Source organism: Paraburkholderia strydomiana (genome assembly GCF_046030495.1).
Classification (GTDB): domain Bacteria; phylum Pseudomonadota; class Gammaproteobacteria; order Burkholderiales; family Burkholderiaceae; genus Paraburkholderia; species Paraburkholderia strydomiana_A.
Genome location: NZ_JAQQCJ010000032.1, coordinates 1 through 94,931 on the forward strand (window position 1 = coordinate 1; position 94,931 = coordinate 94,931).

The 94,931-nt window shown below is 63.5% G+C and carries 95 protein-coding genes and 1 tRNA gene; 55 read left to right on the plus strand and 41 right to left on the minus strand.

Annotated features, from left to right (window positions below):
• Positions 1 to 171 precede the first annotated feature (171 nt).
• The 18 genes from PQQ53_RS30395 to upp form a co-directional block, all read right to left on the minus strand.
• Positions 172 to 1,080: a phytanoyl-CoA dioxygenase family protein gene (locus PQQ53_RS30395; RefSeq protein WP_408153956.1), complete on the minus strand. Its 909-nt coding sequence runs from the start codon at positions 1,078 to 1,080 to the stop codon at positions 172 to 174.
• Positions 1,081 to 1,340: 260 nt separating this feature from the next.
• Positions 1,341 to 1,508 carry an FAD-dependent monooxygenase gene (locus PQQ53_RS30400; protein ID WP_408328329.1) on the minus strand — a complete coding sequence of 56 codons (168 nt, stop codon included), beginning with the start codon at positions 1,506 to 1,508 and terminating at the stop codon, positions 1,341 to 1,343.
• Positions 1,463 to 1,879 carry an FAD-dependent monooxygenase gene (locus PQQ53_RS30405; RefSeq protein WP_408328332.1) on the minus strand — a complete coding sequence of 139 codons (417 nt, stop codon included), beginning with the start codon at positions 1,877 to 1,879 and terminating at the stop codon, positions 1,463 to 1,465. The genes PQQ53_RS30400 and PQQ53_RS30405 overlap by 46 nt, the downstream gene beginning before the upstream one ends.
• Positions 1,833 to 2,441 (minus strand): FAD-dependent monooxygenase, encoded by a 609-nt coding sequence (locus tag PQQ53_RS30410; RefSeq protein ID WP_408328334.1) that lies wholly within the window; start codon positions 2,439 to 2,441, stop codon positions 1,833 to 1,835. The genes PQQ53_RS30405 and PQQ53_RS30410 overlap by 47 nt, the downstream gene beginning before the upstream one ends.
• 222 nt (positions 2,442 to 2,663) lie before the next feature.
• Positions 2,664 to 3,650, minus strand: coding sequence for an ABC transporter permease (locus PQQ53_RS30415; RefSeq protein WP_132380169.1), 987 nt, complete (start codon positions 3,648 to 3,650; stop codon positions 2,664 to 2,666).
• Positions 3,647 to 4,627, minus strand: a complete 981-nt coding sequence (locus PQQ53_RS30420) for an ABC transporter permease (protein WP_408148488.1) — start codon at positions 4,625 to 4,627, stop codon at positions 3,647 to 3,649. The genes PQQ53_RS30415 and PQQ53_RS30420 overlap by 4 nt, the downstream gene beginning before the upstream one ends.
• A complete protein-coding gene (locus PQQ53_RS30425) occupies positions 4,624 to 6,198 on the minus strand; it encodes a sugar ABC transporter ATP-binding protein (RefSeq protein ID WP_408328336.1) in 1,575 nt (524 codons plus the stop codon). Before PQQ53_RS30425 ends, PQQ53_RS30420 begins: the two co-directional genes overlap by 4 nt.
• Positions 6,199 to 6,234: 36 nt before the next feature.
• The gene (locus PQQ53_RS30430; RefSeq protein ID WP_408328339.1) at positions 6,235 to 7,362 is read right to left on the minus strand and encodes a sugar ABC transporter substrate-binding protein; all 1,128 of its coding nucleotides are present in this window, start codon (positions 7,360 to 7,362) and stop codon (positions 6,235 to 6,237) included.
• A 722-nt stretch (positions 7,363 to 8,084) separates the two neighbouring features.
• The gene (locus tag PQQ53_RS30435; RefSeq protein WP_408148494.1) at positions 8,085 to 8,315 is read right to left on the minus strand and encodes a hypothetical protein; all 231 of its coding nucleotides are present in this window, start codon (positions 8,313 to 8,315) and stop codon (positions 8,085 to 8,087) included.
• Position 8,316: 1 nt separating this feature from the next.
• Positions 8,317 to 9,786, minus strand: coding sequence for a ribonuclease G (rng, locus tag PQQ53_RS30440; protein WP_168661161.1), 1,470 nt, complete (start codon positions 9,784 to 9,786; stop codon positions 8,317 to 8,319).
• 9 nt (positions 9,787 to 9,795) lie between these two features.
• On the minus strand, positions 9,796 to 10,425 hold the full coding sequence (locus PQQ53_RS30445; RefSeq protein WP_408153964.1) for a Maf family protein: 630 nt from the start codon (positions 10,423 to 10,425) through the stop codon (positions 9,796 to 9,798).
• 290 nt (positions 10,426 to 10,715) lie between these two features.
• Positions 10,716 to 11,186: a 23S rRNA (pseudouridine(1915)-N(3))-methyltransferase RlmH gene (gene rlmH / locus PQQ53_RS30450; RefSeq protein WP_408328342.1), complete on the minus strand. Its 471-nt coding sequence runs from the start codon at positions 11,184 to 11,186 to the stop codon at positions 10,716 to 10,718.
• A gap of 65 nt (positions 11,187 to 11,251) precedes the next feature.
• The gene (gene rsfS, locus PQQ53_RS30455; protein WP_408148499.1) at positions 11,252 to 11,710 is read right to left on the minus strand and encodes a ribosome silencing factor; all 459 of its coding nucleotides are present in this window, start codon (positions 11,708 to 11,710) and stop codon (positions 11,252 to 11,254) included.
• 4 nt (positions 11,711 to 11,714) lie between these two features.
• Positions 11,715 to 12,431 (minus strand): nicotinate-nucleotide adenylyltransferase, encoded by a 717-nt coding sequence (locus PQQ53_RS30460; RefSeq protein ID WP_408154048.1) that lies wholly within the window; start codon positions 12,429 to 12,431, stop codon positions 11,715 to 11,717.
• A gap of 52 nt (positions 12,432 to 12,483) precedes the next feature.
• Positions 12,484 to 13,407, minus strand: coding sequence for an oxygen-dependent coproporphyrinogen oxidase (gene hemF / locus PQQ53_RS30465; RefSeq protein WP_408153966.1), 924 nt, complete (start codon positions 13,405 to 13,407; stop codon positions 12,484 to 12,486).
• A 226-nt stretch (positions 13,408 to 13,633) separates the two neighbouring features.
• Positions 13,634 to 14,932 carry a phosphoribosylamine--glycine ligase gene (gene purD, locus PQQ53_RS30470; RefSeq protein WP_408148503.1) on the minus strand — a complete coding sequence of 433 codons (1,299 nt, stop codon included), beginning with the start codon at positions 14,930 to 14,932 and terminating at the stop codon, positions 13,634 to 13,636.
• Between the two features lie 296 nt (positions 14,933 to 15,228).
• Positions 15,229 to 15,957: a YebC/PmpR family DNA-binding transcriptional regulator gene (locus PQQ53_RS30475; protein WP_121316992.1), complete on the minus strand. Its 729-nt coding sequence runs from the start codon at positions 15,955 to 15,957 to the stop codon at positions 15,229 to 15,231.
• Between the two features lie 526 nt (positions 15,958 to 16,483).
• Complete coding sequence (upp, locus tag PQQ53_RS30480) at positions 16,484 to 17,134, minus strand: uracil phosphoribosyltransferase (protein ID WP_408148504.1); 651 nt, start codon at positions 17,132 to 17,134, stop codon at positions 16,484 to 16,486.
• Positions 17,135 to 17,396: 262 nt separating this feature from the next.
• Here upp and PQQ53_RS30485 point away from each other — a divergent pair, with 262 nt between their 5' ends.
• The 15 genes from PQQ53_RS30485 (at position 17,397) to PQQ53_RS30555 (ending at position 33,516) form a co-directional block, all read left to right on the plus strand.
• Entirely contained in the window at positions 17,397 to 18,176 is a 780-nt protein-coding gene (locus PQQ53_RS30485; RefSeq protein ID WP_408148506.1) for an SDR family oxidoreductase, read from the plus strand.
• Positions 18,177 to 18,270: 94 nt separating this feature from the next.
• Complete coding sequence (locus PQQ53_RS30490) at positions 18,271 to 18,660, plus strand: methylglyoxal synthase (protein WP_121316999.1); 390 nt, start codon at positions 18,271 to 18,273, stop codon at positions 18,658 to 18,660.
• Between the two features lie 79 nt (positions 18,661 to 18,739).
• Positions 18,740 to 19,714, plus strand: coding sequence for a quinone oxidoreductase family protein (locus PQQ53_RS30495; protein ID WP_408328345.1), 975 nt, complete (start codon positions 18,740 to 18,742; stop codon positions 19,712 to 19,714).
• A 192-nt stretch (positions 19,715 to 19,906) separates the two neighbouring features.
• Complete coding sequence (locus PQQ53_RS30500; RefSeq protein ID WP_042327528.1) at positions 19,907 to 20,020, plus strand: hypothetical protein; 114 nt, start codon at positions 19,907 to 19,909, stop codon at positions 20,018 to 20,020.
• Entirely contained in the window at positions 20,017 to 20,109 is a 93-nt protein-coding gene (kdpF, locus tag PQQ53_RS30505; RefSeq protein WP_011487462.1) for a K(+)-transporting ATPase subunit F, read from the plus strand. Before PQQ53_RS30500 ends, kdpF begins: the two co-directional genes overlap by 4 nt.
• Positions 20,106 to 21,911 carry a potassium-transporting ATPase subunit KdpA gene (gene kdpA, locus PQQ53_RS30510; protein ID WP_408153973.1) on the plus strand — a complete coding sequence of 602 codons (1,806 nt, stop codon included), beginning with the start codon at positions 20,106 to 20,108 and terminating at the stop codon, positions 21,909 to 21,911. The genes kdpF and kdpA overlap by 4 nt, the downstream gene beginning before the upstream one ends.
• Positions 21,912 to 21,988: 77 nt before the next feature.
• The gene (gene kdpB, locus PQQ53_RS30515; protein WP_408328348.1) at positions 21,989 to 24,100 is read left to right on the plus strand and encodes a potassium-transporting ATPase subunit KdpB; all 2,112 of its coding nucleotides are present in this window, start codon (positions 21,989 to 21,991) and stop codon (positions 24,098 to 24,100) included.
• A 37-nt stretch (positions 24,101 to 24,137) separates the two neighbouring features.
• The gene (gene kdpC / locus PQQ53_RS30520) at positions 24,138 to 24,716 is read left to right on the plus strand and encodes a potassium-transporting ATPase subunit KdpC (protein WP_408148516.1); all 579 of its coding nucleotides are present in this window, start codon (positions 24,138 to 24,140) and stop codon (positions 24,714 to 24,716) included.
• 185 nt (positions 24,717 to 24,901) lie between these two features.
• Positions 24,902 to 27,784: a DUF4118 domain-containing protein gene (locus tag PQQ53_RS30525; RefSeq protein ID WP_408153980.1), complete on the plus strand. Its 2,883-nt coding sequence runs from the start codon at positions 24,902 to 24,904 to the stop codon at positions 27,782 to 27,784.
• A complete protein-coding gene (gene kdpE, locus PQQ53_RS30530; RefSeq protein ID WP_408153982.1) occupies positions 27,777 to 28,475 on the plus strand; it encodes a two-component system response regulator KdpE in 699 nt (232 codons plus the stop codon). The genes PQQ53_RS30525 and kdpE overlap by 8 nt, the downstream gene beginning before the upstream one ends.
• A 112-nt stretch (positions 28,476 to 28,587) precedes the next feature.
• Positions 28,588 to 28,908 (plus strand): quaternary ammonium compound efflux SMR transporter SugE, encoded by a 321-nt coding sequence (gene sugE, locus PQQ53_RS30535; protein ID WP_408153984.1) that lies wholly within the window; start codon positions 28,588 to 28,590, stop codon positions 28,906 to 28,908.
• A 315-nt stretch (positions 28,909 to 29,223) separates the two neighbouring features.
• A complete protein-coding gene (locus tag PQQ53_RS30540) occupies positions 29,224 to 29,835 on the plus strand; it encodes a DUF4126 domain-containing protein (protein ID WP_408148524.1) in 612 nt (203 codons plus the stop codon).
• Positions 29,832 to 32,423 carry an ABC transporter permease gene (locus PQQ53_RS30545; RefSeq protein WP_408328351.1) on the plus strand — a complete coding sequence of 864 codons (2,592 nt, stop codon included), beginning with the start codon at positions 29,832 to 29,834 and terminating at the stop codon, positions 32,421 to 32,423. The genes PQQ53_RS30540 and PQQ53_RS30545 overlap by 4 nt, the downstream gene beginning before the upstream one ends.
• Before the next feature lie 27 nt (positions 32,424 to 32,450).
• Positions 32,451 to 32,864, plus strand: a complete 414-nt coding sequence (locus PQQ53_RS30550) for a group II truncated hemoglobin (protein ID WP_408148528.1) — start codon at positions 32,451 to 32,453, stop codon at positions 32,862 to 32,864.
• A complete protein-coding gene (locus PQQ53_RS30555) occupies positions 32,857 to 33,516 on the plus strand; it encodes a DUF924 family protein (protein WP_408153988.1) in 660 nt (219 codons plus the stop codon). The genes PQQ53_RS30550 and PQQ53_RS30555 overlap by 8 nt, the downstream gene beginning before the upstream one ends.
• A gap of 28 nt (positions 33,517 to 33,544) precedes the next feature.
• Here the strand turns inward: PQQ53_RS30555 and PQQ53_RS30560 are convergent, their stop codons facing one another.
• From PQQ53_RS30560 to PQQ53_RS30605, 10 genes are all read right to left on the minus strand, one after another.
• Positions 33,545 to 34,291, minus strand: a complete 747-nt coding sequence (locus PQQ53_RS30560) for an SDR family oxidoreductase (RefSeq protein ID WP_408148532.1) — start codon at positions 34,289 to 34,291, stop codon at positions 33,545 to 33,547.
• Between the two features lie 153 nt (positions 34,292 to 34,444).
• Complete coding sequence (locus tag PQQ53_RS30565; protein ID WP_408148534.1) at positions 34,445 to 35,029, minus strand: LOG family protein; 585 nt, start codon at positions 35,027 to 35,029, stop codon at positions 34,445 to 34,447.
• Between the two features lie 2 nt (positions 35,030 to 35,031).
• Positions 35,032 to 35,757, minus strand: coding sequence for a TetR/AcrR family transcriptional regulator (locus PQQ53_RS30570; protein WP_408328354.1), 726 nt, complete (start codon positions 35,755 to 35,757; stop codon positions 35,032 to 35,034).
• Positions 35,758 to 36,067: 310 nt separating this feature from the next.
• On the minus strand, positions 36,068 to 36,730 hold the full coding sequence (locus PQQ53_RS30575) for a diacylglycerol kinase (RefSeq protein ID WP_408328357.1): 663 nt from the start codon (positions 36,728 to 36,730) through the stop codon (positions 36,068 to 36,070).
• A 19-nt stretch (positions 36,731 to 36,749) separates the two neighbouring features.
• Entirely contained in the window at positions 36,750 to 37,781 is a 1,032-nt protein-coding gene (locus PQQ53_RS30580; protein ID WP_408148540.1) for a glycosyltransferase family 4 protein, read from the minus strand.
• A gap of 41 nt (positions 37,782 to 37,822) precedes the next feature.
• Positions 37,823 to 38,764 carry a UDP-2,3-diacylglucosamine diphosphatase gene (locus PQQ53_RS30585; protein ID WP_408148542.1) on the minus strand — a complete coding sequence of 314 codons (942 nt, stop codon included), beginning with the start codon at positions 38,762 to 38,764 and terminating at the stop codon, positions 37,823 to 37,825.
• A 262-nt stretch (positions 38,765 to 39,026) separates the two neighbouring features.
• Complete coding sequence (locus PQQ53_RS30590; protein ID WP_408328359.1) at positions 39,027 to 39,548, minus strand: RDD family protein; 522 nt, start codon at positions 39,546 to 39,548, stop codon at positions 39,027 to 39,029.
• A gap of 11 nt (positions 39,549 to 39,559) precedes the next feature.
• The gene (locus tag PQQ53_RS30595; RefSeq protein ID WP_408153996.1) at positions 39,560 to 40,318 is read right to left on the minus strand and encodes a DUF3106 domain-containing protein; all 759 of its coding nucleotides are present in this window, start codon (positions 40,316 to 40,318) and stop codon (positions 39,560 to 39,562) included.
• 16 nt (positions 40,319 to 40,334) lie between these two features.
• Positions 40,335 to 40,760 (minus strand): DUF3619 family protein, encoded by a 426-nt coding sequence (locus tag PQQ53_RS30600; RefSeq protein WP_175161680.1) that lies wholly within the window; start codon positions 40,758 to 40,760, stop codon positions 40,335 to 40,337.
• Entirely contained in the window at positions 40,757 to 41,320 is a 564-nt protein-coding gene (locus PQQ53_RS30605) for an RNA polymerase sigma factor (protein ID WP_408148550.1), read from the minus strand. The genes PQQ53_RS30600 and PQQ53_RS30605 overlap by 4 nt, the downstream gene beginning before the upstream one ends.
• Positions 41,321 to 41,684: 364 nt before the next feature.
• On the opposite strand from PQQ53_RS30605, the gene PQQ53_RS30610 reads away from it, so the two are divergent.
• The 6 genes from PQQ53_RS30610 to PQQ53_RS30635 all read left to right on the plus strand — a co-directional run bounded on the left by PQQ53_RS30610 (position 41,685) and on the right by PQQ53_RS30635 (position 48,801).
• Positions 41,685 to 43,448, plus strand: coding sequence for an acetolactate synthase 3 catalytic subunit (locus PQQ53_RS30610; protein WP_408148552.1), 1,764 nt, complete (start codon positions 41,685 to 41,687; stop codon positions 43,446 to 43,448).
• Between the two features lie 111 nt (positions 43,449 to 43,559).
• On the plus strand, positions 43,560 to 44,051 hold the full coding sequence (gene ilvN, locus PQQ53_RS30615) for an acetolactate synthase small subunit (protein ID WP_025602412.1): 492 nt from the start codon (positions 43,560 to 43,562) through the stop codon (positions 44,049 to 44,051).
• Positions 44,052 to 44,195: 144 nt separating this feature from the next.
• Complete coding sequence (ilvC, locus tag PQQ53_RS30620; protein WP_091795894.1) at positions 44,196 to 45,212, plus strand: ketol-acid reductoisomerase; 1,017 nt, start codon at positions 44,196 to 44,198, stop codon at positions 45,210 to 45,212.
• 130 nt (positions 45,213 to 45,342) lie between these two features.
• Complete coding sequence (locus PQQ53_RS30625) at positions 45,343 to 45,981, plus strand: phosphatidylserine decarboxylase (protein ID WP_120345688.1); 639 nt, start codon at positions 45,343 to 45,345, stop codon at positions 45,979 to 45,981.
• A gap of 23 nt (positions 45,982 to 46,004) precedes the next feature.
• On the plus strand, positions 46,005 to 46,877 hold the full coding sequence (gene pssA / locus PQQ53_RS30630; RefSeq protein ID WP_408148555.1) for a CDP-diacylglycerol--serine O-phosphatidyltransferase: 873 nt from the start codon (positions 46,005 to 46,007) through the stop codon (positions 46,875 to 46,877).
• Between the two features lie 376 nt (positions 46,878 to 47,253).
• A complete protein-coding gene (locus PQQ53_RS30635; protein WP_408153998.1) occupies positions 47,254 to 48,801 on the plus strand; it encodes a 2-isopropylmalate synthase in 1,548 nt (515 codons plus the stop codon).
• Between the two features lie 128 nt (positions 48,802 to 48,929).
• On the opposite strand, the gene PQQ53_RS30640 is transcribed toward PQQ53_RS30635, so the two are convergent.
• Positions 48,930 to 49,481: a hypothetical protein gene (locus tag PQQ53_RS30640; protein WP_408148559.1), complete on the minus strand. Its 552-nt coding sequence runs from the start codon at positions 49,479 to 49,481 to the stop codon at positions 48,930 to 48,932.
• Between the two features lie 183 nt (positions 49,482 to 49,664).
• Here PQQ53_RS30640 and PQQ53_RS30645 point away from each other — a divergent pair, with 183 nt between their 5' ends.
• The 30 genes from PQQ53_RS30645 to PQQ53_RS30790 all read left to right on the plus strand — a co-directional run bounded on the left by PQQ53_RS30645 (position 49,665) and on the right by PQQ53_RS30790 (position 78,112).
• The gene (locus PQQ53_RS30645; protein WP_408328363.1) at positions 49,665 to 50,990 is read left to right on the plus strand and encodes a branched-chain amino acid ABC transporter substrate-binding protein; all 1,326 of its coding nucleotides are present in this window, start codon (positions 49,665 to 49,667) and stop codon (positions 50,988 to 50,990) included.
• Between the two features lie 195 nt (positions 50,991 to 51,185).
• On the plus strand, positions 51,186 to 51,458 hold the full coding sequence (gene rpsO / locus PQQ53_RS30650) for a 30S ribosomal protein S15 (protein ID WP_042327498.1): 273 nt from the start codon (positions 51,186 to 51,188) through the stop codon (positions 51,456 to 51,458).
• A gap of 365 nt (positions 51,459 to 51,823) precedes the next feature.
• Positions 51,824 to 53,971 (plus strand): polyribonucleotide nucleotidyltransferase, encoded by a 2,148-nt coding sequence (gene pnp, locus PQQ53_RS30655; RefSeq protein WP_408148564.1) that lies wholly within the window; start codon positions 51,824 to 51,826, stop codon positions 53,969 to 53,971.
• 199 nt (positions 53,972 to 54,170) lie between these two features.
• Positions 54,171 to 55,187, plus strand: coding sequence for an NAD(P)H-quinone oxidoreductase (locus tag PQQ53_RS30660; protein WP_408328366.1), 1,017 nt, complete (start codon positions 54,171 to 54,173; stop codon positions 55,185 to 55,187).
• A 123-nt stretch (positions 55,188 to 55,310) separates the two neighbouring features.
• Entirely contained in the window at positions 55,311 to 56,093 is a 783-nt protein-coding gene (gene tpiA, locus PQQ53_RS30665; protein ID WP_408154002.1) for a triose-phosphate isomerase, read from the plus strand.
• A gap of 82 nt (positions 56,094 to 56,175) precedes the next feature.
• Positions 56,176 to 56,571: a preprotein translocase subunit SecG gene (secG, locus tag PQQ53_RS30670; RefSeq protein ID WP_168666450.1), complete on the plus strand. Its 396-nt coding sequence runs from the start codon at positions 56,176 to 56,178 to the stop codon at positions 56,569 to 56,571.
• A gap of 114 nt (positions 56,572 to 56,685) precedes the next feature.
• Positions 56,686 to 56,770, plus strand: a tRNA-Leu gene (locus PQQ53_RS30675).
• A 163-nt stretch (positions 56,771 to 56,933) separates the two neighbouring features.
• On the plus strand, positions 56,934 to 57,293 hold the full coding sequence (locus tag PQQ53_RS30680) for an NADH-quinone oxidoreductase subunit A (protein ID WP_007175615.1): 360 nt from the start codon (positions 56,934 to 56,936) through the stop codon (positions 57,291 to 57,293).
• A gap of 63 nt (positions 57,294 to 57,356) precedes the next feature.
• On the plus strand, positions 57,357 to 57,836 hold the full coding sequence (locus PQQ53_RS30685; protein ID WP_006052903.1) for a NuoB/complex I 20 kDa subunit family protein: 480 nt from the start codon (positions 57,357 to 57,359) through the stop codon (positions 57,834 to 57,836).
• A 21-nt stretch (positions 57,837 to 57,857) separates the two neighbouring features.
• Positions 57,858 to 58,460 (plus strand): NADH-quinone oxidoreductase subunit C, encoded by a 603-nt coding sequence (locus PQQ53_RS30690; protein ID WP_175161669.1) that lies wholly within the window; start codon positions 57,858 to 57,860, stop codon positions 58,458 to 58,460.
• Positions 58,461 to 58,469: 9 nt separating this feature from the next.
• Positions 58,470 to 59,723, plus strand: a complete 1,254-nt coding sequence (locus tag PQQ53_RS30695; protein WP_408148572.1) for an NADH-quinone oxidoreductase subunit D — start codon at positions 58,470 to 58,472, stop codon at positions 59,721 to 59,723.
• A 130-nt stretch (positions 59,724 to 59,853) separates the two neighbouring features.
• On the plus strand, positions 59,854 to 60,339 hold the full coding sequence (gene nuoE, locus PQQ53_RS30700; protein WP_042327491.1) for an NADH-quinone oxidoreductase subunit NuoE: 486 nt from the start codon (positions 59,854 to 59,856) through the stop codon (positions 60,337 to 60,339).
• Complete coding sequence (nuoF, locus tag PQQ53_RS30705) at positions 60,336 to 61,664, plus strand: NADH-quinone oxidoreductase subunit NuoF (RefSeq protein WP_168666442.1); 1,329 nt, start codon at positions 60,336 to 60,338, stop codon at positions 61,662 to 61,664. Before nuoE ends, nuoF begins: the two co-directional genes overlap by 4 nt.
• 127 nt (positions 61,665 to 61,791) lie before the next feature.
• On the plus strand, positions 61,792 to 64,125 hold the full coding sequence (gene nuoG / locus PQQ53_RS30710) for an NADH-quinone oxidoreductase subunit NuoG (RefSeq protein WP_408154008.1): 2,334 nt from the start codon (positions 61,792 to 61,794) through the stop codon (positions 64,123 to 64,125).
• Complete coding sequence (nuoH, locus tag PQQ53_RS30715; RefSeq protein ID WP_168666438.1) at positions 64,126 to 65,190, plus strand: NADH-quinone oxidoreductase subunit NuoH; 1,065 nt, start codon at positions 64,126 to 64,128, stop codon at positions 65,188 to 65,190. It begins immediately after the preceding gene.
• 15 nt (positions 65,191 to 65,205) lie between these two features.
• Entirely contained in the window at positions 65,206 to 65,694 is a 489-nt protein-coding gene (gene nuoI / locus PQQ53_RS30720) for an NADH-quinone oxidoreductase subunit NuoI (protein ID WP_012432383.1), read from the plus strand.
• Between the two features lie 204 nt (positions 65,695 to 65,898).
• The gene (locus PQQ53_RS30725; RefSeq protein ID WP_121317079.1) at positions 65,899 to 66,585 is read left to right on the plus strand and encodes an NADH-quinone oxidoreductase subunit J; all 687 of its coding nucleotides are present in this window, start codon (positions 65,899 to 65,901) and stop codon (positions 66,583 to 66,585) included.
• A gap of 20 nt (positions 66,586 to 66,605) precedes the next feature.
• Positions 66,606 to 66,911, plus strand: coding sequence for an NADH-quinone oxidoreductase subunit NuoK (gene nuoK / locus PQQ53_RS30730; RefSeq protein ID WP_006052894.1), 306 nt, complete (start codon positions 66,606 to 66,608; stop codon positions 66,909 to 66,911).
• A gap of 17 nt (positions 66,912 to 66,928) precedes the next feature.
• Positions 66,929 to 69,001: an NADH-quinone oxidoreductase subunit L gene (gene nuoL, locus PQQ53_RS30735; protein ID WP_408148578.1), complete on the plus strand. Its 2,073-nt coding sequence runs from the start codon at positions 66,929 to 66,931 to the stop codon at positions 68,999 to 69,001.
• A 14-nt stretch (positions 69,002 to 69,015) separates the two neighbouring features.
• Positions 69,016 to 70,506, plus strand: coding sequence for an NADH-quinone oxidoreductase subunit M (locus tag PQQ53_RS30740; RefSeq protein ID WP_408148580.1), 1,491 nt, complete (start codon positions 69,016 to 69,018; stop codon positions 70,504 to 70,506).
• Between the two features lie 25 nt (positions 70,507 to 70,531).
• The gene (gene nuoN / locus PQQ53_RS30745; RefSeq protein ID WP_408148582.1) at positions 70,532 to 72,004 is read left to right on the plus strand and encodes an NADH-quinone oxidoreductase subunit NuoN; all 1,473 of its coding nucleotides are present in this window, start codon (positions 70,532 to 70,534) and stop codon (positions 72,002 to 72,004) included.
• A complete protein-coding gene (locus tag PQQ53_RS30750; protein WP_007175603.1) occupies positions 72,004 to 72,300 on the plus strand; it encodes a DUF2818 family protein in 297 nt (98 codons plus the stop codon). The genes nuoN and PQQ53_RS30750 overlap by 1 nt, the downstream gene beginning before the upstream one ends.
• Positions 72,301 to 72,343: 43 nt before the next feature.
• Positions 72,344 to 72,928: an NUDIX domain-containing protein gene (locus tag PQQ53_RS30755; RefSeq protein WP_408148586.1), complete on the plus strand. Its 585-nt coding sequence runs from the start codon at positions 72,344 to 72,346 to the stop codon at positions 72,926 to 72,928.
• Between the two features lie 328 nt (positions 72,929 to 73,256).
• Positions 73,257 to 73,502, plus strand: a complete 246-nt coding sequence (locus tag PQQ53_RS30760; protein WP_408148588.1) for a hypothetical protein — start codon at positions 73,257 to 73,259, stop codon at positions 73,500 to 73,502.
• Positions 73,503 to 73,557: 55 nt separating this feature from the next.
• A complete protein-coding gene (locus PQQ53_RS30765) occupies positions 73,558 to 74,082 on the plus strand; it encodes a helix-turn-helix transcriptional regulator (protein WP_408148590.1) in 525 nt (174 codons plus the stop codon).
• A gap of 253 nt (positions 74,083 to 74,335) precedes the next feature.
• On the plus strand, positions 74,336 to 74,761 hold the full coding sequence (locus PQQ53_RS30770; protein ID WP_408148592.1) for a DUF1178 family protein: 426 nt from the start codon (positions 74,336 to 74,338) through the stop codon (positions 74,759 to 74,761).
• A 48-nt stretch (positions 74,762 to 74,809) separates the two neighbouring features.
• Positions 74,810 to 76,006, plus strand: a complete 1,197-nt coding sequence (locus tag PQQ53_RS30775) for an acyl-CoA dehydrogenase family protein (protein ID WP_408148594.1) — start codon at positions 74,810 to 74,812, stop codon at positions 76,004 to 76,006.
• A 10-nt stretch (positions 76,007 to 76,016) separates the two neighbouring features.
• A complete protein-coding gene (locus tag PQQ53_RS30780) occupies positions 76,017 to 77,144 on the plus strand; it encodes an acyl-CoA dehydrogenase family protein (protein ID WP_408328369.1) in 1,128 nt (375 codons plus the stop codon).
• 36 nt (positions 77,145 to 77,180) lie between these two features.
• Positions 77,181 to 77,639: a MaoC family dehydratase gene (locus tag PQQ53_RS30785; RefSeq protein ID WP_408328372.1), complete on the plus strand. Its 459-nt coding sequence runs from the start codon at positions 77,181 to 77,183 to the stop codon at positions 77,637 to 77,639.
• Entirely contained in the window at positions 77,636 to 78,112 is a 477-nt protein-coding gene (locus PQQ53_RS30790) for a MaoC family dehydratase (RefSeq protein WP_408154022.1), read from the plus strand. Before PQQ53_RS30785 ends, PQQ53_RS30790 begins: the two co-directional genes overlap by 4 nt.
• Before the next feature lie 136 nt (positions 78,113 to 78,248).
• Here PQQ53_RS30790 and PQQ53_RS30795 read toward each other — a convergent pair whose 3' ends face one another.
• The 6 genes from PQQ53_RS30795 to PQQ53_RS30820 form a co-directional block, all read right to left on the minus strand.
• Positions 78,249 to 78,950, minus strand: coding sequence for a glutathione binding-like protein (locus PQQ53_RS30795; RefSeq protein WP_408154024.1), 702 nt, complete (start codon positions 78,948 to 78,950; stop codon positions 78,249 to 78,251).
• Positions 78,951 to 79,109: 159 nt separating this feature from the next.
• Positions 79,110 to 80,369, minus strand: a complete 1,260-nt coding sequence (locus PQQ53_RS30800) for an acyl-CoA dehydrogenase family protein (protein WP_408150680.1) — start codon at positions 80,367 to 80,369, stop codon at positions 79,110 to 79,112.
• 125 nt (positions 80,370 to 80,494) lie between these two features.
• Positions 80,495 to 81,601 carry a phosphotransferase gene (locus PQQ53_RS30805; protein ID WP_408328374.1) on the minus strand — a complete coding sequence of 369 codons (1,107 nt, stop codon included), beginning with the start codon at positions 81,599 to 81,601 and terminating at the stop codon, positions 80,495 to 80,497.
• Positions 81,602 to 81,621: 20 nt separating this feature from the next.
• Positions 81,622 to 82,338: a histidine phosphatase family protein gene (locus PQQ53_RS30810; protein WP_408154050.1), complete on the minus strand. Its 717-nt coding sequence runs from the start codon at positions 82,336 to 82,338 to the stop codon at positions 81,622 to 81,624.
• 66 nt (positions 82,339 to 82,404) lie between these two features.
• Positions 82,405 to 83,193: an oxepin-CoA hydrolase, alternative type gene (locus PQQ53_RS30815; protein ID WP_408150673.1), complete on the minus strand. Its 789-nt coding sequence runs from the start codon at positions 83,191 to 83,193 to the stop codon at positions 82,405 to 82,407.
• Complete coding sequence (locus PQQ53_RS30820) at positions 83,190 to 84,758, minus strand: 3-hydroxyacyl-CoA dehydrogenase (RefSeq protein ID WP_408328377.1); 1,569 nt, start codon at positions 84,756 to 84,758, stop codon at positions 83,190 to 83,192. The genes PQQ53_RS30815 and PQQ53_RS30820 overlap by 4 nt, the downstream gene beginning before the upstream one ends.
• Positions 84,759 to 84,896: 138 nt before the next feature.
• Here PQQ53_RS30820 and PQQ53_RS30825 point away from each other — a divergent pair, with 138 nt between their 5' ends.
• Positions 84,897 to 85,544: a glutathione S-transferase family protein gene (locus PQQ53_RS30825; RefSeq protein WP_408154030.1), complete on the plus strand. Its 648-nt coding sequence runs from the start codon at positions 84,897 to 84,899 to the stop codon at positions 85,542 to 85,544.
• 118 nt (positions 85,545 to 85,662) lie between these two features.
• On the opposite strand, the gene PQQ53_RS30830 is transcribed toward PQQ53_RS30825, so the two are convergent.
• Positions 85,663 to 86,835 carry a pyridoxal phosphate-dependent aminotransferase gene (locus PQQ53_RS30830; protein ID WP_408154032.1) on the minus strand — a complete coding sequence of 391 codons (1,173 nt, stop codon included), beginning with the start codon at positions 86,833 to 86,835 and terminating at the stop codon, positions 85,663 to 85,665.
• Between the two features lie 150 nt (positions 86,836 to 86,985).
• Complete coding sequence (locus tag PQQ53_RS30835; protein WP_408150665.1) at positions 86,986 to 87,483, minus strand: putative toxin-antitoxin system toxin component, PIN family; 498 nt, start codon at positions 87,481 to 87,483, stop codon at positions 86,986 to 86,988.
• A gap of 57 nt (positions 87,484 to 87,540) precedes the next feature.
• On the opposite strand from PQQ53_RS30835, the gene yaaA reads away from it, so the two are divergent.
• Both yaaA and PQQ53_RS30845 read left to right on the plus strand, forming a co-directional pair.
• Positions 87,541 to 88,323: a peroxide stress protein YaaA gene (yaaA, locus tag PQQ53_RS30840; RefSeq protein ID WP_408150663.1), complete on the plus strand. Its 783-nt coding sequence runs from the start codon at positions 87,541 to 87,543 to the stop codon at positions 88,321 to 88,323.
• A 35-nt stretch (positions 88,324 to 88,358) separates the two neighbouring features.
• Positions 88,359 to 89,513, plus strand: a complete 1,155-nt coding sequence (locus PQQ53_RS30845) for a M14 family metallopeptidase (RefSeq protein ID WP_408328380.1) — start codon at positions 88,359 to 88,361, stop codon at positions 89,511 to 89,513.
• Between the two features lie 117 nt (positions 89,514 to 89,630).
• On the opposite strand, the gene PQQ53_RS30850 is transcribed toward PQQ53_RS30845, so the two are convergent.
• The 4 genes from PQQ53_RS30850 to PQQ53_RS30865 all read right to left on the minus strand — a co-directional run bounded on the left by PQQ53_RS30850 (position 89,631) and on the right by PQQ53_RS30865 (position 93,544).
• Positions 89,631 to 90,284 (minus strand): BspC domain-containing protein, encoded by a 654-nt coding sequence (locus PQQ53_RS30850; protein WP_408150659.1) that lies wholly within the window; start codon positions 90,282 to 90,284, stop codon positions 89,631 to 89,633.
• Between the two features lie 165 nt (positions 90,285 to 90,449).
• Positions 90,450 to 91,124: an energy-coupling factor ABC transporter permease gene (locus tag PQQ53_RS30855; protein ID WP_408150657.1), complete on the minus strand. Its 675-nt coding sequence runs from the start codon at positions 91,122 to 91,124 to the stop codon at positions 90,450 to 90,452.
• Positions 91,125 to 91,235: 111 nt separating this feature from the next.
• Positions 91,236 to 92,114: a response regulator transcription factor gene (locus PQQ53_RS30860; RefSeq protein ID WP_408154040.1), complete on the minus strand. Its 879-nt coding sequence runs from the start codon at positions 92,112 to 92,114 to the stop codon at positions 91,236 to 91,238.
• Between the two features lie 215 nt (positions 92,115 to 92,329).
• A complete protein-coding gene (locus tag PQQ53_RS30865; protein ID WP_408150653.1) occupies positions 92,330 to 93,544 on the minus strand; it encodes a DUF2863 family protein in 1,215 nt (404 codons plus the stop codon).
• Between the two features lie 259 nt (positions 93,545 to 93,803).
• Here PQQ53_RS30865 and PQQ53_RS30870 point away from each other — a divergent pair, with 259 nt between their 5' ends.
• Complete coding sequence (locus PQQ53_RS30870; protein WP_408154052.1) at positions 93,804 to 94,919, plus strand: AI-2E family transporter; 1,116 nt, start codon at positions 93,804 to 93,806, stop codon at positions 94,917 to 94,919.
• Positions 94,920 to 94,931 lie beyond the last annotated feature (12 nt).

Consider the following 94,931-nt stretch of genomic DNA (forward strand, 5'->3'; position numbering starts at 1 on the left):
CAACGGACCATCGTTTTCCGTAAAGCGGCCATTAAAACTGACGGACGAGTTGTTTCCCTTAGGTGACTAAGGCCGCTCGTGGAGATGTGATGGAGCATAGTGGCTTGCCTGGTAAATACTCGTGTTTAAGCAGTCAGGCGGTGATTGTTGTTTATCTTTAAGCTCTCAGCACTACTCTCCTGCGGTGCGTTTTCCTTTGATGAGACGCGCGACGCGCGTTACGCCAAGCCGCCACTCATAGGGATTCGTATAATCGAACTCGCGCACCCTGCGACACAGATAAGGCCAGAAACCGGCGCGCACTCGCGCTTCGTGAGCGCGTTCATCGCGCGAGAGCTTGCGGTTATCGTTCCAAGGGAAGCTGCGCACTTCACGCGATGCGCGTCGTGGCAAACCGAACACCATCGAATAAGCGTAACGCGGTTCATCCGAATGATTCGGACCGGCAAAATGCAGCGTGCGCCCAGCGTGAATAGTGCAGTCACCGAGTTCTAGCGGACAAATGACCGCGTCTTCTATACTGAAGCCCGTTGCGCACTCGAGTCCGTGCGTGGTCGGATCGCCGCCGATGGGTTCATGCGGCAGTACCGGCCCGAGATGCGAGCCGGGGATGAACTGCATGCAGCCGTTGGCGAGCGAGACCGGTTGCAAGGGGAACCATACGTTCACTTCGCGATGCTCGATGCGCGGATCGGTGAACGCTTCATCCTGATGCCAGGGTGTGACGGCATCGGTGTGGGCCGGCTTCTGAAAGAAGCTGTCGCTGACGAAGCGCGCCTCGGGCCCGAGCAGTTGCATGGCGACGCGCTGCATGCGACTGCATAACTCGCTCTCCAACAAGCTGTGCTCGAAATGCGATGGATGACTCAATTGCAGGAGTTTTGGCTTGTCCTGACCTTCACCCTCGGGATAGAAGTCAAATAGCATGCCTTGATCGAATCCCGTCTTTTCGCACAGAAGACGGTCACCGACTGCACGCAGGCTTTTCACTTCCGAATACTTGGCGACTTTCTCCAGACAGATAAATCCATCTTTAAAAAAGCTTTCGCATTGTGCCTCGGATAGCGTCGTCGTCTTCACTTTCGCCGCCGCCTAAAGAAAGAATTGCGATTGCGTTTATAAAATGTATCTCCCCCATTGGAGCAGGACGCAGATTAGCGTTCTGTACGACCGCGCACAAAGCGCCCCCATGGCCCCCTCGAGCCGGCATATCTAGCATGATGGCGAGGAGTCGCTTCGCATGACGCTCCTGCCGCGATATAGACCTCGCGTCGATGGCCGACCGACCTGACGCAGCCCGTCAATCTCGCTCCGGTTGCATGGCTGCCTGCTTTGATACTTCAGCCGCCAGGGCCATACAGCACTGCATTGAGCGCCGCACTCGTCGACTTGACGACATCGACGCCAACCGGATGTTGTTCTGCCGTATAGCTGTCGAGCAATGCAGGATCCGCCAGGCCCTTCACGACATATGCCAGTTTCCGCGCGAGATTGTGCGCGTCCTGCAAGCCCCCGTGTTCATGCCTTGGCCGCCCACGGGAGGATGAATGTGCGCGGCGTCGCCGGCAATGAACGCCCGGCCACGCCCATACGCAGATGCAATACGATGGCTCACCCGATAAACCGATGACCATCGCATCGACGATAGCTGCGTGCCTTCTGGCAAAGACGGCAACAGCAGGCTGTAGATCGTTTCGGGGTCCGCTGTTCCAGTGCTTGCGAGCGAGGAGGCATGTTCATCGGGCACGATCATCGAGAGCCGGTAGCGCTTCGCGGAGGAGCGAACGGGCACAGCTACGAGGCTCGCTTTCGCCCGCGCCGGATCAGTCCATTCAAATCGATACAGGGGGCCGCGCGGATACGACCACCACGTCCACATCTGCAAGTGCAAAGGTCTGCGGATATTGATCGCCTTCGAAGCTTAGGCCCAACGCCGAGCGAACCTTGCTGTGCGCGCCGTCGCATCCGACCAGCCATCTGCAACGCACGGTGAGCGCCTCTCCCTGCGCCCCCGTCATACGCGCCTCGACAGCCTCGCCGTTGTCGGTGAAGCTGTCCAGCGTACAGCCGTAATTCACTCGCCCCCCATGCTCTGCGAACGCCGCTTCGAAGAGCCGCTCCGTCTCGTACTGCGCGAGTGAAAGCGAGCCATAGGGCAGGCCGTCTTCCGGTATTCGCATCGAACGCTCGGGCACCATTGCCCCGTCGACCCACGTTTCAACTCCGGTGAGCCATGTACCGGCCTCGATTGCACGATCAGCGATTCCGAGGTCGTCGAAAATCTCGAGCGTGCGAGCCGTTATGCCGAGTGCTTTACTGAAAAATTCCCTGTTTGGCATCCGGTTGACCACCTTTACCGCGACTCCGTCGCGCTGCAGTTCGGTGCCCAGCAGCAGACCCACCGGGCCCGCGCCAATAACAAGCAGGTCCACGTCTTCCATAGCTTGCTCTTACAGGGAATCGCGCTGTCGGCGAGACGGACGCGCACGGGCAGAGATCTGCGAGTTCGCTCAACAGGATACTGACGCTTGACGCCGGGCATATTAGCTATGCCTGGAAGATAGCACCGCGGATTGTCGGCGATTCAAGTGATGATGGCGAATGACTCTTGTTGGCCGGTTGCATTCGTTGATTGAGCGCGACTGGCGGGCCAGCGGCTCGACCTACGCCTCTCGCTTGCTTCGCCCATACAGCAGGAGCATCGCCGCGATCACCACGCCGTAGATGATCTGACGCCCCGCCTCCGGCATCTGGGCGACCGAGAGGATCGATTGCAGCAGTGTGATGAGGATCGCGCCGGCCACCGTGCCCAGGTATGAACCCCGTCCACCCAGAATCGACGTGCCGCCGAGCACGACCGCCGCGATCGCCGGCAACAGGTAAGCATCGCCCATTGACTGTGCGGCCTTCGACGCATAGCCCGCGAGCAGCACGCCGCCGAACGCGGCGAACGCGCTGCACACGGCGAAGGCGGTCACCGTGACGAGCCGCGTATCGATGCCAGAAAGATACGCCGCGCGCTCGGTGTTGCCGATCGCGTAAAGCGTGCGGCCGAAGGTCGTGCGCGACAGCAGGAACATCGTGGCGCCGCCGATCACCACCCACAGCGCGACGGCATTCGGCACGCCCGGTACGAGCCAGCCCGCCGCGAGCCAGCGCATCACCTCCGGCGCAGAATCCTGCGGCGACGATCCGCCCGTATAGACAATCATGATGCCCTGCGCGACCGCATTGGTCGCGAGCGTCGCGATCATCGATGGAATGCGCAGCAGTGCGACGAGGATGCCGTTGACGATGCCGATCAGCACGCCGCAACCGATCCCGACCGGAATCGCGAGGACGCGCCCGAGATCGCCGTGCCCCGCGACCGCGCACGCCATCATCGCGCCGACGGTGATCGTCCACGGCAGCGACAGGTCGATGTGGCCGAGCAGGATCACCATCATCAGGCCGGTCGCAATGATGCCGAGGAATGCGCCGACCTTCAGTTGCAGCAGGATGTATTCCGGCGACGTGAAGTTGCGCGAAAACATCCCGCCGACGAGCAGCAGCGCGACGATACACGCGAATGCGATCACGATCGGTTTGTCGATTCTGCGGGTGAGCCTCGACACGAACGTGGTCCGGCCGGTCGCGGAAGCGTGGCTCATTGAAACCACTCCAGACGGTTGCGCACCCTGAACAATCCGCACGCGCCGATCGCGACAGCAAGCAGAAGAATCATGCCCTGAAATAGCGGCTGCCACAGCGCATCGACGTTGAACACGAACAGCAGATCGCCGATGCAACGGAACGCGAATGCGCCGAAGATCGCGCCGATCGCGCTGCCCTTGCCGCCGAGCAGCGACACGCCGCCGATCACTACCGCGGCGATCGAAAACAGCGTGTATGAGTTCGCGCTGCCGAGGCTCGCTTCGCCGGTGTCCGTGAAGAACGTCAGAAACAGGCCGCCGACTGCCGCGAGCAGGCCGGCCAGCGTATAGCTCGCGAACTTCGCGCGGCGGATCGGCATGCCGGACAGGAAAGCCGCGGGTTCGGACGACCCGGTCGCGTATGCCGCTCGCCCGATCGCCGAGCGTTTGAAAGGAATCCAGACGATCACGATCGCGGCGAGCAGAATCACCAGGCTCGCTGGCAGAACGCCGGCGATCTTGCCCGTCAGTGCGTCGGCGAGGTCCTCGTTGATCGATCCTCCGGGCACAGGGCGCAGCAGCAGCGCCAATCCGTAGTAGACGGCGCCCGTCGCAATCGTCGTCACGATCGGCTGCAGCCGGCCGAAAATGATGATCACGCCGTTCAGCGCGCCGCACAGCGCGCCCGCCCCGAGCACGCCGGCGATGCCGAGCGCGCTGTGCAGCGAGTCGCCCGTGACGAGCCACGACCCGATGCAATTCGTCAGCACCAGCATCATGCCGATCGACAGGTCGATGCCGGCGGTCAGCACGACGAGCGCCTGCCCCATCGAGACGAGCGCGAGTAGTACCGCTTTGTTCGCTGCCGTCTGAAATACGTTGGCCGACAACGCAGACGGATAGTTGACGAGATAGATCGCGAACATCAGCACGAACAGGCCGAACGCGAACACCGCTCCGCGATTCTCCGCATACCAGTAGCGCAGCCCGCTCATAGCGCCACTCCCGTGGAAGGCACAATCTGTCCGACGGGCAGGTCGAGAGCACTGGCAATCAGGTTCTGCTCGGTGATCGCCGAGCCGGCGAGTTCCTTCTTGATCCTGCCTTCGTACAGTACGAGCACGCGGTCGCAGCAGCCGATCAGCTCGTCATAGTCGGTCGAATAGAAGACGATCGCGGCGCCTTCGTCGGCAAGGCGCCTGAGCAGCTGGTAGAGCTCCTGCTTGGTGCCGACGTCGATACCGCGCGTCGGGTCGCTGAGCAGCAGGATCCTCGGCTGCCGCATCAGCCACTTCGCGATGACGACCTTCTGCTGGTTGCCGCCCGACAGCGAGCTCACGGGCGCGTCGACGCTGAACGACTTGATCGCAAGCAGCTCCATCATCTGCTCGACGAGCGACTGCTGGCGGTCGCGATCGATTATGCCCGCGGTGGACATGCGATCGAGTGCGGCAAACGACAGGTTCTCGCGTACCGACATCGGCAGCATCAAGCCTTCGGTCTTGCGGTCTTCCGGTATCAGCGCCATACCGATTTCGTTGGCGCGCGCGGCCGTCGGGCTCCCGATCGACACGGCTTTGCCGTTGATCTCGATCTTGCCAGCGCAGCCGCGCAACACGCCAAACAGCGCGAGCAGCAGTTCGCGCTGGCCTTGTCCGTCGAGGCCGCCCAGTCCGAGGATTTCACCGGCCTGCACCGAAAAGCTGATGCCCCGCAGCGTGTCGCTCCATGCGAGATCATGACAGGCGAGAACCGGCGCGGTGCTGCGGGCGTCCGCGGGCTGGTCCGCCGTTTTGGCCGCGGGCTTGGCAGGAAACGCATGCTGGTACTTCCGGCCGATCATCATTTCGACAACCTCATTGTCGGAGCGCGTGCCGGCTTCGAAGCTCATCACATGACGACCGTTCCGGTAGACTGTGCATTCGTCCGCGAGCGCCTTCACCTCGTGCATGCGGTGCGAGATGAACAGCAGCGCGAGCCCCTCTTCGCGCAGGCGCTTGAGCACCTCGATCACGCGCGCGACGTCGGCCGCAGTCAGCGCCGAGGTGGCTTCGTCGAGGATCAGAATGCGCGGCGCGTGTGCCAACCCCTTCGCCAGCTCGACCATCTGCTGGCGCGACAGCGGCAGGTCCCGGACTTTCGCAAGCGGATTGATGTCGGCAGCGCCCGCTCGCGCGAGCGCCTCCTCGGCCTGGCGGCGTTGGGCCCGCCGGTCGATCATCCCGAAACGTCGCGGCGGGTTCGCAGCGTAGATGTTATCCGCCACGCTCAAGTCGGGGATCAGCGACAGTTCCTGATACACGCAGACGATGCCGGCCGCGTTCGCCTCAGCGGGCGAGGCGAACGAGACCTCCCGGCCGTCGAGGTGCATCGTGCCCTCGTCCGGCTGCACGACGCCGGACATCACCTTCAGCAACGTGGACTTGCCCGCGCCGTTCTCGCCGAGGATCGCGTGAATGCGGCCTCTGCGCACCGTGAGCTCGGCCTGATCCAGTGCGACGGCACCGCCGTAGCTTTTCGACACGCCAGACATCTGAAAGAACGGCTGCTCTGCATCCTGCAGCATGCTTCGTCTCCGGTCACAGCGCGGGCCATCATCCGGTCACTGGTTGCCCTGGTTCTGCTTCATGATTTCCTGCGCAGAGAAATTGATGCCGCATGTCGGAAACGAGTTGCCGACGAAAAAGTTGTCGGAGTCGTTCGGAAAATAGTTGACGCCCGACTTGAGCATCGAATCGTCGGTGACGTCGAGCGGCAGCTTGATCGCCACGGGAACCGTCTGGCCATCCAGTGCAGCGAGTGCCGTCTTGATCGCCACAGCCACCTGCGCTGGCCCGGTGCCCGCCGACGTGCACTTCAGGCCTTGGCTCCCATACTGCGCGCAGAACTTGCGAAAGCCGTTCTCCGTCTCGCCGCCGAAAGGCACGAACGGGTGTTTCGCATCGATCATCGCGCGCACGACGCCCGTGTCGCCGCCTTGCGCCGATATGCCATCGAAATGACCCTGCACGGCAATCGCGTCGGCGGCGACCTTTTGCGCGACCCCGTCGTCCCACTTGCCGTAGACCTGGACGACGTTCCACTTCTTGCCGGTGTCGTCCAACGTTTTCGTGAAACCATTGTGCCGGTCCGTATCAACCGACGTGCCCGCCACCCCGCGAACTTCGAGCACCTTGCCTCCGTTCGGCAGGTGGCCTGCGAGCCATTTGGCCCACAGCGCGCCGAGCCCATACTGGTCGACGTTGACGTTGATCGCGTCTGCGCTGTCGAGCGTGTTGTCGAAAGCGACCAGCACCACACCGGCGTTCTTCGCGCGGCGGATCGCGGGACCGAATGAGGAGGGATTCTGCGCGTTCACGATGACGGCGTCATAGCCGGCATCGATGAAGTTGTTGACGGCCGAGATCTGCGCCGGAACGTCCTCGCCGGTCGAGACGACCTTGAATTCCTTGAGCTTGGCGGCAACGGCCGGTTGCGCGGTGTAGGCCTTGGCCGTCCTGATCATCTGGATACGCCAGGTGTTCGCGATATAGCCGTTCACGAGTGCGATTCGGTAGGGCCCGTTCTTCTTCGGATACTTGATGAACTTCGTGTCGCTCTTCCAGGGGACCATGCAGGTGGGATCGCTGGACGGCCCTGAAACGATCGAAGCCTGCGCGAAAGCCCCGCTTGCGCAGAGCGCCAATGCGGCGCTCGCCGCCGCTCGAAGCACGTGGATTCCTGAAAGCATGTTGCCTCCTTTTTGTTCGACTGGACGTACCGATTGCCTGCGCACATGGCTGGTCGTGGGCTGCCGGCACGGTGTGCGTGAAGCACGGAACCTTGCGGAGTTGCTATAGCGGGACTGGATCGGATTTGCAGAAGGAGCTTTTCAACGGCGCCTCCTCGAAGCGAAAAGAAGGGCACGCGCATACGCGTTCCCGTCTGACAGTACTGGCATACCCATCCACGCGCGATAGTGGTTTACCAGTGAGTCCAACGCACCGGGCGACCGGGCTGAAACGCTTGGTGGATAAGGACGGGGCTGCCGTGAACGGAGGCGGCGCTGCACGGGGACGGGGTGCCATTTTGACGAGGTTCAGCGGTCGCCCGGTGGCTTCGACCATTTCGAGAGCCGCGGAGGGGCGATCTTTCGCACACGTCAACTGACCCAGCGGCCCACGCGGCCGCGGCCGACCGGGCCCGGCTATCGACCCAAAGACCGCAATGGCCGACTTGCTCACGTTCGATCATCTGGCGGGCTTCGGAGCGAACCGGCCGTTGGAATGACGCCTTCGCATATTGCGTCAACGGCAGCTAATGGCCGGCCGGGGCCGCACGAGATATCTCGCTAGCACGCATTCGCAGGGCGGGTACACCATCGAAAGGCGCCCGCGGAAGTCCGGCTCGCACTCTTCACAGACCACCAGACACGCCACGAATCTCGCGAAAATCGACTTTCTAATAAATATCTTACATTTTCCCGGAACCGATGATCGCCTCGAGCTGGATACCGGCACACGGGCTGGCCACGATGACCTTTTTACCCGTCGCGTGTTTGAACACTCCGCGCAGCACGCACCACAGCTTGAACAGGTCGCCATGTCGATCGTACTTCGGAGTAATGCGCCTCCTGGCTACCCATCGCGCCTGCCAGTAAAGGCTTTCTGCGATTTCGAGTGAGCGTAAATAACCGTCAATCAAGCTACATCAAAACAATATCGTACTGCTCCTGACTCAAATTCGACTCCACCTGCAACGACACCGGCTTGCCAATGAAATCAATCAGCATCGCCAGATGCTGCGACTCTTCTTCAAGAAACAGATCAATCACCTGCTGCGACGCCACGACACGAAACTCGCGTGGATTAAACTGCCGCGACTCGCGCAGAATTTCGCGCAACACGTCATAGCAAACCGTCCGCGGCGTCTTGACTTGACCCTTGCCCTGACAAACCGGGCACGGCTCGCACAGCACATGCGCCAACGACTCGCGCGTACGCTTTCTCGTCATCTCCACCAGCCCGAGCTGTGAGAAGCCGTTCACCGTCACACGCGTCCGATCGCGCGACAACGCCTTCTTCAACTCGCCGAGCACCTGGTCGCGATGCTCGACGTTTTCCATATCGATGAAATCGATGATGATCACGCCGCCCAGATTGCGCAGCCGCAATTGCCGCGCGATCGTGTGCGCGGCTTCGAGATTGGTCTTGAAGATCGTGTCGTCGAAGTTGCGCGCGCCGACGTAACCGCCGGTGTTCACGTCGATGGTGGTCATCGCTTCGGTCTGGTCGATCACGAGATAGCCGCCCGACTTCAGATCCACGCGGCGCGACAACGCGCGCTGAATTTCGGCTTCGATGTTGTACAGATCGAAGAGCGGCCGCTCGCCGGTGTAGTGATGCAGTTTCGACGACACCGCCGGCGTGAACTCCGCAGCGAAATCGGCGAGCATCTGATGCGTCTCGCGCGAGTCGACCTGAATGCGCGAGGTTTCATCGTTGACGAAATCGCGCAGCACGCGTTGCGCGAGATTCAGATCCTGGTACAGCAGGCTGGTCGGCGGCATGCGCTGACCTTGCGAAATGATCGTCGCCCAGGTCTTGCGCAGATACGCGACGTCGCCGGCCAATTCTTCGCTCGTCGCATCTTCGGCAATCGTGCGCACGATGTAGCCGCCTTTCTCGTCGGCGGGCAGCACGGCGGTCAGACGCGCGCGCACCGCTTCGCGCTCGGCCTCGCTCTCGATCTTCTGCGAGATGCCGATATGCGGCTCCTGCGGCAGATACACGAGCGTGCGCCCGGCAATGCTCACTTGCGTGGAGAGCCGCGCGCCTTTGGTGCCGATCGGGTCCTTCACGACCTGCACCATCAGCGTCTGGCCTTCGAAGACGATCTTTTCGATCGGCTGATGCGGCGCCTGATGTTGCGGCTCGCCGGCGATGCGCGGATGCCAGATATCGGCTACGTGCAGAAACGCGGCGCGTTCCAGACCGATGTCGATGAAGGCGGATTGCATGCCCGGCAACACGCGGACGACCTTGCCGAGATAGACATTGCCGACGCGTCCGCGCGACAGCGTTCGTTCGACGTGAAGTTCCTGGACGGCGCCTTGCTGGACGAGCGCGACTCGCGTTTCCTGCGGCGTGACATTGATCAGGATTTCTTCATTCATGGTGTTATTTTAGAAGTCGATGCGCGCTGCACGCAGGAGGGCAGCGGTTTCAAAAAGCGGCAAACCCATGATACCTGAATAGGACCCGTCGATATGTTCGATAAACTCCGCGGCGCGTCCCTGCACGCCATAGGCGCCGGCTTTGCCGAGCGGCTCGCCGCTCGCCGCATAACGACGGATCGCGTCTGCGTGCACTGCAGCAAAGCGCACCTTCGACACCGATAGCGCGGCGGGCAGCAACGCGCCTTCGGCGTCGATCACGGCCACGGCGGTCAGCACTTCATGAGCGCGGCCCGCGAGTCGCGTGAGCATCGCAACGGCATCGTCGGCATCGACGGGCTTGCCGAGAATCGCATCGTCGATCGTGACCGTGGTATCCGCCACGAGGATCGGCCGCGCCGCATGGCCGCCGGCCACCAGCCGCTCACGCGCGGCGTGCGCTTTGGCGATGCATACGCGCTGCACGTAGTCGTGCGCGGATTCGCCGGGCAATTCGGCTTCGAGTGCTTCGGCATCTTCATCGGGACGCGGCAGCAGCAGTTCGAAACGCACGCCGAGCTGTTGCAGCAACTCCTGGCGGCGTGGGCTTTGCGATGCGAGGTAGACGAACGGATGCAGCGAGGCGGCGGGCGTGGGCATGAACGGTCTCGATGAAGCGGATTGCTGGGAATGTGTGAGCAACGGGAGATGATCGCGCGACGGGCGGGCAGGGCGGGCGTCGATCGGCTGCGTCGAGCCGTGCATCGACTCGTTGCATCGATCACGCGTTCTGGCGCACGGGTCGACGCAGCCGATCGACCAGGCACGTCGACCGACGCGGATAGCCAGACGACAACGAAGGCCTGCAACGAAGACCGACAACGCGCCCGGCAATCAGCCCCGAACCGCAAGGCGCCAAAACCGCGCGCCCGCTCAGCCGCCGCGTCCGCTCACACGCGGTGATAGGGGTGATTTTGCGTGATGGTCCACGCGCGGTAAAGCTGTTCGGCGAGCAGCACGCGCACCATCGCATGCGGCAAGGTCAGGCTCGACACGCGCAATAGCATGTCGGCGCGCGCCTTCAGATCGGGATCGAGCCCGTCGGCGCCGCCGATCAGAAACGCCACGTCGCGGCCGTCCTGCTGCCAGGTCGGCAGGGCATTGGCCAGCTGCATCGTGGTCCAGTCCTTGCCGCGTTCGTCGAGCGCGACGACGCGCGCGTTCTTCGGCAACGCGGCTTCGATCTTCTGCCGCTCGGCGGCCATCACGCTTTCCGCCGACCGTCCGGACGAACGCTGCTCGGGCTTGATCTCGCGCAGTTCGATGCGCAGCTCGGGCGGCATGCGCTTCGCGTATTCGTCGAAGCCGGTGGCGATCCAGTCGGGCATCTTGTGGCCGACGGCGAGGATGTGCAGTTTCATCAGCGAGGCAATGAACGAAGGAGTCGCGAACTGAGGTCTACAAGTTGCCAGCCTGCAAAGCCGGCTTACTTGCGACGAGCAGCGGTCTTGCGCGCGGGCTTCTTCACGGCCGGCGCGTCTTCGTCTTCTTCGTCCTCGTCGTCGGGCTCGCTCGAACGCGCGCCGCCGAACGGATCGGGCGTGGACAGCTTGATGCGCACCGGCTTGTCACCCCAGATTTCCTCGAGGTTGTAGTACTGGCGCAGCGCCGGCTGCAGGATGTGGACGATCGCGTCGCCGCAATCCACCAGCACCCATTCGCCGATGTCCTCGCCCTCGGTGCTGATGATGTCGCCGCCGGCTTCCTTCACGCTTTCGCGCACGCTCGACGCGAGCGCCTTGGTTTGCCGGTTCGAGGTGCCGCTCGCGACGATCACACGATCGAACAGCGCGGTCAGGTGGCTGGTGTTGAACACCTTGATGTCTTGCGCCTTGACGTCTTCGAGAGCGTCGACGATCACGCGTTGTAGTTTGCGAATATCCATGGGGTTACCGGTGGTACAGATGATGTTGAAGAATATAGTCCCACACCGCGGTGGGGACATGGCTCGCGGCCTCGCCTTGCTGTTCGCCGCCCGCGAGGGCGAGCCGCTGGCTCACCTGTTCGCGCAGATGCGCGCGAATGTCGGTGGCCGAGACGTTGAACGCAAGCGTCGTATCGATCAGCAAGTGGCCGCAAGGCGTGGCTTGCAGAACGTCGGCGCGGGCACGGCGCGCGTCGATTTCCTGAGCGACCGCCGGTGGAATCGACGCGAGGTCGAAACCGGGCCGGGTGGCCGCGCAAATATGCGCGAACTCGAACAGGCGCCGCCAGTCGCGCCATGTGTCGAGATGCACGAGTTGATCCGCGCCGATCAGCAGCGCAATCGATGCGTCCTCACCTTCGCGTTCACGCCAGCGTTGCAGCGTGTCGATCGTATAGGTCGGGCCGTCGTGATCGATTTCGTCGGTCGCGACGCGCACCGTCACGCCCGGCAGCGCCAGCGTGCCGGCCGCCGCGCGCGTCATCGCGAGCCGGTGCACGGCCGGCGATACGTCCGCTTTCTGCCATGGCTGGCCGGCCGGCAGCAGCACCAGCTCGGTCAGTTGCAGCACCTCGGCGAAACGCCGCGCGAGAGCGAGATGGCCGTCGTGGATCGGATCGAAAGTGCCGCCTAGCAGGCCGATCCGGCGAGGCAGGGCAACAGGATGAGCGTTCGGCTTCAGGTGAAGGTCCTTTGTCGTGGCCGCGTGGAAGGCATGGTGCGCGCAATGCGCGTCACACCCACTCGCGCGGCACGAGAAAATCGCTGTAAAGACGCGCTTCCGGCGTGCCCGGTTCGGGATGCCAGTTGTAGCGCCAGTTCACCACAGGCGGCATCGACATCAGGATCGATTCCGTGCGTCCGCCGCTCTGCAGTCCAAACAGTGTGCCACGGTCGAAGACCAGATTGAACTCGACGTAGCGGCCGCGCCGGTACGCCTGGAATTCGCGCTCGGCTTCGCCGTACGGAATGTTGCGGCGCTTTTCGATGATGGGCAGGTACGCTTTGAGGAACGCATCGCCGACGCTCCTCACCATCGCGAACGATTGATCGAAGCCCGGCGCCGAGAAATCGTCGAAGAAAATCCCGCCGATGCCGCGCGCTTCGTTGCGATGCTTCAGGAAGAAATACTCGTCGCACCAGCGCTTGAAACTCGGGTAGAGGTCCGCGCCATAAGGCTGCAGCGCATCGCGGCAGGTGCGATGGAAATGCTGGGCGTCTTCCTCGTAGCCATAGTACGGCGTCAGGTCCATGCCGCCGCCGAACCAGAACACCGGCTCTTCGCCGGCCTTGGTTGCGATCAGCAGGCGCACGTTCATGTGCACGGTCGGGCAGTGCGGATTGTGCGGGTGCAGCACGAGCGACACGCCCATCGCTTCGAAGCCGCGCCCGGCCAGTTGCGGACGCGCCGCGCTGGCCGAACCCGGCAACGCGTCGCCCGCGACGTCCGAGAAACCGATGCCGGCCCGTTCGAAGAATTTGCCGCCTTCGAGAATCCGCGTATAGCCGCCACCGCGCAGCTTTTCGCCCGGACCACGCTGCCATGCGTCGGTCGCGAACGGCGTGCCGTCCAACTCGCCGAGCGTGTCTGCGATATGCGTTTGCAGGCCTTGCAGCCAGTTGCGCACGGCCTGTATGTCGTAGCTCGAATCAGTCATGAATGCGGATGCTGGGGGCGGCACGCTCGTCGTACCGCGGGTTCTTCGGGAAAGGCGACGGCCGGGCCTGTGTCAGGCACAAACCTGCGAAGGCGCGGCGTACGGTGTTTCGCGTCGGGCTTTCGCCTCACCCGGCCCACCGGCGGCGGCGGGTGCGGAAAACCCGCTGGGTCGCGCCCGCAGTGTAGCGCCGTTGGCGCCGCCCGCGGGCGAGCGGGGTGGTGGCTTACTGCTTGCCCTCGGTCCGGGTGTCCTGCTTGCGGTTCAGCGCACGGTAGCCGATGTCGCGGCGATACTGCATGCCGTCGAACGAGATCTGGTTGATCGTGTCGTATGCGACCGACTGCGCGGTGCGCACCGAATCCGCCAGGCCGACCACGCACAGCACCCGGCCGCCCGAGGTGGTCAGCTTGCCGTCGGCGAGCGTGGTGCCGGCGTGGAAGGTGACCGAATCCGCGGTTTCAGCGGGGATGTCGTTGATGCGGTCGCCCTTGCGCGGCGTGTCCGGATAGTTGTGCGCGGCGATCACCACGCCCAGCGCGGTGCGGCGGTCCCACTCCAGCTCGACCGTATCCAGCGTGCCGGCGATCGCCTGCTCGACCACCTTCGAATAGTCGCCCTTCAGACGCGCCATGATCGGCTGCGTTTCGGGGTCGCCCATGCGGCAGTTGAATTCGAGCGTCTTCGGGTTGCCTTGCGCGTCGATCATGAGACCGGCGTACAGGAAACCGGTGTAGCGGATGCCTTCCTTCTCCATGCCGCGCACCGTCGGCAGGATGATTTCGCGCATCACGCGCGCATGCAGTTGCGGCGTGACGATCGGCGCGGGCGAGTACGCGCCCATGCCGCCGGTGTTCGGACCCTGGTCGGCGTCGAGCAGACGCTTGTGGTCCTGGCTCGACGCGAGCGGCAGCACGTGCTTGCCGTCGACCATCACGATGAAGCTCGCTTCCTCGCCGGCGAGAAATTCCTCGATCACGACGCGCGCGCCGGCATCGCCGAGCTTGTTGTCCGACAGCATCATGTCGACCGCGGCATGCGCTTCTTCCAGCGTCTGCGCGACCACCACGCCCTTGCCGGCGGCAAGTCCGTCGGCCTTGATGACGATCGGTGCGCCCTTGGCGTCCAGATACGCATGCGCGGCGGCGACGTCGGCGAAGGTCTCGTATTCGGCGGTCGGGATCGCGTGGCGCTTCATGAACGCCTTCGCGAAGTCCTTCGAGCTTTCGAGCTGCGCGGCCTCTTTGGTCGGCCCGAAAATCTTCAGGCCGCGCGAGCGGAACAGGTTGACGATGCCGGCCGCGAGCGGCGCTTCCGGCCCGACCAGCGTGAAGGCGACCTGCTCCCGTTCGACGAAATCGGCGAGCGCGGCCGGCTCGGTGATGTCGATGTTGCGCAGACGCTCGTCCTGCGCAGTGCCGCCGTTGCCCGGCGCGACGTAGACGAGCTGAACCCGCGGCGATTGCGCGAGCTTCCATGCGAGTGCATGTTCGCGACCGCCGGAACCGACGACGAGTAACTTCATGTGAATCCCCGAGACTTAAAAACCATAAACGGCTGAAGCGGGAAGCTCAGCCGTGCAATAAATAGCGAGATTCGCGCCGGGTCGGCCTGCGCCGGCCAGGAAGCCGGCGGACCGAATCCGGGACGAACCCGAGTGACGATGACCAGGCGGGCGCGCAACGCTGCACCCGTGTTCAAAACGCCCGTTCAGCGGCAAACAGCAGCAATAAGCGGCAACGCGAGGGGCAGCCGGCAGCGCGGCGCGGAGTTCGGGTTCGACCCACGTGAACCCGCGCGCCGCGCGCTGCCGGAGCACGCTCATTCGTCGGCGATCGCGGCGTTTGTATAGACTTCCTGCACGTCGTCCAGATTTTCCAGTGCGTCGAGCAGCTTCTGCATTTTCACGGCGTCGTCGCCGGTGAACTCGACTTCCGTCTGAGGCTTCATCGTGACCTCGGCCAATTCGGCCTTGAAGCCCGCGGCTTCGAGCGCGGTCTTCACCTTCGGGAAATCGTTCGGCGGGCACAGCACTTCGATACTGCCGTCTTCGTTCGTGACGACGTCGTCGGCGCCGGCTTCGAGCGCGGCTTCCATCAGCTTGTCTTCCGGCGTGCCGGGCGCGAACAGGAACTGGCCGACGTGATCGAACATGAACGACACCGAGCCGTCCGTGCCCATGTTGCCGCCGTTCTTCGAAAACGCGTGACGCACTTCCGCGACCGTGCGAGTGCGGTTGTCGGTCATCGTGTCGACGATCACCGCCGCGCCGCCGATGCCGTAGCCTTCGTAGCGGATTTCTTCGTAGCTCGCGCCGTCCACACCGCCCACGCCGCGCTGGATCGCGCGGTTGACGTTGTCTTTCGGCATGTTGGCGTCGTACGCCTTTTCGACGGCGAGCCGCAGACGCGGGTTCGAGTCGATGTCGCCGCCGCCCATGCGCGCCGCGACCTGAATTTCCTTGATGAGCCGCGTCCAGACCTTGCCGCGCTTGGCATCGGCCGCTGCTTTCTTATGCTTGATGTTGGCCCATTTCGAATGACCCGCCATACCTTTCTCCGTCGCGCGCGCCAGCGGGGCGCACGCATAGTGCAATTGTCGTTGCGATGTCGGGCGCTTGCGTGGCGCGCGCCTCGATGTCAAAGCGTCTGGTGTGAGACCGCCCGGCGGCTGCCTGTTCGGACTCGCCGCCTGTAGCCGACCGTTCCCAGCTAGCCGCCTGTGTCGAACCGTCTTCAGCCGGCTCCTGCACCTGGCCTCGCGGACCAGAGGCGGCTGCGCGGATGAAGCGGGGCGGCGGGCGGGCGGCAAACCCGGCACCAGCCTGGTGAGTGCCGCGTCAAGGCGCGATGCGCGAAGCGGCGGTGCAGACGGGCGGTGCAGACGGTGACGCAGGTTGAACCGTTCTTTGAGCGGATTCGAATTTTATCACGCCGCAAGGGGGCGGCAGAGGGTGACGTGGCCGGAAAGTAGCTGGAAAGCCGTTGAAAACGACGTGGAAAGTGCAGGATCGCGGGCCGCCGGCGGCCTTTCCCACCTGCCGCCAGCGCTTTTTCAGCCCACGATCAACTCACCCTCAATTCTTCGTGCCGAACAGCCGGTCGCCGGCGTCGCCCAGACCCGGCACGATGTACGCGTGCTCGTTCAGGTGCGAATCGAGCGAGGCGACGTACAGCTTGACGTCCGGATGCGCGTCCTGGAACACCTGTACGCCCTCGGGCGCGGCCACCAGCGCGAGAAACATGATGTTCCCGGCGGCCACGTTGCGGCGCTTGAGCACGTCGACTGCGTGCACGGCGGAGTAGCCGGTCGCGACCATCGGATCGCACAGGATGAACACGCGGTCCTCCAGGTCCGGCAGGCGCACCAGATATTCGACCGGGCGGTGATCGTCGGCGCGGTACACGCCGATGTGGCCCACCCGCGCCGACGGCACCAGCTCCAGCAGGCCGTCCGACATGCCGATGCCCGCACGCAGCACCGGCACGATCGCGAGCTTCTTGCCGGCGATCACCGGCGCGTCGATCTCGACGAGCGGCGTGGTGATGCGGCGCGTGGTCATCGGCAGGTTGCGGGTGATCTCGTAGCCCATCAGCAGCGTGATCTCGCGCAGCAGCTCGCGGAACGTGCGCGTCGAGGTGTCCCGGTCGCGCATATGGGACAGCTTGTGCTGGATCAGCGGGTGATCGAGGATGAAAAGATTGGGGAAGCGGCTGTCCTGGGTCATGGCGGGGGCGCAAGCGGCGCAAGAGAGATCAATCGGGATCGATCGGAGATCGGTTCGGCGTGCCGCCCGCGCCGCCAGGCGGCTGGCCGGCGGACGCGCCACGGCGCAAGTTTACCGAAAGAGTGCCGCCCGAAGATACCGGAGATTGCGATCGGCGGGCGCGGCGCCCGGCACAGTCGGGCACCGATTCTTCTAGAATCGGGGGGAACTTTGCAACGCCGGGCGCGCCGATGCGCCGGCACAACGTCACGAGGACGCATCCATGGACATGGGAATCGCAGGACGCACCGCGCTGGTTTGCGCGGCCAGCAAGGGTTTGGGACGCGGTTGCGCGCAAGCGCTCGCCGCCGAGGGCGTCAATCTGACGATCGTCGCACGCACCGCCGAGACGCTGGAGGCGACCGCGGAAGAGATCCGCAGGCAGAGCGGCGTCGAAGTGAAAACGGTGGCGTGCGACATCACCACGCCCGCAGGCCGGGCTGCCGCGCTCGCTGCCTGTCCGCAGCCCGACATCCTCGTCAACAACGCGGGCGGCCCGCCGCCGGGCGACTTCCGCAATTTCACGCACGAGGACTGGATTCGCGCGCTGGAGAGCAACATGCTCACGCCGATCGAGCTGATCCGCGCAACCATCGACTCGATGAGCGCGCGCGGCTACGGGCGCATCGTCAACATCACGAGTTCGGCGGTGAAGGCGCCGATCGACGTGCTGGGCCTGTCGAACGGCGCGCGCTCGGGGCTCACCGGTTTCGTCGCGGGACTCGCGCGCAAGGTGGCGCCGACCGGCGTGACGATCAACAACCTGCTGCCGGGCCTGTTCGACACCGACCGCATCGCGGTCACGTTCGAGGCGCAGGCCAAGGCGCAAAACATTTCCATCGACGACGCGCGTAAGCAGCGCATGAAGACGATCCCCGCCGGCCGCTTCGGCAACCGCGACGAATTCGGCCGCGCGTGCGCGTTCCTGTGCAGCGTGCATGCCGGGTACATCACCGGGCAGAACTGGCTGATCGACGGCGGCGCGTATCCGGGCACGTTCTGAACGTGCGGCAATGCCGGCGCCGTGACTCCGGCATTGCCGCCCAGCATCATTACAACAACGACAATCACAACAACGGTTTCAGGAGTCTTATGTCATGACCACCCGCATTGCGCTGATCGCGCACGATCACAAGAAGGACGACATCGTCAAACTGGCCGGCGAATACGTCGACACGCTGCGGCGCTGCGACATCATCGCGACCGGCACGACCGGCGGGCGCATTGCCGACGCGCATGGCCTGACGGTCGAGCGGATGCTGTCGGGCCCGCATGGCGGCGACCTGCAGATCGGCGCGCAACTCGCAGAAGGACGCGTCGACATGGTGATCTTCCTGCGCGACCCGATGACGCCGCAGCCGCACGAACCAGACATCAACGCGCTGGTGCGCGCGTGCGACGTGCATAACATTCCGTGCGCGACCAACATCTCGACGGCGCGCATGGTGCTCGACGTGCTGACCATGCGCCTCACGCAGCAAGTCTGACGGCGCACGCACGCGCGCGGTGATCTGAACGAGACACGAACAACGCTCGAATAACTAACACCTGCCTCAAGGAGACGTGATGGTCAAAGCAATCCGATTCGATAAAACCGGCGGCCCGGAGGTGATGAAATGGGTCGACGTCGAAGTGGGCGAGCCTGGCGCCGGCGAGATTCGCATCAGGCAGACGGCGGTCGGGCTGAACTATATCGACGTGTATTTCCGCACCGGCCGGTATCCGCTGCCGTTGCCGGGGGGCCTCGGCATGGAGGCCGCCGGTGAGGTCAGCGCGGTCGGGCCGGGCGTGACGGAACTGAAAACGGGCGACCGCGTCGCCTACGTGGCGCGCCCGCCCGGCGCGTATACACAGGAGCGCGTGCTGCCGGCCTCGCAGGTCGTCAAGGTGCCCGACGCGCTGAGCGACGAGCAGGCCGCCTCGGCGATGCTGCAGGGCCTGACCGCGCAATATCTGCTGCGCCGCACGTATCCCGTGAAGGCCGGCGACACGATCCTCATTCAGGCCGCGGCGGGTGGCGTGGGTCTGCTCGCGTGCCAGTGGGCCAAGGCGCTCGGCGCGACGGTGATCGGCACGGTCGGCTCCGATGAAAAAGCGGAGATCGCGAAAGCGCATGGCTGCGATCACGCGATCGTCTACACGCGCGAGAATTTCACGAAGCGCGTGCGCGAGATCACTAACGGCGCGGGCGTGCCGGTGGTGTACGACTCGATCGGCAAGGACACGTTTACGGGCTCGCTCGACTGCCTCGCGCCGCTCGGCATGTTCGTGAGTTTCGGCAATGCGTCGGGGCCGCTGCCGCCGCTCGATTCGTCGGAATTCGCCGGACGCGGCTCGCTGTTCTTCACGCGCCCGACGCTCTTCACCTATATCGCGAAGCGCGCCGATTACGAGGCGATGTCGGCGGAACTGTTCGACGTGCTCGCGTCGGGCAAGGTCAAGACGAGCATCAACCAGCGTTACGCGCTGGCGGACGTCGGGCAGGCTCACGCGGATCTCGAAGGACGCCGCACCACGGGCTCGACGGTGCTGCTGCCGTAAGCGCCGGATAGCAGGGCGCGGCCGCCTCGACACGGCCCAGCACGTCCCAACCCGCAAGGCCGCTCCATCGCAGGATGGAGCGGCCTTGTCCGTTTACACGATTTTTATACGTGCACCTTCACCTTTGACCCGTCCTTTACGCGCCAAGGCATACCGTTGCACCTATCCAAAGTCCGTGAGTGGAGAACAAAAATGGATGTGTTGTATGTCGGGGGGCTGGTGCTGTTTGCCGCGCTGACCTTTGCATTGATCGGTGGCTGCGAGAAGTTGATGCAGTTCCGTCGCGGCCAGGGAGCGCGGTCATGAACTGGATCCTCTGGTTGTCCGGCGCGGCCACCGCGCTGCTGTTTGTTTATCTGGTCTATGCGCTGTTGCGCGCGGAGGACATTGAATGAACTCGAACAATGTCCTGCAGGCGGGCCTGTTCATCGTCGTGCTGCTGGCCGCCGCGGTGCCGATGGCCCGCTATCTCGGCGCGGTGATGGACGGCAGCTCGCGCGTGGTCCGTTGGGGCGGTCCGCTCGAACGTTTGCTGTATCGCATCGCGGGCGTCGATCCGTCGGCGGAGATGAGCTGGAAGCACTACGCGATCGCCACGATCGCGTTCAACGTGCTCGGCGTGGCCTGCCTTTACGTGCTGTTGCGCGTGCAAGGCTGGCTGCCGGGCAACCCGCAGCAGTTCGGCGCGATGTCGGTCGACAGCGCGTTCAACACGGCGGTCAGTTTCGTGACCAATACGAACTGGCAGGATTATTCGCCTGAACAGACCGTCGGCTATCTGACGCAGATGCTCGGCCTGACCGTGCAGAACTTCTTCTCCGCGGCGACCGGCATCGTGGTCGTGATTGCGCTGATCCGCGGCTTCGCGCGTCATACCGCGCAAACCATCGGCAACTTCTGGGTCGACGTCACGCGTGTGACGCTGTACGTGTTGCTGCCGATGTCGATGATCGTCGCCGCGCTGATGATGAGCCAGGGCGTGATCCAGAACTTCAAGGCCTATCAGGACGTGCCGACGCTGCAAACCACCACCTATGCCGCGCCGAAACTCGACGCGCAAGGCAATCCGGTGAAGGACGCGAAGGGCAATCCGGTCACGGTCGATACGCCGGTGAAGACGCAGACCATCGCGATGGGCCCGGTGGCGTCGCAGGAAGCGATCAAGATGCTCGGCACCAACGGTGGCGGCTTCTTCAACGGCAACTCGGCGCATCCGTTCGAAAACCCGACGCCGTTCTCGAACTTCCTGCAGATACTCTCGATCCTGATCATCCCTGCCGCCTTGGCGCTGGTGTTCGGCCGCGTGATCGGTGACCGCAAGCAGGGCGTGGCCGTGCTTGCGGCGATGACGATCGGCTTCGGCGTCTGCGTGTTCGGCGAGATCGGCGCGGAGCAGGGCGGCAATCCGGCGCTCACCGCGCTGCATATCGATCAGTCGGCGAATGCGTTGCAGTCGGGCGGCAATGCGGAAGGCAAGGAAACGCGCTTCGGCATCGCGCAGTCGGGCATCTTCACGGTGGCGACCACGGCGGCGTCGTGCGGCGCGGTCACGAATACGCACGACTCGCTGACGCCGATCGGCGGTCTCTATCCGATGCTGCTGATGCAGCTCGGCGAAGTGATCTTCGGCGGCGTGGGCTCCGGCATGTACGGGATGCTCGTGTTCGCGATGCTGGCCGTGTTCGTCGCGGGCCTGATGATCGGCCGCACGCCCGAATACGTCGGCAAGAAGATCGAGGCGTACGAGATGAAGATGGTGTCGATCGTCGTGCTGCTCACGCCGCTGCTGGTGCTGGTGGGCACGTCGATCGCCGTGTTGAGCAGCGCGGGCACGGCCGGCATTTTCAACCCCGGCGCGCACGGCTTCTCCGAAATCCTCTACGCGTTCAGCTCGGCGGCGAACAACAACGGCAGCGCGTTCGCCGGCCTCTCCGTGAACACGCCGTTCTACAACTGGCTCACCGCGATCGCGATGTGGTTCGGCCGCTTCGGCACGATCATCCCGGTGCTCGCGATCGCCGGCTCGCTCGCCGCGAAGAAGCGCATCGGCGTGACCGGCGGCACGCTGCCGACGCACGGCCCGCTGTTCGTCGTGCTGCTGCTCGGCACGGTGCTGCTGGTCGGCGCGCTGACCTATGTGCCGGCGCTCGCGCTGGGTCCGGGCGTCGAGCATCTGATGATGATGGGCGCGCATTGAGGCGGCCCATCGACGTGACACGGGCGGCCAGCGATTGACCAGGCACACGTTACGCGATAACGGTATTCGAGGATTCAATGACTGAACATAATGCAACGAGGTCCATGTTCGACCCGGCGCTGCTGCGCCCGGCGATCGTGGACTCCTTCAAAAAACTCACGCCGCGCACGCAGTTCCGCAATCCGGTGATGTTCTGCGTGTACGTCGGCAGCATTCTGACGACCATTCTGTGGATCGCCGCGCTCGGCGGCCAGGCCGAGGCGCCCGCGGGCTTCATTCTCGCGGTCACGTTGTGGCTGTGGTTCACCGTGCTGTTCGCGAACTTCGCGGAAGCGCTCGCCGAAGGCCGTTCGAAGGCCCAGGCGGCGTCGCTGCGCAGCGCGAAAAAAGACGTGATGGCCAAGAAGCTCAACGAGCCGCATCCGAAGTCGCCGATCCGCATTCTGACGGCGTCCGATCTGCGTAAGGGCGACGTCGTGCTGGTCGAAACCGGCGACGTGATTCCGGCCGACGGCGAAGTGATCGACGGCGTCGCTTCGGTTGACGAATCGGCGATCACCGGCGAATCCGCGCCGGTGATTCGCGAGTCGGGCGGCGACTTTTCGTCGGTGACGGGCGGCACGCGCGTGCTGTCGGACTGGATCGTCGTGCGCGTCACGGCGAACCCGGGCGAGGCGTTCCTCGATCGCATGATCGCGATGGTCGAAGGCGCGAAACGTCAGAAGACGCCGAACGAAATCGCGCTGACGATCCTGCTGGTCGCGCTGACCATCGTGATGCTGCTCGCCACCGCGACGCTGTTGCCGTTCTCGATGTTCTCGGTGCAGGCCGCGCATGCGGGTCACGTGGTGACGATCACGGCGCTTGTCGCGCTGCTGGTGTGTCTGATTCCGACCACCATCGGCGGGTTGCTGTCGGCGATCGGCGTGGCGGGCATGAGCCGCATGATGCAGGCCAACGTGATCGCCACCTCGGGCCGCGCGGTGGAAGCCGCCGGCGACGTCGACGTGCTGCTGCTCGACAAAACCGGCACGATCACGCTCGGCAACCGTCAGGCATCGCAGTTCGTCCCGGCGCCGGGCGTGACCGAAGAAGCGCTCGCGGACGCCGCACAGCTCTCGTCGCTCGCCGATGAAACGCCGGAAGGCCGCAGCATCGTCGTGCTCGCGAAGCAGCGCTTCAACATCCGCCAACGCGACATGGCTTCGCTGAATGCGCTGTTCCTCGCTTTCACCGCGCAAACGCGGATGAGCGGCGTCGACCTGTCTCCCAGCGACAGCTCCGGCGCGCCGGGCCGCGAAATCCGCAAGGGCGCGGCCGACGCGGTGAAGCACTACGTCGAGGCCAACGGCGGCCGCTTCCCGAACGAAGTCAGCAACGCGGTGGCCGAGGTCGCGCGGCGCGGCAGCACGCCGCTGGTGGTGGCCGAGAAGCTCACCGCGCAGAACGCACGCGTGCTCGGTGTGATCGAGTTGAAGGACGTCGTGAAGGGCGGCATCAAGGAGCGCTTCGCAGAACTGCGCAAGATGGGCATCAAGACAGTGATGGTGACCGGCGACAACCGGCTGACCGCGGCGGCGATCGCCGCCGAGGCCGGCGTCGACGATTTCCTCGCCGAAGCGACGCCCGAAGCGAAGCTTGCGACGATCCGCGCGCACCAGGCCGAAGGGCGCCTCGTGGCGATGACCGGCGACGGCACCAACGATGCCCCGGCGCTCGCGCAGGCCGACGTCGCGGTGGCGATGAACACCGGCACCCAGGCCGCGAAAGAGGCCGGCAACATGGTCGACCTCGATTCGAATCCGACCAAGCTGATCGAGATCGTCGAGATTGGCAAGCAGATGCTGATGACGCGCGGCTCGCTCACCACGTTCTCGATCGCCAACGACGTCGCCAAATACTTCGCGATCATTCCGGCCGCGTTCGCCACCACCTATCCGGCGCTGAACGCGCTGAACGTGATGCACCTGGCCACGCCGGCCTCGGCGATCATGTCGGCGGTGATTTTCAATGCGCTCGTGATCGTGCTGCTGATTCCGCTCGCGCTCAAGGGCGTGCGTTATCGCGCGCTGGGCGCGGCGATCCTGTTGCGGCGCAATCTGCTGGTCTACGGTTTGGGCGGGATCATCGTGCCGTTCATCGGCATCAAGCTGATCGATATGGTGCTGGCCGCGTTCGGCTGGGTTTGAAGCCCGGCTGCTTCGAAAGCAAAAGGAATCACTCATCATGAAAAATCTGTTTCGTCCGCTGCTCGTGATCTTCGCGGTGCTCACCGTGTTCACGGGTCTCGCTTACCCCGCGGTGATGACCGCCTTCGGTCAGGCCGCTTTCCACGATCAGGCGAACGGCAGCCTGATCGAACAGAACGGCAAGCTGGTCGGCTCGCAACTGATCGGCCAGCAGTTCGACGCGCCGCAGTACTTCTGGGGCCGTTTGTCGGCCACCAGCCCGATGCCGTACAACGCGCAGGGTTCGAGCGGCTCGAACCTCGGGCCGACCAACCCGGCGCTGCTCGACGAAGTGAAGGGCCGGCTCGACGCGTTGAAGGCGGCGGGCACCGATATGTCGAACCCGGTGCCGGTCGATCTGGTGACCTCGTCGGGCAGCGGTCTCGATCCGGAGATCAGCCCGGCGGCCGCGGCCTATCAGATCGGGCGCGTCGCAGCCGCGCGCAAGCTCGCGCCGAACGACGTGCAGGCGCTGGTCGACCGTTATACGACCGGCCGTCAGTTCGGCATTCTCGGTGAGCCGCGTGTGAACGTGCTGAAGCTGAATCTGGCGCTCGACGAAATGAAACGCGGCTAGCTGATCTCGCGTACGCGCGCTTCGCGGCGAGGCGCCGCGGCTCGCAAAGGCGGCGTCCGCGTGACGTCGCCTTTGCTTTTGCTATTTTCCTTCGCGGCACCCGGCCGCGCCGCGATTTGCGGGCCGGCGGCGACCGTGCCACCATGCGGATACCGCCGCTCGCACGACTATGAAAACTACTGAGCATGAACCGCCCCGATCCTGACGAACTGCTCGACAAGCTGCAGCGCGACGAAGAAAAACGTCTGCGCGGCCGGCTGAAGATTTTCTTCGGCGCGTCGGCCGGCGTGGGCAAAACCTACGCGATGCTGCAGGCCGCGCGCCGCCGCCATGACGAAGGCGCGGACGTCGTGATCGGCATCGCCGAAACGCATGGCCGCAGCGAAACCGCCGCGCTGCTCGACGGCCTCGAGGTGCTGCCGCTCGCGCATATCGAATATCGCGGCCGCAAGCTCGGCGAGTTCGATCTCGACGCCGCGCTCGCGCGCAAGCCGCAGCTGATTCTGGTCGACGAACTCGCGCATTCGAACGTGCAGGGCGCGCGCCATCTGAAGCGCTGGCAGGACGTGCACGAACTGCTCGACGCGGGCATCGACGTCTATACGACGGTCAACGTCCAGCACCTCGAAAGCCTGAACGACGTGGTCGGCCAGATCACCGGCATCCGCGTGTGGGAGACGGTGCCGGACCGCGTGTTCGACCACGCCGACGAAGTCACGCTGGTCGACCTGCCCGCCGAGGAACTGCTCGACCGGATGCGCGACGGCAAGGTGTATTTGCCGCAGCAGGCCGAGCGCGCGGTGCGCAACTTCTTTCGCAAGGGCAATCTGATCGCGCTGCGCGAGCTGGCGTTGCGCCGCACCGCGGACCGCGTCGATGCGCAGATGCGGGAATATCGCGCGGACCGTTCGATTCAGCGCATCTGGCAGGCGCGCGAGCGCTTGCTGGTGTGCGTGGGGCCGGGCCCGGAGGCGCCCGCGCTGGTGCGCGCGGCGGCGCGCCTTGCCGCCAGCCTGAAAGCCGACTGGCTCGCCGTCTATGTGGAAACGCCGGCGCTGCAACGTCTGCCCGATGCGCGCCGCGAACGCACGCTGAACGCGTTGAAGCTCGCCGCCGAACTCGGCGCCGAAACCGCGACGCTCGCAGGCACCGATGCGGTCACCGCGCTGATCGGCTATGCGCAGGCGCGCAACGTGTCGAAGCTGGTGGCGGGCGCATCGTCGCGCACGGGGCCGAGGCGCTGGCTGTGCCGGCCGTTCGGCGAGCGCATCGCCGAGCGCGCGGGCGAACTCGATCTCACGCTGATTCGCGCGTCGGCGGAACGTGATGGCGGGGAGCCGCGACGCTTGCTGAACACCACCGCGAACGCATGGCGCGAGGCGCTGAGCGCGGCGCGCGAACGCCGTTCGCCGCCACGCGCATACGGGCTCGCGCTGCTGATCTGCGCGGCCGTCACGCTGCTGTCGAGCCAGCTGATCGACCGTATCGATCTGGCCAACCTCGTGATGCTGTATCTGCTCGGCGTGATCTTCACGGCGGTGAAGCTGGGACGCGGGCCGGGCGTCGTGCTGTCGTTCCTGAGCGTGGCCGCGTTCGATTTCTTCTTCGTGCCGCCACGCATGTCGCTGTCGGTGTCCGACACGCAATACCTGCTGACCTTCTTCGGCATGCTGCTGACCTCGCTCGTGATCAGCCATCTGACTTCGAGCCTGCGCCACGAGGCGAGCGTCGCGCGGCGCCGCGAGCAACGCACCGGCGCGATGTACGCGATGGCGCGCGAACTCGCGGCGGCGCTGACCACCGAGCAGATCGTCGGGATCGGCAGCCGGCACGTGAGCGAGGTGTTCGGCGCGCGCGTCGCGATCCTGCTGCCGGATAGCGTCGATCAGGTCAAACAGAAGATCGAGGACCCCGACGCGGCGATTACGCTCGAAGGCGAACTGCTCGACCTCGACGTCGGCCAGTGGGTCTACGATCAGCAGAAGCCGGCCGGTCACGGCACCGATACCTTGCCCGCCGCAGCCGCGCTGTATCTACCGCTGAAGGCGCCGATGCGCACCCGCGGCGTGCTCGCGGTCGTGCTGCGCGACGAGGGCGAGCTGGACGTGCCCGAGCAGCAACGCATGCTCGACGCGTTCGCCGCGCAGATCGCGCTGGCGCTCGAGCGGGTGCATTACGTCGACATCGCGCGCGATGCGCTCGTCAACATGGAGTCGGAGCGCCTGCGCAACTCGCTGCTCTCCGCGATCTCGCACGATCTGCGCACGCCGTTGACGACCATCGTCGGCTTTTCGTCGATGCTGGCGCAAACGCGCAAGACGCCCACTGAAGCCGGTACGCCGATGCAACCGGCCGACGACCTCGTCGACGCGATTCACGAGGAAGCGCTGCGCATGACCGGCATTGTCACCAATCTGCTCGACATGGCCCGCCTGCAGGCGGGCAGTCTGCAACTGAACCGGCAGTGGACGCTGCTCGAAGAAACGGTGGGCGCGGCGCTGCGTGCGTGCAAACGCGTGCTGGCGGGTCATCCGGTGCAGGTCAGACTGCCCGCCGATCTGCCGCTGCTCAATCTCGACGCGGTGCTGATGGAGCGGCTCTTCTCGAACCTGTTCGAGAACGCGGCCAAGTACACCGCGCCGGGGACGCCGCTGACGATCGGCGCGCAACGCATCGACGCGGACGACACGCCGTTCGTGCGCGTCACTGTCGACGACGACGGCCCCGGCCTGCCCGCCGGCATGGAAGCGCGTGTGTTCGAGAAATTCACGCGTGGCGAGAAGGAATCGGCCAAGCCGGGCATCGGCTTGGGGCTCGCGATCTGCCGCGCGATCGTCGAGGCGCACGGCGGTACAATCGGCGCGCTCAACCGGCTGTCGGCGGATGGCCGCGTCGCCGGGGCGCGCTTCTGGTTCACGCTGCCGGCGGACACGCCGCCCGACGCGCCGGATGCGCTGGAAGACGAAGGCGCCGAGCCGTTGGCGCATGCCGATCTCCTCGCCGACCCTCACACCGGCGCCGAGCGCGCCGCCACCCTCAATCCGCTGGCCAAGCCGACCCATGAGTGAGCCGAGCATCACCGTTGTTCTGATTGAAGACGAAAAACAGATTCGCCGTTTCGTACGCACCGCGCTGGAAGGCGAGGGCATCGTCGTGCACGACGCCGAAACCGGCAAGCAGGGTCTCGTCGAAGCCGCGACCCGCAAGCCGGATCTGGTGATCGTGGATCTCGGCTTGCCCGACACCGATGGTCTCGACGTGATCCGCGAACTGCGCGGCTGGAGCGAGCTGCCGGTGATCGTGCTGTCGGCGCGCACCCAGGAGAGCGAGAAGGTCGCCGCGCTCGACGCCGGCGCGGACGATTATCTGACCAAGCCGTTCGGCGTGTCCGAACTGCTCGCGCGCATCCGCGCGCAGATGCGGCGGCGCAATCACGGCGGCGCGAACGAGTCGCCGCAGGTGCGCTTCGGCGCGGTCACGGTCGATCTCGCCTTGCGCCAGGTCACGCGTGACGGCGTCGCGATCCATCTGACGCCCATCGAATACCGGCTGCTCGCGACGCTCGTGCGCCATGCCGGGCGCGTGCTGACTCACCGGCAGCTGCTGCGCGACGTGTGGGGGCCCTCGCATGTCGAGAGCCACCACTATCTGCGCATCTACATGGCGCATCTGCGCGGCAAGCTGGAGCGCGATCCGGCGCAGCCGGAACATATCATCACGGAAACCGGCGTCGGTTATCGGCTGGTGGGCGCAGTGTGAGCCCGCTTCGGAGCGGCGTGTGCGGCGCTTCGATATAATTACGCTCTGTAAGGACGACCTTACGCTTTTGCTACGAACGGGGACGGCCCCATTTTTTTCATGGAGCTGTCTCGTGTCCTGGTTTCTTCTGCTGATTGCCGGTTTGCTCGAAGTCGCGTGGGCGGCCGGTCTCAAGACCTCCGAAGGTTTCACCCGGCTGTGGCCGTCCGTGTTCACGATCGTGACCGCGCTCGGCAGCTTCGCGCTGCTCGCCGTCGCGATGCGCCAGTTGCCGCTCGGCACGGCCTATGCGGTGTGGACGGGGATCGGCGCGGTCGGCGCATTTATCTTCGGCGTCGTGATGATGGGTGAGGCGCTGAGCGTCGCGCGCGTCGCCAGCGCGGCGCTGATCGTGATTGGCTTGATCGGGCTGAAGCTGTCGTCGGGGCATTGAAGGCCGGGCTGCCATGCCGCGCGTCGGAGCCCCGCTGGTCGGTTCCGCGCCGCAAATCCGGCTGAAGCGGGGGAATCTGACCGAGCCTGGGTGAGCGCATCGGCGTCTGCCCCGCGCCACACCGGCGCCGCCGATTGTTCGCCGCTCTACGTCCTACGAATTAACGTGGCTATAATGAAACCGAATCCAACCTGACATTGCCCGCGGCCTCCATGGCGCGGCCGGCTTGGCGCGGGTCTGACGACTTCGGTGTGGGGCTTCTCCTGTCCCGGCCCGCCGAAGCGCCCGGCACGCACAGCGCGCCTGGAGGCGGCCATGCTTGAATCACTTTCGCTTGCTGCAGGCCTTTCGTGGGGCAGCGGTCTGCGCCTCTATCTGACAGTTCTGCTCGCCGGCGTGTTCGAACGCCTCGGTTTCATCCATCTTCCCGATACGCTGTCCGCCCTGTCTTCGCCGTGGGTAATCGGCGCGGCGGCCGTCCTGACGCTCACCGAATTCCTCGCCGACAAGATTCCCGCGTTCGATTCGCTATGGGACGCGGTCCATACGTTCATCCGCATTCCGGCCGGCGCCGTGCTCGCGGCCGGCGCGCTCGGCCATGCCGATCCGGCGCTGCTGACCGTCGCCGCGCTCGCGGGCGGCACGCTGGCGGGCACCGCGCATCTGGCGAAGGCGGGCACGCGCGCGCTGATCAATCTGTCGCCGGAGCCGGTGTCGAACGTGGTCACCTCGACCGCCGAGGACGGCCTCGTGTTCGGCGGCATGCTGCTCGCGCTGTTCGTGCCGCTCGTGTTCCTCGTGCTGATGGTGGGCTTCCTGGTGCTGGCCGGCTGGGCGTTGCCGCGGCTCTGGCGCGGCGTGCAGGGCGGCTTTCGCGGCATGGCTACGCACATGGTGTCGCGTCTTGCCAGGAGCAGGCACGATTGAGCGATACGGTACGAGGTTCTTTGGCGCGCGCTGACTCGACGCCCGCACGCCGGTTCGGCGGCACGGATCTGCTGCGTCAGGCCATCCGTATGACGGCGCGCGACTGGCGCGCCGGCGAATTGACGATGCTGCTGCTGGCGCTGGTTCTGGCCGTCGCGGCGTTGTCGAGCGTCGGCTTTCTGGCCGACCGCCTGCATCAGGGGCTCGAGCGCGATGCGCGGCGCATGATCGCCGCCGATTTCATCGTGCGCGCCGATCATCCGGTCGATCCGCAATTCGCCGCGCAAGCCAAAGCGCTCGGCTTGAACACCGCCAGCACGGCGATCTTCCCCAGCATGATCAATTCGACCGGCGCGTCTGGCGCGCAGCCGGTCTCGCGCCTCGCCGCGATCAAGGCGGTGTCGCCGGGTTATCCGCTGCGCGGCGCAGTGCGGATCGCATCGGCGCCCGGCGCGCCGGACCATCCCGCGCAATCGATTCCGGCGCCCGGCACCGTGTGGGTCGATCAGGCATTGCTCGACGCGTTGAAGCTGCATGTGGGCGACACCGTGAAAGTCGGCAACCGCAGCTTCACGATCGGCGCGCTGATCACCCGTGAACTGGACCGCGGCTTTTCGTTCGTCAACTTCTCGCCGCGTTTGATGCTGCGCGCCGACGAAGTGCAGTCGACCGGCCTCATCACCTTCGGCAGCCGCGTGACTTACCGGTTGCTGGTGGCGGGCGCGGACGCGTCGGTGGCGAAGTTCGCGCAGTTCGCGCACGGCAAGGTGGACGACGGCAAGATGCGCGGCGTCGCGCTCGAATCGTTGCAGGACGGTCAGCCGCAAGTGCGCCAGACGCTCGATCGCGCGAGTCATTTCCTCACGCTCGTGTCGCTGCTCACCGCGCTGCTCGCGGCCGTGGCGATCGCGATGGCCGCGCACCGCTACATGCGCCGGCATCTGGACGGCTGCGCGGCGATGCGCTGTCTCGGCGTGAGCCAGGCCGCGCTGCGCGCGCTGTTCACGCTGGAGTTCGTCGGGCTTGGCGTGATCGGCGGCGCGCTGGGTGTCGCGCTCGGTTATCTCGGGCATCTCGCGTTGCTGATGTGGCTCGGCAGTCTGATCGACGTCGCGCTGCCGTACCCGACTGTGTGGCCCGCGCTTCAGGGCATCGCGGCTGGCCTCGTGCTGCTGCTCGGTTTTGCGCTGCCGCCGCTGTTGCCGCTCACGCGCGTGCCGCCGGTGCGCGTGCTGCGCCGCGAGTGGGGCGAAGCGGGGCGCACTGCGTGGGCCGCCTACGCGCTTGGCATCGCGCTGTTCGCCGCGTTGCTGATCGTCGCGGCGGGCGAGTTGAAGCTCGGCGGGATCGTCGCGGGCGGCTTTGCCGGCGGGCTGCTGGTGTTCGCGTGCATCGCGCGGCTCGCGCTGTGGGGCGCGGCGCGCCTCGTGCGCAGCGAGCGCGTGAACGCGGGGATCGGCTGGCGGTATGCGCTGGCGTCGCTGGAGCGGCGCAGCAGCGCGAGCGCGTTGCAGATCACCGCGCTCGGCATCGGCCTGATGTGCCTGCTGCTGATCGCGATGACGCGCAACGACCTCGTGCAAGGCTGGCGCAAATCGACGCCGCCGGATGCGCCGAACGAATTCATCATCGACATCCAGCCTGATCAGCGCGACGCGGTCACGCACTATCTGGACACACACGGCGTGCCGGGCACGGTGCTCTCGCCGATGGTGCGAGGGCGGCTCACGGCGATCAACGGCAAGCCGGTCAATCCGGATTCGTTCAAGGGCAACGACGCGAAGCGCCTGGTAGACCGCGAATTCAATCTGTCGTACACGACCGAGCTGCCCGACGACAACCGCGTCGCCGCCGGCACCTGGTACGGCGACACGGAGACGCCGCAGATCTCGATCGAGCAGGGGCTCGCCAAACTGATCGACGTGAAGCCCGGCGACGTGCTGCGCTTCGACGTGACCGGCTTGCAGATCGACGCGCCGGTGACGAGCGTGCGCAAGCTCGACTGGGGGTCGTTCAAGGTCAACTTCTTCGTGCTGATGCCGCCCGCCGCGTTGCAGGATTTCCCGGCGACCTTCATCACGAGCTTTCATCTGCCGCAGGAAAAGCAGACGACCATCGACGGCCTGATCGGCGCTTATCCGAACCTCACGGCCATCGACACTGGTCCGATCCTCGCGCAGATTCAGCGCGTGTTGCAGCAGGTGATCGGCGCAGTGCAGTTCCTGTTCGCGTTCACGCTGGCGGCAGGCGTGCTGGTGTTGTACGCGGCGCTCGCCGGCACGCGCGACGAGCGTATGCGAGAATCCGCGCTGCTGCGCGCGCTCGGCGCATCGCATCGACAGGTGCGCGCGGTGCAGATTGCCGAGTTCGTCGCGGTTGGCGCGCTGGCCGGGGCAATGGCCGCGGTGGGCGCGCAGATCATCGGCTGGGTGTTGGCGACGCGGGTGTTCGAGTTCTATCTGAGCTTCAATCCGTGGCTGTTGCCGGCGGGGATCGCCGCGGGCGTCGCCTGTGCCGGCGTCGGCGGCTGGCTGAGCTTGCGGCATGTGTTGGCGCGCCCCGCGTTGCAGTCGCTGCGGGATGCGTGATTTTTCTTATCCGTTGATGAGCAGGTTATGAGTGATTTGAACGACGAAGTGTCCGCGGCGCAGCCGACGGCCTTCGATCTGGTGGGCGGCGAAGCGCGCGTGCGCGAACTGGTCGACCGGTTTTACGACCTGATGGATCTGGAACAGGATTTCGCCGGGATTCGGGCTTTGCATCCGGAATCGCTCGACGGTTCGCGCGACAAGTTTTTCTGGTTCCTGTGCGGCTGGCTCGGCGGTCCCGATCACTACATCAGCCGCTTTGGCCATCCGCGTCTGCGCGCAAGGCATTTGCCGTTTGCGATCGCGTCGAGCGAGCGGGATCAGTGGCTCAGGTGCATGGCATGGGCGATGGAGGATATCGGCCTCGCCGAGCCGCTGCGCGAGCGCCTGCTCGGCTCGTTTTTCGAAACCGCCGACTGGATGCGCAACCGCAATGGCTGACGAATCCGGCGCGACGTCATACTCGACGTCGGTCGACTACATGGGCCTCGCGCCGCAAGCGCGCGCGGTTCTCGACTGCTGGTTCGATGCGCCGGATGCGCCGCACTTCGGCGAGGAGCACAAGCGCTGGTTTTCCCGCGACGAAGTGTTCGATGCGATGCTGCGGGAACGCTTTGGTGCGTTGATCGACGCGGCGGTTGATGCGTCGAGCCAGAACGCGAGCGCCACCTCGCTCGACCATTGGCAGGCCACGCCACTCGGCGCGTTGGCGCTCATCATCGTGCTGGACCAGTTCTCGCGCAATTGCCACCGCAACACGCCGCGAGCGTTCGCCGCCGATCGGAAGGCACTGCGCATCGCGCAACAGATGATCGCCGACGGCGCCGATCGCCTGTTGCCGACCGTGCATCATCGCGCGTTTGCCTATCTGCCGTTCGAACACGACGAGACGCTCGCCAGCCAGCGCGAATCGCTGTGTCTGTTCAAGCGGCTCGAAGCGGAGCCGGGCGGCAAGTCGTACTACCGGTTTGCCGTGCGGCATGCGGAAATCATCGAGCGTTTCGGGCGCTTTCCGCATCGCAATGGGGTGCTTGGGCGCTCGTCGACGGACGAGGAGCGCGCATTTCTGCGCGAACGCGGTTCGTCTTTCTAAGGCCGCTCTCGAGACCCGTCGTCAGTCGTCAGCGTCCGCCGGAGACGTCGATCAACGCACCGCTCACGTACGAGGCAGCGTCGCTCAGCAGCCAGACGATCATTTCAGCCACTTCATCCGCGCTGCCCGGGCGGCCGAGCGGCGTGGTCGCGCCGAGTTGCGCGGCGCGCTCGGGCTTGCCGCCGCTCGCGTGGATTTCGGTGTCGATCAGGCCGGGGCGCACCGCGTTCACGCGCACGCCTCGCGGGCCGAGTTCCTTGGCGAGGCCGAGCGTCATCGTGTCGATCGCGCCTTTCGAGCCGGCGTAATCGACGTATTCGTTCGGCGAGCCGAGGCGCGCCGCCGCCGACGAGATATTGACGATCACACCGCCCACGCCGCCGCGATCGGTCGACATGCGCCGCGCGGCTTCGCGCGCGCACAGGTACGCGCCGAGCACGTTGACATCGAACATGCGCTTCAGGCGCGCGAAGTCCATGTCGGCGAGCGCGCTCGACGGCGCGACGATTCCCGCGTTGTTGACGAGCGCGTCGATCTTGCCGAATTTCTGCTGGAGCGTGTCGAACATCGCGATCACGTCCGCTTCGTTCGCGACGTCGCCTTCGATCGCCACGGCGCGGCCGCCGGCGCGCTCCACTTCAGCGACGGTGGCCTCCGCGGCGGCCAGATTCCGCGCGTAATTCACGCCGACGCACCAGCCGCGCGCGCCAAGCAGACGCGCGCTTGCGCGGCCAATGCCGCGGCTGCCACCGGTGATCAGAACGGCTTTTGTCATCGCAACCTCATCGTTCGGGTGAGGGCCGCGCGAACGGCGCGGCCGGTGGGACGAGCGCCTGAGCGGGCGCGTGGGAATCAGCGTGGTCCCGCGATCAAACGCGGCACGTGAGACCGGGTCGCGTTAGACCGGGTCGCGTCAGACCGGGTCGCGTCAGACCGCGTCGCGTTTGATTGCCCACTTGTCGCTCGCGGGCGGCTGGTAGCGTTGCAGCTTGCCGATCAGCGCGGCGGGATCGGCGTCGATCTGCAGGATGTCGAAATAGGTCTGGCGCATGAAGCCTTCGTCGACCGTGTGCTGCAGCAGCTTGACCAACGGATCGTAGAAGCCGTCGATATTCAGCACCGCCACCGCTTTCTGGTGATAGCCGAGCTGCGCCCACGTGAAGACCTCGAACAGTTCTTCGAGCGTGCCCGCGCCGCCCGGCATCGCGACGAACGCGTCCGACAGGTCGGCCATCATCTTCTTGCGATGGTGCATGTCGGGCACCACGTGCAGTTCGGTCAGCCCGTTATGGCCGACTTCCTTGTTGACCAGCAGCTCGGGAATCACGCCGATCGCGCGGCCACCTTCGGCCATCACCGTATCGGCGATCACGCCCATCAGCCCGACCTTGCCGCCGCCGTAGACCAGCGCAAGATCGGCTTGCACCAGCGCGCGGCCGAACGCACGCGCCGCCTCCGCATACAACGGCTTGGCTCCATTGGCGGAGCCGCAATAGACACACACCGACTTCATACTCAAACGTCCTTCGATTCGTTGCGGGGCGCGGCGCCTTCCTTGGGCGGCAGGTAATCGTAGAACTCGCGCTTGGGCAGCTTGCCGGACACGAGGTCGTCGAAAATCTGCCGCGAGCGGCCGCGCAGATAAGGCGCCATCAGCGAAACGATCTGCACGCTCACCTGATGCAGTTCCGCGCGAATCGCTTCCTGCTCGTTGTATTTGCGCGGATTCATCACGAATTGATACGACAGCCAGTACGTGCCGATCACGCCGACGTTGGTGGCGATCACATGCAGTTCTTCCGGCGTGACGACCATTTCGCCGTCGGCGACGAGCTGCTCGCAGAACTGGCTCGCAAAGCGCACCTTGTGGCTGATGATCTGCTTGAAATGCGTTTCGAGCGTGCGGTTGCGCGCGAGCAGGTCGTTCAGGTCGCGATACAGGAAGCGATAGCGCCACGTGAAATCGACCATGTACTGCAGATACGACCACATTTCGTCGATGGTCGCGCGATGGTCTTCGGGGAAGCGCAGGCGCTTTTCGATCTCCTGCTCGAACTGGCCGAAGATGCTGTTGATGATGTCGTCTTTGTTGCGGAAGTGGTAGTACAGATTGCCTGGACTGATTTCCATTTCCTCGGCGATCGTCGTCGTCGTGACGTTCGGCTCGCCGATTTCGTTGAACAGCTTCAGCGACAGTTCGAGAATCCGTTCGCGCGTGCGGCGGGGAGGTTTGGCTTCCATGTCGTCCGGCCCTGGTTATGCCGGGCTGGTCGCGCGGCGGCGTGCCGCTGCTGCGTGGTCCACCCGGATGCGGTTGGTATATGCGCGCCTGCAAACCTGCCGCTCGGCGACAGGGCCCCCGCGGGAGCAAGACAACGTCGGGCGGCCCGGCGTTGTCTCATGAGACTATCGAACGATTATAAACCGAGCGTTCGTATACCAAGCGGATACTCAGGGTTTTCATCCCCGGCGAGGGTTTGCGCGCGCCGAAAATAGGCTGCGATCGCAGTGACTGCGTTTCAAACGCTTGCGGCCAGTGCGCGGCGCGCCGTCATAGCCGTGCGCGCAGCCAACGCGCGAGGAGCGGGCCGACGATCAACGCCCAGGTCATCACGCACATGCCGAGCGCGACCATCACGGCCGCGCTGCCGAGGTCCTTGGCGCGGCGCGACAGTTCGTGGCGTTCGAGCGAAATCCGGTCGATCGCCGCCTCCACGCTCGAATTCAACAGCTCGACGATCAGCACCAGCAGCACCGAACCGAGCAGCAGCACACGCGACACCGGTTCGACCGGCACCAGCAGGCCGCACGGAATCAGGATCGCGGCGAGCGTCAGTTCCTGGCGAAACGCGCTTTCCTCACGGATGGCGACACGGAACCCGGCGAGCGAGTTTTTCATCGCGTGCCATGCGCGGGTGAGGCCGCGGTTGCCCTTGTACGGATTGAACGGCAGGGGCGCGAGCGGATCGTCGGGGCTGAGCGGCTCGTGGGCGGTGCTGTCGATTCCGTTTGAATCGTGCGCCGAGTCCGCATGATCCTGCGCGCCGGGTTCGCCGATATCGTCGAACGGCTCGAGGCCGGCGGTGCCGCGTTTGATATCGCGGCCGACATCGCGCTCGATATCGTGCTCGGAATCGTGCTCGGAAGCGACGGCGCGCAGCGCGCCGTTCGACGCGCGCCTTGGCGTGGCCCCGTTGGATTGGCTGGTTCGCATGGAGGGCTCGCGCGCCGCGTCAGGCGGCGGCGCTTTCCTCGCGATACGACGCATGCGGCAGCGGTTTCAGATGCGCAGCGAATTGCGCGGAAGCCGCCGCCCACGAGAAACGCTCCGCCCACGCGCGCGCATGATGGCGATCGATCTTCAGCGCTTCGAGACAGGCCTCTTGCAGATTCTCGTGCATCGCGCCCGCGCCGCCGTCGCCCAGCACGTCGATCGGACCGGTGACCGGATAGGCCGCCACCGGCGTGCCGCATGCGAGCGCTTCGAGCAGCACGAGCCCGAAGGTATCGGTGCGGCTCGGGAACACGAAGACGTCGGCTGCCGCATACACCTTCGCGAGTTCCGCCTGCGTGAGCACGCCGAGATAATTCGCTTGCGGATAGCGCGACTTCAGCTCGGCGAGCGCCGGGCCTTCGCCGGCGACCCATTTCGAGCCGGGCAGATCGAGCTTCAAAAACGCCTCGACGTTCTTCTCGACCGCCACGCGTCCCACGTACAGAAAGATCGGCCGCGCGGAGTTGAGCACCTTCGAGTCCATCGGATGAAAAATCTCGAGGTCGACACCGCGGGTCCACAGCACGACATTCGTGAAGCCGAATTGTTCGAGGTCCTGCTTGACCACCGGCGTGGGCGCCATCACGGCCAGCGACGGCTTGTGAAACCAGTGCAGAAACTTGTAGGTCGCGGCGAGCGGTATGCCGAAGCGTGCCTGCACGTATTCCGGAAAGCGCGTGTGATAAGCGGTCGTGAACGGCAGCTTGTGACGCAGCGCATAAGCGCGCGCGGCCATGCCGAGCGGACCCTCGGTGGCGATGTGCAACGCGTCGGGCGCGAACGTGGCGATGCGCTCGCGCAGCTTGCGGCGCGGCAGCAGCGACAGACGGATCTCGGGATAAGTCGGGCAGGGGATCGTTTTGAATTCGAGCGGCGTCAGCAGATCGACGCGATGGCCGAGCGCGGTGAGCTCGCGCGTGGTGTTCTTCAGCGTGCGCACGACGCCATTGACCTGCGGTTCCCATGCGTCGGTGACGATCATGATCTTCATCGGCTTGTTCCTCGATTCGGGTCCAAAGGAAGTTAGGGGGACTACGCGGTCGCCCGGGCCTTCTGCGTGCCGACTTGCGGCGCGCGCAGCGTGGTCCAGTAGATCACCTTGAGTTCGCCTTCATAGGTCTCGACGAGTGCCGACAGACTCTCGACCCAATCGCCGTCGTTGCAATACAGCACGCCGTCGATGTCGCGCATCTCGGCTTTGTGAATGTGTCCGCAGACCACACCGTCGCAGCCGCGGCGGCGCGCTTCGTCGGTCATTACCGTTTCGAACGACGAGATGAAGTTCACCGCGTTTTTCACCTGATGCTTCAGGTACTGCGACAGCGACCAGTACGGAAAGCCGAGCTTGCTGCGGATGCGGTTGAACCAGCGGTTCAGGACCAGGATCATCGTGTAGAGCGTGTCGCCGAGATACGCGAGCCACTTCGCGTGCTGGATCACGCCGTCGAACAGATCGCCGTGCACGATCCACAGCCGCTTGCCGGCGAGCGTCGTGTGAAACGCTTCGCCGCGCACGTGGATGTCGCCGAATGCGAGGTCGCAGAACTGGCGCGCGGCTTCGTCGTGATTGCCGGGCACGTAGATCACCTGGGTGCCTTTGCGGGCCTTGCGCAGCACTTTCTGCACGACGTCGTTGTGCGCCTGCGGCCAGTACCAGCCTTTCTTCAACTGCCAGCCGTCGATGATGTCGCCGACGAGGTACAGATACTCCGACTCGTTATGACGCAGGAAGTCGAGCAGATAGGGCGCCTGGCAACCGCTCGAACCGAGATGGATGTCGGACAGCCAGATGGTGCGGTAACGGTGCGGGTCGGCGTGCTCGTCTTCGGGATGGGCGGCGTGCGCGTCGAGAGGCGGTGCCACGGGCAACGGCAAGCCGTGGTGAGCGGGGCTGGGGTCCGGGCGGAACGCGACGGTGTCGACGCTCGGGCCGGTCTGGCGGAACAGGGAAGTCGCGGACGTTTTGGGGTCCATGGCTCACGCGTCGAGTTGCGGTGCCTGTATTGGGCCGGGCGCGCGTGACTGTGCCGTGACAGTCATGAGAAGTTCTTATTACTGCGGCGGGAGATGAGGCGTGGATCGCGTGGGCAGCCGGGGGAATCTCAGGTGCGCGGCAGAGACGCGTGGTCGGCGCCGGTGGCGCGACCGGCGGCGGGTGAGCGCGTGAACGGCTATTTCATGGACTGCCAGGCATACCGGGCAGGCGCGGCCACCCGGAGGACGCGCGCCCCTTCGCTCAGCGCGCGACCGCAACCACGCGCGTACCCGCGAGCCGGTCGTGCAGGAACCGACGTTGCGGGTCGAAGCGGCCGGTCGCGGCCCACAGCACGAACCAGATGCCGGCGATCGCCAGCGTTTGCGGCAGGCGCAGCCCGAGCAGCGGATGCAGCGCGAGCGGCGGCAGGAACCACAGCCACGCGAGCACGTAACGGGCGATCGCCCGTCCCGTGGACAGCGGCGAGCCGTCGGCGGCGACGACCTGCAAGCGCCAGGTCTTCATCGGCAGGGTCTGGCCGCTGTGCGTCCAGAACCAGACGAAGTACAGACCGACCACGAGGCCGATCCATGCGGCAAGCAGGTTGTGATGGGTCAGTCCGTTGCGTTGCTGCGTCAGCGTGCTGAACAGATAGCCGGCGACGAACACCACGCCGAACAGGATCAGCGCTTCGTAGAGCAGCGCGGCGAGGCGCCGTCGAACGGAGGGGGCGATGCGGGACGCATCGGCGGGCGGTGTCGAGGTCGTGCGCGTTTGGGACACGGGCAGCCGGATCAGGAGCCGTTGAAGATCGACGGCGCCTCGGCCGGCGACACCGGCAGCGGCGTGGCGGGCACGAAGCTGCCCGCGGCCGGAATCGCGGGCGCGGCGGCCGGGGCCGGCAACGATGCGGCCGCGACGGCGCTCGCCGCCGCTACGCTGCTCGCGCCGTGCTCGCGCGCATTGACGATCCGGTCGAGACCCTTGATTTCGTTGCGCGCCGACGGCGGCGCGCTGACGACGCTCGGCCGCCGTTTGCGCTCGCTCGCGGCCAGCCGCTGCTTCTGTTCTTCGGGCAACTGCTGATAGGCCTTCCACGCGTTCTGACGAGTCTCGCGCGGTAATTCCTTCGACACCTGATAGTTCTCGCGTGCGACACGCCGCTGATCGGGCGTCATGCGCACCCATTCGCTCATGCGCTCATGCAGGCGCTTTTGCGCATCGGGCGACATCTTGGGATAGCGCGACGCGATTTTGATCCACTTGCGTTTGCGTTCGTCGCTGAACGAATCCCACTGGGCTTCGAACGGCGCGAGCGCGAGATGCTCGGCCGAGGTGAGGCGCGACCACGCCATCGGGCTGTTGCTGCCGGGCAGGCTCGGCAGTTCGACGGCGAGGGTCGGAGCGGGCGTCCTGGCCGTGGCGTTGCCGCCGGCCGAGTGAGCGCCGACGGGCGAGGGGCTCGGGTAAAAGCGCGGATACGTCGCGGCGAACGACACCAGGGCCGCGATCGCACATCCGAAAACAACGGCCAGGCCGCGCTTGTAACTCACCCGAAAAATCTCCCGCTCAGTGGTGGGCGCGTGAAAGGTACGCGTTGAAACCGTGGTCGAGATAGGCATTGAGCGGCAGGTCGTCGCTTAGCATGGCGGCATCGATATCGGCGAGTTCGGCGGTGCGCTGCTGGTCTTCCCAGTAGGCAATGCCGATGAGGCTCACAACCAGCGCGGCGAGCGGCCACGCGAGCGCGAAGCGGCGCAGCGGCGAACGGCGGCGCTGCGGGAATTCGACTTGCGGCAGACCGGACGGCATGCCGGCGAAAGCGGGCACCAGCACCGGCGCGCTGACGGCTTCGGGCTTCTTGCGGGCGAGCGCGGCACGGCGCGCCGCGGCGAGTCGATCGACGGTGGCGGGGGCAATGCTGGCGGCGTTTTCGTCGAGCGCGCGGCGCACCTGGCGCGCGAACTCGAGTTCTTTGGTTTCGAGGGAGCTCATAGGGTGATTCCTTTGGCCTTGAGCGCTTGCGCCAGCGTGTGGGTGGCCCGCGAACAGTGTGTCTTCACACTGCCTTCGGAGCAGCCCATTGCGGCGGCAGTCTCGGCGACATCCATATCTTCCCAATAACGCATGAGAAACGCCTCCCGTTGACGTGCCGGTAATTTTTGGATCTCGTCGTCGATCAACTGCAGGATCTGCTCGCGCTCGAGTTTCCGCTCGTTGCTCTCGGCCCCTGCCGAGCCTTGCTGGGCCTCGAAGGTTTCCAGCGGATCGAATTCGTCGTCGTCGGCATTGCCGAGCGACGAGAACAGGCTAACCCACGTATTGCGTACTTTCGCACGACGGAAATAGTCGTGCATCGCATTCTGCAGAATACGCTGAAACAGCAGCGGCAACTCGGCGGCCGGACGGTCGCCGTATTTTTCGGCGAGCTTGATCATCGCGTCCTGCACGATGTCGAGAGAGGCGTCGTCGTCCCGCACGGCGTAGACCGTCTGCTTGAATGCGCGCCTTTCGACGCCCGCCAGAAAATCGGCGAGTTCCTTGTCTGATGCCATCCGTTTGGGGGTCGGCGCAGCGAGCGTGCGCGTAATATGTCGAAAAATGTCGCAAAGCTCGCGGATGCTAACAAACTTTTGCGCGGCCCGGGGCGAAACGTGCTGAACCTTGCATCTACATAACAGGATTCGGGGCGATTACGGTCAATCCTGGAGTATGGGGGCAGGGCGCCAGGGCAATATTTGCTTGACCGCATGCGCGTCAGCAGATATCTTCGCTGGTTCGCAACATAAGTGACTTGTCTCAATTGAGGTGTGGCCCAAGAAGCTCACCTGTCAACTGGACGCGCCGCTTGAACCCGAGCCATAAGCCCGGCAGAGAGCACCCGATCAATTTTTTGCCGAAAATTCGAAAGGTGAATAAATGAATATGCCCAGCGCGGAATTCTCCACGTCGGATACGACTCCCCATCAGGAAGCTGACTCTATTGGCGGCACCGTGCTCATGAAGGCACTGGCCGACGAAGACGTCGAGTTCATCTGGGGCTATCCCGGCGGCTCGGTACTCTACATTTACGACGAGCTGTACAAGCAGGACAAATTCCAGCACGTCCTCGTACGCCACGAGCAGGCCGCGGTCCACGCCGCCGACGCGTATGCGCGCTCCACCGGCAAGGTCGGTGTGTGCCTCGTGACCTCCGGCCCCGGCGTCACCAATGCGGTGACCGGCATCGCCACCGCCTACATGGATTCGATTCCGATGGTGGTGATCAGCGGCCAGGTGCCGACTGCCGCGATCGGTCAGGATGCGTTCCAGGAGTGCGACACGGTCGGCATCACGCGTCCTTGCGTGAAGCACAACTTCCTCGTGAAGGACGTGCGCGATCTCGCCGCCACCGTCAAGAAAGCTTTCTATATTGCCCGTACCGGTCGTCCCGGCCCGGTGCTGATCGACATTCCGAAAGACGTGTCGAAAGCGCCTTGCCAGTACGAACCCGTGAAGAGCGTTTCGCTGCGCTCGTATAACCCGGTGACCAAGGGCCACTCCGGCCAGATCCGCAAGGCGGTCTCGCTGCTGTTGTCGGCGAAGCGTCCATATATCTACACCGGCGGCGGCATCATTCTCGCGGATGCGTCGCGTGAGCTGAACCAGTTCGCCGACCTGCTCGGCTACCCGATCACCAACACGTTGATGGGTCTGGGCGGCTACCGCGCGAGCGACAAGAAATTCCTCGGCATGCTCGGCATGCACGGCACGTACGAAGCCAACATGGCGATGCAGCACTGCGACGTGCTGATCGCAATCGGCGCGCGCTTCGACGACCGCGTGATCGGCGACCCGGCGCACTTCGCGTCGCGTCCGCGCAAGATCATTCATATCGACATCGATCCTTCTTCCATTTCCAAGCGCGTCAAGGTCGACATTCCGATCGTCGGCGACGTGAAGGAAGTGCTCAAAGAACTGATCGAGCAGTTGCAGACCGCCGAGCATGGCCCGGACACCGCGGCACTCGCCGACTGGTGGAAGGACATCGAAGCCTGGCGCGCGAAAGACTGCCTGAAGTTCGACCGCAAGAGCGACATCATCAAGCCGCAGTACGTGGTGGAAAAGGCGTGGGAACTGACCGACGGCAATGCCTTCGTGTGTTCCGACGTCGGTCAGCACCAGATGTGGGCCGCGCAGTTCTACAAGTTCAACAAGCCGCGCCGCTGGATCAACTCCGGTGGCCTCGGCACGATGGGCTTCGGCCTGCCGGCGGCGATGGGCGTGAAGATGGCGCACCCGGACGACGACGTGCTCTGCATCACGGGCGAAGGTTCGATCCAGATGTGCATCCAGGAGTTGTCGACCTGCAAGCAGTACGACACCCCGGTGAAGATCATTTCGCTGAACAACCGCTATCTGGGCATGGTGCGCCAGTGGCAGCAGATCGAATACAGCAAGCGCTATTCGCATTCGTACATGGATGCGCTGCCGGACTTCGTGAAGCTCGCCGAAGCGTACGGCCACGTCGGCATGCGTATCGAGCGCACGGCCGATGTCGAGCCGGCGTTGAAGGAAGCGCTGCGCCTCAAAGATCGCACGGTGTTTCTCGATTTCCAGACCGATCCGACCGAAAACGTCTGGCCGATGGTCCAGGCCGGCAAGGGCATCACCGAGATGCTCATGGGTTCGGAAGATCTATAACGACCGTTTCTGACGCGGGCTTCGTCACGTGCGCCTTCACGAAGGGCGAACGCGGACGAAGCGGCGCAAGGCGGCTCGCAGACATCGACAAACATCTGGAAGAAGCGAATCATGAGACACATCATTTCCGTCCTGCTGGAAAACGAACCGGGCGCGTTGTCACGCGTGGTGGGTCTGTTCTCGGCACGCGGCTACAACATTGAAACCTTGACGGTGGCTCCGACCGAAGACCGTTCGCTGTCGCGCATGACCATCGTCTCCATTGGCTCGGACGACGTGATCGAACAGATCACGAAGCATCTGAACCGCCTGATCGAGGTGGTGAAAGTGGTCGACCTTACCGAGGGCGCCCACATCGAGCGCGAGCTGATGTTGATCAAGGTGAGGGCGGTCGGCAAGGAACGTGAGGAAATGAAGCGGATGTCGGATATTTTCCGCGGCCGCATCATCGACGTCACCGAAAAGACCTACACGATCGAACTGACGGGTGCGAGCGACAAGCTCGACGCCTTCATCGAAGGGCTCGATTCCACGGCGATTCTCGAGACGGTCCGTACGGGCAGCTCGGGCATCGGGCGCGGCGAGCGCATTCTGAAGGTCTGACGCGCGGCACCCGGGTGTCGTGCCTGGGGGCCGTGACCGAACGTTTCGATCGAGGTCGGGCAGCGCATCATGAACCCGGCCAGCAACACACTATTCGCAGTATTTGCATTTCACTGATTCAACGAATTTAGCCAAGGAACCGACATGAAAGTTTTCTACGACAAGGACGCCGACCTCTCCCTGATCAAGGGCAAGCAAGTCACCATCATCGGCTATGGCTCGCAAGGCCATGCGCACGCGCTGAACCTGAAGGAAAGCGGCGTGAACATCACGGTCGGTCTGCGCAAGGGCGGCGCATCGTGGAGCAAGGCTGAGAACGCCGGCCTGCAAGTCAAGGAAGTGGCGGAAGCCGTCAAGGGCGCGGACGTCGTCATGATGCTGCTGCCGGACGAGCAGATCGCCGAAGTCTATGCAAAGGAAGTGCACGCCAACGCCAAGCAAGGCGCAGCGCTGGCATTCGCGCACGGCTTCAACGTGCACTACGGTCAAGTGATTCCGCGTGCCGACCTCGACGTGATCATGATCGCGCCGAAGGCGCCGGGCCACACGGTTCGCGGCACCTACTCGCAAGGCGGCGGCGTGCCGCACCTGATCGCTGTCGCGCAAGACAAGTCGGGCGCAGCACGTGACATCGCTTTGTCGTACGCGGCGGCGAACGGCGGCGGCCGTGCCGGCATCATCGAAACGAACTTCCGCGAAGAAACGGAAACTGACCTGTTCGGCGAACAGGCTGTTCTGTGCGGCGGTACGGTCGACCTGATCAAGGCCGGCTTCGAAACGCTGGTGGAAGCGGGCTACGCGCCGGAAATGGCGTACTTCGAGTGCCTGCACGAACTGAAGCTGATCGTCGACCTGATCTACGAAGGCGGCATCGCGAACATGAACTACTCGATCTCGAACAACGCCGAATACGGCGAGTACGTGACGGGTCCGCGTATCGTGACGGCTGAAACGAAGAAGGCGATGAAGGCCGTGCTGACCGACATTCAGACGGGCGAGTACGCAAAGAGCTTCATCCTCGAAAACAAGGCTGGCGCACCGACGCTGCAATCGCGCCGCCGTCTGACGGCCGAGCACCAGATCGAACAGGTCGGTTCGAAGCTGCGCGCGATGATGCCGTGGATCGCGAAGAACAAGCTGGTCGACCAGTCGAAGAACTAAGCGAATTACCCCTGAAGTCCGGTCATGCGCACTTGCGCGTGGACCGGACAAATCAAAAAGCCGTCCAAGGGTGCTGAACCCTGGGCGGCTTTTGCTATCCTACGGTTTTACAAAAACACAGAAGCCATCCATGAATTACCCTCATCCGATCATCGCGCGAGAAGGCTGGCCGTTCATCGCCATCGCGGCTGTCGTTGCATTACTGGTTCACGCCTTCGCGGGGTTCGGCATTGCATGGCTGTTCTGGCTGATCCTGATCTTCGTCGTGCAGTTCTTCCGCGATCCGGCTCGCCCGATCCCCACCCAGGCGAACGCCGTGCTGTGCCCGGCCGACGGCCGCATCGTCGCAGTCGAAACCGCGCACGATCCGTACGCGAATCGTGAAGCGCTGAAGATCAGCGTGTTCATGAATGTCTTCAACGTCCACTCGCAGCGTTCGCCGGTGGATGGTGCGATCTCCAAGGTCGAATACTTCCCTGGCGCGTATCTGAATGCCGCAGTGGACAAGGCTTCGACCGAAAACGAGCGCAATGCGGTGGTGATCGAAATGGCCGGCGGCCAGACGGTGACGTCGGTGCAGATCGCCGGTTTGATCGCGCGGCGTATTCTTTGCTACGTCAGGGCAGGCGAGCCGCTTACCCGTGGCCAGCGTTATGGGTTCATCCGGTTCGGCTCGCGCGTCGACGTGTATCTGCCGGTGGGCAGCCGTCCGCGTGTGTCGATCGGCGAGAAGGTGTCCGCATCGTCCACGATCCTCGCTGAACTCTAAAGCGGCACACAGGAGGTTTCCGAATGGCCGCATTCAAACCGCGTCGACCCCGTAATAGCGGCGGACCGCTACCGCGTCCGTTTCGCCGCAACAAGCCGATGGGGGCGGAGTCGCCGGCCGTCGAGAGTCGGCGCGCGCAGCGCCAGCAGTTCCTGAGAAAACGCGGCATTTATCTGTTGCCGAACGCCTTTACCACGGCGGCGCTGTTCTGCGGCTTCTTTGCCGTCGTGCAGGCAATGAACGTGCGCTTCGAAATCGCGGCCATCGCGATCTTCGTGGCGATGGTGCTCGACGGCATGGACGGTCGCGTCGCGCGTATGACGCATACGCAAAGCGCATTCGGCGAGCAATTCGACAGTCTGTCGGACATGGTGTCGTTCGGCGTCGCGCCAGCGCTCGTCATGTACGAGTGGATTCTGAAGGATCTCGGCCGCTGGGGCTGGCTCGCCGCGTTCGTCTATTGTTCTGGCGCGGCGTTGCGGCTTGCGCGCTTCAATACCAACATCGGCGTGGTCGACAAGCGTTTCTTCCAGGGCATGCCGAGCCCGGCTGCGGCGGCGCTGATCGCCGGTTTCGTGTGGCTCGCCACCGACAACCGCGTGCCGCTGAAGCTGGTCTGGCTGCCGTGGGTCGCGTTCGTGCTGACCATTTACGCCGGCGTGACGATGGTGTCGAATGCGCCGTTCTATAGCGGCAAGGCGCTCGACGTGCGGCATCGCGTGCCGTTCGGCGTGATCCTGCTGGTGGTGGTGGCGTTCGTGCTGGTGTCGTCCGATCCGCCGCTGATGCTGTTCGGCCTGTTCGTGCTGTATGGTCTGTCCGGCTATGTGTTCTGGGGCTACCAGGCGTTGCGGGGCAGGGCGAATCCGGCCCGATCGGTGGCGCACGACAGGTAACGGCCCGCGGCTTTTCAGCTGCCCACGATATGCAAAAACGGCATCCTTCGAGGTGCCGTTTTTCTTTTGCCAGGCCCGCCCGGCGACGCTTCCAAGGCAGGTCCGACGCCAATTGCGTGGCGGCGGGAATGCCGCTATAGTCGTCAGATAACGTGCGTTCAGGCTTGCTTTTGAGTCGCAATGCGAGCGTCGGCAGGCCGGCGCAGCGCCCCGCATGCGAGTGCCGGCGTGGCTGCCGCGCTGATCGTCGCCAGTCGCCGACAATCATTTCGCCCTCCGTCTGCCGCGTCTGCGCTCGAGCGTCGCCAGCGCACGCCAAACACCAGCACTCCAATATCCGATCCCCACATCCGAACGACTCCTGAGGAGCCCCGACATGTCCGACAAACTGATCATTTTCGATACGACGTTGCGTGACGGCGAGCAATCGCCCGGCGCGTCGATGACGAAGGAAGAGAAGATTCGCATCGCCAGGCAACTCGAACGGATGAAAGTGGACGTGATCGAAGCCGGCTTCGCGGCGAGTTCGAACGGCGACTTCGATTCGATCCACACGATCGCGGGGCTGATCAAGGACAGCACGATCTGCTCGCTCGCCCGTGCGAACGACAAGGACATCCAGCGCGCCGCCGATGCGCTCAAGCCGGCCGATCATTTCCGCATCCACACGTTCATCGCGACGTCGCCGCTGCATATGGAAAAGAAGCTGCGCATGACGCCGGACCAGGTGTTCGAGCAGGCGAAGCTGGCGGTGCGTTTTGCGCGCAAGTTCACGGACGACGTCGAGTTCTCGCCGGAAGACGGCAGTCGCTCGGACATGGACTTCCTGTGCCGCGTGCTCGAAGCGGTGATCGCCGAGGGCGCGACCACCATCAACATCGCCGACACGGTCGGCTACGGCGTGCCGGAACTGTATGGCCAGCTGGTGAAGACGCTGCGCGAACGCATTCCGAACTCGCACAAGGCGGTGTTCTCGGTGCATTGCCATAACGACCTCGGCATGGCGGTGGCGAACTCGCTGGCCGGGGTGCAGATCGGTGGGGCGCGCCAGGTCGAGTGCACGATCAATGGTCTCGGCGAGCGCGCGGGCAACACGTCGCTCGAAGAAATCGTGATGGCGGTGAAGACCCGCAAGGATTACTTCGGGCTTGAAGTCGGCCTCGACACGACGCAGATCGTGCCGGCGTCGAAACTGGTGTCGCAGATCACCGGTTTCGTCGTGCAGCCGAACAAGGCGGTGGTCGGCGCCAACGCGTTTGCGCATGCGTCCGGGATTCACCAGGACGGCGTGCTGAAAGCGCGCGACACCTACGAAATCATGCGCGCCGAAGACGTGGGCTGGAGCGCGAACAAGATTGTGCTCGGCAAGCTGTCGGGCCGCAACGCGTTCAAGCAGCGCTTGCAGGAACTCGGCATCGCGCTCGACAGCGAAGCAGAACTGAACACCGCCTTCGCGCGCTTCAAGGAACTGGCCGACCGCAAGGCTGAAATCTTCGACGAGGACATCATCGCGATCGTCACCGAAGAGTCGGCCGAAGCGCAGCAGAAGGAGCACTACAAGTTCGTGGCGCTGTCGCAGCATTCGGAAACCGGCGAGCAGCCGCATGCGAAGGTCGTGTTCTCGGTGGAAGGCAAGGAGATCACCGGCGAGGCGCGTGGCAACGGCCCGGTCGACGCCACGCTCAACGCGATCGAAACGGAGGTGGGCAGCGGCTCGGAACTGCTGCTGTACTCGGTCAACGCGATCACGACCGGCACCCAGGCGCAGGGCGAGGTGACCGTGCGCCTGTCGAAGAGCGGGCGCATCGTCAACGGTGTGGGCACCGATCCGGATATCGTCGCGGCTTCCGCGAAAGCGTATATCTCGGCGCTCAACAAGCTGTATTCGAATTTCGACAAGCTGAATCCGCAACGCTCGGAGTAAGGCGAGCGCGTGAGCGGTCGTCTGAATCAAAAAATCCCCGTGCCCATGCAGGCACGGGGATTTTGCTTTGCGGCGAGAGCTTTGCACACACGCGATCAGCCAGGGGCGCCGCGCATTCGCGCAAGCGCTCAGAACAGCGAGCGGCGCCCCGGATCGTGCAACGGGTCAGGCGTTTTCTGCGTGAGCCGCACGATGCCCTGTTCGTCGAAATAGAAGCTGTACATCATGTACCAGACGTTGTCTTCGAGGTAGCGATAGGTCCAGACTTCGCGCTTCATCAGCGGGAAATACGCGGTTTCGACCGGGCGGCCGAAATTCACCAGTACGTCGCTCTTGGTCCATTTGCCGATTTCGGCCCGATAGAACTCGTTCGGTTGCAGCACCTGGCGCACGTTGACGATCTTGCCGGCCGCGTCGATGTCGGCCGCAGTGGTGGTTTCGCCCATCGGCTGGGTTGGCCACATCAGGCGCCTGCCGCCGTTCGGCAGGTCGTAGACTTCGCGCGGCGGGCCGAGGCGCGCGACGATGGTCGATTCGTCCGCTCCCTGTTGATACTGCTGCCAGGGCTGCGCGCAGCCGGCGAGTGTCAACGCGCTCAGACAGACGAGCGCCGCCCGGCGCAGACGTCCGGCGGCCGGCGCTGCGCTCGAGGCCGCTGTGGCGTGATGACGGTTCAACATGGATTCCTCCGATGGTGTTTGAGTAGCGGTTTTTATCATCGAGACGCATCATTTTGACACGCGCTGTGACAAAAGATCTGCGCTTCGCGCAAGCCGTGCGCCTGGTACGGTAACGGCTGTGCCGGCTTGCTTATTCCATCCGCTACGTCCTATGATCCGCGCTTCGACGATTCAGGCGGGGCAATGACGATGGCGATGTGGCAACGGGCGGCGGCAGTGGCGTTAGCAGCGATCTCGATGGCCGCGGCGGCTTATGCGGCGGGCCAGACGGCGGCGATTCCGGGCGCGAATTCGGCCGCGAACGCGGCCCCGAAACCCGCCGGTGCGCCGATCCGGCTCGCGCTGATCGAAGGCATGTCCGGGCCGTTCGCGAACGCAGGCGCGGCGGTCGAGCGCAATCTGCGCTTCGGCGTCGAGCAGGTGAATGCTCAGGGCGGCGTCAAGCTCGCTGACGGCGCTCACCTGTTCGAACTGGTCGTGCTCGACAGCAAGGGCAGCACCGAAGAGGCGCTCACGCAATTGCGCGCGGCCGCCGACCGTCATATCGGCTACGTCATGCAGGGCAACAGTTCGGCGGTCGCCGCCGCGCTGATCGGCGCGATCGACAAGCAGAACAGCCGCGAGCCCGGCAACCGCGCGCTATTCCTCAACTATTCCGCCGACGACCCCGCGCTCACCAACGCCAACTGCAGCTTCTGGCACTTCCGCTTCGACGCGCACGCGGGCATGCGCATGGACGGCCTGGCCGACGTGATCCAGCGCGACAAGGCGGTGAAGAAGGTGTATCTGCTGAATCAGGATTACAGCTTCGGCCACGACGTCAGCAGCCTCGCGCGCTCGACGCTGGCGGCGAAGCGGCCGGATATCGCGGTGGTCGGCGACGAGTTTCATCCGATCGGCCGCGTCAAGGATTTCGCGCCCTACATTGCGAAAATCCGCGCGAGCGGCGCCGACGCGGTCGTCACCGGCAACTGGGGCAACGACCTGACGCTGCTCGTCAAGGCGGCGCGCGAGCAGGGGCTGGACACGAAGTTCTACACGTTCTACGGCAACAGCCTCGGTGCCCCGGCCGCGCTGGGCGACGCCGGTGTCGGTCACGTGATTGCGGTCGCCGACTGGCATCCGAACGCGGGCGGCGCCGCTTCCGACGCATGGTACGCCGCGTTCCGCGCCCGTTTCCCCGCCGCGCAGGATGACTACCCGGTGCTGCGCATGCCCTTGATGATCGAAACCCTCGCCGCGGCGATGAACCGCGTCGGCAGCGCCGATCCCACAGCCGTCGCCCGCGCGCTGGAGGGGCTGCGATTTGACAACGGCTTTCACGCATCGTGGATGCGCGCCGACGACCATCAGCTGATTCAGCCCCTTTATGTGATGGAGATGGACAAAGCCGGCACGCCGGGCGTGCGCTTCGACAATGAAGGCTCCGGCTACGGCTTTCGCACGGTGCTGGCGGTGCCGCCCGAGCGCACCGTCGCGCCGACGGTCTGCAAGATGCGGCGGCCCTGACGTCGGCGTGCGTGTGGCGAGGACGCGGCGCCGCAGACGATTCGCCCCGGCTCGGCGGGGTTCGCGGCCGGATTGGGCTGTGCTACAATACGCGTCCCGTTGTGAGGCAGGGTTGTGATTCTGTCATACATACGGGGTAATCCACGGCACGGCCTTTCTTCCGTGACCGCCTGTCCAGTTCTTAAGGAAATAGACATGTCCGCAGTTGAAACAAGCAAGAAGTCCGAAGTCGTTGCGCAATTCGCACGCGCAGCTAACGACACCGGCTCCCCCGAAGTTCAGGTCGCGCTGCTCACGACCCGCATCAACGAACTGACCGTTCACTTCAAGGCACACACGAAAGATCACCACAGCCGCCGCGGTCTGCTGCGCATGGTGAGCCGCCGTCGTAAGCTGCTCGACTACCTGAAGAGCAAGGACGCGGATCGTTACCGCAGCCTGATCGAGAAGCTGGGTCTGCGTAAGTAATCGGCCAGTCGTTCAGCAAGATGCCTGTGTCAGTTCCGCTGATACAGGCATTTTGTTTTTGCACGATGCGCTTCATGTGACGCGCATCGTCTGTCGTCCGCAGTGGCGTGCCGGTTCATACGGCGGGACAGGCAAGAGCAGTATTTGCAGTAACCCAGGCAGCAATCAAAGCAGTAGAGCAAGCAGCAAGAAAGAAACACGGCCGGGCCCCAGGGCGGAGCTTTGTGTCATTCCAGCGGTTCGCGCGTGTACCCGACGCAGCGCGTGGTTCTCTGGAATGGCATAACACTACTCTTCCCATGTGGCGCCGGTCTGGCGTTGCCGCGCCGCTTCTGGTCCGCGCGGCATTACGATGAGGAAAAGCAATGACTATGTTCAATAAGATCGTCAAAGAGTTCAAGTGGGGACAACATAACGTTCGCCTCGAAACCGGCGAAGTCGCTCGCCAGGCAAGCGGTGCGGTGATCGTCGACGTCGAAGACACCGTCGTGCTGGCAACCGTGGTCGGCGCCAAGACAGCCAAGCCGGGCCAGGACTTCTTCCCGCTGACCGTCGACTACCTCGAAAAGACCTACGCCGCCGGCAAGATCCCGGGTGGCTTCTTCCGCCGCGAAGGCCGTCCGTCGGAAGGCGAAACGCTGACTTCCCGCCTGATCGACCGACCGCTGCGCCCGCTGTTCCCGGAAGGCTTCTACAACGAAGTCCAGGTGGTGATCCACGTCCTGTCGCTGAACCCGGAAATCCCCGCCGACATCCCCGCGCTGATCGGCGCGTCGGCGGCGCTCGCCGTGTCCGGTCTGCCGTTCAACGGCCCGGTCGGCGCAGCACGCGTGGCCTACATCAACAACGAATACGTGTTGAACCCGACGCGTCCGCAAATGAAGGAATCGGCGCTCGACCTGATCGTCGCCGGTACGGAACGCGCGGTGTTGATGGTGGAATCGGAAGCGCAGCAACTGAGCGAAGAAGTGATGCTCGGCGGCGTGGTGTTCGGTCATGAGCAGATGCAGATCGCGATCGACGCGATCCACGATCTGGTCCGCGAAGGCGGCAAGCCGGAATGGGATTGGCAACCGGCGGCGAAGAACGAACCGCTGATCGCACGCGTGACGGAACTGGCGCAAGCCGACCTGCTCGCCGCTTACCAGATCCGCGACAAGCAGGCGCGTTCGGCCAAGCTGAAGGAAGTCTACGCAGCGACGTCGGCGAAGCTCGAAGAAGACGCAGCGGCAAGCGGCACGCCGGCGGCCGACAAGGCCACCGTCGGCAACGTGCTGTTCGACATCGAAGCCAAGATCGTCCGTACGCAGATCCTGAACGGCGAACCGCGTATCGACGGCCGTGACACGCGCACCGTGCGCCCGATCGAAATCCGTACCGGCGTGTTGCCGCGTACGCACGGTTCGGCGCTGTTCACGCGCGGCGAAACGCAAGCGCTGGTGGTCGCCACGCTCGGCACGAAGGGCGACGAGCAGAACATCGACGCGCTCGAAGGCGAGTACCGCGAACGCTTCATGCTCCACTACAACATGCCTCCGTTCGCGACCGGCGAAACGGGCCGCGTCGGTTCGCCGAAGCGCCGTGAAATCGGCCACGGCCGTCTGGCCAAGCGCGCGCTGGCTGCGTGCCTGCCGAGCGCCGACGAATTCGGCTACTCGATCCGCGTCGTGTCGGAAATCACCGAATCGAACGGTTCGTCGTCGATGGCTTCGGTGTGCGGCGGCTGCCTCGCGCTGATGGACGCCGGCGTGCCGATGAAGGCGCACGTCGCCGGCATCGCAATGGGCCTGATTCTCGAAGGCAACCGCTTCGCGGTGCTGACCGACATCCTCGGCGACGAAGATCACCTCGGCGACATGGACTTCAAGGTGGCGGGCACCGAGCAAGGCGTGACCGCACTGCAGATGGACATCAAGATCCAGGGCATCACGAAGGAAATCATGCAGGTCGCCCTCGCGCAAGCGAAGGAAGGCCGTATGCACATCCTCGGCAAGATGACCTCGGCGGTGTCGGGTGCGAACACGCAGTTGTCGGAGTTCGCACCGCGCATGATCACCATCAAGATCAACCCGGAAAAGATCCGCGACGTGATCGGTAAGGGTGGTTCGGTGATCCGCGCGCTGACCGAAGAAACGGGCACAACGATCGATATTTCGGACGACGGCGTCGTCACGATCGCGAGCACGAGCAGCGAAGGGATGGCCGAAGCGAAGAAGCGTATCGAGAACATCACGCTGGAAGTCGAAGTGGGCCAGGTGTACGAAGGCACCGTGCTCAAGCTGCTCGATTTCGGCGCGATCGTGAACATCCTGCCGGGCAAGGACGGTCTGCTGCATATCTCCGAAATCGCCAACGAGCGTATCAAGGACATCAACGACTATCTGAAGGACGGCCAGCAGGTGAAGGTCAAGGTCATCCAGACGGACGAGAAGGGCCGTGTGCGTTTGTCGGCCAAGGCGTTGCTGAACGACGCCGCGAACGGCGCGCCGCAAGGCGAGCCGACGCCGCAGTAATGCGGTAGCGGAGCAACGGCCGGCAGCGTGAATGCGCGCCGGCCGTTTTTCATGCAGGGTGGATTGCGTTGCAGATGAGTGCAAGTGGCGACAAGCGGGTACTCTGTTTGCGTCGGGCGCTTTGCCGTAGTCGGACGATTCGCGTCCCTGGCGGTGAGCAACGGGTATGCAACGCAATCCAATCTTGGAGTTGACGCAGATGAAAGCGATCGAAATCACCGAATTCGGTGCGCCGGATGTCCTCAAGCTGGCGGAGCGACCCACGCCGCAGCCGAAAGCGGGCGAGGTGCTGATCAAGGTGGCGGCGTCCGGCATCAATCGCCCGGATGTGTTCCAGCGCAAGGGCGGCTATGCGCCGCCGCCGGGTGCGTCGGATCTGCCGGGGCTGGAGGTGGCGGGTGAGATCGTCGGCGGCACGATCGACGAGAAGAACAACCCGTTCGGCTTGAAAATCGGCGACCGTGTGTGCGCATTGCTGGCGGGCGGCGGTTACGCGGAATACGCGGCCGCGCCGCTGTTGCAGTGCTTGCCGGTGCCGGCGGGTTTGTCGGACGTCGAGGCGGCTTCGCTGCCGGAGACTTTCTTCACGGTATGGAGCAACGTGTTCGACCGCGCGCAGCTCGGCAAGGGTGAGGGCGCGCCGAACGAAACGCTGTTGGTGCAAGGCGGCTCGAGCGGCATCGGCGTGACGGCGATCCAGATTGCGCATGCGCTCGGTTTTCGCGTGTTCGCCACTGCCGGGTCGGATGAAAAGTGCCGTGCGTGCGAGGCGTTGGGCGCCGAGCGGGCGATCAACTACAAGACGGAAGATTTCGTCGAAGTGATCAAGTCCCTGACCAACGATCGTGGCGTCGATGTGGTGCTCGACATGGTGGCGGGCAGCTACGTGCCGCGCGAACTCACGGCGCTCGCCGACGGGGGCCGCATCGTCGTGATCGCCTTGCTAGGCGGCGCGAAGGCGGAACTGAATTTGAACGAGGTGCTGCGCCGCCGTTTGACCGTGACCGGTTCGACCCTGCGTCCGCGACCGGTCGAATTCAAGGCGAAGATCGCCGCGCGACTGAAAGAGCAGGTGTGGCCGCATCTCGAAGCGGGCCGTATCAAGCCTGTCGTGCACCGCGTGTTTCCGGCCGCGCAGGCCGCTGACGCGCATGCGCTGATGGAAAGCAGCACGCACGTCGGCAAGATCGTACTGGCTTGGGGTCAGGGCGCTTGACACGGTCGGTTTGACCCGATCCACCCCACGCAGTAAAATTGCGCGTTTTGCGCACGCCGAATGAATCCGAAAGGCGGACTGTAAGCGCAAACAAAAGTCCGCCCGCCAAGACTAGACGAGACGATGTCGAAACAACAACGAGCCAAACTGGTAGTCGGTAACTGGAAGATGCACGGGCGTCTCGCTGCGAATGCCACGCTGTTGCAGGCTGTGGCGCAAGGCTCGGGCGATCTGCCGGCCGACGTACGCGTGGGCGTGTGTGTGCCGAGCCTGTATCTCGCGCAGACTCAATCGTTGCTGGAAGGCAGTCGGGTTGTGTGGGGCCTGCAGGACGTGTCCGCGTTCACGCATGGCGCCTATACCGGTGAAGTGGCGGCACCCATGGCGACCGACTTCGGCGCCACGTTCGCGATCGTCGGGCACTCCGAGCGTCGCGCCTATCATCGCGAAAGCGCCGAGCTGGTCGCGGTGAAAACGCAGCGTGCGCTGGAAGCGGGTTTGACGCCGATCGTCTGCGTCGGTGAAACGCTCGAGGAGCGCGAAGCCGGTTCGACCGAGCAGGTAGTCGGCGCGCAGCTGGATGAAGTGCTGGCGAAGCTGTCGGTGCAGGAAGCGGCCCGTCTGGTCGTCGCGTATGAGCCGGTCTGGGCGATCGGCACTGGCAAGAGCGCGAGCTCGGCGCAGGCGCAGGCCGTTCATGCGTTCCTGCGCGCGCGTCTGGCGGCAAAGGGCGCGGCGGTGGCGGATGTGCCGCTGTTGTATGGCGGCAGCGTGAAGCCGGAAAACGCGGAAGAATTGTTCCGTCAACCGGATATCGACGGCGGCCTGATCGGCGGTGCGTCGTTGAAGGACCAGGATTTCCTGGCGATCTGCAAGGCGGCGGCCGCAACCAGCGTCGCCGGTTAAGCAGGGTGCCTTGTTGAGGATGACCCCATCCCGCGAAACACACTGTGTGTGGCGCGGTTAAATAAAGACTCAGGTGAGTGTGATGCTGTATTTGAAAACATTGATTATCGTCGTTCAGCTGTTGTCGGCTCTCGGGGTCATCGGCCTTGTTTTGCTGCAACACGGCAAAGGCGCCGATATGGGCGCTGCTTTCGGTAGCGGCGCATCGGGCAGCCTGTTCGGTGCAACCGGTTCGGCAAACTTTTTGTCGCGTACGACGGCCGTGCTCGCCGCAGTGTTTTTTGTCACGACGCTCGCGCTCACTTACCTCGGCGCGTATCGGTCGAAGCCTTCCGCGGGCTTGCTGGGCGCGGCGGTGACCGCACCGGCTGCGCCGACTGCCACGCCTGCAGCTTCCGCGCCGGTCGCTGGCTCGGCTGCACTGCCGGCCTCGCCTGCCTCGCCAGCGTCCGTTCCGGCTACGGGCGTGCCGAAATAAAATTTTCGTTCAAAGTGCCTTTGGTGCGTTGAACAAACTGTTTAAACAAGTTACAATTCAAGTCTTGAAGCGATTCGCGGGTTTTACAAGTTGTTTTCCCGGATTGCATGCAGTGCCGACGTGGTGAAATTGGTAGACACGCTATCTTGAGGGGGTAGTGGCGAAAGCTGTGCGAGTTCGAGTCTCGCCGTCGGCACCAAAATGTTATCTAAATGCCAGCCGCTTGCTTCGCTTCGGCTGGCATTTTCACTTTCAGGGCACGGTCTGCGTTGGGCTTGCGGCATGTGCGTTTCGGAAGTGATTTCGCGTCAGGAGTGCTATGCTCTTGGCGGCACTTTAGAACCAACCGATTGAGGATAGTCTTGAACCTCGCAGCCTATTTCCCCGTCTTGTTGTTCCTCATTGTAGGCACCGGTTTAGGCGTAGCGCTGGTCAGTATCGGTAAGATTCTTGGTCCCAACAAGCCCGATACCGAGAAAAACGCACCGTACGAGTGCGGCTTCGAAGCATTCGAAGATGCGCGCATGAAGTTCGACGTGCGCTATTACCTCGTCGCCATTCTCTTCATCATTTTCGACCTTGAAACCGCGTTCCTGTTCCCGTGGGGCGTGGCCTTGCGTGACATCGGCTGGCCTGGCTTCATGGCAATGATGATTTTCCTGCTCGAGTTCCTGCTTGGCTTTGCCTATATCTGGAAGAAGGGCGGCCTCGACTGGGAATGATGGATTAATCGCCGGTTTGCGTGGGTGGCCAAGGCTTGCCGCCCCGTCTGGAGTGGAAAGCAAATGAGTATCGAAGGGGTCTTGAAGGAAGGGTTTGTCACCACCACGGCAGACAAACTGATCAACTGGACGCGCACCGGCTCGCTGTGGCCGATGACGTTCGGTCTTGCGTGCTGTGCGGTCGAGATGATGCATGCGGGCGCCGCCCGCTATGACCTCGACCGCTTCGGCGTGGTGTTTCGTCCGAGTCCGCGTCAGTCGGACGTGATGATCGTCGCCGGCACGCTGTGCAACAAGATGGCGCCCGCTCTGCGCAAGGTCTACGACCAGATGGCCGAGCCGCGCTGGGTGATCTCGATGGGCTCGTGCGCGAACGGCGGCGGCTATTACCACTACTCGTATTCGGTAGTGCGCGGCTGCGACCGGATCGTGCCGGTCGACGTCTATGTGCCGGGTTGCCCGCCTACCGCGGAAGCGCTGGTGTACGGCGTGATCCAGTTGCAGGCCAAGATTCGCCGCACTAACACCATCGCCCGTCAATAAGGCCAACGCCTCCCCCACAATATGGCAAGCAAACTCGAGACCCTGAAAGCGAACCTCGAGGCGGCCTTTGGCGGCCTCCTGCTGAGCACTACCGAAGCAATCGGTGAGTTGACGATCGTCGTGAAGGCAAGCGACTACCTCAACGTGGCAACGCGTCTGCGTGACGATCGCTCGCTCGGTTTCGAGCAATGCGTGGATCTGTGCGGCGTCGACTATCAGACTTACGCCGACGGTGCTTATGACGGTCCGCGTTTTGCGGCTGTTCTGCATTTGTTGTCGGTGCAGAACAACTGGCGCTTGCGTCTGCGCGTGTTCGCACCGGACGACGAAGTGCCGATCCTGCCGTCTGTCGTCGAAATCTGGAATTCGGTCAACTGGTACGAGCGCGAAGCATTCGACCTGTACGGCATCGTCTTCGAAGGCCACCCGGACCTGCGCCGCATTCTGACCGACTACGGTTTCATTGGTCACCCGTTCCGTAAAGATTTCCCTGTCTCCGGCTACGTCGAAATGCGTTACGACCCGGAAGAGAAGCGCGTCGTCTATCAGCCTGTGACGATCGAGCCGCGGGAAATCACGCCGCGCGTGATCCGCGAGGATCGCTATGGCGGTCTGAAACACTAAGAGAACGCCATGGCAGAGATCAAGAACTACACGCTCAACTTCGGCCCTCAGCATCCGGCAGCGCACGGTGTGCTGCGTCTCGTGCTCGAACTCGACGGCGAAGTCATCCAGCGCGCCGATCCGCACATCGGTCTGCTGCATCGCGCGACTGAAAAGCTCGCCGAAACCAAAACCTTCATCCAGTCCGTGCCGTACATGGACCGTCTCGACTACGTGTCGATGATGGTCAACGAGCACGGCTACGTGATGGCGATCGAAAAGCTGCTCGGCATCGACGTGCCGGTGCGCGCGCAATACATTCGCGTGATGTTCGACGAAATCACGCGCGTGCTGAACCACCTGATGTGGATCGGCGCGCATGCGCTCGACGTTGGCGCGATGGCGGTGTTTCTGTATGCGTTCCGCGAACGCGAAGACCTGATGGACGTGTACGAAGCGGTGTCCGGTGCACGGATGCACGCGGCCTACTATCGGCCGGGTGGCGTCTATCGCGATTTGCCCGACGCGATGCCGCAGTACAAGGCTTCGAAGATCCGCAATGCGAAGGCGTTGTCGAAGATGAACGAGAACCGTCAAGGTTCGCTGCTCGACTTCATCGACGATTTCTTCACGCGTTTTCCGAAGTGCGTCGACGAATACGAAACGCTGCTCACCGACAACCGGATCTGGAAACAGCGTCTGGTCGGCATCGGCGTGGTCAGCCCGGAACGTGCGCTGCAACTCGGCATGACCGGCGCAATGCTGCGCGGCTCGGGCATCGAATGGGATTTGCGCAAGAAGCAGCCGTACGAAGTCTACGACAAGATGGATTTCGACATTCCGGTCGGCGTGAATGGCGACTGCTATGACCGCTATCTGGTGCGCGTCGAAGAAATGCGCCAATCCACGCGGATCGTGAAACAGTGCGTTGAGTGGTTGCGCAAGAATTCAGGCCCCGTGATGATCGACAATCACAAGGTTGCGCCGCCGTCGCGCGTCGGTATGAAGTCGAACATGGAAGAGCTGATTCACCACTTCAAGCTGTTCACGGAAGGCTTCCACGTTCCCGAAGGCGAGGCGTACGCGGCGGTCGAGCATCCGAAGGGCGAGTTCGGCATCTACCTGATCTCGGACGGCGCCAACAAGCCGTATCGCCTGAAGATTCGCGCACCGGGCTATGCGCACCTGTCCTCGCTGGACGAAATGGCGCGCGGGCACATGATTGCCGACGCCGTGACGATCATCGGCACGCAGGACATCGTGTTCGGCGAAGTGGATCGCTAGGACGTATTCATCGGCGCGTGTCTTCAGATTGCACCGGGACACGCGTCAAGCAAAGGAACGCCGGGTCTGTCGCAGCATGAATGAGCGACGGGTTTTCGTTCGGTAGGAATTGAAAGAGTCGTGTCTGAAAATGATCTCAGCTGAAGGCCTGAAAGAAATCGATCGTGCGATCGCGAAGTATCCCGCGGATCAGAAACAGTCCGCCGTGATGTCGGCGTTGGCCGTTGCTCAGGAAGAGCATGGCTGGCTGTCGCCCGAACTCATGCAGTTCGTCGCGGACTATCTCGGCATGCCGGCGGTCGCCGTGCAGGAGGTGGCTACCTTCTACACGATGTACGAGACCTCGCCGGTCGGCAAGCACAAGATCACGCTCTGCACGAACCTGCCGTGCCAGCTCGGCCCGGACGGCGGTTCCGACAGCGCCGCTGAATATCTGAAGCAGAAGCTCGGCATCGACTTCGGCGAAACCACGCCCGACGGCAAGTTCACCCTGAAAGAAGGTGAGTGCATGGGTTCGTGCGGCGACGCGCCGGTGATGCTGGTGAACAACCATCGCATGTGCAGCTTCATGAGCCGCGCGAAGATCGACCAGCTGCTCGAGGAACTTTCGAAATGACGTCTTTACACGATCGTCACATCAAACCGCTGATTCTCGCCGGCCTGAACGGCGACAACTGGCATCTCGAAGACTATGTGGCGCGCGGCGGTTACGCCCAGCTGCGCCGCATTCTGGAAGAAAAGATTCCGCCCGAGCAGGTGATTGCCGACGTCAAGGCGTCGGGTCTGCGCGGCCGTGGCGGTGCAGGCTTCCCGACCGGTCTGAAGTGGAGCTTCATGCCGCGTCAGTTCCCGGGGCAGAAGTACCTCGTCTGCAATTCGGACGAAGGCGAACCGGGCACGTTCAAAGACCGCGACATCCTGCGCTTCAATCCGCACTCGCTGATCGAAGGCATGGCCATCGGCGCGTACGCGATGGGCATCACGGTCGGCTACAACTACATTCACGGCGAAATCTTCGAAGTCTATCGACGCTTTGAACAGGCGTTGGACGAAGCGCGCCGCGCCGGGTTCCTCGGCGAGAACATCATGGGTTCGGGCTTCTCGTTCGAACTGCATGCGCATCACGGTTACGGCGCCTACATCTGCGGCGAAGAAACCGCGCTGCTCGAATCGCTGGAAGGCAAGAAAGGCCAGCCGCGCTTCAAGCCGCCGTTCCCGGCGAGCTTCGGCGTGTACGGCAAGCCGACCACGATCAACAACACCGAGACGTTCGCGGCGGTGCCGTTCCTGCTCGCGATCGGTCCGCAGAATTACCTCGAAATCGGCAAGCCGAACAACGGCGGCACGAAGATTTTCTCGGTGTCGGGCGACGTCGAGCGTCCGGGCAATTATGAAATTCCGCTCGGCACGCCGTTCGCCACGCTGATGGAACTCGCCGGCGGCATCCGCGGCGGCAAGAAGATCAAGGCCGTGATTCCTGGCGGTTCGTCGGCGCCGGTGATTCCGGGCGAGATGATGATGCAGACCGACATGGATTACGACTCGATCGCCAAGGCCGGCTCGATGCTTGGTTCGGGCGCGGTCATCGTGATGGACGAGACGCGCTGCATGGTGCGCTCGCTGCTGCGTCTGTCGTATTTCTATTACGAAGAGTCGTGTGGACAATGCACGCCTTGCCGTGAAGGCACGGGCTGGCTGTACCGCGTCGTCCATCGTATCGAGCATGGGCTCGGCCGTCCGGAAGACCTGGATCTGCTGAACTCGGTCGCGGAAAACATCATGGGCCGCACGATTTGCGCGCTCGGCGATGCAGCGGCCATGCCGGTTCGCGGCATGCTCAAGCACTACTGGGACGAATTCGAATATCACGTCGCTCACAAGCATTGCCTCACCGGCGGTCATGCCGGCGCGGCAGCGGCGACGGAAACAGTGGCCGCTTGAGTTGGCCAGCTGGGCTGGCTCACCAGATAACCACCAGACGAACACGTCAACCGCGGGATTCATCGCCTGACACGGCGATGAACAGGCGAACGATTGAGCGGTAACAGGTTAAGGAAGATTGACCATCATGGTTGAACTTGAAATAGACGGCAAGAAAGTAGAGGTGCCTGAAGGCAGCATGGTGATCCAGGCTGCGCATAAGGTCGACACGTACATTCCTCACTTCTGCTATCACAAGAAGCTGTCGATTGCGGCCAACTGCCGGATGTGTCTGGTCGATGTCGAGAAGATGCCGAAGGCCGTGCCTGCATGCGCGACGCCGGTGTCGGCGGGCATGATCGTGCGCACCAAGTCGGACAAGGCCGTCAAGGGCCAGCAAGCCGTGATGGAATTCCTGCTGATCAACCACCCGCTGGATTGCCCGATTTGCGACCAGGGCGGCGAGTGCCAGTTGCAGGATCTGGCCGTGGGTTACGGCAAGTCGGCGTCGCGGTATAGCGAAGAAAAGCGCGTGGTGTTCCACAAGAACGTCGGCCCGCTGATCTCGATGGAAGAAATGTCGCGTTGCATCCACTGCACGCGTTGCGTCCGCTTTGGCCAGGAAATTGCCGGCGTGATGGAACTCGGCATGCTGGGCCGCGGCGAGCATTCGGAAATCACCTCGTTCGTCGGCAAGACGGTCGACTCCGAACTGTCGGGCAACATGATCGATCTGTGCCCGGTCGGCGCGCTGACCAGCAAGCCGTTCCGCTACAGCGCCCGCACGTGGGAACTGTCGCGCCGCAAGTCGGTGAGCCCGCACGATTCGGTCGGCGCGAACCTCGTGGTGCAAGTGAAGAACAATCGCGTGATGCGGGTTTTGCCGTTCGAAAACGAATCCATCAACGAATGCTGGATTTCGGACAAGGACCGCTTCTCGTATGAAGCCCTCAACGGCCCCGAGCGTCTGACGCAGCCGATGCTCAAGCAAGGCGGCAAGTGGGTCGAGACCGACTGGCAGACCGCGCTCGAGTACGTGGTCAAGGGCCTGAAGGGCATCAAGGGCGACCACGGCGCGAACGCGCTGGCCGCGCTCGGCAGCGCTCACAGCACGGTCGAAGAATTGTTCCTGTTGAAGCAGCTCGCGCAAGCGGTCGGCACGCCGAACGTCGATTTCCGTCTGCGTCAGTCGGATTTCTCCGCACCGGTCAACGGTGCGCCGTGGCTGGGTACGGCTATCGCCGAATTGTCGAACGTCGATGCGGCGCTCGTGATCGGTTCGGATCTGCGTCGCGATCATCCGCTGTTCGCAGCGCGTCTGCGCCAGGCGGCGAAGAATGGCGCGAAGCTCACGCTCGTGCAAGCCACCAGCGAAGACGCGTTGATTCCGCAAGCGCAACGCGTGGTCGCGGCGCCGTCGGCATGGCTCGACGCGCTGGCCGGTATCGCGGGCGCGATTGCGGAAGCCAACGGTGTTGCACTGCCTGAAGCATTTGCCGGCACGCAGCCTACGGATGCCAATAAGCAGGTCGCCAAGTCGCTCGCTACCGGCGAACGTCGTCTCGTATTGCTCGGCAACGTCGCGGTCCGTCATCCGGACTTCGCGGCCATTCACGCCGCCGCGCAGTGGATCGCGGACGCGACGGGCGCAACGCTGGGCTTCCTCACTGAAGCAGCCAACACGGTCGGCGCGCATCTCGTGAACGCGCTGCCGGGAGAAGGCGGTCTGAACGCTCGCGACGTGTTCCAGCAACCGCGCAAGGGCTATGTGCTGCTGAACGTCGAGCCGGAGTTCGACACGGCCAACCCGGCGCAGGCGCTTGCCGCGCTGAAGCAGGCTGAAATGGTCGTGGTGATGTCGCCGTTCCAGATCGGCGCCGAATACGCCGACGTGCTGTTGCCGGTCGCGCCGTTCACCGAGACGGCCGGTACGTTCGTCAACGCCGAAGGTACGGCGCAGACGTTCAACGGCGTCGTGCGGCCGCTGGGCGACACGCGTCCGGCATGGAAGGTGTTGCGCGTGCTGGGCAGCCTGCTCGGCGCACCGGGCTTCGAATTCGACACGGCAGAAGAAGTGCGCGTGGCGGCTCTCGGCGACGGCGATCTGAGCTCGCGTCTGTCGAACAGGACAGGTGTTTCGGTGGCGCGTGGCAAGGCGGCCAAAGCGGCTGAAGGCAAGTTCGAGCGCATCGCCAACGTACCGATCTATCACGCCGATGCGCTGGCACGTCGCGCGGATTCGCTGCACCTCACCGCGGCGGCGCGTGCGGCGAACTCGGTTGGGCTGCCTGCAGCGCTGTTCGACAAACTAGGTTTGAAGGAAGGCGACGCAGTGCGCGTGCGCCAGGGCGAGCAATCGGTGCAGTTGCCGGCCGTGCGCGACGCGAATCTTGCGGAGACGGTCGTCCGCGTATCGGCGGCTACGCCTGCCGGTGCAGCGCTGGGCAGCCTGTTCGGTGAACTGGTGGTGGAGAAGGCGTAAATGAGCTTGTTCGATACGATCAACTCGGGCGGCACCCAGCTTCTCGGTGTGGCATGGCCCACGGTGTGGGCGCTGGTGCGCATCCTGGTGGTAGCCGTCGTGATCCTGCTGTGCGTGGCTTATCTGATTCTGTGGGAGCGTAAGCTGATCGGCTGGATGCACGTGCGTCTCGGCCCGAACCGCGTCGGTCCTGCAGGTTTGCTGCAGCCGATCGCCGACGTGCTGAAGCTGTTGCTGAAAGAAGTGATTCAGCCGGCCCAGGCGAGCCGCTGGATTTATCTGATCGCGCCGATCATGGTGGTGGTGCCGGCCTTCGCGGTCTGGGCGGTGATTCCGTTCCAGGCGGGCGCGGTGCTCGGCGACATCAACGCGGGTCTGCTGTACGCAATGGCGATCTCGTCGATCGGTGTGTACGGCGTGATTCTGGCCGGTTGGGCATCGAACTCGAAGTACGCGTTCCTCGGCGCGATGCGCGCCGCGGCCCAGATGGTGTCGTACGAAATCTCGATGGGCTTCGCCCTCGTCGTCGTGCTGATGACGGCCGGCACGCTGAACCTGTCGGGAATCGTCGGTTCGCAGGAGCATGGCTTCTTCGCGTCGCACGGTCTGAACTTCCTGTCGTGGAACTGGCTGCCGCTGTTGCCGATGTTCGTCGTGTACTTCATCTCGGGCATCGCTGAAACGAACCGTCACCCGTTCGACGTGGTGGAAGGCGAGTCGGAAATCGTCGCGGGCCACATGATCGATTACTCGGGGATGGCGTTCGCGCTGTTCTTCCTCGCCGAGTACATCAACATGATCGTGATCTCGGCATTGGCTGCAACGCTGTTCCTTGGTGGCTGGAGCGCTCCGTTCGGGTTTCTGTCGTTCATCCCGGGCATCTTCTGGCTCGTCCTCAAGGTTTTCTTGCTGTTGTCGGTGTTCATCTGGGCGCGCGCCACATTCCCGCGCTACCGCTATGACCAGATCATGCGTCTGGGCTGGAAGGTCTTCATTCCGGTCTGCGTGGTGTGGCTGGTGGTGGTCGGATTCTGGATCATGTCGCCGTTGAACATCTGGAAATAAAGGGCGGATGAACCCATGACCGCAATCCAAAATTTTTTCAAAACCTTCTTCCTGACGGAGCTGCTCAAGGGCCTCGCACTGACCGGACGTTATACGTTCCAGCGCAAGGTGACCGTGCAGTTCCCGGAGGAGAAGACCCCGATCTCGCCGCGTTTCCGTGGTCTGCATGCACTGCGCCGCTATGAGAACGGCGAAGAGCGCTGCATCGCCTGCAAGCTGTGCGAAGCGGTGTGCCCGGCGCTCGCCATCACGATCGAATCGGAAACGCGTGCGGACAACACCCGTCGCACGACGCGCTACGACATCGACCTGACCAAGTGCATCTTCTGCGGTTTCTGCGAAGAAAGCTGCCCGGTCGATTCGATCGTCGAGACGCACATTCTCGAGTATCACGGCGAAAAGCGCGGCGACCTGTACTTCACGAAGGACATGCTGCTGGCAGTCGGCGATCGCTACGAAGCGGAGATCGCTGCGAACAAGGCAGCCGACGCACCGTATCGTTGAAGTGCCCCGCTGTTAATGCTGTAAGAGCAGTGGCAAATGCGGCACCCAAAGCAGTAACACGGCCTGTTGTCGGGCCGGACGCCGCGGCCTGAACGCCGCGGCACGGCGCACCTGTGCGGCAGTTCTGGCGGTTTCGTCCGCTTTTGCTAACCACGCGTGCCAAAGAACAATGCCTGACGATGGCCTAACGATGAACCGGTAATCATGGAATTCACGACCGTACTGTTCTACATCTTCGCGCTGCTCCTGGTTGTCTCGGGGCTGAAGGTGATCACCTCGCGCAACCCGGTGTCGTCCGCACTGTTTCTGGTGCTGGCGTTCTTCAACGCAGCCGCGATCTGGATGCTGCTGGAGGCCGAGTTCCTTGCGATCCTGCTGGTGCTGGTCTATGTGGGCGCGGTGATGGTGCTGTTCCTGTTCGTCGTGATGATGCTGGACATCAATCTCGACGTGCTGCGCAAAGACTTCAAGCGCTTCGTGCCGATGGCCACGCTGGTGGGCGCGATCATCGTGATCGAAACCGCACTGATCCTGTGGCACGGCTACGGCGCGACCGGCACCGCGCTGCGCGACACCACGGCGGCCGCGAACGGCATGGGCGACTGGTCGAACACGCGCCTGATCGGCAAGGTCATCTACACCGACTACATCTTCGCGTTCGAAATCGCCGGCCTCGTGCTGCTGGTGGCGATCATTGCGGCGATCGCACTGACCACGAGCCACAAGAAAGATAGCAAGCGCCAGAACGTCAGCGAGCAGGTCAAGGTGCGCGCTCAGGACCGTGTGCGCGTGGTGAAGATGGCGTCGGAAAAAACCGCGGCAACCGTCGCGGCAGAAGAAGCCGCCGCAGCGGCGGCAGCGGCCGAACAGGCCTCTGCCAAGAACAGCTGAGCGGACAGGAGATAGAAATCATGTTGACCCTTGCCCATTACCTTGTCCTCGGCGCGATCCTGTTTGCGATCAGCATCGTCGGCATTTTCCTGAACCGCCGCAACGTCATCATCATCCTGATGGCGATCGAACTGATGCTGCTCGCGGTGAACACCAATTTCGTCGCGTTCTCGCATTACCTGGGCGACGTGCATGGCCAGATCTTCGTCTTTTTCGTGCTGACGGTTGCAGCGGCGGAAGCGGCGATCGGTCTCGCAATTCTGGTGACCCTGTTCCGTAGCCTCGACACGATCAATGTCGAGGATCTCGATCAGCTCAAAGGTTAATTTCAGGAAAAGCGGTTATGTCCACGATACTCAATGAAAACCTGTTGTTGGCGATTCCGCTGGCACCGCTCGCCGGCTGCCTGGTTGCAGGGCTGTTCGGCAAGGCGGTAGGGCGAGCGGGCGCGCATTCGGTTACGATCCTCGGCGTCGCGATCTCGTTCATCCTGTCGGCCATCGTGTTCTTCCAGGTGCTGAATGGCGCGAGTTTTAACGCGACCGTCTATCAATGGATGGCGATCGGCAAGACGCAGTTCGAAATCGGCTTCCTGGTCGACTCGCTGACCGCGATGATGATGTGCGTGGTGACCTTCGTGTCGCTGATGGTGCACATCTACACGATCGGCTACATGGCCGACGACGACGGCTACCAGCGCTTTTTCTCGTACATCTCGCTGTTCACGTTCTCGATGTTGATGCTCGTGATGAGCAACAACTTCCTGCAGCTGTTCTTCGGCTGGGAAGCGGTGGGCCTGGTGTCGTACCTGCTGATCGGTTTCTACTTCAAGCGTGAGACCGCGATCTACGCGAACATGAAAGCGTTCATCGTGAACCGCATCGGCGACTTCGGTTTCCTGCTGGGTATCGGCCTGCTGTTCGCATTCGCCGGTTCGATGAACTACGGCGACGTGTTCGCGAAGCGCACCGAACTCGCGGCATTGACTTTCCCTGGCACGGACTGGGGTTTGCTGACGGTTGCCTGCATTTGCCTGTTCATCGGCGCGATGGGTAAGTCGGCGCAGTTCCCGCTGCACGTCTGGCTGCCGGATTCGATGGAAGGCCCGACGCCGATCTCCGCACTGATTCACGCGGCCACCATGGTGACGGCCGGTATCTTCATGGTCACGCGCATGTCGCCGCTGTTCGAACTGTCGGACACGGCGCTGTCGTTCGTCATGGTCATCGGCGCGATTACCGCGTTGTTCATGGGTTTCCTCGGGATCGTCCAGAACGACATCAAACGCGTGGTGGCTTATTCCACGCTGTCGCAGCTCGGCTACATGACAGTCGCACTCGGTGCGTCGGCGTACTCCGTGGCCGTGTTCCACCTGATGACGCACGCGTTCTTCAAGGCGCTGCTGTTCCTCGGCGCGGGCTCGGTGATCATCGGCATGCACCACGATCAGGACATCCGCAACATGGGCGGCCTGCGCAAGTACATGCCGATCACGTGGATCACGTCGCTGGTCGGTTCGCTGGCGCTGATCGGTACGCCGTTCTTCTCGGGCTTCTACTCGAAAGACTCGATCATCGACGCAGTGAAGCTGTCGCATCTGCCGGGCTCGGGTTTCGCGTACTTCGCGGTGGTAGCGAGCGTGTTCGTTACTGCGCTGTATTCGTTCCGTATGTACTTCATGGTGTTCCACGGCAAGGAGCGTTTCCGCGGTCCGAAACATCCGGAATCGCCGATGGGCATCGAAGCCGCGGCGCATGCGCATGACGCGCATGGTCACGACGCGCACGGCCATGGCCACGGTCACGACGACCACGCGCACGAGCCGCATGAAACGCCGTGGGTGGTGTGGCTGCCGCTGGTGCTGCTGGCCATTCCGTCGGTGGTGATCGGCGCGATCGGCGTCGGTCCGATGCTGTTCGGCGACTTCTTCCAGCATGGCGTGGCGTTTGACAAGGTGATCTACATCAGCGAGAACCATCCGGCGCTGCACGAGATGGCCGAGGAGTTCCGCGGCTGGGCGTCGATGGGCCTGCACTCGGTGTCGGGTCTGCCGGTGTGGCTCGCGCTCGCGGGCGTGGTGGTCGCGTGGTTCCTGTACCTGGTTCGTCCGGACCTGCCGGCTGTCATCAAGCGCGCATTTGGCCCGATCTACACGTTGCTCGATAACAAGTACTACATGGACAAGATCAACGAAGTCGTGTTTGCGCGGGGCGCAGTGGCAATTGGCCGTGGTCTCTGGAAGGAAGGCGACGTCGTCGTGATCGACGGCATCGTCAACGGCAGCGCACGCTTTATCGGCTGGTTTGCCGGCGTGATCCGCTTCCTCCAATCCGGCTACATCTACCACTACGCGTTTGCCATGATTATCGGCATGTTGGGGCTCCTGACCCTGTTTGTAACGCTCGGCGGCAAATAAGGCGAGGGACACTAATGCACGCTTATCCGATTCTCAGTATCGCGATCTGGTTACCGATCCTCGTCGGTCTTCTGGTTCTGGCTGTCGGTTCGGACCGTAATCCGGCACCCGCACGCTGGATCGCGCTGATCGGCTCGGTCGTCAGCTTCCTCGTGACGATCCCGCTGATCACCGGTTTCGACTCGAGCACCGCCGATCTGCAGTTCGTCGAAAAGGCCAACTGGATCGAGCGCTTCAACATCTCGTATCACCTGGGCGTCGATGGCATCTCGATGTGGTTTGTCGTGCTGACCGCGCTGATCACGGTGATCGTCGTGATCTCCGCGTGGGAAGTGATCACGAAGAACGTCGCGCAGTACCTCGCGGCGTTCCTGATCCTGTCGGGCATCATGGTCGGCGTGTTCAGCTCGGCTGACGGCATGCTGTTCTATGTGTTCTTCGAAGCGACGCTGATCCCGATGTACATCATCATCGGCGTGTGGGGCGGGGCGAACCGCGTGTACGCGGCGTTCAAGTTCTTCCTGTACACGCTGATGGGCTCGCTGCTGATGCTGGTCGCGTTGCTGTACCTGTACGTCGAGACCGGCACGTTCGACCTCGCCACGTGGCAGCACGCCCAGATCGCGATGACGCCTCAGGTGCTGCTGTTCATCGCGTTCTTCATGGCTTTCGCCGTGAAGGTGCCGATGTGGCCGGTGCACACGTGGTTGCCTGACGCGCACGTGGAAGCGCCGACCGGCGGCTCGGTCGTGCTGGCCGCGATCATGCTGAAGCTCGGCGCCTACGGTTTCGTGCGCTTTTCGCTGCCGATCACGCCGGACGCAAGCCACTTTCTGGCACCGGTTGTCATCACGCTGTCGCTGATCGCGGTGATCTACATCGGCCTGGTCGCGATGGTGCAGGCCGACATGAAGAAGCTGGTCGCGTATTCGTCGATCGCGCACATGGGTTTTGTCACGCTCGGCTTCTTCATCTTCAACCAGCTCGGTGCGGAAGGCGCGATCGTACAGATGATCTCGCACGGCTTCGTGTCGGGCGCGATGTTCCTGAGCATCGGCGTGCTGTACGACCGTATGCACTCGCGCCAGATCGCGGATTACGGCGGCGTCGTCAACGTGATGCCGAAGTTCGCCGCGTTCGCGATGCTGTTCTCGATGGCCAATTGCGGCTTGCCGGGCACCTCCGGTTTCGTCGGCGAGTTCATGGTGATTCTCGCGGCCGTCCAGTACAACTTCTGGATTGCCGGCGGTGCGGCAGTTACGCTGATTCTCGGCGCGGCCTACACGCTGTGGATGTACAAGCGCGTGTACTTCGGCGCGATCGCCAACGATCACGTGAAGAGCCTGCTCGACATCAGCCGCCGCGAATTTTTCATGCTGGCAGTGCTCGCTGCACTGACGCTGTTCATGGGCCTGTATCCGAAGCCCTTTACCGATGTGATGCACGTATCCGTGGAAAACCTCCTCTCCCACGTTGCGCAATCGAAGCTGCCGTTGCCTCAGTAACGCCGAGCGGAGGAATTTAAAGACCATGCAAAACGCCCCTATGACTGCTCTGTTGCCCGACGCACTGGTGATGCTCGCCGTTGTCGTCGCGTGGCTCAACGACACGTTCGTCGGCCAGGACGGTCGCCGTACCACGTATTTCATCGCATTCTTCTCGACGCTGGTTGCCGGCATCTGGTTTGCGGTGAATGCGTTCGACCCGCAAGTCCGCTACTTCTTCGGCCACATGTACGTGGTGGACCCGTTCGCCAGCGTGATGAAGGCGGTGGTGTCGCTCGGCTACGCGGTATCGATCGTTTATTCGCGCCGTTACCTCGAAGATCGCAATCTGTTCCGCGGTGACTTCTTCCTGTTGGGCATGTTCGCGCTGCTCGGCCAGCTCGTGATGATCTCCGGCAACAACTTCCTGACGCTGTATCTCGGTCTGGAACTGATGTCGCTGTCGCTCTACGCAGTGATCGCGCTGCGCCGCGAAGTGCCGCAGTCGAACGAAGCTGCGATGAAGTACTACGTGCTCGGCGCGCTGGCTTCCGGTTTCCTGCTGTACGGCATCTCGATGCTGTACGGTGCAACCGGCTCGCTCGACCTGAACGAGGTGTTCAAGGCGATCGGCTCGAGCCATTACGATCCGAGCGTGCTGCTGTTCGGTGTGATTTTCATCGTGGCGGGCGTGGCGTTCAAGATGGGCGCGGTGCCGTTCCACATGTGGGTGCCCGACGTCTATCAGGGCGCTCCGACGGCGATGACGCTGATCGTCGGCGGTGGCCCGAAGGTGGCGGCATTCGCGTGGGGCCTGCGTTTCCTCGTGATGGGCCTGCTGCCGCTCGCGGTCGAATGGCAGCAGATGCTGGTGATTCTGGCGGCGCTGTCGTTGATCGTCGGCAACATCACCGGTATCGTGCAACGCAACATCAAGCGCATGCTCGCGTACTCGGCGATCTCGAACATGGGCTTCGTACTGCTCGGTCTGCTGGCCGGCGTGGTCGACCAGAAGACCGTAGGCGCCGCGAGCGCGTACGGCTCGGCAATGTTCTACAGCATCGTCTACCTGATCACGACGCTCGGCACCTTCGGTGTCATCATGCTGCTGGCGCGCCGCGATTTCGAAGCGGACACGCTCGAAGACTTCAAGGGCCTGAATCAGCGCAGCCCGGTGTTTGCCTTCGTGATGATGATCATGATGTTCTCGCTCGCCGGCATTCCGCCCGCGGTCGGCTTCTATGCGAAGCTCGCGGTGCTGCAGGCAACCATGAACGCTGGCCTGACCTGGCTGACGGTGTTGGCGGTGATCACGTCGCTGTTCGGCGCATTCTACTACCTGCGTATCGTCAAGCTGATGTACTTTGACGAGCCGCAAGACAAGTCGCCGATCGTCGCCGACACCGGCACGCGTGCGCTGCTCGCGCTCAACGGTGTCGCGGTGCTGGTGCTCGGTATCGTCCCGGATCCGCTGCTGCGCGCCTGCCTGCAGGCTATCCAGCACACGCTGCTGCTCTGATGTCGGCTGCGGGTTGGTTTATCGTGCTGTTGGCGCTCGTGGGCGCCAACCTGCCTTTCCTGAATCAGCGCCTCTTCGCTGCGGTGCCGCTTAAAGCGGCGAAGAAGAGCGCATGGATCCGGATCGCCGAGTTGATCGTGCTGTACTTCGTGGTCGGCGCGCTCGGGTTTCTGCTCGAAGCGCGGGCGGGAAACCGCTTCGAGCAGGGCTGGCAGTTCTACGCGATCACGTTCGCCCTTTTCGTCGTGTTCGCCTTCCCTGGCTTTACCTTCCAATATCTCGTCAAACGCCGCTGACGGCGTATCGCCGTCGCGCACCAGGCAGTCCCGAGGTCCGCATATGGCTGAACTTCCCAATCACGACGCCGCGCTTACCGAGACCTGTGTCGACAGCAAGACGGTCCATGAAGGCCCGTTTCTGACGCTCAAGTGCGATACCGTCCGCCTGCCGGACGGCAAGCACGCGACCCGCGAATACGTGCAGCATCCGGGCGCCGTGATGGTGATTCCTTTGTTCGACGACGGCCGCGTGCTGCTGGAAAGCCAGTACCGCTATCCGATGGGCAAGGTCATGGTCGAGTATCCGGCCGGCAAGCTCGATCCGAACGAGGGGGCGCTGGCGTGCGCAATACGCGAGCTGCGCGAGGAAACCGGTTATACGGCGCGTGAATACGTGTATCTGACGCGCATTCACCCGATCATTTCCTACTCCACCGAGTTTATCGACATTTACATCGCGCGCGGTCTGACGGCGGGCGAGCGCAGCCTCGACGAGGGCGAGTTTCTCGAACTTTTCACCGCGACCGTCGCCGATATGTCCGAGTGGGTGCGCACCGGCAAGATCACCGATGTGAAGACGATCATCGGCACGTTCTGGCTGGAGAAGGTGCTGTCGGGTGAGTGGCCGATGGCGGCGCCGGAGTAACGCTGTCGGGTGGGATGCGTGTGCGGCGCGCACCGGTTTGACGTCCGCCGGAAGAAGCCCCTGTCGGTCCATGACCGGCAGGGGCTTTGTCTTGGTGGGCGAGATATCGAGCGAGGGCCTTTGCGTGTCTGAAAAAAGGTGTCATTTTTCTATGCCATCCGGCAGTCTCGCCGGGCGCCTGTCGTAGCGCTAGTATGGATCTTCCGAGAGAGGGCGGTTGAGTCCCATTTGCTTTGGATAACGAATCATGTGGGCGCGGCCGGATTGGCTTCAAGTTTGGTTGTCGTTTGACAACCAAACTTGAAGCTGCTAAATTGGGAGGGTATCGATGGTGAGAGGAACTCACGCCAAGAAAGAGATCGAGGCCGCATTGGCCCATGCGGAGGAACACGGCTGGCGGGTTCAAAGCGGTGGTAAAGGCCACGCGTGGGGAAAAATCTACTGTCCTTACAACGACGCGGAGTGTCGTTGCGGCGAGTTCTGCATATCGAGTGTGTGGAGTACGCCGAAGAATCCCGGCAACCACGCACGGCACTTACGGCGCATCGTCGACAACTGTACTGCTCGTCGGTAGCGGTAGGGTTGTTCAACGGCGAAGGGCTAAGGCGTGAATGACGCAGGAGTAACGTATGGAATATGTGTTCACTTTGAAGTACCGGCTCGCGGCGGAGGATTGCGATTCCGACGAGATCGTCGAACGCCTGGGCGAAGCAGGGTGCGACGACGCGACAGTGGGCGTGGGGCAATCTGGCCGTATCGCGCTGCTTTTTTCGCGCGAAGCGGCGTCCGCGTTCGAGGCATTGGTCAGCGCGCTCAAAGATATCAAACGAGCAGTGCCGTCGGCGCGGCTAGTCGAAGCGGGTCCCGATTTTGTCGGCCTCACTGATGTTGCCGAGGTTGCCGGCGTGTCGCGGCAAAACATGCGCAAGCTGATGCTGAGCCACTCAATCGATTTCCCGCCTCCGGTCCACGAGGGCAGCGCATCGGTATGGCATCTGTCGGACATTCTGGATTGGCTGACCGAGCGCGGTGGATATGACATCAAGGCCGACGTGGCGGATGTCGCAAAATCGGCGAAGCAAATCAACCTTGCCAGGGAAGCACATCAACTCGAACCGCGGTTCAACCGCGAACTCGCGAGTCTCGTGGCATAGAAGCCATGATGGCGGGCAGCACGCGAAGGCCGTGGCGGTCGCTACTAGTAGCGACTCCGCTTTTCGTCCGGGCTGCCTCCTGTTTTATACGTCGGATTGCCTTCGGCAGCCCTTTGCGCAAAGCGTTAAAATCGCGCACCGCGTTGGATTTATCCGCAGTATCTAACGTCGGGGCATCGTCCGTAAAAATTTACGAACGACCGTTCACAAAATTTCGTTTTGCGCTAAACTGGCACGCAAGCCCTGATTCCACATGAAGGTCCTCGATTTACAGTGTCCGCATGGCCATCGGTTCGAAGGCTGGTTTGCTTCGGCTGATGACTTCGAATCGCAGCAGTCCCGCAAGCTCGTCGAATGTCCGATTTGCGGTGCGAATGAAGTCAGCCGTTTGCCGTCGGCACCCCGCCTGAATCTGTCGGGCGCGACCGAAGCGAAAGTTCCGGCGGGCGTAGGCGATATGCAGGCGCGTGTCATGCGTGCGTTGCGCGAGGTACTGGAAAAGACCGAGAACGTGGGCGACCGCTTCGCCGAGGAAGCGCGGCGCATTCACTACAACGAAGCGCCTGCACGCAACATTCGCGGTGTCACGACACCTGAGGATGCGCGTGCCTTGGTCGAAGAAGGCATCGAAGTGATGCCGCTTCCGGTCCCGGCTGCCCTGAAGGAACCGCTGCAATAGCGCAGTGGCTCCGTGGCGGCGGGTGGTGGCGGCCAGGAGACACGACGCATGAATCTGGACTATTCCGCCGCTGACGACGCATTCCGCGCCGATATCCGCGCCTGGCTCGAAGCGAACCTGCCTCGCGAGCTAAGCGATAAAGTACTCAATCACAAGCGTCTTGGCCGCGAAGACTTCGCAGGCTGGCACAAACTGCTCGGCACGCGCGGCTGGTCGGCGATTGCGTGGCCGCAGGAGTACGGCGGCCCGGGCTGGGACGCGACCCAACGACACATCTGGGAAGAAGAGTGCGCGCGTATCGGCGCGCCGTCGGTGCTGCCGTTCGGCGTCTCGATGGTCGCGCCGGTGCTGATGAAATACGGCAACGACGCGCAGAAGCGCCATTATTTGCCGCGCATTCTCGACGGCACGGACTGGTGGTGCCAGGGCTACTCCGAGCCGGGCTCAGGTTCCGATCTCGCGTCGCTGCGCACACGCGCCGAGCGCGTTGGTGACCACTACGTGGTCAACGGTCAGAAGACCTGGACCACGTTAGGTCAGTACGCCGACATGATGTTCTGCCTCGTGCGCACCGACAGTGGCGCGAAGAAGCAGGAGGGCATCTCTTTCCTTCTGATCGACATGAAGACGCCGGGCATCACCGTGCGGCCGATCATCACGCTCGACGAGGATCACGAAGTCAACGAAGTGTTTTTCGAAGACGTGAAAGTGCCGGTCGAGAATCTGGTCGGTGAAGAGAATCGCGGCTGGACCTATGCGAAGTATCTGCTCGGCCACGAGCGCACGGGCATCGCGCGCGTCGGTTCGTCGAAGCGCGAGCTCGCGTTCCTGAAACGCGTTGCGCTGAATCAGAAAAAAAACGGCAAACCGCTGCTGCAGGACCCGGTATTCGCCGCCAAAGTCGCGAGTCTCGAGATCGAGCTGATGGCGCTCGAAGTCACCGTGCAACGCGTGGTCGCCAATGAGGCCGGCGGACGCGGGCCAGGACCGGAGGCGTCGATGCTGAAAATCAAGGGCACGGAAGTGCAGCAGAGCCTGACCGAACTCATGTTCGACGCCGTCGGGCCGCTCGCGGCACCGTTCGACGTGCCGTTCCTCGAAGGCGAGCGCGAGCACAGCCTCGCCGGCGACGACGATGCCGCGCCGCTGGCCGCTTACTACTTCAATTACCGCAAGACGTCGATTTACGGCGGCTCGAACGAAATTCAAAAGAACATCATCGCGCAGATGATTCTCGGACTTTGAGGAGCGGCGCATGGACTTCACATTCAACGACGAGCAGCAGCAATTCGCGGACGCGCTGCGCCGTTATCTGGACAAGAGTTATGGGTTCGAAGCGCGCCAGGCGATCGTGCGCTCGGAGTCCGGCGTGTCGGATACGCATTGGGCGGCCTTTACCGAATTGGGTCTGACTGCGCTGCCGGTGCCGGAGGCGCAGGGTGGCTTCAACGGCGGTCCGATCGACATGCTGGTGGTGATGCAGGAGCTTGGCCGAGCATTGGTCGTCGAGCCGTATTGGGCGACCGCGGTGGGCATCGAGGCGCTGCGCCTCGCGGGCACGGGGGAGGGGGAAGACGCGTCGCTGCTGGAACGCGCGGCGCAAGGCGAGCTCAAGTTGGCCGTGGCATTTCACGAGCCGCACGCGCGCTATGAACTGTTCGACGTAAAGACGACAGCAAGCGGGCAGGGCGAGCAGCACACCTTCACCGGCACGAAATCGGTCGTGCTGCACGGCGCGCAAGCGGATGCGTGGATCGTGCCGGTCCGTCTGAACGGCGAGATCGCGCTCTTTGTCGTTGCGCGCGAGGCGGCCGGCGTCAAGGTCACGGATTACCGCACGATCGACGGGCAACGCGCCGCGACGCTCGAGTTCGACGGCACGCCCGGGCGCCGGCTCGCCGGCAAACATGCAGGCGCGGCAGCGCTCGAACATATCGCGGACTACGGCACGTTGCTGCTGTGCGCGGAGGCGATCGGCGCGCTCGACGCGCTGAATCTCGCCACGGTCGACTATACGAAGACGCGGCAACAGTTCGGCCAGCCGATCGCGCGCTTCCAGGCGTTGCAGCATCGCATGGTCGAGATGCTGATCCACGCCGAGCAGGCGCGTTCGATCACCTATCTGGCCGCGATGCGCTATTCGAGCGAAGACGTGGATGAGCGCCGCCGCGCCATTTCCGCCGCGAAGGTGCGGGTCGGTCAGGCCGCGCGGTTCGTCGGGCAACAGGCGGTGCAGTTGCATGGTGGCATGGGCGTCACGAACGAAGTGGCCGCGGCGCATCTGTTCAAGCGCCTCGCCATCATCGAAACCACATTGGGCGATGTCGATCATCATCTCGCGCGATTCGCCGCGCTGCCTGGCTTCATCACGGCCGAAGCCTGATCAGCTCCTTCAACCGGACAAAAAAGAGGTGCGACGATGGGATTGAGTTTCGAGGACATGGAAGCCGGCACGACCACGGAAGTCGGCAAGCACACGTTCACGCGTGAAGAGATCGTCGAGTTTGCACAGAAGTTCGACCCGCAGCCGTTCCATCTGGACGAAGCCGCGGCGGCCGAGTCGCCGTTTCGCGGCCTGGTGGCAAGCGGCTGGCACACCTGTTCGGTGATGATGGGCATGCTGGTGCGCAACGTGCTGGCGGGCTCCACGTCGATGGGCTCGCCCGGTATCGACGAGATTCGCTGGTTGAAGCCGGTGCGTGTCGGCGACACGATCACGATGATGAACGTCGTGGTCGACAAGCGGGTATCGGAAAGCAAGCCGGATCGCGGCATCGTGTCGACGCGCTGGGAGGGCATCAATCAGCATGGCGAAACGGTGATCACGGTGCGCTCGAAGGGCATGTTTGGACTACGTCATCCGGGAGCCGCAGCATGACGACCGTCGCGGCGCCTGCGGCGACTCTGCATAATGCGGCGGCTTTGCGTGCGCTGATCGGCGCTGAGCCGCTGGTCAGCGAATGGCTGACCGTCGATCAGGCCAGGGTCGATCGTTTCGCCGAGGCCACGGGCGACCATCAATGGATTCATGTCGACCCGGAGCGTGCCCAGCGCGAGTCGCCGTTTGGCGGTCCGGTCGCGCATGGCTTTCTGACGTTGTCGTTGATTCCGGCTCTGCTCGGCAAGACGTTGGCGATTGACCAGCGCATGGGCGTCAACTACGGCCTGAACCGCGTGCGGTTCACATCGCCGGTCCTGGTCGGCTCGCACCTGCGCGCGAAATTCGCGGTGGAGGCGGTCACGGATGTCGATAACGCCGGCGTGCAAGTCCAATGGAGCGTCACGCTGGAGCGGCAGGGCAGCGAACGGCCGGTGTGTGTGGCAGAGTTCATCACGCGGCATTACTTCTAGCGCTTCAGCGCGGACATGTCGTAAAAAAGCGCGAGCCGGCATGCATGCCGGCTCGCGCTTTTTTAACAGCAATGAGCAGTGAGGAATGGGTCGAGCCTAAGAAGCGGCAGCGCCCCCGCCAATGCAGCGGAAATGCCTAATGCTTGGCGTACTGCGTCGCGCCGAACAGCATCTCTTTGGCCTTGTCGTCCATCAGCGGTACTCGGGCAGACGCCAGCACTTCGACGCCGCGCATCACCGCCGGCCGCGCCGCGATCTCTTCATGCCAGCGCTTCACGTTTGGAAACGCATCGAGGTCGACACCCTGATTTTTCCATGAGCGGGTCCACGGAAACGCGGCGATGTCCGCGATCGTATAGTCGTTGCCCGCGAGGTACTGCGTCTTGCCGAGTTGCGTGTCCATCACGCCATACAGGCGCCGCGTCTCGTTCGTGTAGCGGTTGATCGCGTATTCGATCGGCTCAGGCGCGTAGATACGGAAGTGGTGAGTTTGCCCGAGCATCGGACCCAGGCCGCCCATCTGGAACATCAGCCATTGCAGTGTCGAATAGCGCGCGGCCGGATCGGTCGGCAGAAACTTGCCGGTTTTCTCGGCAAGATAAATCAGGATCGCGCCCGACTCGAACAGCGCGAACGGTTTGCCGTCGGCGGTTTTGGGGCCGTCGGAATCGACGATCGCCGGGATCTTGTTGTTCGGACTGATGGCGAGAAATTCGGGTTTGAACTGGTCTCCCGCGCCGATATTCACAGCGTGTGCGGTATACGCGAGGCCCGTTTCCTCGAGCATGATGTGGACCTTGTGGCCGTTCGGGGTCGCCCAGCTATAGACGTCGATCATCCTGGCTCCTTTGTTCGTGAAAGCGGCGCCGAACAAGGCGCCGCCATTAACGAAAATTAGAGCATAGTTCGCACGAAGCTGCTTGCGGCGCCGCGAGCCACACTCGACGCTACGATCCCTTCGAGCCGTGCATTAACGCCGGCTCAAACGCCGGCGTGCTCAAACACGCGTAACCGGCATCTCCACGCGAGCCGCCGCGCCCGCATCCATATGACGCGCGAGTTCGAGTTTGGCGATGGCGTTGCGGTGCACTTCGTCGGGACCATCGGCGAAGCGCAGTGTGCGGGCCGACGCGTACGCATACGCGAGCGGAAAGTCGTCGCTGACACCACCGCCGCCGTGCGCCTGAATCGCCCAGTCGATCACCTGACACGCCATGTTCGGCGCGACCACCTTGATCATTGCGATCTCGCCGCGTGCGCCCTTGTTGCCGACGGTGTCCATCATGTACGCGGTCTTCAGCGTGAGCAGGCGCGCCTGCTCGATCATGCAGCGCGCCTCGGCGAGGCGCTCCTGCGTGACACCTTGCGCCGCGACCGGTTTGCCGAACGCGATGCGTTGCAGCGAGCGTTTCGCCATCAGTTCGATGGCGCGCTCGGCGAGGCCGATCAAGCGCATGCAGTGATGGATGCGCCCCGGCCCGAGGCGGCCTTGCGCGATCTCGAAGCCGCGGCCTTCGCCGAGCAGCAGGTTGGTGGCGGGCACGCGCACGTTATCGAGCGTGATTTCCATGTGGCCGTGCGGTGCGTCGTCGTAACCGAAGACGGTGAGCGGACGGTGCACGGTGATGCCGGTGGCGTCGGCGGGGATGAGGATCATCGACTGCTGCTGGTGGCGCGGCGCGTCGGGATCGGTCTTGCCCATCACGATATAGATTTTGCAGCGCGGATCGCCCGCGCCCGACGACCACCACTTGTGGCCGTTGATCACGTAGTAATCGCCATCGCGCACGATGCGGGTCTGGATGTTGGTCGCATCCGACGACGCCACTTCCGGCTCCGTCATCAGAAACGCCGAACGGATGTGGCCTTGCAGCAGCGGTTCAAGCCACTCGCGTTTGTTGTCCTCACTGCCGTAGCGTTCGATCGTCTCCATGTTTCCGGTGTCGGGCGCGTTGCAGTTGAACACTTCGGGCGCCCAGGGCACGCGGCCCATGATCTCGCACAGCGGCGCGTATTCGAGATTCGTCAGCCCGGCGCCGCGCACGGAGTCCGGCAGGAACAGGTTCCACAAGCCCGCGTCGCGCGCCTTCTGTTTGAGTTCCTCGATCAGCTCGGTCGGCAGCCATGCGTTGCCGTTCTGGCGATTGCGCGCAATCTCCGCATAGAACGCCTGCTCGTTCGGATAAATGTGCTCGTCGAAGAAGGCGAGCAGCTTTTCGCGCAACGCCTGAACCTTCGGGGTGTAATCGAAATTCATCTAGGACCTCGCGGATAACGGACAGCGGATGATGTGGGTTCGGAGCGCGTCGTGTGGGAGCAGAGCCCGGAGCGTAGGCACCGTAGCGCATCGCTCCGGACACCCGGCCCCGCGCGCGAATTCAGTTAGCGCACCTTCTGCGCATAGCGCCACGCAAGTTCGGCCATCGGCTTAGCGCGACGTCCTGCATCGAGCGCCTGCGCGCTGGCCGCGGTGCCGTCGACGACGCGCTTCATGATCCCTTGCAGGATCGCGGCGATGCGGAACATGTTGTAGGCCAGATAGAAATTCCAGTCGCCGTGAATCTCAAAGCCGGTGCGCTGGCAATAACGTGCGACATACTGCGCTTCATCGGGGATGCCCAAGGCGGCCCAATCCAGGCCGGCGATGCCGCGGAACTGCGCCGGATCGACATGCCACGCCATGCAGTGATAGGCGAAGTCGGCGAGCGGATCGCCGAGCGTGGACAGTTCCCAGTCGAGGACCGCGAGCACGCGCGGTTCGTGTGGATGGAAGATCAGATTGTCGAGCCGGTAGTCGCCATGTACGACCGATGCGCGTCCACGGGTCTCGGCCGGCATGTGTTGCGGCAGCCATTCGATCAGCCGCTGCATCGCGTCGATCGGTTCGGTCTCGGACGCCAGGTACTGTTTGCTCCAGCGGCCAATTTGCCGTGCAAAGTAATTGCCCGGCTTGCCGTAGTCGGCGAGACCTGCGGCCTCGACATCGACGCTGTGCAACGCCGCGATCACACGATTCATTTCGTCGTAGATCGCCGCGCGCTCGGTGGGCGTCATGCCGGGCAGCGACTGGTCCCACAACACGTGGCCCTCGACGAACTCCATCACGTAGAACGCGCGGCCGATCACGCTTTCGTCCTCGCATAGCGCGAGCATTTGCGCGACCGGCACGCCGGTATCGGCGAGTGCGCGCATCACGCGATACTCGCGTTCGACGGCGTGCGCGGAGGGTAGCAGTTTCGCCGCGGGACCGGGCTTCGCGCGCATCACATACGAACGCGACGGGGTAACCAGCTTGAACGTGGGATTGGACTGGCCGCCCGCGAATTGCTCGAGCGTGAGCGGTCCGGCAAATCCGTCAACCTGCCGGGTGAGCCATGCGGCGAGCGCGGCGGTGTCGAAGCGCTGCCGCTCGTTGAGCGGGCGCGTGCCCTCGAAGGCCGAATAGTCCGGCTTGTGTGCGGGTTCGCCAGTCGATGTGGCTTGCACCATGTGTCTCCTCCAGTTCGGGTTCAGCTACGCTTGTATTGAATGAATTGTGCGTAGAGCATTTCCATCGTGGTGTTGCGGACGTCGCGATGCAGCGGCGACGGCGGTGAATAGTTGAGCGTGCGCAGCACCCAGTCGCGCGGCGCCGCGCCGACATCGAGCGCGTTGATGCAGCCGGTGGCCTGCGCCAGGTGGCCGAAGAACGTGCGGCCGCCCGCGGTGATCGCGTGCGACAGAATCGCGCGATTCACGCCGCCGTGCAGGACCAGCAACACGGTGTCCCACGAGCTGTCTTCGCGCAGCGCAGCGACTGCCGGCAGCACGCGGTCGAACAATGCGCCAATGGTTTCGCCATCGAGAAAGCGCGTGCTTTCCGGCACGATGCCGTCGAACACGCCAAGAAACGCGGCTTCCAGGTCCTGCATGGGAATGCTGCCGAGCTTGCCGCCGCGAATCTCCTGCAACGCGGGCTCGATTTCGAGTTCGATCTGCTGGCCCGTTTCGGCCAGCACGCGCTGAGCGGTTTCCACCGTGCGCGGCAAACCGCTGACGATCACACGATCGAAGCGCACCCCTTGCCCGGTGAACACGCGGCCCGCTGCGCTCGCCTGCTCGCGGCCGTTGGCGTTCAACGGCACGGTCTCGGGATCGATCGCGCGGCCGGAGTCGTCGAAGTAGGTGACGTCGCCGTGCCGCATCAGAAAGATGCGGCGGCGTTTGGGCAGTTGGTAGTCAGGCATGGTCGCTGGGTTCATTCCTCGTTCAATCGCGGTTCAATCGCAGTTCACTCAGGGTTCACTCACGGTTCACTTATAGACCGGCGCGCGTTTTTCGAGGAACGCGGAAATCCCTTCGAGCCCTTCGCGGTGATGCAGCGAAGCGACGAAGCTGTCACGCTCCGCGACCAGATGCTCGGCGAGCGGCTGCGTGCCGGCCGCGCCGATCAACCCCTTGATACGCGCGACCGAATTGGGCGAGATCTTGCCGAGTTCGTCGGCCCAGCCGACGGCGGCATCGCGCGCGGAACCCGGCTTGGCCAGCTTGTTGACGACGCCGAGTTCATGCAGACGCGCAGCGCCGATCGGCTTGCCTTCGATCAGCACTTCGGTGGCCAACTGGCGCGGCAGTGCCTGGGCGAGAAACCACGAACCGCCGCCGTCGGGCGTCAGGCCCACGCGTGCGTACGACATCACGAATTTGGCGTCGTCCGCGGCGACGATCAGGTCGCACGCGAGAGCGAGCGAGAAGCCCGCGCCGGCGGCGGCACCATCGACCGCGGCGATCACCGGTTTCGACGACAGACGCAGCGCCGAAATCCACTGGCCGAGCAGATCGATGCTCTCCGCCTGCACGGACGGATCTTTCGCGCGGTTTTCGAGCAGGCGGTTCAGATTGCCGCCCGCGCAGAAGAAGTTATCGGCGCCGGTGATCACGATGGCGCGGATCGACGGATCGCGCTCCGCCGAGTCGAGCGCTTCGATGCCGGCCGCGTACATGTCCGGATGCAGCGCGTTGCGCGCGCCGGGGTTCGACAGCGTGAGAACCAGTGTCGATTCGCTTTCGGTCGGGCGCGAGGTCAGCAGTTCGGCGCTCATGCGAGGGTCTCCTTTTGCGTTTGCGTTTGACTATCCGCCGCGTCGCGTTGCGTCAGCGACAGACCCAGTTGCGCGCGCCGTGCGAGCCACGGTGACGGACGGTAACGCGGGTCGCCGAGCACGCTGAACATATTGCGCAGGATCGTGAGGATGGTGGTGGCGCCGAGCGCGTCGCCGAGCGCGAGCGGGCCGCGCGGGTAGCCGAGACCGAGCGTGACGGCGAGATCGATGTCCTCGGGCGTGGCAATCTGCTTTTGCGCGATCTCGCAGCCGATGTTGACGATCGTCGCCACCACGCGTTGCGCGACGAAGCCCGTCGAGTCGCGAATCACGGTGACGGGCACGCCATCGGCGGCGAATAGCGCATGCGCGGCGTCGCGTGCGGCGCGTGTGGTGGCCGGCGTGGTCATCAGCGTACGGCGCTGTGCGCCGACGAGCGGGAAGAGGGCGTCGATGGCGACCACGCGGCTCGCGTCGAGCGCTTCGTCGACGGCGGACGTCGTCGCATCGTGACCGAACGGCGTCACGACGATCAGCGAGTCCGCTGCGGGGGTGACGCCGTCGTCGAGCTTCACGCCGGCGTTGCCGACGAGTTGCACGACGGCCTCACACGCTTGCGGATAACGCTTGCTGACCCACACGCTCGGCGGCAGTGCCGTCGGTGCGGGCGCTTCGGCGCTCACCTGCTGCTTGCCGTCCACGTAGCGATAAAAGCCTTCGCCTGTCTTGCGGCCGAGCAGTCCGCCCGCGAGCCGCGTGCCGGTGATCGGCGACGGCGTGAAGCGCGGCTCTTCATAGAATTGGTGGTAGATCGACTCCATCACCGGATGCGAGACGTCGAGTGCGGTCAGGTCCAATAATTCGAACGGTCCGAGGCGAAAGCCCGCCTGTTCGCGCATGATGCGGTCGATCTCCGCGAAACTCGCGACGCCTTCACCCGCCACGCGCAAGCCCTCGGTGTTCATGCCGCGCCCCGCGTGATTCACGATGAAGCCGGGCATGTCCTTGGCGCGTACCGGCGTGTGGCCCATGCGGCGCGCGAGATCCATCAGCGCATCGCCCGCCGCGGGGTCGCTGCGCAGACCGTCGATCACCTCGACGACCTTCATCAACGGAACAGGATTGAAGAAGTGATAACCGACCACGCGTGACGGATCGGTACAACCGGCAGCAATTGCCGTGATCGATAGCGACGATGTGTTGGACGCCAGCACGCAACGGCCGCTCACCACGGTTTCGAGTTCGCGAAAGAGCGCCTGCTTCACATCGAGCTTTTCGACGATCGCCTCGACGACCAGGTCGCAGCCCGCCATCTCGCCGATCGCCTGCGCGCCGCTCACGTTGGTCAGCGCGGCAAGCGAGCGTGCCTGGTCGAGCTTGCCTTTGGCCGTCAACTTGGCGAAAGTCTCGGCGAGATAGTCGCGCGCGGCGCCGACAGCGGCGGGGTTGGTGTCGTACAGGCGCACCTTGAGGCCCGCGAGCGCGGCGATTTGCGCAATGCCACGGCCCATTGCGCCGGTGCCGACAATGCCGATAGTCTCGATGCTGAAATTGCGAGAGTTCATTGTGATGCTCGGCTCCATGGTTATTTTAGAATAGCACGATCGTGCAATTTACTGGATGATTGTTCGAAGGCCGTTGCTTTGGCTGTCGCGTCGGCAGTGATAGGCGGTCTCATACAACTCGAAGGAAGGAGACACCCGATGATCAAACTCTGCGGTTTCGCGCTGTCCAACTACTACAACAAAGTGAAGTTCGTGCTTCTCGAACACGGCATTGCGTTCGAAGAGGTGTTGGTGCTGCCGAGCCAGGACGAGGCCGTGCTCGCGCATTCGCCGCTCGGCAAGGTGCCTTACCTGCAAACCGAAGAGGGTGATCTGTGCGAATCGCAATGCATCGTCGAGTATCTGGCCGCGCGCTTTCCCGACAAGGCGATTTTCTCCGCCGACCCGTGGCAAGCAGCCAAGGAGCGCGAGATGATCATGTTCGTCGACGTGCATCTCGAACTGACCGTGCGAAATCTCTACAAGGAAGCGTTCTTCGGCGGGACGGTGAGCGATGCGACCAAAGGGCGTGTCGAGAAGCTGCTCGCGCATCACATCGCCGGCTTCAGGCGGATTGCGAAGTTCGGGCCGTATTTGTGCGGCGAGCGCTTCGGCGTCGCGGATACGGCAGGGTATGTGAGCTTGCCGCTCGTGGGCATGGCAACGCAGGCCATCTACGGCCGCGATTTTCTGCTCGACGCGGGCATCGACTGGAAGCGCTATGTGAAGACGCTCGGCGCCCGGCCGGCCGCGCAGCGCGTGACCGAAGACCGCAAGGCGTATATCGCGGCAACGCGCTCCGCGTGAGCGCAGGCGCCGCCGTTGAAACGGGCCGCTGCATGCGGGGCAAGGGGCCAGGCACGTGTGGGCCGCGGCGCGCGATGGCGAGGAACATGGGTTCGTTCGCAGCATCGCGCGGGACATCCTAGAGCCGCGCCAGTCGGTCGAGCGCGGTGGCGAGCGTGCTTTCCTGTTTGGCAAAGCAGAAGCGCACCACGCCCGATTCGTGCGCCTCGTGATAGAAGGCCGAGACTGGAATGGCCGCGACGCCGATCTCGCCAGTCAGCCATTGCGCAAACTCGGCTTCGGGCAGATCGCTGATCGCCGAATAGTCGACGCACTGAAAGTAGGTGCCCGTGCACGGCAGCAACTTGAAGCGCGAATTCGCGAGGCCCGCGCGGAAGAAGTCGCGCTTTTTCTGATAGAACGCCGGCAGGTCGAGATACGGCGCCGGGTCTTTCATGTAGTCGGCGAGGCCGATCTGCATCGGTGTGTTGACCGTGAACACGTTGAACTGGTGAACCTTACGGAACTCGGCGGTGAGCGCGGCGGGCGCCGCCACGTAGCCGACTTTCCAGCCCGTCACGTGATAGGTCTTGCCGAAGCTCGACACCACGAAACTGCGCTGCGCGAGTTCCGGATAACGCGCGACGCTTTCGTGCGGCGCGCCGTCGTAGACCATGTGCTCATACACTTCGTCGGACAGGATCAGCACGTTGGTGCCGCGCACGATCTCTTCGAGCTTGCGCATGTCTTCCGCGCGCCACACCGTGCCGGTCGGATTGTGCGGTGTGTTGATCAGCAGCAGCCGTGTTTTTGGCGTGATCGCGGCGGCGAGTTTGTCGAACGGGATCGCGTAGTCGGGCGCTTCGAGCGTGACGAAGACCGGCTTGCCGCCGGCCAGTTCGATCGACGGCAGATAGCTGTCGTAGGTCGGCTCGATCACGACCACTTCGTCGCCGCGATGGACGGTGCAGAGAATTGCCGTGAGCAATGCTTGCGTCGCGCCTGCCGTCACGGTGATTTCGCTCGCGGCGTCGTAGCGGCGGCCGTACAGGTTCTCAATCTTGTCCGAAATAGCCTGACGCAGCGGTGCGACGCCGGCCATGGGCGGGTACTGATTATGGCCGTCGCGCATCGCGTTCGCGACCGCGTCGACAATGCGCGGATCGCAGCCGAAGTCGGGAAAGCCCTGGCCCAGATTCACCGCGCCTTTCTCGGCGGCGAGCGCGCTCATCACGGTGAAAATCGTCGTGCCGACGTTCGGCAGGCGAGACGGAAACGAGGGACTCATGGGCGTATCGTGCGGTGCATTCATGGCGCTGTCCGGAGCGTGGGCGAGTGGGTTGGCGAAATCGACGAACGGAGCCGTCGACAAGGACGAAGCCTGATTGTAGGGAATCGCGGCGCTCTGTGCGCGCCACGGGCTCCGCGTTGGCCGTTTGGCCAGGATGTCATGGCGTCGGAGTCATGCGGGTGCGGGCTCGCCGGCGGCGCTCATCGAAGCGCCGAGCGCGGCGACGAACGGCGCCGGCTGCGCGATCTGGAAGCCGAAGTCGCGCGCGATCCGTTTCGCGAGCTTCAACACCGCGCGATCTTTCGACACCAGCCAGTCGGCCTGCACCGCGTGCGCGAGTTCGAGGAACTTCTGGTCGTCGCGGTCTTTGCATTTGGGCAAGGGCTTGGCGTCCTCCGCCGGTGCAGCGGGTTCGACCAGTTGCGCGAGACGTGCGACGACCGCGAGCGCGGCGGCCTTGTCCACGTTCCGATGCACGAATTGCGGATAGTCGAGCACAAAAGTGAGTTCGGCGAGACAGCGCGCGTCGATCAGCGCGGCCAGCGCGCCGCTTTCGAGTGCGGCCGCGATCGGCCGCGTGTGCGGGTCGTCGAACACGAGAATATCGATCCATACATTGGAATCGAGGACGACGCGCAAAGCGCCGTGTGAGGCATGGGAACCGGGCATTCGTTACAATCTGGCTTTCGTCTTTGACCGCCAGGCACGGCGTGCCTGCAAGCCTCTATGATAATCGTTCTGTCGCCGGCGAAATCGCTCGACTACGAAACCCCGCCGCACGTCAGCAAGCACACGATCCCCGATTTCGTCGACGACGCGGCCGAACTGATCGGTGGATTGCGCCGTTTGTCGCCCGCGCAGATCGCTTCGCTGATGGACATTTCCGATCAGCTCGCGCATCTCAACTTCCAGCGTTACGCCGAATGGTCGCCCCAGTTCGGCACGCACAACGCCAAGCAGGCGGTGCTCGCATTCAATGGCGACGTGTACGAAGGGTTCAACGCGAAGACGCTTTCGTCGGCCGACCTCGACTATGCGCAGAATCACGTGCGCGTGCTGTCCGGCTTGTACGGCTTGCTGCGTCCGCTCGATCTGCTGCAGCCGTACCGGCTCGAAATGGGCACGCGTTTCGCCAATCCGCGCGGCAAGGATCTGTACGCGTTCTGGGGCGAGCGCATCACGCAGGCGTTGAATGCGCAAATGAAGAAGAACGCCAAGGCGTCGCGCGTGCTGGTGAATTGCGCGTCGGGCGAGTACTTCAAGTCGGTCAAGCCGAAACTGCTCGATGCGCCGGTCGTCACGCCGGTGTTCGAAGACTGGAAAGGCGGCCGCTACAAGATCATCAGCTTCCATGCAAAGCGCGCGCGCGGCCTGATGGCGCGCTACGCCGTGGAAAACCGCCTCGAGCGGCCCGAGCAGTTGAAGGCATTCGACGCCGAAGGCTATGGGTTCGACGCCGCGGCTTCGAACGATTCCACTTACGTATTCCGCCGCCGCGTCGCTGAATAAGCGTTGCACCGTGCAGGGAGGCAGGGAAGAACATCATGACGTTATCGATTACGAGCAATTTCGACGCCGGCGCAATTGAAGTGTTGTCCTGCGAGGACGCCGGCAATATCCGTCTGCGCGTGCGGCCGGACAGCCACGCCGAGTTTGCGCAATGGTTCTATTTCCGCGTGTCGGGCGCGGCGGGCACGCGCTGCGTGATGACTTTCGAGAATGCCGCCGCGTGCGCGTTCGCCGAAGGCTGGCGCGACTATCAGGCGGTGGCGAGCTATGACCGGGTGAACTGGTTTCGCGTCCCGACCGCGTACGACGGTCGCGTGCTGACGATCGATCACACGCCGGATTTCGATCGCATCTACTACGCGTATTTCGAGCCGTATAGCGAAGAGCGTCATTCGGAGTTTCTCGGTGCCGTGCAGCAGATGCCGCAGGCCACGCTCACCGAACTGGGCACGAGCGTCGAAGGCCGGCCGATGTCGCTGCTCACGCTCGGCACGCCGCAAACCGGCGAGACGCCCAGGAAGAAGATCTGGCTGATCGCGCGTCAGCATCCTGGCGAGACGATGGCCGAGTGGTTTATCGAAGGTCTCGTCAAACGCCTCGTGGGCTGGGGCGATTGGGCGGGCGATCCGGTCGCGCGCAAACTCTACGATCACGCGGTGTTCTACATCGTGCCGAACATGAATCCGGACGGCAGCGTGCACGGCAATCTGCGCACCAACGCGACCGGTGCGAACCTGAATCGCGAGTGGATGGAGCCGGACGCCGCGCGCAGTCCTGAAGTGCTGCTGGTGCGCGACGCGATTCACGCGACCGGCTGCGACCTGTTCTTCGATATTCACGGGGACGAAGCGCTGCCCTATGTGTTCGTGGCCGGTTCCGAAATGCTGCCGGGTTTCACCGAACGGCAAGGTCAGGAGCAGAAGGCGTTCATCGACGCATTCAAGCACGCGAGTCCTGATTTCCAGGACAAGTACGGCTATGCCGCGAGCAAGTATCGCGAGGATGCGCTGAAGCTCGCGTCGAAGTACATCGGCAACCAATTCGGCTGCCTGTCACTGACGCTGGAGATGCCGTTCAAGGACAACGCCAATCTACCCGATGAGCGGGTGGGCTGGAACGGCGAGCGCAGTGCGTCGCTTGGCGCCGCGATGTTGCAGGCGATTTTGCGGCACGTGGAGACGTTTGCCTGAAACGAACGCTGGGAAAAAAGAGGCGCACGGTGACGCGTGGGCCTCTTTTTCTTTGGGCCGCCACTATCCGTGGCGGCGCGAGCGGATGAGTCGATGCCGCCGCAGCGGCGCCCGTCATCAGTTCTTCTTTTTCGCCGTAGGTTTTTTGGCGGTCGACTTACTCGACGTCGCTTTCGACGACTTGCCCGAGCTTGTCTTGGACGGCTTCGAGATCGCCTTCTTCGTCGTTTTGCCGCTCGAGGAGTGCTTGCCCTTGGTGCTCTTGTGCTTGCCCGACGCGGCCGGCAATCCTGACGACTCCGCACTGCGCGCGCGAGCCGGCGGCACAGGATCATTCCAGCTGAACGCGAGCATCTGGGCGCCGACATAGCCGCAGCGGAATTTCAGCGGGGTAGGGTCGCCTTCCCCGTTCTGACGGACGCCGATTCCTTCGACGATGACGATGTTGTCGACCTTGACGCGCTGCTTGCCTTCATCGAACGAATCGTTCCAGGGCGTGACCGACGCGTGCGCGCTGTCGAACGAACTGGGTGGAAAATCGACATGGTCGAAGGCGGTCGAAGTGCCGGCGACAAAGTCGCCGTGAGCCGCGCAGTCCGCGACTAGCGGGTCGGCGTGCAGGTCACTGACAAATTTGTTGACGAGATCGTTGTGCTGTTCGAGTTGATCGGCGAATGCGGGAGCGGCGCAGATGAGCGACAAACTCGCTGCAACTGTCGCCAACCGGCCGACCAGCCGCAGCAATCGGCGCGGGACGTTGGTGCGATCCATCTAGTTCTTTAGACGCGAAGAGGATATGAGGCAAGTAAGATGCCCGCCGGGAGCAGGGAGTTCAATCCTGACACAAATAATTTTGTCCTGTGCCGGTGCGCGGCTTCGGTAGGTTCGGTATGCCTACGCGGCCGACTGCGGCCACCCGTTAAAGAATCGCCGGTGTCAGGTGCGAGGGCCGCCCAGCCGGTATCGGCGCACATCATACGTGGTGACCCACGCGGGGCGGTAGACGGCAATCAACGCGGTCGACATGCCGGTGAACCAGGCCTCGCCGGTGGCGAGCAGAAACACGCTGAACGCGTAGCCGGCGGGCACCACTGTCGTTGAACCATCGGCGAGCGCGATGTGGACGCCGAGCGCCGCCGCTGCGGTGAGCGACACGGCAATGGCGGGCGAGACGAAACCCTGGCCGAAGATGAACATGAAAAGGTTGCGCGGAAGCCAGGCGATGCTGATGCGCTGGAGCAGAGTCGAGATGCCGACAGGCACCGCGCCGTACACGAGGAATGTTAGCGCGATGCCCTGCCAGGGCGCATCGAAGACCACGGCGGCAATACCTGTGACGACTGCCATCGCGATCAGTGCCAGCGCCCAGTCGAATAGCGTGACGAAGAGCGTGGCGCCGAGCAGGTGCATCACGGTGCCGTCGTCGAGCCAGGCATTGCTCGCCCACAGCACCGACACTGCGACGATGATCGCAAGCCAGACATGCTGCAGTGTGCCGTCCTGAAGTCGTTTGAAAGGATTTTTCCACAGCGCGAGCGCGACCACTATCGCAGTGGCGATCCAGCCACCGACAGCGACCCAGAACGGAAGCGGTGTGTAGAGGAAACCCATGTATCCATATTACTCGTTGGACGAGAAAAGGTGTGAGCGGATTCCATGCCAGCCGATACAAACGCTGCCTTCGAGGGCGTGTTCAGGCCGCTGCGCGCGTGGTCACGAACCTCATGCCGAACCGGGTGTGAGTGGCTTCGACGGTAGTCCGGCGGCTGGTGCGTCGCCGTAGGGTGTGCTGGGCTCGGCCGCCATCGGCAGTGAGGGGGGCGTGTCGCTGGCGGGCAACGGATACTGGAAGCGCCGCCGTTGGTGACGCCGCAGCGGAATGACCCCGGCTTGTCCCATCACCGGACGCGTCGAGCCTTCGCCGTTGTTGCACAAGACCTGCAGATGGTTCGTCAGCCAGCCGTTGTAAAGCGCGACCGCGGCGGCGCGATTGGGTGCGCCGAGTTGCTGGAATATGCTGGTCAGGTGGATCTTGACCGTGCCCTCGCTGATGCCGAGGGTGCGCGCGATCATCTTGTTGGTACTGCCCATGTGGACGCAGCGCATGATCTGCTCCTGGCGCGGCGACAGTCCGCTGGAAAGCCGATTGCGGCGTGGCGGCGGATTCTTCGCATCGAACACGCGGATGGCGGTATCCGGTGGCAGCGGGGGATCGAGGGCGAGCGCGCCAGGCGGCACGTAGTGGCCGCCGAGCAGCACCATTTCGAAGGCGCGCACAATCAGACACGGATCGGTATCGCGCGGCACGACACCGAGCACGCCTTCATCCATGAGCGCTCGCACGATGATCGGCGAGATGTCGTCGGTTAGCACTGCGACGCGCAGATCGGGGTAGTGGCTGAGCAGTTCGCGGGCATCCGCGATTGTCATCCAGTCCTGCCAGTCGATCACGAGCAGGTCGGGCCGGTGACGCCTGAAGGTGCGTTCGATCTGGCGCCAATCCTGGGCTTCGGTAAAGCGCGCCAGTCGGTCGATTTGCCGCAGTAATGCTTTGAGTCCATCACGTCGTTCAGCGTTTGAGTTGAGTATCGAGAATCTCATGCATGTCTCCAGATGAATCGGGCGAGGTGGCGCGACGTATCCGTCCGGCGCTTGAGCCAGACACATGCAATGCGTCGCCATGTCTATGATGACAAATTCCCTCCCGTTTGACGGCCTGTCCGAAAGGCATAAGAAGCATGCGCAATCAAACAAAAAGCCCCGCTGAGCGGGGCTTTTTCTCTCTCGGGCAATGCGCGGCACCGCCGCGCTTATGCTCAATGGAAATGCGGCTGCGCGGGCTCCGCGTCCTCGGGCATTTCGGCGTGGACGATTTCGCCGAGCGGATCCGCATAAAGCGGTACGCCGCAGTCATCGCAATATTCCGGCTCGAAGCGTCCCGCATGGCGCCGCACGTCGGTGACGCCGGTCTCCTTGAGCAGCGCGACGATTTCCTCGAGCGGATCGTCGGACGCTGAGCTCTCCTGCGGTTCTTCGTCGATGCCAGGTTCACCGTTCTCGCGGCCGTACAGCGGCCACACGACGCCGTAAATCACGTCATTGCTGCCCCGGCGCGTGAAGCCGACGCGGTATTCGTCGATGCGGCGCTCACCGAACCCCGCGACAACCGCACGCAACTCCTGCGGCGCGGCTCCAATTGTGTCGAATAGATAACGCACGGCGGTCCGCACCGTGTGAGGGCGCACACTTTCGTCGGCGTCGCGGCAGGCCGAGTAGTATGCATCCGGCAACAGACACTCGAATTCGCAGCCCGGCAGCACCAGCGACAGGTTGGCGCCGCCTTGGGTCGTCCATTGTTCGAGACATTGGCCGCGCTCGATCCGGCTGCCGTGCTCTTCTTCCTGCCAGCGGAACGTCGGCTCGCCCACCGGCGCCGCGACGACGGCGAGCAGGAAGCGCGGGTCGGCCAGAATCGGCGAAGTTTCCGGCAGTTCGTTGAAATTGAGCTTGACGTTGCCGCCGCCCATCGCCACCTGAGCCAGCTGCTGGGCGAGGCGCCACGTTTCGACGTGATGGCGCGGCAGCTGATCGATGCTGTACAGGAACGGCGCCATCGCGACGCGGGTGTCGGCGGCGAGCACGTGTGCTTGCAGGTGCGCGCGCAGCGCGTCGGCCGCCTCGGCTTTGAGCGGGCCGGACGGAATCATGTAGCGGGTCCAGGCGAGCACGGGCGCAGCGATCAGCAGCGCTTCATAAGACACGCCGTCATGTTCGATCACGAACGATTCGCTGTGGGTTTCTGCCATATCGGCGAGCGCGCCGTAGGCATCGGGATGATTCTGCTGCAGATGATCGAGCGCGGCGTCCAGCGTGGTCTGGTTGGCGTTGCGGACGATCCTGGCGAGCAGTGCATCGAGCTTTGCTTCCCAGAAGCGGTCCTCAGTGCGGCTGCCCGACGCGAAAAGCGCGAGCGAGAGACCGACCAGCTTGTCGGCATCGGGGGGGAGACGTTTGGCGATTCGCGAGCGCATAAATCCGGAATTGGGGGGCAGAGAACCTTATATTCTAGTCTTTTCTATGCCGTCATATTGTTTGGCCGGCAATGCCGGATGGATTAGGACGTTTCCACACGAAAAATCAGTCTGTCGCGCGGGCCGCACATCGCCTCGGCCGGATGGTATAAGACACCCCCGAGGACGGGACTCGCTTCTATACTGACGGCGTTCAGTGGGGCGCCTGACAAGCGTAGGTCAATTTGCCGCCGTGGTTTGGCGCAATAGGAGATTCGTCGTGAAATCAGACCAACTGATCGAACGTCTTGCCGCTGTATTCGCGCTGATTATTCTGGTGGGCGGCTCGCTGCTGGTGCTGGCGCCTTTCACAACCGCCTTGCTGTGGGGCGCGATTCTCAGTTATAGCTCCTGGGGGCTTTACCGGCGGCTCACCGCCGCGGTCGGTGGGCGGCGCAAATTGGCCGCCACTTTGATCGTGCTCATCATTCTGGTGGTCGTGCTGGGGCCATTCGTCTATGCGGGCTTTGCGTTCGGCGCACACGTTCACGAGATCGTTGCGCTGGTGCAAAGGCTATTCGAGGATGGCTTGCCTGAGCTCCCGCCATGGGTCGCTCGGATTCCGCTGATTGGTTCGAATATCCAGGCCTTCTGGGAGCGTCTGACCAGCGGCAATTCGGAACTGATCGCTCAGTTGCGCACGCTCGCGGCACCGGCCGGCAAGTGGATTCTGGCGGCGGCGATTGCTGTGACGCACGGTCTGGGTTTGCTGGCGTTGAGCATCGTGCTAGCGTTCTTTTTTTATACCGGCGGAGAGGGAGCGGCTGCGTGGCTCAATGCGGGGATGCGGCGCATCACCGGCGAACGCGCCGACTATCTGTTGGCGCTGGCGGGCAGCACGGTGAAGGGGGTGGTCTACGGGATTCTTGGTACCGCGCTCGTGCAAGGGGTCCTGGCGGGTTTTGGTTGCTGGGTCGCGGGGGTGCCGGCTCCGGCGCTGCTTGGACTGGCGACATTTTTCCTGTCTGTGATACCGGGCGGCCCGGTGATCGTGTGGCTGCCTGCTGCGATCTGGCTGTATCACGGCGGTGAGACCGGGTGGGCGATCTTTCTGGTCGTGTGGGGCGTGCTAGCTGTCGGCATGTCCGACAATGTCATCAAGCCGATCCTGATAGGCAAGAACAGTGACATGCCGCTGATTCTGGTGATGCTGGGTATTCTAGGCGGCGCGTTGGCTTTCGGTTTCCTCGGCGTTTTCATCGGACCGACTTTGCTGGCGGTTGCGTACACCGTGCTCCACGACTGGACGATCGGCTCGCCGGGCGCCCGTGCGTTGGCGCCCGATCTGAAGGAGCCCGCGGTCAATGAACCGCGCCGCATAGAAAAGGCGCCTTGAATAAACATTGAG

Bases quoted from the DNA above. Each gene is read 5' to 3' on its own strand.
- PQQ53_RS30405 (WP_408328332.1), bottom strand. From the start codon at position 1,879: ATGTGGACGTGGTGGTCGTATCCGCGCGGCCCCCTGTATCGATTTGAA.
- PQQ53_RS30410 (WP_408328334.1), bottom strand. From the start codon at position 2,441: ATGGAAGACGTGGACCTGCTTGTTATTGGCGCGGGCCCGGTGGGTCTG.
- PQQ53_RS30415 (WP_132380169.1), bottom strand. From the start codon at position 3,650: ATGAGCCACGCTTCCGCGACCGGCCGGACCACGTTCGTGTCGAGGCTC.
- PQQ53_RS30420 (WP_408148488.1), bottom strand. From the start codon at position 4,627: ATGAGCGGGCTGCGCTACTGGTATGCGGAGAATCGCGGAGCGGTGTTC.
- PQQ53_RS30425 (WP_408328336.1), bottom strand. From the start codon at position 6,198: ATGCTGCAGGATGCAGAGCAGCCGTTCTTTCAGATGTCTGGCGTGTCG.
- PQQ53_RS30430 (WP_408328339.1), bottom strand. From the start codon at position 7,362: ATGCTTTCAGGAATCCACGTGCTTCGAGCGGCGGCGAGCGCCGCATTG.
- rng (WP_168661161.1), bottom strand. From the start codon at position 9,786: ATGAATGAAGAAATCCTGATCAATGTCACGCCGCAGGAAACGCGAGTC.
- PQQ53_RS30445 (WP_408153964.1), bottom strand. From the start codon at position 10,425: ATGCCCACGCCCGCCGCCTCGCTGCATCCGTTCGTCTACCTCGCATCG.
- rlmH (WP_408328342.1), bottom strand. From the start codon at position 11,186: ATGAAACTGCACATCCTCGCCGTCGGCCACAAGATGCCCGACTGGATC.
- rsfS (WP_408148499.1), bottom strand. From the start codon at position 11,710: ATGGATATTCGCAAACTACAACGCGTGATCGTCGACGCTCTCGAAGAC.
- hemF (WP_408153966.1), bottom strand. From the start codon at position 13,407: ATGACTGATTCGAGCTACGACATACAGGCCGTGCGCAACTGGCTGCAA.
- purD (WP_408148503.1), bottom strand. From the start codon at position 14,932: ATGAAGTTACTCGTCGTCGGTTCCGGCGGTCGCGAACATGCACTCGCA.
- PQQ53_RS30475 (WP_121316992.1), bottom strand. From the start codon at position 15,957: ATGGCGGGTCATTCGAAATGGGCCAACATCAAGCATAAGAAAGCAGCG.
- upp (WP_408148504.1), bottom strand. From the start codon at position 17,134: ATGACCCAGGACAGCCGCTTCCCCAATCTTTTCATCCTCGATCACCCG.
- PQQ53_RS30485 (WP_408148506.1), top strand. From the start codon at position 17,397: ATGGACATGGGAATCGCAGGACGCACCGCGCTGGTTTGCGCGGCCAGC.
- PQQ53_RS30490 (WP_121316999.1), top strand. From the start codon at position 18,271: ATGACCACCCGCATTGCGCTGATCGCGCACGATCACAAGAAGGACGAC.
- PQQ53_RS30495 (WP_408328345.1), top strand. From the start codon at position 18,740: ATGGTCAAAGCAATCCGATTCGATAAAACCGGCGGCCCGGAGGTGATG.
- PQQ53_RS30500 (WP_042327528.1), top strand. From the start codon at position 19,907: ATGGATGTGTTGTATGTCGGGGGGCTGGTGCTGTTTGCCGCGCTGACC.
- kdpF (WP_011487462.1), top strand. From the start codon at position 20,017: ATGAACTGGATCCTCTGGTTGTCCGGCGCGGCCACCGCGCTGCTGTTT.
- kdpA (WP_408153973.1), top strand. From the start codon at position 20,106: ATGAACTCGAACAATGTCCTGCAGGCGGGCCTGTTCATCGTCGTGCTG.
- kdpB (WP_408328348.1), top strand. From the start codon at position 21,989: ATGACTGAACATAATGCAACGAGGTCCATGTTCGACCCGGCGCTGCTG.
- kdpC (WP_408148516.1), top strand. From the start codon at position 24,138: ATGAAAAATCTGTTTCGTCCGCTGCTCGTGATCTTCGCGGTGCTCACC.
- PQQ53_RS30525 (WP_408153980.1), top strand. From the start codon at position 24,902: ATGAACCGCCCCGATCCTGACGAACTGCTCGACAAGCTGCAGCGCGAC.
- kdpE (WP_408153982.1), top strand. From the start codon at position 27,777: ATGAGTGAGCCGAGCATCACCGTTGTTCTGATTGAAGACGAAAAACAG.
- PQQ53_RS30540 (WP_408148524.1), top strand. From the start codon at position 29,224: ATGCTTGAATCACTTTCGCTTGCTGCAGGCCTTTCGTGGGGCAGCGGT.
- PQQ53_RS30550 (WP_408148528.1), top strand. From the start codon at position 32,451: ATGAGTGATTTGAACGACGAAGTGTCCGCGGCGCAGCCGACGGCCTTC.
- PQQ53_RS30555 (WP_408153988.1), top strand. From the start codon at position 32,857: ATGGCTGACGAATCCGGCGCGACGTCATACTCGACGTCGGTCGACTAC.
- PQQ53_RS30560 (WP_408148532.1), bottom strand. From the start codon at position 34,291: ATGACAAAAGCCGTTCTGATCACCGGTGGCAGCCGCGGCATTGGCCGC.
- PQQ53_RS30565 (WP_408148534.1), bottom strand. From the start codon at position 35,029: ATGAAGTCGGTGTGTGTCTATTGCGGCTCCGCCAATGGAGCCAAGCCG.
- PQQ53_RS30570 (WP_408328354.1), bottom strand. From the start codon at position 35,757: ATGGAAGCCAAACCTCCCCGCCGCACGCGCGAACGGATTCTCGAACTG.
- PQQ53_RS30575 (WP_408328357.1), bottom strand. From the start codon at position 36,730: ATGCGAACCAGCCAATCCAACGGGGCCACGCCAAGGCGCGCGTCGAAC.
- PQQ53_RS30580 (WP_408148540.1), bottom strand. From the start codon at position 37,781: ATGAAGATCATGATCGTCACCGACGCATGGGAACCGCAGGTCAATGGC.
- PQQ53_RS30585 (WP_408148542.1), bottom strand. From the start codon at position 38,764: ATGGACCCCAAAACGTCCGCGACTTCCCTGTTCCGCCAGACCGGCCCG.
- PQQ53_RS30600 (WP_175161680.1), bottom strand. From the start codon at position 40,760: ATGAGCTCCCTCGAAACCAAAGAACTCGAGTTCGCGCGCCAGGTGCGC.
- PQQ53_RS30605 (WP_408148550.1), bottom strand. From the start codon at position 41,320: ATGGCATCAGACAAGGAACTCGCCGATTTTCTGGCGGGCGTCGAAAGG.
- PQQ53_RS30610 (WP_408148552.1), top strand. From the start codon at position 41,685: ATGAATATGCCCAGCGCGGAATTCTCCACGTCGGATACGACTCCCCAT.
- ilvN (WP_025602412.1), top strand. From the start codon at position 43,560: ATGAGACACATCATTTCCGTCCTGCTGGAAAACGAACCGGGCGCGTTG.
- ilvC (WP_091795894.1), top strand. From the start codon at position 44,196: ATGAAAGTTTTCTACGACAAGGACGCCGACCTCTCCCTGATCAAGGGC.
- PQQ53_RS30625 (WP_120345688.1), top strand. From the start codon at position 45,343: ATGAATTACCCTCATCCGATCATCGCGCGAGAAGGCTGGCCGTTCATC.
- pssA (WP_408148555.1), top strand. From the start codon at position 46,005: ATGGCCGCATTCAAACCGCGTCGACCCCGTAATAGCGGCGGACCGCTA.
- PQQ53_RS30635 (WP_408153998.1), top strand. From the start codon at position 47,254: ATGTCCGACAAACTGATCATTTTCGATACGACGTTGCGTGACGGCGAG.
- PQQ53_RS30640 (WP_408148559.1), bottom strand. From the start codon at position 49,481: ATGTTGAACCGTCATCACGCCACAGCGGCCTCGAGCGCAGCGCCGGCC.
- PQQ53_RS30645 (WP_408328363.1), top strand. From the start codon at position 49,665: ATGACGATGGCGATGTGGCAACGGGCGGCGGCAGTGGCGTTAGCAGCG.
- rpsO (WP_042327498.1), top strand. From the start codon at position 51,186: ATGTCCGCAGTTGAAACAAGCAAGAAGTCCGAAGTCGTTGCGCAATTC.
- pnp (WP_408148564.1), top strand. From the start codon at position 51,824: ATGACTATGTTCAATAAGATCGTCAAAGAGTTCAAGTGGGGACAACAT.
- PQQ53_RS30660 (WP_408328366.1), top strand. From the start codon at position 54,171: ATGAAAGCGATCGAAATCACCGAATTCGGTGCGCCGGATGTCCTCAAG.
- tpiA (WP_408154002.1), top strand. From the start codon at position 55,311: ATGTCGAAACAACAACGAGCCAAACTGGTAGTCGGTAACTGGAAGATG.
- secG (WP_168666450.1), top strand. From the start codon at position 56,176: ATGCTGTATTTGAAAACATTGATTATCGTCGTTCAGCTGTTGTCGGCT.
- PQQ53_RS30685 (WP_006052903.1), top strand. From the start codon at position 57,357: ATGAGTATCGAAGGGGTCTTGAAGGAAGGGTTTGTCACCACCACGGCA.
- PQQ53_RS30690 (WP_175161669.1), top strand. From the start codon at position 57,858: ATGGCAAGCAAACTCGAGACCCTGAAAGCGAACCTCGAGGCGGCCTTT.
- PQQ53_RS30695 (WP_408148572.1), top strand. From the start codon at position 58,470: ATGGCAGAGATCAAGAACTACACGCTCAACTTCGGCCCTCAGCATCCG.
- nuoE (WP_042327491.1), top strand. From the start codon at position 59,854: ATGATCTCAGCTGAAGGCCTGAAAGAAATCGATCGTGCGATCGCGAAG.
- nuoF (WP_168666442.1), top strand. From the start codon at position 60,336: ATGACGTCTTTACACGATCGTCACATCAAACCGCTGATTCTCGCCGGC.
- nuoG (WP_408154008.1), top strand. From the start codon at position 61,792: ATGGTTGAACTTGAAATAGACGGCAAGAAAGTAGAGGTGCCTGAAGGC.
- nuoH (WP_168666438.1), top strand. From the start codon at position 64,126: ATGAGCTTGTTCGATACGATCAACTCGGGCGGCACCCAGCTTCTCGGT.
- nuoI (WP_012432383.1), top strand. From the start codon at position 65,206: ATGACCGCAATCCAAAATTTTTTCAAAACCTTCTTCCTGACGGAGCTG.
- PQQ53_RS30725 (WP_121317079.1), top strand. From the start codon at position 65,899: ATGGAATTCACGACCGTACTGTTCTACATCTTCGCGCTGCTCCTGGTT.
- nuoK (WP_006052894.1), top strand. From the start codon at position 66,606: ATGTTGACCCTTGCCCATTACCTTGTCCTCGGCGCGATCCTGTTTGCG.
- nuoL (WP_408148578.1), top strand. From the start codon at position 66,929: ATGTCCACGATACTCAATGAAAACCTGTTGTTGGCGATTCCGCTGGCA.
- PQQ53_RS30740 (WP_408148580.1), top strand. From the start codon at position 69,016: ATGCACGCTTATCCGATTCTCAGTATCGCGATCTGGTTACCGATCCTC.
- nuoN (WP_408148582.1), top strand. From the start codon at position 70,532: ATGCAAAACGCCCCTATGACTGCTCTGTTGCCCGACGCACTGGTGATG.
- PQQ53_RS30750 (WP_007175603.1), top strand. From the start codon at position 72,004: ATGTCGGCTGCGGGTTGGTTTATCGTGCTGTTGGCGCTCGTGGGCGCC.
- PQQ53_RS30755 (WP_408148586.1), top strand. From the start codon at position 72,344: ATGGCTGAACTTCCCAATCACGACGCCGCGCTTACCGAGACCTGTGTC.
- PQQ53_RS30760 (WP_408148588.1), top strand. From the start codon at position 73,257: ATGGTGAGAGGAACTCACGCCAAGAAAGAGATCGAGGCCGCATTGGCC.
- PQQ53_RS30765 (WP_408148590.1), top strand. From the start codon at position 73,558: ATGGAATATGTGTTCACTTTGAAGTACCGGCTCGCGGCGGAGGATTGC.
- PQQ53_RS30770 (WP_408148592.1), top strand. From the start codon at position 74,336: ATGAAGGTCCTCGATTTACAGTGTCCGCATGGCCATCGGTTCGAAGGC.
- PQQ53_RS30775 (WP_408148594.1), top strand. From the start codon at position 74,810: ATGAATCTGGACTATTCCGCCGCTGACGACGCATTCCGCGCCGATATC.
- PQQ53_RS30780 (WP_408328369.1), top strand. From the start codon at position 76,017: ATGGACTTCACATTCAACGACGAGCAGCAGCAATTCGCGGACGCGCTG.
- PQQ53_RS30785 (WP_408328372.1), top strand. From the start codon at position 77,181: ATGGGATTGAGTTTCGAGGACATGGAAGCCGGCACGACCACGGAAGTC.
- PQQ53_RS30790 (WP_408154022.1), top strand. From the start codon at position 77,636: ATGACGACCGTCGCGGCGCCTGCGGCGACTCTGCATAATGCGGCGGCT.
- PQQ53_RS30795 (WP_408154024.1), bottom strand. From the start codon at position 78,950: ATGATCGACGTCTATAGCTGGGCGACCCCGAACGGCCACAAGGTCCAC.
- PQQ53_RS30800 (WP_408150680.1), bottom strand. From the start codon at position 80,369: ATGAATTTCGATTACACCCCGAAGGTTCAGGCGTTGCGCGAAAAGCTG.
- PQQ53_RS30805 (WP_408328374.1), bottom strand. From the start codon at position 81,601: ATGGTGCAAGCCACATCGACTGGCGAACCCGCACACAAGCCGGACTAT.
- PQQ53_RS30810 (WP_408154050.1), bottom strand. From the start codon at position 82,338: ATGCCTGACTACCAACTGCCCAAACGCCGCCGCATCTTTCTGATGCGG.
- PQQ53_RS30815 (WP_408150673.1), bottom strand. From the start codon at position 83,193: ATGAGCGCCGAACTGCTGACCTCGCGCCCGACCGAAAGCGAATCGACA.
- PQQ53_RS30820 (WP_408328377.1), bottom strand. From the start codon at position 84,758: ATGAACTCTCGCAATTTCAGCATCGAGACTATCGGCATTGTCGGCACC.
- PQQ53_RS30825 (WP_408154030.1), top strand. From the start codon at position 84,897: ATGATCAAACTCTGCGGTTTCGCGCTGTCCAACTACTACAACAAAGTG.
- PQQ53_RS30830 (WP_408154032.1), bottom strand. From the start codon at position 86,835: ATGAATGCACCGCACGATACGCCCATGAGTCCCTCGTTTCCGTCTCGC.
- PQQ53_RS30835 (WP_408150665.1), bottom strand. From the start codon at position 87,483: ATGCCCGGTTCCCATGCCTCACACGGCGCTTTGCGCGTCGTCCTCGAT.
- yaaA (WP_408150663.1), top strand. From the start codon at position 87,541: ATGATAATCGTTCTGTCGCCGGCGAAATCGCTCGACTACGAAACCCCG.
- PQQ53_RS30845 (WP_408328380.1), top strand. From the start codon at position 88,359: ATGACGTTATCGATTACGAGCAATTTCGACGCCGGCGCAATTGAAGTG.
- PQQ53_RS30850 (WP_408150659.1), bottom strand. From the start codon at position 90,284: ATGGATCGCACCAACGTCCCGCGCCGATTGCTGCGGCTGGTCGGCCGG.
- PQQ53_RS30855 (WP_408150657.1), bottom strand. From the start codon at position 91,124: ATGGGTTTCCTCTACACACCGCTTCCGTTCTGGGTCGCTGTCGGTGGC.
- PQQ53_RS30860 (WP_408154040.1), bottom strand. From the start codon at position 92,114: ATGAGATTCTCGATACTCAACTCAAACGCTGAACGACGTGATGGACTC.
- PQQ53_RS30865 (WP_408150653.1), bottom strand. From the start codon at position 93,544: ATGCGCTCGCGAATCGCCAAACGTCTCCCCCCCGATGCCGACAAGCTG.